Source organism: Mesorhizobium sp. M7A.F.Ca.CA.001.04.2.1 (assembly GCF_003998485.1).
Taxonomy (GTDB): Bacteria; Pseudomonadota; Alphaproteobacteria; order Rhizobiales; family Rhizobiaceae; genus Mesorhizobium; species Mesorhizobium ciceri.
The window spans coordinates 57,672-161,377 of record NZ_RZQT01000002.1; the positions used below are offsets into that span (position 1 = coordinate 57,672).

Below are 103,706 nucleotides of genomic sequence, written 5' to 3' on the forward strand. Positions count from 1 at the left end.
AGCAATCCTGATGCGGCACAGCCGTTTCGGGCTGCGTACCTATGCGCTCGGATCGGATGCCGGAGCCGCGGAACTTGCCGGCATCCCGGTGACGAAACACACGATCCTCGTCTATTGCGCCTCCAGTATCTTCGTCTTCCTGACAGCCGTGATCATGATCAGCCGGGTGCCGGTCGTGACGCCCAACATCGGCGGGACCTCGCTGCTTCTGGACGCGATCGCCGCGGCCGTACTTGGCGGCACCAGCATTTTCGGCGGCAGGGGAACGGTGTGGGGCGCGGTCGTCGGCGCTCTGATCGTCAGCCTGCTGACGACGGCGCTTCGGGTGTTCGGCACGGACCCGTCCAGCCTCGAACTCTACAAGGGAGCAATCATCATGGTCGCTCTCCTGGCCGATTCCGGCATGACCTACGCCAAGGCCCGGCTTGTCGAGGCAGCACGATGAACGAGCCAGCTCCGGCCTTGCCGATCCCGCCTGGATCCAGCTTTGCGCTGATGACCTCCCCGGATACGGAAAGACACGCGACAGCCGGCGTGCATAAACCCGTCGTCATTCTACCGCTCGGCGCTGTCGAGCAACATGGCCCGCATCTGCCGCTCGGCGTCGATTGCTGGCTTGCGGAAGCGGTTGCGCTCGCCGCGGCGGAAGGACAGGCCTCCATCCGTGTCGCCGAACCTTTCGCCTATGGCTCGTCCGAGCATCATCGCTCCTTCTCCGGCACCATGAGCCTCAGCCCGCAGATCTTCATCGCCGTTCTCGTCGATCTCTGCACCTGCCTTGCCGAAGACGGCTTCCTGCCGGTCATGCTGAACGGCCATGGCGGAAACCGCGCCGCCATCCAGGTGGCGATCACCACCCTAGGCAAGCGTGGCATCGTCACCGCGGGTTTCTCGTATTTCGATCTCATCGCCGACGTGGCGGCGCAGGCCCTGCCCGATGCCGCCACAGGCACCGGTCACGCTTGCGCGCTTGAAACGTCGTTGATGATGCATGTGCTTGGCGACAGCGTTCGCCGCGATCTCATCCCGCCAGGCGGCACCCCGCCATCCTGGCCGGATCCTCACCTTTACGCCGCGCCGGTCGTCACCGTCTGGCGCCGTTTCGAAGCCATCCGCGACAACGGCGTCATCGGTACGCCGTCGCAGGCGAGCGCGCAGGCCGGCAGCAGACTTTTCATCGCAGCCGTGGAGCGCAGCCGCGCCGCCATTTTGAACATCCAATCCGAATTCGGCCAAAGGAACGCATGATGACAGTCCATTTCAAATCTTCTCTCGAAGGCCCCAACCTGCGTGGCATGGCGATCGTCTCGGAGCCGGAAGCAGCCGCCCGCATCGGCATCAACCGCATCGGCGGCGAGTGGATTGCCGGCAGCTCGGGCAAATTCCTGAAAATCGATAGTCCTTCGACGGGCGAGCATCTCGGCTATCTCTCCCTTTCCACCCGCGCCGATGTCGGTCGCGCGGTGAAAGCCGCCGAAGGCGCACGCGGGACCATGCGCAAGATGGGAACCTTCGCACGCGCTCAATTGTGCATGCGCATCGCCGACGCGATCGACAGTCGCGCCGAAGAGCTTGCCCACCTGCTCTGCCTGGAACAGGGTAAGCCCTTCCACAGCGAGGCAAAGGCCGAAGCATCGGCGGCAGCTCTCGGTTTCCGCAATGCGGCAGAGCAGATGAAGTGGCTGGAGACGGCGGCGTTTCCCCTGGCCGATGCCAACAAGCGCGCCTTCAGCTTCCTGCAGCCGAAGGGCATCTTTGCCATCATCACGCCATGGAATTTCCCGCTCGCCCTGCCCTGCCTCTACTATCTCGGACCGGCCGTCGCAACGGGCAACACCGTTGTCTGGGTGCCGGCGCCGACGACATCGCTGATTGCCACGGCACTTGTCGAATGCTTCATCGAGGCGGGCTTGCCGGACGGCGCCATCAATCTCGTTCTGGGAGATGGTGCGGAGGTGGGCGACGAGGCCGTCGTTCATCCGGGCACCCATGCCATCGGCTTCACCGGCAGTTCCGCCACCGGCGCGACGATCGCCCGGCGTGGCGCGGGCAAGCCGCTTCTGCTCGAAATGGGCGGCAACGGCCCGACCATCGTGCTAGCCGATGCCGATATCGACATGGCCGCCGCCCAGGTGGGGGCCGGCTGCTTTGCCAATGCCGGGCAGATCTGCACGGCCACCGAACGCGTGCTGGTGCATAAATCCATCCATGACCGGTTTATCGAAGGTCTGGTGAAAGCGGCCGCGAAGGTGAAAATGGGCGACCCTTTCGATCCCGCGACGACGATGGGGCCGATCAACAATGCGGTCGCCGTCGACAAGGTGCTCAGCCACATTGCGGACGCCCGCGCTCGTGGCGCCGAGATCGTCACCGGCGGCAATGTGGCGTCGGGTTTTGCCACCAATCTCTATTTCGAGCCGTCGATCGTCACAGGACTGACCCGGGAAAGCCTGCTCAACGTCGAGGAATCCTTCGGGCCGATTGCACCCGTCCTGACCTTCGAGACCGACGAGGAGGCGATGGAACTTGCGGCGTCCAGCCCTTACGGCCTGTCGGCCGCGGTCTTCACCAGCACCATCAAGAACGCCTTTGCCTTTGCTGAAAGCCTGAGGGTCGGCATCGTCAACATCAATGAGATGAGCTGCTATTGGGAACCGCATATTCCTGCCGGCGGCGCCGCCGGGACGCAGAGCGGCCTCGGCCGCACCGGGGGGCGGCACACGCTGATGGAAATGTGCGATTTGAAGACGATTACGGTGGATATCACCCGCTGACATCCAAGGCCCGCGCCTTTAGCGCGGGCCTCCCGTGCGACCGTATGCCGTTCGGCAGCAAGCTGTCAGATGGACCGGCGCAGGTTGTCGGCCATTTTCTCGCCAATCATGATCGAGGTCAGGTTGGTGTTTGCCTGGCAATCGAGCGGCATGATCGACGCATCGATAACCCGCAGCCCTTCAAAACCGTAGACCCGGCATTCCGGATCGACCACGGCCTCGCCGGGCCTCCCCATGCAACAGCCGCCGATCCCATGCTGCGCATCGGAAGACTGCGCCAGCAGGAAATTGTCGACCTCCTCGTCGCTTGCCGTTTCGAGCCATGACAAAGGCAGATCGGAATCCCCCAGCAGGACGCGCTCGGCGATCGCCTGGATCGGCGCCTGCCGGGCAATCTCGCCAAGGTGGCGATAGGCGATACGCATGCGCTGAATATCCATCGGATCGTCCAGCATGTTCTCTTCCACGATCGGCTGGTCGAAGGGATTGGCGGAACGCAACTGCACGGTGCCCCGGCTCTTGGCCTCCATCAGGATCAGATTGACCATGGCCTCGCCGAACTGGGCGCTGTCGGACTCCACGCCGATACCGCCATGGTTCATGGCGACGTAGAGGATGTCGTCGCGCTCGGCACCCGGCACACCGGAACTCATCCGCACACAGCAGTTGGTATGCCGCGCGTCGACATCGGTCGCCTTGAATTCCGGCTTCAGCTTCAGTTCGATGCGGCAATAAGGATGGTCGAAGAAACCTTCGCCGACCGGCAGATCGGCAAGCACCTCGATGTCCTTTCGATTCAAGAGAGCCGCCGGACCGATGCCCGAGCGCTGCAGGATGACTGGAGAGTGGATGGCGCCGGCCGAGACGATGACCAGCGGCGCCTCGAATTTGCGAACCTGACCGGCCACGATGGCCAAAACGCCGATCGCTTTCTTGCCATCGAAAAGCACCTTGTCCACTGTCGCCTGCCCGATGATGGTGAGGTTCGGCCGGTCGCGGGCAGCTTCCAGATAGCCGTCATTGACCGACACGCGCTTGCCGGCTCGACTGTTGATGGGATAGGTGCAAGCCCCTTCGGCATCCGGAGCATTGAGATCGTCATGCCAGGGATGGCCGAGGGCCATCGCGCTTTGGCGCATGGCCTTGTCGACGCTTCCCCAGCTTTCGACAGGCGCGCGGTAGATCGGAATCGGGCCATCGCTGCCGTGAAAATTAGCCGCGATCGGGTCATCCTCCAGCCGGCAGAAGAAGGGCAGCACGTCGGCTCCCGACCAGCCCTTGCATCCGACTTCCTCCCAGCGGTCGAAGGCATGGAGCACGCCGCGAATGGCAATCTGCCCATTGACGGCCGTCGAACCGCCAAGCCCCTTGCCGCGCCAGTAGACCCGATGCTCCTGCCGCTTGGTGCGGCGAGCCATCAGGTCGGGGTACATATATTGTTGCTGAAAATGATCGGGAAGCAGCAGGTTGAAGGGATTTGGACTCGCCATCTCGGCAGGTTGCTCGCCGCTCCGGTAGTCCGGCCCCGCTTCCAGCAAAAGCACGTTCGTGCCCACATCTTCGGTGAGCCGGGCGGCAAGGACAGCCCCGGCTGCGCCGGCTCCGACAACGATGACATCAAAGGGCATGCCGCACTCCCTACATCCGACCAATGCACGGCTCACTCGACCGCGACATCATCTTTGATTTCATTGTGCACGATCATCTGCTGGCATTCAGGCTCGGCGACGGACGCCGGAACCGACTACCTTAGCCGCCGTTGCACGACAGCAAGATCATCATGATTTGTTTTATATGTAAATATGATTTCGTATATGAACTCATCGGAAGTATCTCTTTTCACCATCTACTCCATACGGCGCGACGAACCCCGGTGCTTTCCGTCCCCCCTGCCGGCGGCTCTCACACCGTCATCGTCCATCGCCTTTTGATGTCGATCGGCCCTCGATAAAAGCGGTGTTCGACGCGCTGCCCTTCCACGTCGCCCCCAGGGAACAACTGCTTCCATGGAAAGTTAGTCCATGGCTACACCGCCGGTGAGCTTTCACGACGATCCAAGGGAGACAAATCATGGCGACTGCAAAAAGAGCGACGACCAAGGGACTGGAGGCTCTGTTCCTCGATGGGCTGAAGGACATCTACTACGCTGAAAAGAAGATACTCAAGGCCTTGCCGAAGATGGCAAAGGGCGCCGAATCCGAGGAGGTGGCTGCGGCCTTCGAGAAACATCGCATGGAAACCGAAGGCCAGGTCGATCGGCTCGAGCAAGTGTTCGAACTTATGGACAAACCGGCTCGCGGCAAGACCTGTCCGGCGATCGACGGCATTCTTGAGGAAGGGTCGGAAATTCTCGACGAATACAAGGGCGACCCAGCCCTGGATGCTGGGCTGGTCGGCGCGGCACAGGCCGTCGAACATTATGAAATCGCGCGCTACGGCACGTTGGTCGCGTGGGCTGAACAGCTTGGCAAGAGCGACGTCGTCAAGCTCCTCAACGAGACATTGAAAGAGGAGGTCGCGACGGACGAAGCGCTTTCCGGGCTGGGCGAAGGCGGTGTCAATGAGCGCGCCCTGGAGCAAGCTGCCTGACTGGGCGTCCTGACTGAAGTCGCCCCGGCAAAGTCGCCGGGGCGACTTTCGCGACCCCAACCGCGGCGTCGTCGATAGCACCTCTTTCAGATGCATCAGACCCACCCCGATACTTCGGGGTGGGTCTGCTGAAATCACCCGCGATCAGCGGTTTTTGTGACTTTGTTCGCCAGCTTTCACGTGCTGTTCGTGGGTTCCACCACGCATGCCGGATCCATCGCCCTGCTGCCGTTGACCACCACCAGCGGCCTGCTGTTGCTGACGGTTTTTATTATCGGCATTCTTGTGGCTCTGCTGGCCTGCCTTCACATGCTGTTCGTGGCTACCACCTTGATTGGGCATTCTTCTTCTCCTTCACAATGCACGAGGCGACAACCGCCTCGATTGCCTAAGAAGAGTCAGGCGCGAACGTTCCCTTACGTAACATTTTGTGAAGGATCTTGGTCGGAGAGAACCTGCGACGGATGCCAACCTCGGAGAGCAAACGCAAATTAAGACGGCCGTTCCCGGAAGTCGACAGCAAGGCGCTTGTCTTGCCTTCCCGCCGACAGAGGGCTCCTACCGATTTCAGCAAAAGACAATCGTTTTAATGAGAATTTTTCCGATTTGTAGTCCAGCATTACTCATTTGTAGTCCAGCATTACTCATTTGTAGTCCAGCATACTCAAACGTCCTGATCGAGCGAGAGCTGATCGATCAAAGGGCCGTCGCTGCTCCAAGTGGAGCGCCCTTTTCGTTGCTAATCGATGGTCACGGCGATCTCGTGGGACGTGCGGCAAACACTGATTTTGTTGTTTTTAAGGACGGTCGGAGATCTTCTACGCAGTCACCTGTTCTGATGCAGGATCGTCTCGGCCGCTATGAAGCCCCAAGTCAGGTTGGGGCCCAGCGTCGTGCCGGCTCCCACGGCGCGCGTGCCGATGGGGTTGGCCATGGCAAGCCCTGCCGCATAGAGGCCGGGGATGATCGAGCCGTCCGGCCTCAGCACCTGGGCTCGCTCGTTGGTGCGGGCGCCGCCCTTGGTGCCGAGGATCGAGCGATTGATCGTCATGCCGACATAGGGCGCCTTGTCGATCGGCTTCAGCCGGTTCTCAGGTCCATGTGCCTTGTATGCCTCCCAGCCATTGTCGCCGCGTTGGAAGTCTGCATCGTGTCCCTTCGCGCAAAAGCTGTTCCAGCGGGCGATCGTCTCCTCGAGCGCCGCTGCTGGCAGCCCGAGCTTGGCGGCAAGGCCAGCGATCGTATCGGCCTTCTTGATCCAGTCGCGCTCGTAGGAGGCATACCAGCGGAAAGGCAGCGACGTTTTCAGGAAGCGATGATCGCCGACGAGATAGCAGGGCAGATGGATCGGCGCGCCATCCGGCCCGCGCGCATCGATCGCCTCGCCGATGTTGAAGGCGTTTTCGCTGACAAAGCGCTTTGCGTGGCGATCGACCACGATCGAGTGCGGCTCGGCCTGGAAGGTCATAGGCAGACCGTGCGATTTTCCCTGGTAGCGCGTCGGCAGGCAGGGATAGACGTTGGCCTGATCCATGCGGTCCAATTGCGCGCCGACGGAAGCCGCAAGCTTCTGGCCGTCGCCCTCATTGCCGCGCGGGCTGCCGATCCGGTCGAAGGCGCCGGGGAAGTGGCGTGCGCGCATTTCGGCGTCCCATTCGAAGCCGCCGGTTGCGATGACGACGCCGCGGCGCGCGACGGTCTTCGTGCGTCGGCCCTTGCTCTCCACCTCCGCGCCGGCGATGCGTGAGTCCGGGTCCTGAAGCAGGGTGACGGCGCGCGTTCCCGGCTGAAAGGTGACGCCCGCATCGAGGCAGCCCTTGATGAGCCCGGTCATCAGTGCCGTGCCCTGGCCGCCGGAATTCGTCAGCCACCGCCATAGAAGCTTCGGCCAGACCTTGAACCCGGCGCGGATGGGATGGTGATAAAGATCGAGGTCGACGATCTCCTGGTAGGTAAAGCTGTGCGGCAAGGTGGAGCGGCGCAGGCTCCGCGCAAACTTGCCCAGGATACGGCGGCTGAGCGGCCTCGGCGAGAGCATGCGGCCGTAGAGCTTGCCGCCTGGCGCTTCGGCAAAGGGGTCCGGCTCGTTGATCAGGCGGAAATCAAGCGGCGTGTTGACGGACAGGAAGTGCAGCATGTCCGGCGCGGCCTTGGCGAACGCGCCCCAGAGCGCGTCTTCCTTCTGCTCCCACCCTTCGGGCGCGACCGCACGCAGATAGGCGAGCGCATCCTCGCGGCTGTCTGCAATGCCGGCTTCGGCCGCGACATGGTTGGCGGGTATCCAGACCCCGGCACCGGACATGGCCGAGGTGCCGCCCAGCCATTCGCTCTTTTCGATGACGAGCACCTTGAGGCCACCCTTGGCGGCCCGCAGCGCTGCCGAGCAGGCCGCCGATCCCGAACCGATCACCAGAACATCGTACTCGCCCATCGGCATTCCCCTGCCATCATCGACACAGCACTATAGAGGCACAAAATTTAATCTGTCTACCATTGTGTCGACACTTTTTGCGCTGTACCCTCTCCAGGTCAGCAACGCGCCCGAACGACCTTCGCAGTTCCATTCGACAGGCAGAGCCATGGACGACACCAACCTTCCACCCGCGCCCTCTGGCATCCATGTTTCCGGAACCGAAACGCGCGAAAGCTACTGGCAGCCGGTTCCCGCAAACGGCCATATCGACGTGGCGCTCGCGCCGCACATCGTCGGCATGGAGCACCCCTTCGCGCTGGGCACGCAGTCGGTAGCGCCCGGCGGCTATGTGCGCGAACACACGCATGACCGCAACGAAGAGACGGTCTATGTCATCGAAGGCCGTGGCCGCGCCGTCATCGAGGGCAAGGAATATCCACTGGAACCGGACAGCGTGGTGTTCCTGCCCAAGAATGTCCGGCACATGTTCATCAATGATGGCGACACGCGCCTACGCTGGATCTGGTTGATCGTGCCGAACGGGCTCGAGGACTTCTTTCGCCTGATCGGCAAGCCGCGCAAGCCAGGCGACCGCGTGCCGTCCAATTTCCCGCGCCCCGAAAACGTCCTGGAAATCGAGCGCAAGACGGTGTTCGGGGCAGACCTCGCCGACAAGTTCGATCCCCTGAAGCAGAATCCCTGAAGAAGCCTCGGATGGTGACGCTCGGCCTCATCGGCTTCGGCACGATCGCGCGCGAGATCGTCTCGGCTTTCCCAGTGGACTCGGTTTGCTGGGTGGCGCTGATGCGCGAAGGTACCCGCCGCGACTTGCCGGCTAATGTCAGCACTGTCACGCAGCTTGACGCGCTGATCGGTCCGCGCCCCCGGGCGGTGGTGGAGGCGGCAAGCCAGGAGGCGGTGGCCGCTTATGTGCCCGCGCTTCTCGACGCCGGCATCCCGACCATCATCGCTTCGATCGGTGCGTTCGCCGATCCGATCCTTGCCGCGAGGCTGACCGATGCTTCACGCAACGGCGGCGCACGCTTGGTCCTGCCGTCAGGCGCGTTGGGCGGCCTCGACTACCTCAGGGCGATAGCCGCGCTTCCCGAGGCGCGGGTGCGCTACACCTCGCGCAAGCCGCCGGCGGCCTGGGAAGTCGAGCTTGCCACCCTTGGCCTGTCAGCCGAGCACGACGCGGTATCGCTCTTCGAAGGCACGCCGGCGCAAGCGGCAAAGCTCTATCCGAAAAACCTCAACGCCGCCTTCGCCGTGGCGCTCGCTGCAGGTATCGACAAAGTCACAGTGCGCGTGGTTGCCGATCCGAAGGCTGCCGGCAACACACATGAAATCGAGGTCGAGAGCACCGCCGGCACCGCTTCCTTCCGCCTCGTCAACGCGCCCTCAGCCAGCAATCCGAAGACCTCGATGCTCACGGCGCTCAGTCTCGTCGCGGCGCTCGGCGAGTTGCTCGACAGGGAGGGCCTCAGCTGATGCCCTTCTTCACCGCCGCCGATGGCTGCCGTATCCACTACAAGACATCGGGAATCGCCGGCCCGCGCCTCATCCTCATCCCCGGACTTGGCGGTGACGGAAGGTTCTGGGCCGGCGTCGTACGCCTTCTCGAGGCCGACCATCGCATCATCGTCACCGACCATCGCGGCGCCGGTCGCAGCGATCGCCCCGAAAGCCCCTATTCCATTCCCCTGATCGCCAGCGACATTGCCGGCCTGCTGGCGCAGACGGGCGGTCCCGCCCATATTGTCGGGCATTCCACTGGCGGCGCCATCGCGCAGGTGCTGGCGCTCGATCATTCGGAACTTGGCCTGAGCTATACGATCAGCAGTTCCTGGGCGCGAGCCGACAACCGTTTCCGCACGCTCTTCAGCGCTCGCGCCGAGCTGCTGGAGGCCGGCCTGGCCGAAACCTATCAGCGCCTCGGCCATGTGCTCTGCCACGAACCGTCCTACCTCGAAACGCATGCCGGGGAGCTCGACGCAGCCGTCGCCGCCGCCCCTGGCACCCTGGCGCCGCTGACAGTCAGTGCTGCGCGCGTGCGCATGCTGCTCGACCATGATCGCCTTGCCGATCTGCCGCGCCTCGACGCCCCGGTTCAGGTGATTGCGGCCACCGGCGATATCCTGACGCCATCAGCCCTTTCAGAGGCGATCGCCGCTTCGATACCGGATGCCCGGTTTGTTTCAATTCCCGGTGCGCATTTTCATCCCCTCGCCGACCACCAAGGTTTTGCCGCCATCATTCGCCATTTCATTGCCAAGGCCGACAGCTAGTATCATGACCGCTGAAATCGCCCCCGCCCTCCTCGACCCGCGCCTCAAGCCTGGTGCCGACCTCCTCGCCGAAGGACGCGTCATGGCGCGCGACTGGCGCCTCGGCAGCTGCCGCTTCCTCACCGAGACTGGGATGCCGTCCGAAGCCGCATGGAAGCGCAAGGCAGCGGCCGAAAAGCGAGTCATGCAGCACGCCCACATCGGCTTCAGAAGCGTCGACCGCACCGTGGCGGCGATCGGCGAGGTGCATGAGCAATGCCGCAAGGCAGGGGTAACGGTCGACCGTTTCGGCATCACACTCGACTGGTCGATGGGATATCCCCAAGCCATGCGTGCAAAGGCCGCCCGCGGCACCGGCATCGTGCTCACCGGCCCCGAGGATTTCGCCCGCATCACCAACGCCGCGCCCGCTGCCGCGCATTTCGGCGACTTCATGCTCGGCCTGCCGGGCGCGGTGGAAAACACCCGCGCCGCGATCGCCGCCGGTGCAACGGCCATCGGCAATCTGGGGCAGTATTTCACCTTCCGGCTGCCCTACTGGGACGATGATGTGGCGACCACTGAAGCGACCGTCACCGCCCTCGGCCTGATCGCGGCCCAGGATGCCGAAATCCTTGTCCATTCCAATCTCGACGACGGCTTCGCCGGGCTGTTCATCGACATGGCCTGCGCGCTCGGCATGGTGCTGGTCGAAAAGCACATCGTCGAGGATCTGATCGGCGCGCGGCTCGGCCATTGCTACGGCCACCACTTCAGTGATCCGCTGTCGCGCGCTGCCTTCCATGCCGCACTGGTGCGGGTCAGCGATACGCCAGGCACCATGATCTTCGGCAACACCGTTTCCTACCAGTCGACCCCGGCAGGCAATTACGCAAGCCTGGCGAGTTATCTCCTGGCCGACATACTGGCTGTCGGGCGATGGCCCTCCGGCCATGCGATCAATCCGGTACCGGTAACCGAGAACCAGCGCATTCCCGATGTCGACGAGATCATCGAGGCACAAACCTTCGCGCACCGGCTCACGCTCCACGCCCCCTTCTACGACCCCGTCTTCGACTGGGCCAGGGTGGAGGCGATGGCCGATGTGCTGGTCGAAGGCGGGCGTCGCTTTGCCGGTGCCGTCATGAAGGGGCTGGCCGAGCGCGGGGTGGATACCGAAGACCCGGCCGCGCTGATGTTCGCCATCCGCCGCATGGGGCCGAAGCGCATGGAGGCGCTGTTCGGCCCGGGCGCGGACGGCATCCGCGGACGCACGCCGCTGATCCATGCCGAATGGGCCCGCGAGCTCAACCACAAGGCCGTCGCCTGGGTCGCGACGCAAAAGCCGCTGGAAAGCCCTAGACCCCTGACCGTCTGCATCGGCACGACCGACGTGCATGAGCACGGAAAATATCTCGTCGAACAGGCGCTCGAGGGCCTGGGCATCGTCATCGCCGATGCCGGTGTGGCCGTCGACCCGGAAACACTCGTCGCCCGCGCCGCCGAAACCGGGGCCGATGCCATCGCCGTCAGCACTTACAATGGCGTGGCGCTGCGTTATGCACAGGCGGTGAAAGCAGCGATGGCGGCACGCGGACTTGCCTTGCCGGTGCTCATCGGCGGACGATTGAACGAAGTGCCCAAGGAGTCCAATTCGGGCCTGCCGGTCGACGTGACCAAGGATATAGCAGACCTAGGCTGCCTGCCCTGCGCCGACCTCGACGAGATGCTGAGTGCCCTGCGTTCCATCCGGCCCGTTGCCTGAAACGGGCAGGCTTCGTCTTGCGACAGGGGCGTGCCTCACCAGGCGGTCATGCCGCCGTCGACTGTCAGGATCGAGCCGGTGGCGAAAGAGGATTCGTCACTGGCGAGCCACAGGATTGCATTTGCGATTTCAACTGGCTGCGCGACGCGATTCATCGGTGAGCGCGCGTTCAATGCCGCGACAAACCCCTGAGGATCGGGATGGGTTTCCAGCATGGTTTCGAAATAGCTCGACCAGGTCACACCCGGCGCCACGGCGTTGACGCGGATCTTGTCCGCAACATGGTCAAGCGCCATGGCACGCGTCAGCGCCGCGACGCCGCCCTTGGAGGCGACATAGGCTGCCCGATCGGCAAGTCCGACATGGGCCACGTTGGAGGCGGTGTTCACGATCACCCCGCCGCCGCGCTCGGCCATGACGGGAATGACATATTTGGAGCAGAGAAAGACGCCCTTGAGGTTCACGGCCATGAGCGCGTCCCAATCCGCCGCCGCGGTGGTGACAACCGAACCGCGTATGCCGTAACCGGCATTGTTGACCAGAATGTCCACCCGGCCGAAGGCCTCTTGCGCGCGGCGCACCATCGTCGCCACGGAGACTTCGTCCGAGACGTCCGCCTCCCAGGCCAGCGCTCCGGTCCTGCCGGCCACCTCGCCGGCCCGCGCGCCGTCGCGATCGACGACCAGAACGCGCGCGCCCTCCTTCGCAAACAGTTCCGTGACGGCCGCGCCGATACCGGCGCCGGCTCCGGTGACGATGGCCGCTTTGCCCTTCAAACGCATGATCGATCCCCTTTTCACAAACTTGTTTTGCCCTATCTTGCAGAAGCGCTTGCAAAGTGTCGACACTTTTGTATTTAATTTCGGCACGAACTCGGGGATATCGGTGAAAAACACTCCTTCCGTCGAACAACATCTGGAAATCTATCGCCGGATGCTGCTGGTGCGGCATCTCGAAGAGGGCCTTGGGGCGCTTCACAAGGAAGGATGCACGCGCGGTCCGATCCATCGCTGCGATGGCCAGGAAGCCGTCGGCGTCGCCGCGACCGCCGTGCTGGAGGCCGGCGACAAGGTCGCCACCACCCATCGTGGCCACGCGGTCTATATCGGCAAGGGCATGGCCGTACACCCGGTGGTGGCCGAGATCTTCGGGCGGGCCACCGGTGCCTGCGGCGGGCGCGCCGGCCACATGCTTGTGGCCGATGCCGAAAAGGGCGTGATCGGCGGCAATGCCATTGTCGGCGCAGGCATTCCAGCCGCCACCGGCATGGCGCTGTCGATGCAGATCCTCGGCACCGGCAATGTCGCCATGTGCGTCTTTGGCGACGGCGCCGCGCAAACCGGCATCTGCCACGAAGCCATGAACATGGCGGGGCTGTGGAAATTGCCGGTCGTCTTCGTGCTCGAACACAACCAGTTCGGCCTGACCGTTCCCTCAGAAGTCCAGTCGCCGGTCGAGGACCTGTCGATCCGCGCCGCCGGCTACGCGATGCCGGCCGAGATCGTCGACGGCAATGACGCGATGGCTGTCTACCGCGCCGTGTCGGCCATGGTCGAGCGCGCCAGGCGCGGCGAAGGCCCCGGCATGGTCGAATGCAAGACCTATCGCGTCGAAGGTTTCTCCACCTCCGACATGGGCGGCTACCAGAAGCCGGAAGACATCGCCGCCTGGAAGGCACGCGACCCGCTGCTGGTTTCGCGCAACGCACTTCTCGGCGATGTCGGCGAGACCAAGCTCGCCGACATCGAGGCGGCGGCCAAGGCCGAGGTGGCCGAGGCATTCGAGACCGCGCTGTCCGATCCCCTGCCCGAATTCTCGCTCGACGAGGCCTGCAACCCCTACAGCGAGGCACACTGACATGGCCATGATGCGGTATGCCGAAGCGCTCAATGCGGCACTGCGCGAAGAGATGCAGGCCGACCCTTCCGTTTTCGTCTTCGGCGAGGACATCGGCCGCTATGGCGGCGTCTTCAAGGTGACGAAGGGGCTGATGGAGGAATTCGGCGGAACGCGGGTGCGCGACACGCCGATCTCCGAACAGGCGCTGACCGCCATGGCCGTGACCGCCGCCATGACCGGCACGCGACCGGTGCTTGAAATCATGTATGCGGATTTCGTGCCGCTGACGCTCGATGCGCTGGTCAACCAGGCCTCGATCTACAATTACATCTGGAACGGCCAGGTCAAGATGCCGTTCGTGCTGCGTACGCAGGGCGGCGGCGGCGCCGGTGCCGGTGCGCAGCACTCCAAGTCGCTCGATTCCATGCTTGCCCACATACCCGGCATCAAGGTCGTTGCTCCTTCGACGCCCGCCGACGCCAAGGGCATGCTGAAGGCCGCGATCCGCGACGACCAGCCGGTGGTCTTCCTCGAACACAAGCTGCTCTACAACACCCGCGGCGAGGTGCCGGAAGGCGATGTGACCGTGCCGCTCGGCAAGGCGGCAACCCTGCGCGAAGGCAGCGATATCTCGATATTCGCCACCTCCAAGATGGTGGTCGAGGCCCTGAAAGCCGCGGATCTTCTCGCAGCCGACGGTGTTTCGACCGAGATCGTCGATCTCCGGTCGCTGCGCCCGCTGGATGTCAACGCCATCGTCGCCTCGATCGCGAAAACGCACCATGCCGTGGTGGTCAACGAGGGCTGGCGCTTTTGCGGCTACGCCGCCGAGCTTTCGGCAACGATCATGGATCACGCCTTCGACGAGCTCGACGCGCCGGTCGCGCGCGTCACGCTGCCGGACATGCCGATCCCCTATTCCGAGCCGCTGGAAACGGCGATGCTGCCAAGTGCCGAGAAGATCCGCGCCGCCGCGCTGAAGACGCTGAAGTGACGGAGGCGGCGGCGATGGCGACCCATCCGATCAGCATCGACAGCGCCGGCGGCGAATATATGGAAACCGTACTGGTGATCGCCTGGGCGATGAAATCGGGCGATCCGGTCAAGACCGGTGATCTTCTCGTCACCGTAGAGACAGCCAAGGCAGCAACCGAGATCGAAGCCGACCGCGACGGCTGGCTGGCCGAAATCTTCTTCGCCGAGGGACAGGAAGCGCCGGTAGGCGCCGTGCTCGGCACGATCGCGGACGAGAAACCGATGGCTGGCCAGCCAGCCTCGGTCGGGCCGGCGACAGCAGCCGCCGCGGCAGCCAATCCGCGCGAGCTTGTGGCTGACGAAGCCTCTTCCTCCATCCGGCAGCCTGGCAGCCGCCCGATCGCCAGCCCGCTGGCCCGGCGGCTTGCCGCTGCGGCCGGGCTCGACCTTGCCGCCATTTCGGGAAGCGGGCCGCGCGGACGAATCAAGAAGCGCGACATCGATGCCACCCTTGCCGCTCGCACGAACGAACAGGACGGTGCAGGCCAGCGGGCGCCAGCCGCAGTCCAGGCATCGCCTGTCGCCGCGCCGGCCCGGCAGACGGTGCCGGTGGTCCTCATCCACGGCTTCGGGGCGGATCGCTCCGTGTGGCGGCAGGTTGTCCCGTTGCTCGGGCCGGGGATCGAGACGATCAGCCTCGACTTGCCCGGCCATGGTACGGAAGCGGCAAGACCTGCAAGCAGCATCGAGGAGATCGCCTTCCTCCTCTCCGACCGGCTGGAGGGCATGGGCGTCGGCAATGCCCATCTCGTCGGCCATTCGCTCGGCGGCGCGGCGGCTCTGGCGCTCGCACGACTGGGCCGTTTTACGGTACGCTCTGTCACACTCCTTGCCCCTGGCGGGCTCGGCCCCGAGATCAATGCGGGCTTCCTTGCCGGGCTCGCCCGCGCAACAACCGTCCAGGCGCTTGAGCGATGGCTGGCGGTCATGGTCGGCGACCCCTCGGCCCTGCCGATCGGTTATGCGCAGGCCGCACTCAGACAGCTGGAAAAGACCGGCAATCGCGACGCGCTCACTGCGATGGCCGAAAGCCTGTTCCCGGACGGCACGCAGGGTTTCGATCTCGCGGGCGCGCTTGGCGAACTCGCCGTCCCGACGCGGCTCATCTGGGGCAGGCTCGATCGCGTCATCCCGGTCGCCCATGCGGCCCGCGCGCCGGGCTTCACTGCCGTTCATCTTCTCGATGGCATCGGCCATGCACCGCAGATCGAGGCACCGGCGCTCACCGCCCGGCTGATCGCCGAGACGGTGCGAAGTGCCGGCTGAGCCGACAAGACCATCGCGCCCGCGTCAAGGGCGCCACGACAGAATGTCAGAAGGAGTGCCCGATATGATCTTCGACCATCGCACCTATACCGCCCGCCCCAACAAGCTGTCGCATTTCCTCAAACTCTACGAGGACGTCGGCCTGCCGATGCAGCGGCATTATTTGGGCGAGCCCTTCGGCTTCTTCCAGACGCATATCGGCGACCTCTCGCGCACCGTGCATTTGTGGAAATATGAGAGCCTTGCCGATCGAGAGGACCGGCGCGACCGCATGGAGGCCGATCCCGAATGGCAGGCCTATCGGCGCAAGGTGATCGAGACCGACTATCTTCTCGACATGCGCAACCAGATCCTCAAACCCGTCTCCTTCTTCAATCCTGGAAAGTAAGATGGACCTGATTTTCTCTGCCGAGGGGCGCAGCTGGCCGCTGCGCCTGACTGGCGATGCCGAGCGCACGCGCCGCGCGCTGCTCTCGGCCTTGCCCATGCGCCTGCAACTGCACACGCCGAAGATCGCCGGCAGCCACATCTATTGGCATGCTCCCTTCGTCGAGGATATCGAGGGTGCTACGCATGTGCTTTCCGCGACCGCCGGCGCCTTCATCTACTGGCCGGTGCGGCAGTTCCTCGAAATCACCTTCGCGCCGCTCCAGGCGGAAAATGCCGAGATCACCGTCCTCGGCCATCTCGACGCTCCGGTGGAAGGCATTGCCGAGCTTGCCGCGGCACTGAAGCGGGACCAGGGTCGCCGTGTCCTGGAAGGCACGCTTGTCCGGTCGGATGGCGGCGTGTCCGAGCCTTCGCCGCCATCGTCGCTGCCACAGGATATCATTGCCGCTCGCAAGGCGCTGTGGGTGTCCTGTCCCGCCGACATCAGCCGGGTCACCGCGTCACGCGCCATCATGCACCCGGCAGGTCCCGTCTTCACCGCAGAATCGGAAGCGCGGGTGCTGCACGAACTCCTATGGTGGATCCGCGCCGAGCGCGGCCGGAAGGACGAATTGGTGCTGCGCCAGGCGGCAGCAATCGCGCTCGACAAGACCGCGACCCGGCTGCGCGATTTCTGCCACATGGAGGAAACGCCTGCCCTGCTTTTCCGGCTCAAGGCGGCGATGGACGGCAACTATCCGTTCGGTGCCTTGATCGACGAGGCGATCCTGGCTACCGGGCGGATCGGCGCCTGGCTCGATCTTCTCATCCCGTGGAACGACCTCAACGAGGCCTTCCGCGCAGCGCTTGACGGCAGGAGGGTCGGGTGATGGAAAAACTGACCATCGGCATTGTCGGTTTCGGCGTCATCGGGCAGCGCTGGACGGCTTGCTTTGCCCATGCCGGCCACACGGTGCGCGTGTTTGATCCGACTGAGCGGCGCGAACAGGCTTTCAATGAGGTGCTGCCTGAACTCATGGCCGACCTCGATGCGTTGAAAGGAACCTCGTACGCGCCCGGCGAGATCCATCTTTTTCCGACGCTCGCCGAGACGCTCGAAGGCGTCGATTTCGTGCAGGAGAACGGTCCGGAAGACCTGGCCCTCAAGCGCCGGCTGCTGGCCGACATCGAAGACCATATTGGCGATGAGGTCGTGATTGCTTCATCCTCCTCGGCCCTGCTGGTGTCCGACATGCAGGGTGAGTGCCGCCTGCCCGGCCGCGTCGTGCTCGGTCATCCCTTCAATCCGGCGCATCTGATGCCGCTGGTCGAGATCGTCGGCGGCAAGGCATCCGATCCGCAGGCGATCGCCCGGGCACACGCCATCTACGAAGCCATCGGCAAGAAGCCGGTAACGCTCAACTGGGAGGTGACCGGCCATATCGCCTTGCGCCTGATGGGCGCCATGTGGCGCGAGGCGATCGCTCTGGTGCGAGACGGCGTCGCCTCGGTCGAGGACGTGGATCGTGCCTTCATGTATGGGCCGGGCGCGAAATGGACCCTGCAAGGTTCGTTCATCTCCAACAGCCTCAACGCCGATGGCATCGAGGACTTCCTGCGCAAATACGGCCCGACCTATCAGGCGATCTGGGACACGCTGCTCGACGCAAAGCTTGACAGCGAGACCATCCGCGCGATCACGGCTTCGACAAATGCGGCGGTGGGCGGGCGCAGCCACGAGGAACTGAAGGCCGCGCGCGAGGCAGGCCTGGTCGGCATTTTGAAAACGGTAGCCGAACGCGGCGCGCTCTAACTCTTTGTTTTGACGCAATTCCGGACAGAAAACCGTTTCACACTTTTCCTGGAATTGCTCTGATCATCACGGTTCAGGAGAACGGCAATGGACTACCGCACTGCCCTCGTCACCGGCGCCTCGAAAGGCATCGGCGCTGCAATCGTCGAGAGCTTGGTCACGGAAGGATTGACCGTCCATGCGCTGGCGCGCAGCCGTGGCGCGCTACAGGTCCTGCAGGAGAGGCTCGGGCCACGCGTGAAACCGCTTGTCGCCGATGTGCGCGACAACGAGGCGATCGCTTCTGCGCTCGGCGCGGCGGAAATCGATGTCCTGGTCAACAATGCCGGCGGTCTGGCGACCGTGCGCCCCCTGCACGAACAGAGCGCGGAGGAAACAGCCGAGGTGGTGGCGCTGAACCTCACCGCACCCTTGCAACTCATCCGCATGTTGCTGCCGGGCATGATCGCGCGCAAGCGTGGCCACATCTTCAACCTGACCAGCACGGCAGCCAGCGGCGTTTTTCCCGGCACGACGACCTACGGTGCGGCCAAGGCCGGCCTTTCCCAGGCCGGTCGCATCCTGCGCTATGATCTCGCGGGCACCGGCGTGCGGCTGACCGAGATCGCCCCGGGCCGTGTGGAAACGGATTTCTATCTGAAGGCCTTCGACGGCGACCGCGAGGACCTGCACAAGCGCATGTACTCGCAACAGCGGCCGCTCGGCCCGGCCGACATTGCCGCCGTGCTTGCTACCGCGCTGCGGATGCCGGATCATGTCGACATCACCGAACTGACCGTCGCGCCGAGCGAACAGGCGCCCGGCGGCCATACCTATCCGCCCGCGCCGCAACGATGAGCATGCGTGGCGTCAGCGACGCCGCGCCTCAGTCCGGCTCGGTCAATTTGTCGAGCACGGCCATGCAGGCCTCCTCCCAGGCCGCAGGCACTCCGCGCGCCGAAAGCACCTGCAGACCCCGCTCGGTGATGCCGCCCGGTGTCACCAGCTCCTCGAGCATCTGATGCATTGGCTGGTCTTTCTCCTCAATCAGCCGCCCGGCGGCCACGAACGTCATCGCCGTCAGCCGGCGGCCAATTGCCGGATCGAGACCTCGCGCACTCGACCATTCAGTCGTCCTGCGGATCAGATCCTGCACCCAGCCATAGATGGCGGCATTGACCGTCGCCAACTCGAAGTCCGTTTCGCTGGCCAGAGCGATCGAGGGGCCAAGCCGGTCGAGGACCGCCCGCGCCTGCTCGAGGTCGGGGAAATAGATCGTCGGACTGGCACAGATTTCGGAAGCCGTGAACGGCATGGCGCGCACCGCGCACGCAGGCGCGACAGCAAACCGCGATAGCGCTACGCCGGCGCAAACCGAAACCATTGTTTGGTCCGTGCGCCACGGCAGGCCAGCGACCGCGTCCGGCGCATGCACGGGCCGCACCGCAACAATGACGATATCGGACTGTTCGACGAGATCGCGATTGTCGATTGCCAGCCGAAAACCGTGCCGGGCGGAGAGTGCCGCCGCCTTGCCCCGCGGCGACAGCACGATCGCCGCGGGATCAAGCCCGGAACGCAAGAACCCAGCCAGCATGGACGTCGCCAGATGCCCGACCCCAAGAATGCCTACAATCATTGTTGTCCCCCGGATTTGAACCTGCTGCTTGCCATTCACACGAAGTTGGGAAAGAAAGGCGCTCTACAAAGTGTCGACACAGCCTGCATACAAATCAGATGAGAACCGTCGTGACCGAACGAGCCGAGACCAGTGCCGATAGCGACCCGTCCCTTGCCGCTGAAGCGGAGACGCGCCGCGCAGCCGATAGCAGCGAACGCGCCTACAACACCATCCGCAAGCTCCTGGTCGAATTCAAGCTGAAGCCCGGGGAACGCATCAACGAGGTCCAGCTTTCGCGCAGCCTCGGCGTTTCGCGCACACCGATCCGCGAGGCGCTGAACCGGCTCGCCTCCGAGGGTTTCGTTTCGCTCACGCCCAATCGAGGCTTTTTCGTCAGAAGCCTCAGCACCGAGGGCCTGCTCGATCTCTACGAGTTCCGCTCGATCATCGAGTGCGCTGCTTTCAAACTGATGTGCGAGCGCGCCGACGACAGCGAAATCGACCGACTGCGGAGCTACTGGGAAGCGATCGTCGATGCCTACCCGGACCAGCCGCCGGATGTCATCCTGGCCGAGGACGAAGGCTTCCATCTGCTCATCGCCGAACTCTCCGGAAATCCGGAACTTGTCGGCCAGCTCAGCTCCATCAATGCGCGCATCCGCTTCATCCGCCGCATCCAGATCGAACATCCTTCGCATGACAAGGCACAGATCACCTCCCATTCGGCCATCGTCGAGGCCGCCGTCAAGCGCGATGCCGAGAACGGCGCGAAACTGTTGCGCGAACATATCGAAATGACCGTCTCCGCCACGCAGCAAGCGCTCAAGGACGCCTTGCTCAAGGTTTTCGCGCCCGACAATGGGGCCGAGCTGAAGCGTCGCCGAAGGGCTCGCGACGCATAATCGATATCTGAGCACAAAATTGAACGCAATAGTGTCGACACTTTCTTGACGACGATCTCTTTGTCTGCTTCGATGGGCTTACACGGGGAAGAAGACCGCAACGGCCTCCCCCTGTCGTAGTCAGCAGCTAAGGGGAACCATGATGAAAAAATCTATCGCCACACTTCTTCTCGGCGCCTCGCTTTTTGCGGCGCCGGCCATGGCCGAGCAGATTACCGTCGGAATGTCCGCGCCGCTCTCGGGCGCGCAGGCCTATTTCGGCAGCACCTGGCACAATGGCTTCAAGCTCTACGTCGACAGGCTGAACGCCGATGGCGGCGTCAATGGCGTCACCATTGCCTATGACCAGCAGGACGACAAGGCCGACCCGCGCGAGGGAACGCTCGTCGCCCAGAAATTCTGCGACAATGACAAGGTCGTGCTTGGCCTGGTGAACTTCAATTCCGGCGTCGCCCAGTCGACGCTGCCGATCTATGAAGACTGCACGCTGCCGACCATGACCTTCGGCTCCAATCCGTCTCTCACCAAGCAGGGCTACAAGTTCATGGTGCGCCCGGTGGCCAACGATCTGGCCGGCGCATTGTTGCCAGCCGAATATGCGCTGGGCAAGCTCGGCGCCAAGACAGCCGTGATCGTCAACGACAAGCAGGTCTTCGGCCAGGGCATTTCCGAAATCTTCGCCAAGAACTTCGAGACCGGCGGCGGCAAGGTCCTCGATACCATTGCCGTGGCGCCGTCCGATGTGGACTTCACCGCTGTGCTGGCCCAGATCAAGTCCAAGAAGCCCGATGCGATCTATCTCGGCGCCGTCATGCCGCAGCTTGCGCTGTTTGCCAAGCAGATGCACGAGCAAGGTATCGCCGCCGTGCTAATGGTGCCGGACGGCGGCTACACGCCGGACCTCATCAAACAGGCGGGCGAAGCCAATATCCAGGGCACGCTTGTCGCGATCCAGGTGCCGCCGATGGATGCCTCCCCCGAGATCGCCGATTTCGCCAAACTCTACAAGGCGAAGTATGGTGAGGAAGCCGGCCCGTATTCGATCTACGGCTATGTACAGGGCCAGATTTTGGAACAGGTGCTGAAGACGACGAAAGGCCTCACGCGTGAGGACCTCAACGCGGCATTGCATGCAGTCAAGGCGAAGACCGTCGTCGGCGAGCTGGAATTCGACGAAACCGGCGAACTCAAAGTCGCCCCATCCTACCTCTACAAGGTGGAGGGAACGGGCTTCCATCTCGTCGGTTCGAAATAGCAGCCAGACCGCCGGAGCCGCATCGCTACGCGCGAAGCGGCTCCTTCACCTGTTGACGGGCGTGCCTGCCGCAAGTACGGGCGGCCACGTCGACCATTCCCCTTCCCGGTTCGACCGGTCCATGGGGTTGCAGGCACAGGACGCCGGCCCATGCTGGGAAATCTTATCCAACAAACGGTAAATGCCCTGACCATCGGCTCGATCTACGCCTTGATCGCGCTCGGCTACACCATGGTCTACGGCGTGTTGCGCATGATCAACTTCGCCCATGGCGAGATGTTCATGCTCGGCGCCTATGTAGCGTTTCTGGCGCTCAGCCTGCTGGTCGGCGATGTCGGGATGTCGGGCGCGCTGGCGCTGACCGCGGCCTTTCTCGTGGCGATCTTCCTCGTCGGCCTCATTGGCGTCGGCATCGAAAGGGTTGCCTACAAACCGCTGAGAAGCTCCACCCGGCTCGCGCCGATGCTGTCCTCGCTCGGCGTCTCATTGTCGCTCGTCACCGGGGTGCAGATCCTGGCCGGCCCACAGCCGGTCGCCTTTCCCAGCTTCTTCCCCGTCGTCCGGTATCAGGTGATGGGCGGCACCATCACCTTGATGCAGATCGGCATCCTGATCGCCGCCTTCGTGCTGATGTTCGGCCTGCATGTCCTGGTCAACCGGAGCCGTATCGGCATCATCGTGCGCGCCGTATCGGAAAGCCGACCGACCGCACAACTGCTTGGCATCAACGTCAACGGCGCCATCTCGATGGTCTTCTTCGTCGGGCCGCTTCTCGGCGCTGCCGGCGGCATCCTCTATTCCAGTTACTATGGCATCATGTCGCCCAGCATGGGCGCCGTCATCGGGCTGAAGGCCTTCACCGCGGCCATCCTCGGCGGCATCGGTTCAATCCCCGGCGCCATGCTCGGCGCCTTCATCCTGGCTTTCATCGAAGTGTGGGGAACCGCGCTGCTGCCCCTTGTCACAAACGGCGTGCTCGGCACCGAGTATCGCGACGTTCTCGCCTTTGCGATCCTCATACTCGTGCTTCTGGTCCGTCCTGCCGGTATACTCGGCGAGGCCGTCTCCGAGGAAAGCACCGTGTACAAGAGGGAATTCTGATGGCCGCCGCCGACACTCTCGCCGCGGCCCGGCCGCGTGCGAACCGGACCATCTCCTGGCTCGTCTTCGCCATCGCGATCGCGCTGATCATGGCCACGCCCTTCCTGCCCAACTACCATGTCCGTGTCCTCAACAGCCTGCTGATCTACATCCTGCTCGGCATCGGCCTGAACATCGTGATCGGCTATACCGGGCTGCTGGATCTCGGCTTCGTCGCCTTCTACGCGGTCGGCGCCTACAGCTATGGGCTGCTGGCAAGCCCGCAGCTCGGCCTGCATATGCCGTTCCTGCTCATCCTGCTCGTCGCCGCCTGCCTGGGTGCGGTCACCGGCATATTGCTCGGCATTCCGGTGTTGCGATTGCGCGGCGACTATCTGGCCATCGTCACACTTGGCTTCGGCGAGATCATCCGCATCATCATCAACAATCTCGACTGGCTGACCGGAGGGCCGCAAGGCATTGCCCGGCTGGACAAGGCGTCGATCCTCGGCATACAGATTGCCCGGCCGATCGACTTCTTCTGGCTGCTGCTGATCACCGTGCTCATCGTCGGCACCGTGGTCTGGCGGCTCGAGCGCTCCATCCTCGGCAAGGCCTGGGCGGCGATCCGCGAGGACCAGGACGCCGCGCGCGGCATCGGCATCAACACCACCAATGCCAAGCTTGCCGCTTTCGCCACCTCGGCCACGATCGGTTCCATAGCCGGCGCGATCTTCGCCGCATCGCAGCGTTTCGTCAGCCCGGAAAGCTTCACGCTGCAGGAATCGGTGCTGATCGTGCTGATGATCGTGGTCGGCGGCATCGGCAACATCTTCGGCATCGTCGCCGGCGCGGCAATCCTGATCCTGCTGCCGGAGCTGCTGCGCGAATTCGCCGAATGGCGCATCCTCTTCCTCGGTCTTTTGATGATCTCGCTGATCATCGCGCGCCCGGCCGGCATCGTGCCGCGCAGCTTCGGGCCGGAGAAACTGATCCGAGGGCTTTTCGGAAAATGACGCTGGTCTTTCAGAGCCTTCGCAAGGTGTATGGCGAGGTCGTCGCCATCGACGACGTGTCGACCGACTTCGCTCCCGGCATGATCCACGGCGTGATCGGACCGAACGGCGCCGGCAAGTCGACGCTGATCAACATGACGGCTGGTTCCTACACAGTGTCGTCGGGCTCGATCACGCTCGACGGCAAGCGTCTCGACAAACTCAAGAAATACCAGATCGCCAATTCGGGAATTGCCCGCACCTATCAGAACATCCGCCTCTTCGACCAGATGTCGGCGATCGAGAACCTTGAAGTCTGTTTCTATCCCGCCGAGGTTGCGGCCGCCTGGAGCGAAGTGATCTGGCCACCCTATGCCAACGCCCAGCGCCGGCGCCGGCGTGAGAAATGCATGGAAATCCTAAGGTTTTTTGACCTTCAGGGCTACGCCGACGTCGATGCCGGGGGCCTGCCCTATGGCCGACAGCGCATGCTGGAGATCGCCCGCGCCTTGGTCGCCAATCCGCGCGTCCTGCTGCTCGACGAGCCCGCCGCCGGATTGAACCACCACGAGACGGCGGAGCTGACGGCAAAACTCACCGCGTTGCGTTCGCCCGACCGGATCATGATCGTCGTCGAGCACGACATGGATCTCGTCATGACGCTCTGCGACAGCATCATCGTCATGCATCACGGAAAGCTGCTCTTCCGGGGCACGCCCTCCGAAGTGCAGGCAAGCACCGACGTCCAACTCGCCTATCTGGGAACCGCCAATGACATCGACGACATCCGGGCCGCTGCTCAGGATCGCCGGGCTCAGCTCGGGATACGGACGCGTCGGCGTTCTTGAGGCCATCAGCATTGACGTCGATCCGCACGAGATCGTCGTCATCCTGGGTCCCAACGGCGCCGGCAAGACAACGCTGCTCAACTCAATCTCCGGTGTTGCGCGGCCCTCCGCCGGCAGCATCGCCTTCGAAGGCCGCGATATCACCGGGATGCGGCCCGAACAGGTCGTGCGTCTCGGCATCACCCACTGCCCGGAAGGCCGCCAGATCTTCCAGCGCCTGACGGTGGAGGAAAACTTGGTCGCGGCCCATATCGGTCGCGGCGGGAAGAGTTTCGAGGCGTTGCGCGCCGAGGTGTTCGAGCTGTTTCCTGTGCTCAAAGAACGGCGCAACGGCATGGCAAGCCGCATGTCCGGCGGCCAGCAGCAGATGCTGGCGATCGGGCGCGCGCTTATGGCCGAGCCGAAGCTTCTGATGCTCGACGAGCCGTCTCTCGGTCTTGCCCCGAAGATCGTCCACCAGATCTTCCGCATCATCCTCGACCTGTCGCGCAACGGCATTTCGATCCTGCTCGTCGAGCAGAACGTTCAGCTGGCGCTCGAATGCGGCGACTACGCCTACCTGCTCAACACCGGCAAGGTGAAGCTGCATGGCCCGGCGCAGGAAATGGCCGCGCATTCGGCCCTGAGGGAACACTATCTCGGCGGCGCCAGCGAGGACGTCCTTCATGTTTGAGGTCGACTGGAAGACGCCGCATCTGTGGCGCAAGACCGCGAACAGGCGCCCGGCCGCACCGGCACCGCAAGGCGACCTGAAGACGGACGTGCTGGTGGTCGGCGGCGGCTTCACCGGCATGGCCGCGGCACTCGGCGCGCGCGACAGCGGCGTGAACGTCATCCTGCTTGAGAGCAACGAGATCGGATCGGCAGCGTCGGGCCGCAACAACGGCCTTGTCATCTCCCACCATTCCAAGGCCTCGCCGGCGGAGTTCGAGGCGGTCTACGGCAAGACGATCGGTGAGCGCTACAATCGCATGGTTGCGGATGCGGCCGGCGTCGCCTTCGGCCTGATGCAGCGCTTCAACATAGACGCCCACCAGGTTCAGGAAGGCTGGATCCAGCCCGCTCACACCGACACCACGCTTGCCCGCGCGCGCCAGTTCTACGAAGAGTGGAAAGCCTTCGGCGCCAATGTTTCCTGGCTTGACCGGGCCGAAGCCAGCGCGCGCATCGGCAGCCCCTATCTCGGCGGCTGGATGGTGCACAATTCCGGCCACATCAATCCGTTCGCCATGACCATTGGCCTTGCCGGCGCCCTTGAGCGCGAAGGCGTGACCATCTTCGAGAACGCCGCGGCGTCTGGCATCGAGAAGGTGGAAGGCGGCTGGCGCGTCTTCACCGCAACGGGAAGCGTCACGGCGCCACAAGTGGTGCTTGCCACGAATGCGCTTACCGGCGACCTCTGGCCTGGGCTGAAGAAGACACTGATGCCGTTCAAGGTTTTCCAGGCCGCGACAAACCCGCTGCCGGAAGGCCTGCGCACCCAGATCCTTGTCGGCAACCCCGCGGTGTCCGACATGCGCAACGACATCCGCTATTTCCACTACGACGTCGACGGCCGGCTGGTGAGCGGCGGCACGCATACATTCTGGTTCGACGAGGCCGACCGCGGTTGCGCCAAGGTCTCGAGCATGCTGGGCAAGGCTTTTCGCGCATTCGGCGGCGAACCGCCGATCGTGGAATACTGGCATGGCACCTTTGCCGTGGTGCCTGATCGCAGACCTCGCCTCTATCGCTTGGCACCCGGCCTCGTGTTTGGTGGCGTCTATTCCGGCCGCGGCGTGGCATTGGCAATGTCACTTGGCCAGGAAATCGGCCGCTGGGCGGCAGGCCGGCGCCGGGACGAGCAGATGCCTTTGCCGGTCACCAACATGAAACCGGTTCCGTTCCATCCGGTCGCCGTGCAGGTCGCGAACCGCATGCATCTCTGGAACCGCTTCAAGGATCGAAGCTCTTGATGACATTACAGACCGACGATGCTGATTTTTGTGCCGGCGGCTTGATGGTCCAGCCAAGGTGTTGTCTTGGCACTTCATGTCATGGGGCGGCGGCAGTCCCTCTCCAGGATTTGAACCAATGCGCGCGGCACTGTGAGCACCGAGCCCCCAAGCCCCGCCGAAAACTCGTCGCGCCGGAGTCCTTCAAGCTCCGCCACCAAGGCTTTCAGGCTGCGTGTCAGCGTCTCCCTGTCCATGCCAGCGTTCAGCCCCCGATTGCCACGACCGCGAGCGTCGTCGCCCGCCGCTGCGTCTCGCGCTTTGTCAGTGCCCCGAGCCATACCCGGAGAGGGGTTGATCCAAGGTTGCGACCTGCCCGGCAGGGATTCGCATCTGGAAGAAGAATCCCGAGTCTTTGCGCCATAGATACGTCGCCCGCTCCAGGTGTGCGTTTCTGGATAAAGGCGATAATTACACAATATAATAAAAGACTTAGGTAATGGTGGTGCTGGCAGTCACTAGCGAACCAGTCTCTGTCTGATTTTCCCTGTTAGGCGCCGAACACAGCGAATTCTCGGCGATTCTTGACGCCCGAGCCAAATTCGACCTTAAATCCCGGAGCGGTTTCAATCTCTTGGGAGGAAATTCCCTATTCGGCCTAACAGGGAAACGAAAGCGCCCTAACAGGGAAGCGACTCGGATCTCGAGGGTTGTAAATGCGCCCTTGCTTGACTTTGAGCTGCGTTGCGACTGGGTTGCGTCATACCCGCCAAATCGCACAAAACCCAGATGCAGCACACTTTCACCCGCCAAGGATTGTATGACCTCGTTTGGTCGACGCCCATTGTCACGCTCTCTGAGCGGTTTTACGCCTTGGGAATGGCCCACGTAGACATCCTGGCGTCAGATGAGATCAGGACCAAAGGCTGACGTGGCTGGGTACGGGAGACTTTGGACTTCCGTTGGCATGTGGTCTGTCGGCTAAAGATTTTGGCAAGTCATCACGAAAAAGCAGATAAGAGCCAATTCCGAATTTCAAGCGGCCCAACCAGGCGATGATATCCAGCGGCTGAGGCGTCGATTGCATTTCGGCCGCTCGACCGATGGTGACCGGCTCCCCGTCGGCTCATATGATCGATATGGAACACCATCATGCGAGGCGGCAAGCATTTTTTCCGGCGGCAGCTAGGGCCGTGCGGCAAGAATGCCCCGCGTTACTCCGCCGCGATCCGTTGAACAAAATCCAGAAAAGCGCGCACTTTTGCAGGCGGCATGTGGCGTGACGGATGATAGGCGTAAAGCGGAAACTGCTCGTCTGACCATTCCGCCAGGATCGTCGCGAGCGCCCCGCTCTCAAGCCACTCGTCGAGGCCGATGGCAAGGCTCTGGAATATGCCTTGCCCCGCGAGACCGGCCGCGACGGCGGCGGAGGGATCGTCCAAGACCAACCGCCCCGACGCCTTGATCTCGATGGCCCCGTTATCCCCTCGGAATTCCCAGGTGAACGGCCGCCCGGTCTGCGGGTCGCGGAATAGGATGCAATCGTGGTGCATCAGGTCGTGGGGCGTGGCTGGAATGCCGTGACGGTCGAGATAGCTTGGGGCGGCACAGGTCAGCACCGGGACGTCCAGCAGTTTGCGCGCGATCAGCGAGGATTCGTCCGGCGGACCGAAGCGCACGGCGACATCCGCGCCGCTCATCAACTCTTCGCGATAGTTGCTGGTGGTCAGATCGAGCGACAGTGCGGGGTAGCGTGCCAGGAATTCACCGATCCTCGGCGCCAGCACCATTCGCGCGAACCAGGGATCGATCGATACCCTGAGCCGCCCGCCCACGAATGCCGCCGAACCGGCGGCTTCGGAGGCCGCCTCCTCCAGTCCGGCCAGCAGCGGCATTATCCGGGCATGGAAGCGCGCGCCCTCCTCCGTCAGCGTGACCTCGCGCGGATTGCGGTCGAACAACCTGACACCGACACGTTGTTCGAGCCTCGCCACCGCACGGCTGACCCCCGATGGCGTGAGACCGAGAACATCCGCGGCCCGCACGAAATTGCCCGCTTCCATCACCGCCCCGAAAACGCCGACCCCGGTCAGCAGCCGCGTGTCGAAACTCATGCCCTAACTCCGTTGCAAGGTCGATGATCGTTAATGGCCCATCATGATGATTTTGAGTCATCTTATCTTTGATTTTATTGCGCGTGAATCATCGCGTCGCTTCCCATAGATGATTTTTGAGCGCCGGGACGGCGCCGGCGGCACACCGGACCGCGGAAGTCTCCGACCTTGCGAGAAGGAATTCATCCATGAATGCGATCTCACGCAGAAGCCTGTTGGCGCGTGGCGGCCTTTTGCTGGCGGCGGGCGCCGCCGCGGTGAACACGCCGGTTCACGCACTGGCGGCCAACCGGCAAGCGCGGTCCGGCAACTTCAAGTCCATCAACATGGCCATGGAACAGGCGGTGCGCGACGGGATCGTCGCCGGCGTCGTTGCCACCGCGGCAGGACCAGACAGCATGATCTACGAAGGAACCTTCGGAAAGGCCAGTACGGCCACCGGAGCAACGATGCGCGCCGATACGGTATTTTGGCTGTTGTCCATGACGAAGGCCTTCACCGCCACGGCCTGCATGCAGCTAATCGAGCAGGGCAGGATCAATCCCGAGGACGATGCGGCGAAATATCTGCCGGAACTCGCCAATCCGATGGTGCTGGAGGGCTTCGACGGCCACGGCCAGCCGCGCCTGCGTCCGGCCAAGCGGGCCATCAAGGTGCGTCACCTGCTCACACACACCTCCGGCTATACCTATTCGATCTGGAGCGATGCACTAACCCGCTACGAGAACGTCACCGGCATGCCGGACATCGCCACGTGCAAGAACGGCGCCTTCCTGGCACCGCTCGAATTCGACCCCGGCGAACGCTGGCAATACGGCATCAGCATGGACTGGGTCGGAAAGCTGGTTGAGGCGGTCAGCGACCAGTCACTGGAAGTCTTTTTCCGCGAGAACATCTTCGCCCCGCTCGGCATGACCGATTCAGGCTTCCTGATCGGAAGCAAGCAGAAGGCCAGGGTCGCCACCTTCCATAACCGTCGCGAAGACGGCGGCCTGACGCCCGCGCCCTTCGAAATGCCGCAGCGGCCGGAATTCTTCATGGGCGGCGGCGGCGGCTTCAGTACACCGCGCGACTACATGGCCTTCCTGCGGATGCTGCTGAACGGAGGCACTCATAAAGGCGTACGGGTGCTGAAGCCGGAAACGGTCGCGTCGATGATGCGCAACCAGATCGGCGACCTCGACGTCCATGCCATGAGGACTGCCCAGCCTGCCTATTCGCGGAGCTTCGACCAGTTTCCCGACGAGCCCCACAAGTGGGGATATTCGTTCGACATCAACACGCTGCCCGGTCCGAACGGTCGGTCGGCAGGCAGCATTTCCTGGGCCGGCCTGCTCAACTGCTATTTCTGGCTCGACCCGGTCAGGAAGGTGACCGGCGCCATCTTCACCCAGCTCCTGCCCTTCTACGACCAAAAGGTCGTGAAGCTCTACGGCACATTCGAGCGCGGCCTCTACGACGGCCTCGCCTGATCCATCCCGATTTCAACACAAGGAGACATATCATGTATGCGATTACAGGAATAACTGGCAAGGTCGGCGGCGCGCTGGCGAAAGCCCTGATCGAAGCCGGAGAACCGGTCCGTGCGGTGCTGCGCGATCCCGCCAAGGCGGAAATCTGGCGCAAGCGCGGGTGTGAAATCGCCTTCGCCGAGATGGGCGCCGCCGCCCAGCTTGCTGCCGCCTTCAAGGGCGCCACTGGCGTTTTCATTCTGCCGCCGTCGGAATTCGACCCTGCGCCCGGCTATCCGGAAGCGGCCAAGCGGAATGAGGTGCTGACGACCGCTCTCCTTGCTGCGCGCCCGGAAAGGGTCGTCTGCCTCTCCACCATCGGCGCCGACGGGGAAGTGGACAATCTGTTGAGCCAACGGGCGATGCTGGAAGAAGCCCTCGGCGAGCTCGATTTTCCCGTCACCTTCCTGCGGCCCGGCTGGTTCATGGAAAATGCGGCCTGGGACGTCGCGCCGGCCCGCGACGAAGGCGTGCTGCACAGCTTCCTCCAGCCGGCTGACAAGACCTTCGCCATGGTGGCGACGCAGGATATCGGCCGGCTTGCCGCCGATCTGATCCGCGAGGGGTGGACCGGCAAGCGGGTCGTGGAACTTGAAGGCCCGTCGCGGGTCTCGCCCAACGATCTCGCCAATGCCTTCGCGTCGGCACTCGGGCATCCGGTGCGGGTGGAGATCGTCCCGCGGGAAAGCTGGGAGGGCCTGTTCCGTGCCCAGGGTACGCGTAACCCACAGCCGCGCATGCGCATGCTCGACGGCTTCAACGAAGGCTGGATCGACTTCAAAGATAACGGACAGAACAGCGTCAAAGGCAAGACACCTCTTGTGGAGGTGATCGCGGCGCTTGTCCGGCAAGCCGCCGCGACCGAGGCCGTTTGATTCCACCCTGAAAACACAGCAGACGGCACGGACATCCGCCGCCGCCCCCCTCGCAACTTGAAGGGAACTATGATGGAACGGCTGTGTAACGAGAATGCGGACACACGACCAACTGGTGCCCCCGAAATTGGCCGAAGCGACCCTTATCGGGGCTATGCTGGAAACAAAGGCTGCCGGCCTAGCTCCTGCGGCTCGGATCGCTATCGGCGCCGTAACCGGCCGGCCCGCTATGTAGCCTTCGGGCAGAGCGAGTTCGCCGCATCGCTCGACATGCCGATTTGGCCTCTTGGATTGAGAGCTAGGACCATCCTCCCTTTCCACCCTCTGCAATCTATGATCCGCTCCCGCCCACAGGAGGATCGCATGGCATTACCTGTTATCGGGGCTGGGTTCGGCCGCACCGGCACGCACACTCTGAACTTGGCGCTTGAAATGCTCGGTTCACATGGAGGACGTCAACTCTAACGCCGAGCACCGCGACCTGATCCGCGCCGCCGGGCGCCGCGAGCCGGTGGATTGGGACGTCGTCTATGTCGGCTACAAGTCGGCAGTCGACTGGCCGACGGCCTATTTCTGGCGCGAACTCGCCGAGTATTTCCCCGACGCCAAGCTCATCCTCACCGTTCGCAACCCCGAGGACTGGTATAGGAGCGCACGCGCCACGATCTTCAACGCCATGGGCGACACCGACCCGCAAAGTTTTGGCCGGGCCGTCATAGAGACGAAAATTTTCGGCGGTCGCGCCTGCTGCTCTATCCAATGGCCGAACCTGCGCGCCTTTCTCAGCGTGCCGATCCGGACCGAACCCTTCCCCCACAGCAGCACCACGACCGAATTCCGAAGCCGCTTCGCCAAATAAGCCCCGCACCGAGTTCGAAGCCGCAGCCCGGGTAACGCGCGTAGCAGCCTGTCCACGCCCGCTCCGATGCTTGTAACCAGTAGAAGGGGGTGTACCAGCAAGGGGAGGGTGGCCGCTGTTGGGCGCGAAGGTGCCATTGCGGCTAGCCGCTTGGATGTCCGCTTCTGGACGGCGGCCATTATAAGTTCGATGGCCGACTTCAGGCGCGTTGCGGACGACAGTTCTGGGGCCGGTTTACGGACAGCCAGCCTTTGGACGATCAGCGCGCGAAAGCTGCCTTCATCGGCTGGTTCCCAGCTTTGGACATCGGGTAGTACGTGGCCTAGTCAGTCAGAGAGCGGCCGTCCTGCACCGACGCTGGGGCGGCCGTCTTCCGTAACGGACGTTCAGCCCGCAGGCCGCGAGTGGGCCGGTCACGGCGCTGTCCAGACGGGGCGCGCCTATCGACGCAGGCGCTTCCTTGCACGTTCAAGGATTTCCTCCGATAGTGGCGTCCCCGACGCGATTCGGGCCAAGGTCATTGCGCCGATCATGGTGGCGTAGTCCACCATGGCTTCGCCGCGGGCCTCCCCAGAAAATCGATCTTCGGCCAGCGCGTCGATCATCTCTTCGACGACAGCCACCGCCGCCGCCCGCGTCTTACCTGAGGACCGGGCAGCTTCGCTCCCCAACGCCGCCATTGGACAGGTAGGCGTACCCGCATCGCGATGCTCAGGGGACAGGTAGCGGTCCAACGCAGCGTTCCGCCCCTTTTCTGCCCGGACCTTGCCGAGCATGTCCGCAGATGCGTTGCCCGCAGCGACGAGCGCCTCGGCTATTAGCTGCTCCCTGTTGCGAAAATGCTTGTAGAAGCCGCCGTGGGTGAGGCCGGCAGCAGCCATAACGTCCGAAAGACTAGCCTCGGCGATGCCCGTGCGCCGGATGTAGTCAGCGGCCGCCGCAACGATGGCGCGCCGGGTTTCAGCGGCTTCCTTGTTTGACTTCCTCAACGACGCTTCCTCGCTACCACTCACGAACGAGCCTTGACAGGTTAGATGTTATATGACATCCAAATAGATGTTACACAACATCTAACTGATCTCTAATGAGAGGAGAGGCCTCATGCTGAACCAGCAGACCAGAGCCATCGATGCCAATGTGCCAGAAGCGGTAGAACTCACACGGCTGGGCGTGTCGGGCGCGGCGGAAGCCATTCGCCGGGGCGAGATCAGCGCCGAAAACTATGTTTCTGCCCTTCTCGCCAAGGCGCGGCGGAAAGAGGGCCTGAGAGCTTTCATCACCCTGGACGAGCCTGGCGCCCTCTCCGCAGCCCGCGAAGCCGACAAGGCCCGCGCCAAGGGCGTGAACGCGCCGCTGCTCGGTGTTCCTCTCGGCATCAAGGACAGCTATCTCACGGCAGGCGTGCGCACGTCGCTGGGCGTCGGTGCGCTCAAAGACTTCCAGCCAACTGAGGACGCGGACGCCGTTGCGACGCTCAAGGCGGCAGGCGCGATCGTGCTTGGGAAGACCAACCTGGTCGAACTTTCTTATGGCTTGACTGGCGAAAACGGCCCTTACGGCCAGGTCGGAAACCCGCATGCACCCGACCATGTAACAGGCGGTTCGTCGAGCGGTTCGGCGGCGGCGGTCGCCGCCGGCCTCGCTCCGGCGACGCTGGGCGGGGACACGATCGGGTCAATCCGCGTCCCCGCCTCCCTATGCGGCGTCGTGGGGTTCAAGCCGACAACCCGGCGCTGGCCGCGCGGAGGGGTCGCGCCGATCTCTCACACACTCGATACGACGGGGGTCTTCGCCCGCGGCGTCGAGGATTGCGTCCTGATCGATCAGGTCGTCACCGGTGCGCCGGCGGCGGAGCTGGACTGTCGCGCCGATCTCAAGGGGACCCGTTTCGCCTTTGCGCCGCGCCAGTACCTGAACGCAGTGGACCCCGAGGTCGAGGCGCGGTTCCGCAACACGCTCCTGCGCCTCGCCGAGGCGGGGGCCGAAATCGTCGAGATCGATCTCGGTGGGGACTTCCAGGCGCTGGCCCTGCGGACCACGTGGAGCCTCTTCTTCCGCGAGACCAAGGCCTCGCTCAGCGATTTCCTGGAGCGACACGCGATCCCCGTCGCCTTCGAGGATCTGCACGTGGGTCTGCGCGCAGGCGTGAAGGACGCCTGGGACCACTTCGTCATACCCGGCGCGCCGGGCTACCTGAGTGAGCAGGCTTATCACGCCCTGACTGCCGACCGCCTGGCGGTGAAGGAACGCATGAGCGAGATTTTCACGCGGCATGGTGCCCACGCGCTGATCTTCCCGACGACGCCCTGCACGGCACCGAGGGTTGAGCGCCAGATGCAATTCACCGTGGGCGACCAGGAGGTTGATTTCCGGGTATTGGCCAACAACACCATTCCCGCCAGCGCTGCTGGACTACCCGGGGTCAGCCTGCCGATCGGTCTCGACAGTCATGACCTCCCGATCGGCCTCGAGCTCGACGGGCCAGAAAGCGAGGACCGCGCGCTCCTCGGTCTCGCGGCGCGCGTGGAGAAGGCCCTCAGGGCTAGGCAATAACCTTCTAATCGCTCTCGAAATCCCGCCCCTCATCATTTGGAGACAGCCAATGGCCACCCCCACGGTCGAGACACGCCCGTTCACAAACGAGCACATCACCATCCGATCCGCCAATCCCTTCACCGAGACGAAGGCCAGGCTTGAGAGCCTCGTCCCGCGGATCGACGATGGGATATTCACACTACTGCGATACGGCGAGGCCGAGCGCGCTTTGCGCGAGCTCGAAGCTTCGGCGAACCTGTCGATTTTCGGCTTCCGGGACCATGGCGCGCTGTTGGCGATCGCAGGCCAGAAGCGGCGCTCCATCCAGTATGACATTGGCAACCCGCTTACGGCCTCGAAGATGACCCGCCACCAGCTTTCCGCCGGGATTTACGCACCCATCCGCGTCCTGTTGCGAGAGGACGGAGAAGGCTCGGCGTTCGAGTACGACCGGCCCGCCGCCGTTTTCCGCCAGTTCGGCGACCCGCTGGTTGACGTCGTCGCGCAGCGTCTCGACCAGGAACTGCAAGCCGTGCTGCAAGCTGCGGCGGCCTCAGGTTCTGAAGACGCACAGCCGCAAGTGGAAGGAAGGGCTTCGTGATGCCGAAACAACAGCGCCGCGTGATTCTGATCAACACCTTCCGGTTGAAGGCAGAAGATCCGGCGGAATTGATAGCTCTGCTAACCAAAGTCACAGAAGAGTCGGTCGCGACGGCCCTTGGCTTCGAAGGCGCGACACTGCATCTGAGCCTGGATGGCGAGCGGGTTGTGATGTATGCGCGCTGGCGAAGCCTCGCGGAATATCAGGCGATGCGCGCAGGCAGCAGCTCGATGAGCGCGCTTCGAGAGATCATGGTAACTGTGATTTTCGAGCCCGGCGTGTTCGAGGTCGTACGTGAGTTTCGGCCGCCGGACGTCTGACTTCACGGCCGGGCTTGTTCGTTTAATCTCAATTGAAAACTCCTCCGGATGCGTCGGAACGCTACGTTCTCGCCCTACAACGACTGTCTCCGACCGAGTTCATAGGTGACGCGTCATTGCGGGGGCGAACGTCGGTGTAGCCGACATCTGGCGGAAAGCCGTCGCCGGTAATGGAACGCGTTCCCATGCTCATCCGCCAACGGCGTTCTCAGCCAATCTATGCGGCTGCTTATGACCCACCGTTCCCACAAAGCGGACTGACTGGATTATCCGAAGCCAGGCATTCCTAAGCGACCGCTTGCCCGGAGGAACGAACGGCCGCTTTTGGGGGGATCGATGCCGGTGAGGCCGAACGGCCGATATTGGGCGCAAAGCTGCCATTCGGTATGAGTTAAATTCGGGCAGCAAAATAGCTGGATCAGCTTCCTGAATCAAAATGGACGAACCGCTTCGTAAACCACTGACGAATAACGACTGTTTTAGCCTCTGCGGGTCAACTTTGCATATACAATCAATGCGTAGAGGATGGTTAGCCAACCGGTTTCCTTCTTATTCTCTCGTATGGTCCGGCGAACCTAAGACCAAGAAGACAACTAGTTTTTTGGGAGGGGTGCCTCAGTGCAATCCACAGAGAAGATCAATCACTGCATTTTGACCATAACGCTAAATTGGCTTGGCCCTCGCGCGTAACTCGGCTGTGTCGTTGCGATCGAGAAGTCCTGGGACAGCGCAGGCCAGGATCGGCGACAGCGCGCATGAGCGTGCCCGGCGTTTTCGCGGTCGGGCAGCGAAGCTCGAGGATGGGCGTTGTCATAAGGTTTGATTCACCATTGCCATCCGGAGCTCGACAACATCCTGGTCGTGCCTCACACTCCGAGGTGATCGAGAAGACTTTGTTGATCTTCGGCCATCTGATGGTTCGTCATTTCTCTGACGATTTTTCCATTTTCGATTACGTAGTACCGGTCGGCGACCTCGGCGGCGAATTGAAGATTCTGCTCGACTAAGAGAATGGTCAGTCCCGTGGACTTGATATCTTTGATCAGTGCACCGATCGCATCGACCACGACAGGTGCCAGCCCCTCTGTCGGCTCGTCGAGCATCAGAAACGAAGCGCCCATGTAAAGGGGCCGCGCTATCGCTAGCATCTGCTTTTCCCCACCCGACAACGACGCGGCCTTTTGCGAGCGCCGGGTTTTGAGGATCGGGAAATACTCATAGATCCGGTCGAGCGGCCAGGCGGTGTCTCCGTTCGCACGGCCGATCGTCAGATTCTCGTATACGTTCAGCGTCGAGAAAATTCCGCGGTCTTCCGGCACAAAACAGACCCGCATCTTGCAAATCCGCTCAGGCGAGAGATCGATGATTTCGGTTCCGATGAAGCGGATGCTCCCGGTTCGTCGGGGAATATCGCCGATGATCGACTTCAGCAGCGTGGTCTTGCCGGCACCGTTTCGCCCCACCAACGTTACCACTTCGCCAGTCTGGACAGACAAGTTGACGCCCTGCAAAATATGGCTTTCGCCATAATAGGCGTCGAGATCCGTTATCTCCAGCATGCTCAATGGCGCTTTCCCAAATAGGCTTCTATCACCCGGGGATCCTGTCGGACGTCGGCGTAGCGACCGCGCGTTAGAAGCGCCCCCTGCTGCAATACAATGATCTCATCGGCGACATTTGCGATGACACCGAGGTTGTGCTCCACGACGATGATCATGCGGTCGACGGACAGTTGCGCAATGAGGTCCGTCGTACGCGATACATCTGCCGTCGTCATCCCAGCGGTTGGTTCGTCGAGAAGGAGAATCGTTGGGTGTGCTCCCAGGGAAATCGCGAGCTCCAAGGCGCGTTTGCGGCCATATGGCAGGTCCCCTGCGGGTCGACCGCGCAAAGAGGACGGAATTCCGACCTGATCCAGCAGTGCCGACGCTTCCGGCCGGTGATCCTCATGCCAGTCGATCTTTGCGAAGGCCTTCGTACCCCCGTCTGCTCGGCGCTGCACCGACAGCACGACATTGTCCATGACCGAGAGATTGGGGAAGATGCTCGTGATCTGAAAGCTGCGCACGATACCTTGGCGAGCAAACTGCTCGGCTCGTAAACGAGTCATGTCCTGGCCGTTGAACAGCAGCCGACCACGCTTCGGCCGATAAAACCCGCTCAAGACGTTGAACAAAGTCGTCTTGCCGGCCCCATTAGGGCCGATGATGCCGTAAACCGGCTTTCTCTCGAATTTCAGGCTTAAGTCATTGATCGCCTTGAAGCCGCCGAAACTCATCGTGACGGACTGCAGTTCCAGTAGCGGCATCACGGTTCCGCCAGCGCTCTCGCCAATGTTCTGGCCACAATCAGGCATCGGCTGCATCTCCCGTAGCGACAACCCGATCGGGCTTCGATGCATATCGCCTGTCCGAGCCAGACATTTCGGCGGGTGGAACGCGGTCAACGGAATAATGCACGATTTCGCCGAGTATGCCGCGGCGGAACAGAAGCACAATGGTGACGAACAAAATGCCAAGGAACAGGCTGCCGCTGTCCGTTATCGACGAAAGCGTGCTGCGCATCATCAGGACGACGCCGCTGCCAACGAATGGCCCGAAAATGGTGCCTGCTCCGCCCAGAAGCGTCATCATGACCGGCTCTCCGGACGCCCGCCAGCTGACCATCTCGAGCGTAACGAACTGATGGTTCAGCGCATAAAAAGCGCCTCCGATCGAACATACCAAAGCCGAAAACACGTAAGCCTTCACTCGCAGGCTGTATACATTGTACCCAATGCTCATTAAGCGCTGCTCGTTCTCGCGAGCGCCGAGAAGCGCGAGCCCATAAGGCGATTTGAGAAGCCGTAGGATGGCGTAGACCACCAGTGCCACAGCGCCCAGAGATACATAGTAGAAGACCCTATCATCGCCCAGATCCAGCCCCAGGAGTGTCGGCCGAACCAGCCCATGCAGGCCATCCTCGCCCCCCGTAAAGTCGGGAAACTGGTTGATGATGAAATATACGATCGATGCGAACGCGAAAGTGATCATCGAGAAATAGATCCCCTTCTTTCGCGCGACGACCAAGCCGAAGAGGAGGCTGACAGCCGTACTGGCGGCGACACCCGTGAGCACGGAAAGTAGCATCGGGACCCCGAGCTTAACCATCAGAATGCCGGTGACATAAGCGGAAGTGCCCCAATAGGCCGCCTGTCCGAAAGATAGCAGGCCACCGAATGCGAACAGAAGATCGAAACCGAGGGCGAACAATCCCCATAGGATGATATCGGTCGCCAGGACCGGATAGATCACCCAAGGAAGCAGAAGGGCGGCAGCAAGCGCGACCAAGGCGGCAGGCCTGCTCAGGAATACCTGTCGCGCGCGCTCCGTCATCGGTGTGTAGTGAAGCGCGAAATGAGAGATGTCGATGCCCTGGAAGATACCGCCGGGCCGCACCAGCAGCACAACAAGCATAAGGATGTAAATGACTGCGGTGGACGCCGGGGCATAGAAGATCGCTGCGATGGCCGAGACGAGACCGGATGCAAAGCCCATGACCACCGAGCCGGCAATCGACCCCATCCCGCCGGCAACGACCACAGCAAAGACGAAATTGATCATCTCTTCGCCCATGAAGGGTGACACGTTGCGCAACGGCGCGGAGAGCGCCCCAGCCAGCCCGGCCAGAGCCGAGGCAAAGAAGAATGTCCCGGAAATGAGGAGGGGTACGTTCCCACCGAAGCATTTGAGGAGATCGGGCCGCTCCGAGGCCGCCCGGATAAGGGCGCCCAAACGGGTACGCTCCAGCGCGAACCATGTACCGAAACACAAGCCGATCGATACTATGACGACAAAGAGACGATATTTCGGATAGGAGACGAACCCAAGGTTGACGGCACCTTTGAGAAGGTCGGGCACAAGATAGGGCGCGGACGTCACACCGTAGAATATCCGGACGACGTCTTGCATGATCAGCGAGAGGCCGAACGTTAGGATCAGAACATACGCAAGGTCGAGGCCGTAGAGGCGCCGTATAAGCAGCCGTTCCAGCACGATGCCAGTCGTGCCAACAAAGACGGCTGAAACGAGGAAGCCGACCCACAACGAGAGGCCGAATTGAGACCCCAGAACCAACGCGGTGACGGCGCCAAGCATGAACATGGAGCCATGCATAAAATTGACCACGCGCATCATGCCGAAAATGATGCTCATTCCGAGGCTCATCAGCGCCAGGACCCCGCCGGTCACCAGCCCATTGAAGAGCAATATCGCATAATATGACATTAGGTAGAACTCCGGATCTCTGCAGGCCAGATGCGTCCCGGCGACGTCGATAAACCGATGCCGGGAACTATGTCGTCCTACTCCCAGTCGTGCTTGCAGGTGCTGTCCGTCTCCGGATAATACGCCTCGTCACCTGGAACCGAGCCGGTGATATCAAAAAAGTCACTATCGTTCTTCACGCCCGACGCGGGCTTGACCTGACCGACGAAGGTGCGCTTGACCACAAGATGGTCGCTCTTGCGCATGAGCGCGTCCTTCGCGAACATGTCGCTGAAACGTCGGCCTTCAAGGACTTTCGTCACCTTGTCGGGATCGTCGGTGCCGAGTTCCTGGACCGCTTTCAGCACCTGATAGACGGCGGAATAGTTCCCGGCGTGTATGTCGCCGGGATAGAAATTCAGTTTCTCATGGAAGCGTTTGGCGAATTTCCGGGTCTCGTCGTCCAGATCCCAATACCAGATCAGCGCGGCGTTAACGCCAGCCCAAGTGTCTGGGCCAAGAGCTTTGACGTCCGACAGATTCAACTGGCCGGGAACAATCTTTATACCTGCGTCCATCAATCCGAACTCTCGTGCCTGCTTGACCGCGTTGCGCAGGTCCTGACCTGATTCAAGAATGCCGATGGCCTGCGCGCCCGCCGCCTGCGCTTTCAGGAGATAGTTTGAGAAATCATCATTGGGGAACGGCACCATGTCCACCCCGACGATTTCGCCGCCATTCTGCTTGACAGCCTTTGAGAAAGAATCGAGCAGAGATTTACCGAAGGCAAAGTCAGCCGCGATAAAGTACCACTTCTTAGTGCCCTCCTTGGTCATTTGTTTGACTGGGACCGACATGGCTGAAGTATCGTAACCGTAGTGCCAAGTGTATTTACCGCAGGCCTCGTTGGAAAGTGCCATGGTTCCTGGGCTGACGAAAGTCGTCAGAATGTGTCGTTCGTTGGCAAGCTTGGCAACAGCGATCGCGGCCGCCGAGCTCGACACGTCCGTTATCAGATTCACGCCCTGGGAATCGATGATCTCGCGTGCCTTGTTGACGGACAGCGCCGGATCAAGCTTGTTGTCGACGACGATGACTTTTATCGGAACCCCGTTGACCTTGCCACCGAAATCTTCGACCGCCATCTTTGCGAATTCCACATCACCTGGACCTGAGGTTTCTGAATAGACCGAGGAAAGATCAGTCAGCATCAGAATGTTGAACGTGCTGCTCTTCATCTGGGCTGATGTCGGGACAGTACCGGTCAGAGCGATAGCTATTGTCAGGCCGACAGCAGCAAGTGTCTTCATTGGCATTTATTAATTCCTCCTCATTAATATTTGTCGTTTAAGGCGGTTTGGATTGTCGTGAACCAAGGGTTCGGGCGCATAATCGCCGCCAACCAGACTGTCTGGCGATGGCGCAAATGGTAGGGTTGCGGCAACGCTCCTCCCCCACGACAAATATCCGCCTACACCGTGGGCTCAGCCCAATTCTGTGGCTCGGGTTCTTTTCCAGGGTTTTTACCGCAACTGCCGGCGTGAGGGAGTCTCATATGGAAAACATGTCATCGCGTTTGGAGATGCACGCTGACGGGCTGGCTGCAGCAGGGTACTAGGGTTCGCCGCGTATCGCGGAATCATTTGCGAACTGTTCGCCCTCTCCACGGAGCAATTCCCTTGCACCCTACTGACAAGGCGAATTTCTGTGTCCAGACAGAAGCGCTCTGCGTCGAGGATAAGGTCGTCACGGACACGCCCGTAGCGCAGAAGCTTCAGCCCAGTGCCGCCCGGTAGGAATCCGAACGGCACGATCGGATCGGCATGCCGGCCCAGAGCGCCGAAACTTCCCCTGCGGCAAGTGTCCCCGGGGCAAACTTCGTTCAGATCGGCTGATTAAAAGCCCGCAATCACGACCTCCCGTAAAGCGCGAGAGTTTGCCCGTTGACGAAACTTTGGTTCGCTTCGAGATCACGCACAACCAGGCGTCCGAAACTCCTGACGCTTAAAATTTCGTCGCCCACTCTTCGATGTTCGACTTATCGAATACCAACAGGTCCTTGAGATAAGCGCTGCCGTCCGCCTCCACGGTCATGTCGCCGAGACGACCGATCTTGGTGGTGCTGTTGGCTGCACCGTCGGTTTGCCCACGCGCGAGCATGCCGGCATACATGACGGCCGCGTAGCCGAGATCAGCAGGACTCCAAAGCTGGAACGTATCGGTCACACCGGAAAGCACGTTTGGCTTCATCTCCGAAGGCAGGCCGTGGCCCGTAACAAATATCTTGCCCAACTGACCTGCATCGGTAACCGCCCGGCAGGCGGAGACAATGCCGACGGCGGTCGGCGAGATAATGGCCCTCAAATTTGGGTACGCTTTTATGAGTCCCTGCGCCTCGCGATAGCTCTTGTCCGCCGCGTCGTCGCCATAGACCACGCCGACCAGCTTTAGCTTGGCATATTTCTCCTTCTGCCACTCCTCCTTCATCTTCTCGATCCAGAGGTTCTGGTTGGTTGCCTGCGAGGTTGCCGACAGAATTGCGACCTCGCCTTCGCCACCGAGCGTCTTGCTGATCATGCGCACGTCATTGGCGCCGATTAAGTCATCGTGCGGGGCGTTCACATGCATTATGCGGCCTTCCGGCGCGATCGCAGAATCGAAGGAGATGACCTTTATGCCACGCTGCATCGCCTTCTTGCCTGTAGGGATGAGGGCTGTGGCGTCGTTGGCCGAGATGACAAGAGCGTCGATTTTCTGGGCGACGAGCGCGTCGATGACCGCAATCTGCTGTTCGACGGTCGCTGCGGTCGGACCCGTGTAAACGAGTTCGACATTGCCTAGTTCATCGGCCGCTTGCTGACCACCATCGCGGGTCACGTCGAAATAGCTGATGCCCATGACCTTGACAACCAATCCGATGCGCAGCTTCTGCTGCGCGAAGGCGGGCCGCAAAGGTGCCGTTGACGTAACGCCAGCGAGCGCAGCACCGGACACGAGTTTCAAAAGCCGACGGCGATCCGGATTCATTGCTTCCTCCCATCTAGTTTCAAGAGATCGATATTGGGGCGCTCCAACAGAGGGACGCCAAATCGTCAGACAACCGCGCGCCAGACCTCCGGAACGAAGGCATAGCCACCGCCTCGTCGCTCGACATGACCGAAGGCAGGAAAGTCCAGGTGAATGCCGGCTACGCGAAGCCTGTCTGCAGCCGCCATATCCAAGGCACGCCGCCTGGTAGCCACAGCCAGATCGCGGTCTATGTCAAGAATCGTTGCTGCCTGGGGCGCCGTAAATTGTAGATGCGGCATATGAACAATGTCGCCCCAGATCATTACAGAATCACCGCCGGATTCAATGAGCCAGCCGGTGTGGCCGGGCGTATGGCCGGCCTGTGTGACAGCAATGACCCCTGGCATGACGGGTCCGTCACGAACCGTCCGGATGCGCTCTCCATACGGCCGGGTAGCCCGCCGGAACCCTTCAAAAAATTCCTGCGGTTCGCCATCGGGTGAGCGTGAGGGCGACATGGGATCTCGAAAGAACTGGAGCTCGGCCTCGTTGACGACAAGTTCTGCGTTCGCAAACACAGCCTCACCGGCTTCATCGATTAACCCATTGATGTGGTCGGGATGCATGTGCGTGATCAGGATGGTGTCGATGTCAGCGGGAACAATGCCGATTGCCGCCAAGTTCCGGCAGACCATGCCCAACGTCGGTCCCGAACGCGTTCCACAGCCCGTGTCGACAAGCGCCACATGATCGCCGGTCCGGAGCAGAAAGGCATTCATCGTCATTTTGGGCGGAACCGGACGGAACGCCGCTGTTTCGATGCGGATGCAATCCTCCTGATCGATACCCGCGATCATATCGAAAGTGGCCTGAAAGGTACCGTCATTGACCGCAGTCACCGTCATGTCGCCGATGGCGATGTGATAGGCACCCGACGGCTGGCAGTGTGGTTTGGCTGCTGTCACGTCACATTCCCAAGGTTCTTCGGGAGGGTGCAAGCGGAGCGGAGAAGCGCCCAATCTTCAGCGGGCCGTCAACGCAAGCGCTCGGCGAAGCCTGGGAGCACGACCGCCATCCTCCAAAACGGCCGAGATGGCGAACCGGACGACCGCCATTAGGTCTCTTAGGACATGGTCCGAAGGAACGGAAATCGTAAATTGCCAAGCAACCATCGCGTTCGGCGATGAGAGATGGGGGCGATCGTCGCTACGAAGGTTTGCTCGGTCCTAAGTAGAGACCGCGCTCGAAGCCTTCATAGAGTTTCAGAGTGATCGGATCCCCGAAAGGCAGTATCTGCGTCATGATCACGCCGCCTATGCTTCTGTAGCGATCCACCCAGAAATAGGTATTGGCAAGGCCAGCCCAGGTCATGCTGCCGGCGCTACGCCCATTGGGCGAATCACTCGTATTGAGCAGAAAACTCAATCCCCATTTCTGCGGCATGCCAGGGAAAAAATCAGTATCGTTGGCGAGATCCTTCAACACCGAGGTGAGCACGCCTGCCTTGATGTCGCCGATGCTATTCTGGCCCATGAGTTCGACGGTATCCGGCTTGAGCACGACAGTGCCATCCTTGGCTCGCCCGTCATTCAAGAGCATCTGGATATAGGACGCGTAGTCGCCAGCGGTTCCGTAGATGCCGCCGCCGCCCATGAAGAATTCGGGCTGCTGGGAGATCTCATGCTCGATCGGAACAAGCGAGCCGTCTGCTTGGCGGCGATGCACGTCCGCCAGGCGCTCGCGCCACGCCGGTTTTATCAGAAACGCCGTGTCGTGCATCCCAAGGGGCGCGAACAGGTGCTCGCGCAGATAGTCCTCGAGCGATAGGCCGCTGACAGCTTCGACGACCTGCCCGGCCCAGTCGATGCTGATGCCATATTCCCATTTCTCGCCCGGATCGGCCACCAGAGGCTGAGCGAGCGAACTCAACTTGCAGTCGACTAGCAGCGGTATGTGGTTCTCGCGCATATAGCGCTCGACCGCCTTATTCCAAATGTCGTAGCCATAGCCGGATGTGTGCGTCAGCAGATGCCGGAGTGTGATCGGCCGCTTGGCCGGCCGCACCATTGGCGTGCCGTTCGCGTCGAAACCATCGAGAACCTCTGGTGAGGCAAGCGACGGCAGGACGCTTCCGATCGGCTCGTCCAGAGCGACCCGCCCCTGCTCCACCAATTGCATCGCCGCCGTCGCCACCAGGGCCTTGGTCATCGATGCGTACCAGAAGACTGTGTCCAGCGTCATCGGTGCGCGCCTGGTAAGGTTACGCAGGCCGAAGGCGCCCTCATACAGCCGGGTCGTTTTGTCGACCGCGATGGCAACGACGCCGGGCACGTCACCGCGCTGCGCCGCCCTGCGAAGCAAGGCGTCGATCGAATGCACATCGCGTGTGGTCACTATTGCGTCTCTCCCAGGGGCGTTGTCGTAACTGTCGGCGCCAGAACGGCGAGCTCGCCCGCTATGTCCTCCATCTGCTCGCCTCCTGCCATCAGCGACAGCAGTTCCGTGCTGCTCTTTTCACCGCGCTTGAAACTGGCCGCAACACGACCCTGGATCAGGACGGTGAACAGGTCGCCCACGAGCGTGGCATGATGTGCATTGTGCGTTATGAAGACAATGCCGACACCCTCGGCACGCGCCGCCTGTATGAAGCGCAGCACGGTAGCGGCCTCCTTGACACCAAGTGCCGATGTCGGCTCGTCCAGAATCAGGACGCGGGCGCCAAAATACATAGCTCGCCCGATTGCAAGCACCTGTCGCTCACCCCCCGATAGCGATCCCACCAATTGGTTGCCGTCGCGCACACGCGTGATCCCGAAGCGCCTTATCTGCTCCACGGAGACGCGGTTCGCCTTCTCGATGTCTAGCCGCTGGAACGGCCAGACACCTTTCTTGGGCTCGGCGCCAAGAAAAAAGTTCCTGCCCACGCTCATCAGCGGAATGGTGCCGATATCCTGATGCACTGTGGCGATACCGCGCGCTCGGGCATCGCGCGGATCGGTGAATTGCGTTTCCACGCCATCAAGTAGGATCTTGCCTTCACTAGGACCGTGAAAGCCCGACAGGATCTTAATTAATGTCGACTTGCCGGCACCGTTGTCACCTAGAAGGCAGACCACCTGCCCGGCTGGAACGCTAAGAGACACGTCAGTAAGCGCCTGGACGCCGGCAAAGCGCTTGGAGACGCCTTGCAGTTCGATGAGGGGGCGGTTTTCAGAAGCCATGCAGAACCTCGCGCTGTCGGCTAGCCAGCGCTCATGGCGAGGCGCCGGAAGTAGTGATTGGTGATCACGGCCGCCATCAGCAGAACGCCGAGAAAGAGCTGGACCCAGTCGGTGCTCCATCCGGTGTAGAAGATGCCGATATTGATGACGCCGAAAATGACGGTGCCGAGAAACACCCCGAACGCGGAGCCGTAGCCGCCGCCGAGCAGGACGCCGCCGATTACGGCGACGATCGGTGCCTGAAAGACATAGCCGAGGCCGGCAGTCGCGTTGCCGGAATGATATCCGATCGCCTGGATGACACCGACAAGGCTCGCGCCAAGACCGGTCATCATGAACAGCACGATCTTGACAAAACCTGTCGGTACTCCGGCGCCGCGCGCCGCGACAGGGTTTCCACCGGTCGCGAATATCCAGTTGCCGAACGCGGTCCTCGCCAGTACCCAACCGCCAAAGATCGTGATGGCGAACCACCACAGGATCGAGATGTTTGCCTGGCCCCAGTTCGATGCGAAGACAGCGTCTGAAAGCGGTGTCGACTTCACCGAGACCGAGGTGGTGTTGCTGAGCAGCCGCGCCAGGCCAAGTGACAGGCCGCCTATGCTGAAACTGCTGGCAAGCGTCACGATGAAGGACGGCAACCCGGTGCGCACGACAAGGAGACCGTTCAGGACGCCGACAGCCAGGCCAAGTGCAAGGGCGGCTGAGATCATGAGCCACACGGAAAAGCCAAACAATGTCGTGCCGATCGCAACCGTGATCGACGCCGCGCCTACCACCGCGCCGACCGACAGGTCGAACTCGCCCGCAACCATGAGAATGCCGACCGGTATGGCGATGATGCCGAGCTCGGCTGCGGTGTTGAGCCATCCGGCGGTGCCGTCGAAGGTTACGAAGCCGTACCGATAGGCCGTCGCCGCGAAGAAAGCATAGACGAAAACGGTGGCTACGAAGGCACCGAACTCGGGTCTGCGCACTAGACTGGACGGAGACCAGCTCCGCATTGGCCGGGAGGTGGCGGCCGATGCGTCACGCAGCGCCTGGGTTTCCAATGTCATGAGCGTCATCCGGCAAGTGCTGGGATTGGTTGAGAAGATCCGAGGGACAGTGAAGGCAGGATCTCGGGCGCGCCACGATCGCAGGGAGCTGGCGCGTAATCAGGACGCCCCTCTGACGCCGGGATAGGTCCCGTTGACTTTCAGCACCTCGTCAACATTGTCCTTGGTGATCATCAGCGGACCGGTTGATATCTGACCCATTGGCAGCATCTTGTATTGCACATACTGGTATGCCGCGAGCAAGGCGTAGTAGCCGTCGAGATATGGCTGCAGGTCGGCGATGAAGAGCAGGTCGCCGTTCTTCAAGGCTTCGAGCGAGCCGAGCGACAGGCCGAGCGAAGCATTGACGATCTTTCTTCCGCTCTGCTTGACGGCCTCCACGGAAGCAACGCCCTGCACGGCGCCAATGGTCCAGATCGCATCGATCCTCTGATCGCTTTGCAGCGCACCACGGATGGCGCTGCTGACAAAAGTGGGGTTGCTGGCATCGGAGAACTGGATGGTCAGGACCTTGGAGTCGCCTCCGGCCGCCTTGAAGGCATCGTTATAGCCGAGGCAATCCAGGTCCAGCGTGGTGTTGCCGGGAACGTGATTGACGCAAAGGCCGAATTTTGCACCGGCCTTGATCTCCCTCTCACCAACCGCGCGACCGAGGTCACGGGCGCTGAAGCCTACGTATGAAATCGCGCCGATATCCCGCCAGGAAGCGCCACCATCATGCTGAATGATGACCGGGATGCCGCTGGCCGTGATCTCCTTGATGATGGGGTCGAGCGTGTCCGGGAAGTAGTTGCCTATGACCATGGCGGCCGGCTTCTGGCTCGCGGCCTGCTTCACCAGCTTGGCGTAGTCGGCGACGAAATTGTTGGGATCGGTGCCGGTGATCCACTGGTAGTCGACATTGAGGTCACGAGCAGCGTCGTCGCCGCCCTTCTTCATCGCGCCGAAAAAGGGATCCCATAGCGGGCCGCCCAGCATGACGATGCGCGGCTTGTCCTGGGCGCTGGCGGCACCGGCCGCGCTTAGCGAAGCCAAGACGCAGACACCCAAAAACGCAACTGCGGCCACGCCGCGCCGTGCCAGCGAAGCTGGTAGCATGTTCATGATCTCCTCCCAAAAGAACCGGCCGATAAGACCGACATGAATTGGTCTAGGTCAAACGGCTTTGGGCGCTAAGTCGTGGTTGAGCATCCAACCATCGCGATGCGCGAAGCTTGCCGCGACGACTTGCTTGGCCGCGGAGGCAACGCGGCTCAGCCGAGCTGCTTTGTCATACGGCCGCGCCGCGCACGCTCGCCGGCTGCGTTCAAGGTCAGCGCAACCAGAAGGATCAGGCCGTACATGATCTGGATGTAGAAGATCGAAACCTGCGCCAGCGTGAACAGGGTCTGGATCAGGAAGAGCAGCGTGCCGGCCGCGGCTGCACCCAGCATGCCCCCTCGCCCGCCGGTCAAGGCGATGCCGCCCAGCGCGACGGCAGCGATGGAGGTCAACGTGTACGGAACGCCGACGCGTGGATCACCCGAACCGAGGGCAGCGGTAAACACCAGCCCAGCGATCGCCGCCAGCACGCCGCCAATGACGTAGGCGATGATGCGCACGCCCGCCACATTGACGCCCGATGCGTAGGCAGCGCGCGCATCCCCTCCAACGGCGAGCAGGTTGCGGCGGTAGCCTGTCCGCTCGAACGCCAGCCAGACAAGGCCAAGCACGATGAGCAGGACGAGCATCCCCGAAAGTCCGCCATAGCTGCCTGCAAGACCGAGCAGCCATTGCGGCGCCAGACCGCCGGCCATGGGCAGCATCTCTAGCGTAATGCCCTGGAAGGCGAGGAACGTGCCCAAGGTTGCGATTATCGGCTGGACGCGCACGACTGCGATGAGGAAGCCGTTCAACAGGCCGGACAAGATGCCGACGCCCAGCGAAGCGCCGATGATTGTCACCGGATCGGCCCACCCATTCGGCACGAGGATCGACGTCACCATGGCATTGACGAGCCCCGCAAGCGGCCCGACCGAAAGGTCGATCCCGCCCTCTCCTGAAAGCACGGGCGCGGTCTGGGCCATGGCGGTGATGATGAACGGCGCCACGCCGATGAGCATGCCGTTCCAGTTCGTCACATCGGTAAAAGCGGGGCTAGCGAAGGCGTTGAGAGCAGTGAAAATGACCACCGCAATGAGCACGGGCCATGCGTAGCTGCGGTCGCCGAGCCACTTCATGTCGAGGTCTCCAGTCGGCGTTGCGAGAACATCGCATCGATCAATGCGCGTTCACTAAGGTCGCCGCGCTCGACGATCGCGCTGACGGCGTGATCGTGAAACACAACCACCCGGTGGCAAAGCAGGCACAGTTCCACCAGTTCGGTCGACAGCATCAGGATGGAAACGCCGCTCAAAGCGAGATTATTGAGCACCTCGTAGAGGTCGCGCTTGGCACCCAGATCCACACCACGCATCGGATCGTTCAACACCAACACACGCGGTTGGGTGGCGATCAGACGCCCGAGTAGCGCCTTCTGCTGGTTGCCGCCACTCAGCGCCGATATCGGCGTGTCGAGCCCAGCCATCTTGACCCTGGTCCGCCGAGTGACCTCGCCGGCGACCTCTATCCGCTTCCTTGTGCCCAGCACACCCCAACGGGCGAATGAGCCGAGCGCCGATACGGTCACGTTGTCGAGCACCGACAGCGGGGCGAAGATACCCTCGGATTTGCGGTCGCGCGGCAGGAACGCGATCTTCGCGCGCGCCGCGTCGCGTTGCGACCGTATGGTCATGGTCCCGACGTGCACTGTCCCCGTGGGCGCGCGACGCAGACCAGCGATGCACTCCAGCAGGGCGACCTGGCCGTGCCCCTCCAGCCCCCCCACGCCAATGATCTCGCCGCGACGAAGGTCGAGATCCAGTGTCGGCTTGCCTTCGAGAACCGACAGGCCTCGCACGCCGACGATCACCTCGGCATTGGCGGGAATAGTCTCGCCGCAGCCTTCGCCTTCCGCCGCCCGCGCACCTTCGCGCGTCGACATCAGGTCGAGCAGGATTTCGCTCGATACTGCGCCGCGCTCCAGCGATGCGACGCTCCGGCCAGATCGAAGTACCGTCGTGCAATCGGCAAGGGCGTGAATCTCGTCCATGCGATGCGAGACAAATAGGATCGATCGCCCTTCGCCACGGAAACTTCGTAGCACTTCGAAGAGACGATCGCGGTCTTCGATATCGATCGCGGAGGTCGATTCATCGAGGATAAGCAGGCGCCAGGGCCGCATAAGAGACCGTGCGACGCCGATCATCTGGCGGTTGGCGAGCGATACCGTGCCGGCCAGCCGCTCGATATCAAGATTGCCGATACCGACAGCCGCCAGTGCTTTCCGCACGGCTTCGCGCTCGCGCAAGGGGGTCATATTGCGACGGATCATGCCGTCCAGGCCCAACATGACATTGTCACGAATTGACATGTCTGGAAGGACCAGCGTCTCCTGGAACACCGTAGCAATGCCGGCGTCCTGCGCGGCACGCGGATTCGCGAAACTGGCTTGCCGGCCGAGCCAATCCAGTGTGCCCGCTTCTGCGCGGACGATGCCGCTGAGTATCTTGATCAGCGTGCTCTTGCCCGAACCATTCTCTCCGACAACGGCATGGATTTCGCCCTCGCGGATCGACAGCGAGCAGGAATCAAGCGCGATCGTTTCGCCAAATGTCCGGCGAAGCCCATCCGCGGACAGAAGCAGCGGCATGCCCTTGCGGTCGGCGGGCGGTTCTATCGCGCGCTGATGGACCGCGCTGTTCATATGCGCATACTCAGATGCGGTTCGCGGCCATAGAGCGCCACGAGCCCGACGATCAGGAAACCGAGGAATATCTGCTGTGCCGCCTGGTCGAGCCCGAGACCGACAAGGAGGGTGCTAAGTTCTGTTACGACAAGACAGCCGGCAATTGTGCGCCCATAGCCGCCGCGCCCGCCGGTCAGCGGCGTGCCGCCGACGACGACTGCTGCGACAGTGGTGAAGAGGTAGGCTGCGCCGACGGTCGGATCGGCCGCTCCGCTGAAGCCTGCAAGTAGAATGCCCGTCGTCGCTGCCAGGAAGGCACTGAGCGCGTAGACACTCATCCAGACGAGCAGCATCGGCACGCCGGCCAGTTCGGCGGCGCGAGGATTTGCCCCTGCGGCGAACATCCAGCGGCCGAGCTTGGTCTTGCGCTCGAGGAATAGGATGCCGCCGGCGATGAGCAGCCAGATCACCACGGAGCCGGGCAGCGGGATGGGACCGGTCTTGCCGATAACCGAAACCATGTTGACGAGCCAATCAGGCACAAAGCCCGAAACCTCGCCATGCGTCCCTGCCCAGATGGCGCCAAGGATGATCGAGCCACTCGCCAGCGTCACCACGAGCGGGTTGAGCTGCAGGTATCGGGATGCAAAGCCGTTTGCCAGACCGATCAGCGTCGCCAGCGCTAGAATGAACACGGCCGCAGCAAAAGCGGAATAGCCGGCGCCGTAAAGCAGCGCGAACAGCACGTTAGACAAGCCGATCACAGCCGGGATCGAAAGGTCGAAGCCGCCGATGACGATCGTCAGGGTCTGGCCGACCGAGGCGATGCCAAGCAGACTGGAAAGCAGCAGAAGCGACAGCAGGCTTATGACGCTGGCATAGCCGGGAATGAAGACGTTTATGACAAAGAAAAGGATGAAGGCGAGGAGAAACGGGGCCAAAGGCCCGGCCACTCGTTGGATGGTCTTGAGGGACAAGTCGGTCAAAGTGCGACTACCATTCATACCAGACGGGTGTGATCCTTTGAAAAGCAATGCCGCGCACGATGCGCAACTCCCTTATGGGTGCCCGCGCTGAACGCGAGCACCCATCGTGGTGCATTTCACTGCGGCTGGGCGTTGGTCGAGACGATCTCAACCTTGGCTCTCGGCTCGCCGCCGGTGAAGAACTGCTCGAAATACGAGTCCGGCACGAGGTGCAGGTCCTTGCCGTTGGCGAAGCAGGTGCTTTGCACGGTCATGGAAGCGTCGTAGTAGTCATTGAAGTTCTCCGCCGTGATGCTGGGCAGCGGCATGAAGATGGTGTTCACCTTCGGTTTTTGCCCGGCCATCATGTGCAGTGCAGGAATGAAGGCGGAATAGGCCATCGGACCGCCATCCTGGACAAAGGTGTTGGCGGTGAGGTTCTTTTCCTTCCAGTAAGCAAGCAGGCTGCAAAGGTTGGTGACTTCGGTGATGATCGGAAGCGCACGGCCCGATTGCTCGAACGCTTGGCCCACGCCAACGCCCATATTGCCTGTCGAGAACACAGCGTGCACAGGCTCAGGATGCGTCGCCAGGAACTTCAGCACCTCGGTTTTGGCCACCGACCCGGTCCACATGCCAAACAGGCTGCCGGCGACCTTAATGTCGGGAAACGCCTCGACGGCCTTCCGGAAACCTGTCTCCTGAGCGACCGTGTTCGCGGTCCCGGGCTGTCCGTTCATGATGAGGGCGGTACCTTTGCCGCCCAATTGCTTGGCGATCCACTCACCTTCGTACTGACCGCGATAGTAGGGATTGGTCGCTACGTTCAGCGCTTCCGGGCAGGTGACCGTCGAGTCGATGGTTACGAAAAGGATGCCCTTGTCGAAAGCCTCCTTGATGCCCGCGCAAAGGCCGGTCGCAGACCCCGGATAGCTCATGATCAGGTCACAGCCCTGCGCGATCTGCGCCTTCAGCTGCGTGAGCTCGAGGTTGATGTCGCCGTTAGAGTTCGTGACGTTGAGTTCGGGTTCAGCGAGGCCTTGATCGGCCAATTGCTTGGTCAGCGCCTTCAGCTCCGCCACAAGGTTGGCGCGCCACGAATTCCCAAGATAGGAATCATTGTGGCAAATCTTCCATGGCGGCGCATGGGGCTTCCAGTTAGCGAACGGATCGGCGACTATATTGGTCGCATACCAGTAGCCGCCGTAGTATTTCTGCGCCTCCTTCGGCACGGCGGCCAGCGCGGCTGCCTGCTCCTCGGCCGTCGGATCGGCCGCGTGACTAGCCGCCAGCCCGACCAACGAAAATGCTGCCGTGCAGGCCGCCACGGTGATCACGCGGGCGAACCGTACGGCTCTGTTCTTCCAGGTAAGCATGCTCTCCTCCCCTTTTTATCATGAGGTTCCCAAACCGCCGGAAGGACGAATCTAACCCTCGCCATGAGGGGTCGCTCATAGCAAACGTTAAAGACCCTCCCTGCTGGCCTGTTTGGAAGAACCCCTGCGATGGTTATAGGAGACACTGACAATTCAGCCGAAGTCGTCGTTGGCTATGCGGCCATCGCCCCAGACGATGTCCATGGGCGCGCTCCGCAGTTGGGACTGTCACTAGGTGAGGCGACTTCCTCAGGGCAAGACGGGCATCTTGTAGTTTGCCAGGAACTCCGACCAGCCTGTATTGATGTGCACTTCCATCGCACCCGTAGCGCCCTCAACATCGCCCCGCTCCAGAGCGGCCAGAAGCGTCACGTGTTCATCGAAAACGCGCGACTGCCTGCCCGGCATCTGGCTCAGCAAGTCGAGCGGATATTTGGCCCAGAGTATGCGCACGAAATCGAGCGTCTGCGCCTGGCCTGCCAGTTCGTATAGCCGGAAGTGGAAGCGAAAATTCTTCTCCTGGCAGGCGGCGCGGTCGCCAGCCCTGGCGGCCATGAGAAGATCGTGGTTGATGGCTTTGAGAACGTACAGATCGTTCGGCGACATGCGCCGCGCAGCTTCCGCGGTCAGGCGCGTTTCAAGCAACTGTCGTAACTGGTAGAGTTCCTCGGCACCTTCGATCAGGAAGGGTGCGACGATCGCGCCGCGATGGGCACTCACCGCCACATAGCCCTGGGCTTCCAGCAGCCGCAGCGCCTCGCGCACCGGCGTGATCGAGACGCCGAGCATCTTGGCGATCTCGGCCTGCTTCAGCTTCTGTCCACGCGCGAGGACACCGACGATGATCTTTTCGCGCAGCACTTCAGCAATCTGATACTCAGCCGTCGTCCGTGATTTCAAAGACCAGTCGCCGCTGTCGTCGGCGAGACTGCGCTTGCTGATCTGTTGCTGCAATGCGTCGAGCGGCTGGTGGTCGGTCATTCCTCATTTCCGAAGCCGACACTCGAAACTGCTGGTCGACCTACATCAGGATTTCCATGTTCGTCCCGTTCCCGCAACCACAATCGAGCGGTTCAGCGTTCGACGGGCATCAGAATATTGATTTCTTCAGCCGGACTCTTGAGATCGGTTGATTTCGGCCTCTTGGCGAGTTGGGATCACGGTGGATTTTTTCCCATCGCGCACCCTAACGGAAGCATGGAGGAGTATCGTCAGTGAGCGACAAGGACCAGTTGGTCATTCCCGTCAAAGCCGTCCGCGATGGCGTCAATAAGGACCCGGAGTTTGCGATTGCCGCCCGCTTCTGGAACGCCCGCATCCGCTTCTACAGCAACGAGGCGGACGAGTATTTCATGGAGATCCGGGATGGCCGCGTCGTGGACTTCCAGCAAGGAAGCGACGGCTACAAGTCGTCGACCATCTATGTCGGCGGGCCGCGGGAAACCTGGCGCGACATCCTGAAGCCGGCGCCGGCGCGCTTCTGCAACGACTTCTTCCCGGCGGCGATCCATCGCGGCATGCGGCTCGGCGGCGATCTGTCGTCGCTCTATGCATATTACAGCGCCTTGCAGCGAATCCTCGCCGTGATGCGCCAGGAGATCAACGGCGTGAAGGCTTGAGGGACGGATGATGGCAAAGTTTGCAAAGATGGAATGCGGCTATCTGTATCTGACCCTGGATGACACCGAGTACCGTATATACCTCGAACAGGCTGGCACCGGCATCCCGGTGCTGCTGCAGCACACGGCAGGCACCGATGCGCGCCAATGGCGGCACCTTCTCGAGGATGAGGAACTCACCCGGTATTTCCGTTTCATCGCGTGGGACTTGCCCTACCATGGCAAGTCGCTGCCTCCCCTCACCCACCGCTATTGGGAGACTGGCTACAAGCTCAAGATGGACTGGTTCCTGCGCTACGTGCTCGAGTTGTCAAAGGCGCTCGAGCTCGACAGACCCGTCTTCATGGGCTGCTCGATGGGTGGGCTGCTGGCGACCGATCTGGCGCTTTACCATCCCGAGCATTTTCGCGCCGCGATCGCGCTTGAGCCTCTTATCAAGAGCCCCGAGCCTGGCACGCTGACAGACTGGTACTGGCACCCAACGACATCCAACGACACACGCGCCGCCTTGCAACACACACAGTGTTCGCCGAGCAGCCCGGAGGTCTACCGCCGCGAGACGATCTGGATGTACAGCCAGGGGGCGCCGTCGGTCTTCCCGGGCGACCTGCACTATTATGTCGAGGAGCATGATCTCACGGATACGGCCAAGGATATCGACACGGCGAAGATCGACCTCTATTTGCTGAATGCCGATTACGACTGGTCGGCGACGGTCGAGGAAGGGCGTCAGCTTGCGTCGATGATACCCGGCTCGAAATGGGTGCATATGCGCGACATGGGCCACTTCCCCATGGCCGAGAACCCGGCGAAGTTCCGGGAGTATATCGTGCCAATCCTCGATGAGATCAGGGCGAAGTCAGCAAAGCGCACCGGCTGATACCGCCCCGGGAGGCCAGCGAAAAACGCAGGAAGCAAAATCGTCGACGCTTTTTCCAACCTGGGTCCTGGTTTACTTGACGCTGCCCGCCGTCAGCCCGCCGATCAGCCACCGCTGCGCGAACAGCCCGATCAGATAGACCGGTATAATGCCGGTGAGAGACGCTACCGCCATCTGGCCGAAATTTATCAATCGCTCGCCCTGGAAAAGAGCTATCGCCACCGGCAGCGTTCGGCTGCCTTCGTCATTGCTGAAGGCGGAGGCGAGCAGGAACTCATCATAGGCGAGGATGCCACAAATCAAACCCGTTGCCACGAGGCCTGGCGCCATGACTGGGCCGACGAGGCGAAAGATGATCGTGAAATACCCAGCACCGTCGATCTTTGCCGCTTCGTCGATTTCCACGGGCACCCGTCGCAGGAAGCCTGACAACAGCCAAAAGGCCACCGGCAGGTTGGCTATCCCGTTGACCAGGATAAGGCCAGACAGGCTGTTGAGCAGACCAAGCCGACGCAGAAGCAGAAAAAGCGGAATGAGCGCGACCACCGGCGGCGCCACGTAGGTCGCCAACGTGAAGGCCGGAAGGAAGCGCCCGCCGACCTTCAACCGCACCATGGCGTACGTGGCTGGAAAGGCGACGGCGAGCGTCAGCAGGCTGCTACAAACCGCGACCAGCAGCGAGTTCGCCAGCAGGCGAAACAGTGGGATGATCTGGAAGGTGTTGATCCAGTTCGCCAGTGTCGGTGCCTGCGGCAGGAAATACCCGGTAAGCACCTGGTCTGGCGTCTTGAAGGAAACCGAGACGAGATACGCAATCGGCAACACAAAGAAGCCGACCATGACCGCGGCACACCCTGTTGCGACCCGGCCCCGGGACTTCCCCCCAGCTTGACTGGAATGGCTCATCCCGACCTCGTTTCGCTGCGTTTGTGAAGCCAGGTGATAGGCAGGGTGACAATACTGACGAGGATGGCGAACACCAGCGTTTGGGCTGCGGCCAGACCGACATCGAACTCCTGCATGGCAGTGCGCCATATGCGGAAGGTGGTGACGGTGGTGCTGAATCCCGGCCCGCCGAATGTCAGACCATAGACGAGGTCGAAGAGCTTGAACGCGATCACGACGCGCAACAGCAAGATGGCAAGCAGCGTCGGCATCAGCATCGGAAGCGTGATCTGCCAGAAGATCGTTCGCGGCGACGCGCCGTCGACACTTGCCGCCTCGAACACCTCGTCTGGCAAGGTCTGGAGCGCCGCATAAGCGAGGATCGCCACGAACGGCGTCCACTGCCAGGTATCGGCGACAGCGACCGAAAGGAAGGCTGCGGGCATGGTGCCGAGGAATGAGACCGGCTGGTCTATGATGCCGGTGCGCAACAGCACGCCGTTGAGCAGGCCGCCGGCGGGCGCAAGGATCAATTTCCAGGCCACGGCCACCATCATGGGCGGCGTCATCAGCGGCAACAGGATAAGGCTGCGCACCCACCTCGCCTGCTTCAGACTTGAATGCAGCATCATCGCGATCGCCAAGCCCAGTGCGAGCTGGATCAATGCGACGGGAATTGCGAAAATCGTCGTCCTCAACAGGGCCGCCTGAAAGTCGCCATCGCGCTGAATGGCGGCAAAGTTGGTCAGAACCGGCCAATGCTGGAACTGCCGCCCCAGCGAGCTCTTCGACAGCGACAACGCAAGCACGTCGAGAAACGGATAGATGGCAAAGGCGGAGAGGCCGAGCAGCAGCGGCGCGACCAGAAGGAACCCTGCCAATCGCGAGCCGCTTACCGTCGCTCCGGCCGATGTGGAAACCGGGTTGCCTCTATCCATTCAGCATTGCAACCCAAGCCGCCTGGGCATCTTTCATAGCCTGCTCGGGGGTCTTGGTCAGAGCGAGAACCAATGCAAGTTCGTCAGCCAGGCCTTGCAGCATCTTGGACGCCAGTGCCCCGGTAGGCCAGGCAAGCGCGCCATTTAGTGCCTGGGCGCCAGCAGCCTGAACCTTCGGCGCCGCCGCCTTGTACTGGCTGCTGTCGAGAACCGACGTGAAGATCGGATCGATGCCACTGCCGGGAGTCAGTGTCAGCTTGAGGTTCATTTCCTTGCTGCAGGCAAACTTGACCAGTTCCCAAGCGGCGTCCGGCTGCTTCGAGCCGGCCGAGATCGCCAGGCCGAAACCGGCGTCGAGCGAGCCGCGATGCTGTTTGTTGGCGCCGCCAATCGGCATCTGCACCACGGTCCACTTGTCAACAATCTGCGACATTGCCGGATCCTGTGCGTTGACCCCGAGATCGGTCCAGAACTCGATCATGGCCGCCTTACCGGAGAGGAAGGCCGGCAATCCTTGCTCGAACCCGGTTTCCAGCGGCGTCGGCAGAGCATACGGAGCAACGTTAAGCATGGCCTGGACGGCCGCGATGCTGACTTCCGAATCGAGCAACGGCTTGCCGCTGGCATCGAAGAAATCGCCACCCAGACCAGCCAGCCGGTTGGTGTAGCTGCAGCCTATCATGAAAGGGTTTTTCACACCGAGCAGCGCGGTGCCGAAGATGCCGTTCGCTGTCTCGGCCTCCGTGATGACCTTCGCCGTCGCCAGATATTCGTCCCAAGTCGTGGGCGGCTTCAGGCCGCTCCGTTCCAGGATCTCGGTGTTGACGAACAGCAAGTGCGAATCGCCGTCATATGGCACCCCCCAGCGCTTTCCCTTGTACAGTGTGTAGGGATCGTAGATGGACGGCAGGAAGTCCGCAGCGGCATAATCCTTGGCAATGCGGTCGGTAACGTCGACGACCGTGCCGTCTTCGGCGAGCGCGCCGAGCAGACAGTACCAGTAGTCGATGACGTCGTAGACGTTGGATCCGGACTGGACGTCGAGGGTCGCCTTTTGCTGGATCTGGTCGTTGGGAACCGGCAGTACGTTGACCTTCGCGCCGGTCGCCTTGCCGAACTCGTCTGCAACTATGCGTCCACCGGTGACGTGCGGCTGGATCACCATAAGATTGAGTTCGATACCCTTGAAATCGGGCGCGCTCCATGCCTGCCGCGGCATCAGAGCGGCTGCCCCCAGCATCGCTGACGTGCCGAGCAATTGCCGTCGTGTCAGCGACATTTGCTGCATGAGTTCCATCAAGTTACTGCTCTTCATTGCGCATTCCTCCACCAGCCTGCTTCTTAGTCGTTTTAGAAAGAGCCGCCTGGTAGCTCCTATTCCGCCCCGGCGTACGCATGTGGCGGTCAAGCACTTCGCCCTCACGCACCCCAGGCTTCTGCAGCGAAGTCACGAAGCAGCGCGGCGAACCTCGACCGACCGTCCGCGTGCCCGGAAACGGCAACGCCAATGCCGATCGCAGCAGGCGCTCCAAATCGCGCGGGCAACTGGATTGCGATGACGAGGTCGTCCTGGGCACTCAGATCGCGACAAACCGCGAAGCGATCGACGCGGTGCATTCGCAGCTCGTTGACAAGATCCTCCACATTGACCGCATGTGCAGCATCGCCGACGGCGTTCCCGTGCCGGAGAATGCCACGTACGTCATTCTCGTTCTCTGCTAGAAGCAGCATCCTGCCCAGGGCGTCCCTGCCAATCGGCAACTTCATGCCGGGACTCAGGCGATTCGTCCTTGGCTCGGCCGACGGCCAGGAGACATGCACATATTGAACGTGCACCCCATTGCGGACGCCAAGCCGGACATTTGCATTGGCCTCGATGCTCAACGCATCCAACGCCTGCAGCAGGCCGCTGCCCTGGAGAAACGTGTCGTGGACCCAGTTGCTCAACAGCACGGAGCGGACGCTCGGTAGGTATTTCCGCGTCTTGCGATCGCGCGCTATGAAACCTGCACCGCTCATGGCCTGTAGCAGCACGGACGAACTTGACTGGGGGATTTCGAGCGCGCAGGCGATTTCCGAGACCGACAGCGGGCGGCGGAGAGCAGCAAAGAGTTCAATGATTTCGAGCGGGCGCGTCGCCGATCTCAGGATGCTGCGGTTTGGCCGGGCTGGCAGGCGGCCGGCGTGATGACGATCGCATCCGGCCGCGCTCACTTCGGCGTCAGCTGCTTCGTTCAGCATCCCGGTTCGTCCAGAGAAAATTTCGGTAATGCGATGCCATCGGCGATGCGGTCGAACACCACATGGACGCGCGCACCAATCCTGAGGTTCGCCTGCCCGCCGACCAAATTGCTGACGACCAGCGGGCCTTCGTCAAGCCGCACCAGACATGTACGGTAGGGCAAGTCTGCCTTAAAGCCGTCCCAATAGGCGCGATGGAAATCCGCCCAGGACTGCAGCGTGCCTTTTCCGCTCGCCGGTTTCCAGGTCTGGCGGTCATTCAGGCACCGAGGGCATACCGGCGCTTCGGGAACATGAGCGTCGCCGCACGCATCGCAGGTCTGCAGCGCGTAAATTGACTTGAGCGCATAGTCCCAGAACGGCCTGTTCAAGGGCGTAATCTTGGGCAACGGCTTTGCCTCTACGGATTTCTCGGAAGCGGAAGCGCCATACGCCATGTCAGCCGTCACGCCCGCGTATAAACGATCGTGCGCGTGCATGGTGTTGCTTGCACGTACGTCACGACTTCACAGTCCTCAACCTGCCGATCGCCGCATTCGCCACGCAGTTGGCGCACCGCCTCGACGTTGAGGGCCCAGCCCTGCATATACGAATTGGACAGATGGCCGCCGTCCGTGTTGGTCGGCAGCCGGCCGCCAAGTTTCAACGCTCCGCCCTCGACGAACCGGCCGCCTTCGCCGCGCGGGCAGAAGCCAAGGCCTTCGAGGCTGAACAGCACGGTCGGACTGAAATTGTCGTAACACATCAATGCATCGACATCGGCGGGCTCGACGCCGGCCATGGCGAACGCCTCATCGCCCGATGCCGAGACCTGATCGTGCCAGAAGTCGATGTGAAAATTCTCTATGGACGAGTTTCGATAGGCCTCGCGCCCCGAAAATCCGCTGATCCGAACCGGCGGCTTGGCGAGATCAGCGGCCCGCTCGCTTGTCGTGAGGATCAGGCAGACGGCGCCATCGTTGATCAGGCAATAATCGAATAGGCGCAGCGGGGCGACGATCGGACGGGAACTCTCATGGTCGTCGATAGTCATTGCCTCCTTCATCACCGCGCCGGGATTGAGTTGCGCATGGCTGCGGAAGGCCACGGAAACTTCAGCGAGTTGCCGCGTCGTCGTACCGTAAAGCTCCATGTGGCGACGGAACATCATGGCGTGGGCGCCGCCGGGCGAGGTGAACCCCCAAGGGTCCCAATGGCCCGGCATTTCACCTCCGCCGTAGAAGACGCGGCGAGATCGGCCGATGTTGGCGTAAAGCAGCGCGACATATTTCGCCTGGCCGCTCGTCAAGGCGATCGTTGCCTCGATGAGGCCGATGCCCGACATGCGACCATGCCCCGGTAGGGTGATCGTCCAACGCGGATCAAGTCCCAGGACTTCGCCCATCCGGTAGTAGCTCGGAATACGACATGTAAGCAGGCCGTCGACCGCGCCCTTGTCCAGTCCGCAATCTGCAACCGCGTTGCGAAACGCCTCAGCCGCCAGGCCATACTCGTCCATGTCGGGAAAGTTGCCGTACGCCGTCGTGCCGACGCCCACCACCGATACTTTATCTCGAAGCCCAGAAAAGCCTTGCATCGTCCCTCCGTAATGGATGATGCATTTTATTTTATTTTGGTCAAGAGGTTCGGAACCATTTCAGAGGCCGCGTGTCCCGACATAAATCGAGTAAAGAGACGAGGCAGCGGCTATATTGCGCTTGGGCCGCCAAACGTCAGGTTTGTGACGGGTTTCCGGGACCGCAATCTTACCGATGCAGTGAACACCATCAGCCGCCCTTGTCCAGATATTGCCATCGAGGTCCACGCGGAACCCGTCAGGCACCCCGGCATCGATCACGGCGAATGTCCGGCGGTTGCCAAGCCCACCATCGGCCGCTACGTCAAAAGCTAGGATCTCATGTGTGCCACCCAGGCGTGTGCGTCTCGCCTGAGTCGGCAACGAAAGGATTTTCTCGGTGGGCGAGAAGGCCAGACCATTGGGCTTGTCCAGTTTGTCCGTGGCGATCGCCAGCTTGCCATCGAGGGGATCAAGGCGGAAAACGCAGCGGCGCCCGAGCTCGCTGGAGGCGCGGTTTCCTGTGTAATCGCTGAGAATTCCATAATCCGGGTCGGTAAACCAGATCGAATCACCCGAGCGTACGACGATGTCGTTTGGCGAGTTGAGCTGCTTTCCATCGTAGCTATCGGCGAGAACGGTCTGCCTCCCGTCAAGTTCGGTTGGGACGACGCGACGATTGCCGCTCTCGCAGGTGAGCAGACGCCCTTGGCGGTCCCGGGTATTGCCATTGGCGTTGCCGGACGGATGGCGAAAGACGACCGGTGGCTGCCCTTTGGCGACAGTAATATTTGCTCTGCCGGAACGTCGCTAAGAAGGAGAATCTCGAGATCCGCAAAACAGACCGGACCCTCCGCCCACATCATACCGGTGTGAAGACGCTCCAATGGCGCATTGGCCACGACATAGCGCCGGAAGCCTTAAAATTTCAGGATCGAAATTTCTTCTGCACTTTTTCCACCACCCGAGGTGAATTGGTTTGACCCCCGCAATTTCTAATTGACAGGCGCCGCTTCTCAATGCCTAATTTTATATAATGCATTATCTTGCCGAGCAAACTCCATAAATGTGGTTGCTCAACATCAACGCTGAGACGGTCCAAACACCCTTCATGACAGCTGCAAGAGTTGAACCCCGGTCGACCGCTCTGGCGTCCGACACCGCCCCCGGAATGCTGTCTGGCCTTCGAGTGATCGAGGTGGCGGACGAGACGGCGGAGTATTGCGGCCTGCTGCTTGCAGGACTCGGCGCCGAGGTGATCAAGATCGAACCAGCAGGCGGCAGCCCGACGAGGCGCATCGCCCCGTTCTGTTCTGAGGAGCCCGACCCCGAAAAGTCGCTCTATTTCTGGGCATACAACCGCGGCAAGAAATCCGCCGTCGCCGATCTGGATACCGCAGGCGGTCGCGAGATGTTGGTCCAGCTCCTGGGTACTGCCGACATCCTGCTGGATGCTAGCTGCGGCATGTTGAATGAACAGCTTGGGCTGACCCGCGAAGCCTTGGCGGCGCGGTACCCCTCGCTCGTCATCGCCCGCATGACGCCTTTCGGCGATGACGGCCCTTGGAGTACCTTCAAGGGGTCGGACCTGGTTCATCTGGCGCTCGGCGGCGTCATGATGAATTGCGGCTACGATCCGGATCCATCGGAACTGTACGACCTACCGCCTATCGCACCGCAAATCTGGCATGCCTACCATATTGCCGGTGAGCAACTCATGATTGGCATTCTTGCCGCTCTGATCGAGCGGACCACCTCGGGTCTCGGTCAGGATATCTCCTGTGCCATCCATGAGGCGGTGGCCAAGAGCACCGAGATCGATCTGATGTCATGGGTGATGCGCCGAGCGCCGCTCCATCGTCTGACATGCCGTCATGCCCTGGAGGCAGTGTCGCGTGTCCCCAACATCAGTCACACCAAAGATGGTCGCTGGTACATGACCTGGGGTGTTGGCGCCCGTGACAAGGCCAATCTCGTGCCGTTCCTCGAGCGTTTCGACATGGCTGCGGACCTCGAGGCGCCCACAGCCGATGCGGACTTTAACGCACGCAGCGTCCCGGGCTCGTCGAAGATGGACGACGCCACCTCGCACACGCTGGAAGTGGTTCAGCGTTTCGTCCGCGCCCACACATATGACGCGACGCCCTGGCAAGAAGCTCAGGCAGCGGGATTGCTCTGGGCACCGGTGCGCAAGCCGCATGAGAATGCACAAGACGAGCATTGGCTGAAGCGCGGCGCCATCACCAAGGTCGATCACCCTGAACTTGGGCGCAGCTTCCATTATGCCACAAGCAAATGGCTGAGTTCGGAAACACGATGGCAGGCCGGCAAGCGCGCGCCGCTGCGCGGTGAGCATACGGGCGAAGTGAGCAACACCTCAAGGCAGGCATCGCCAAAGGTAGCGGCAGAGGCGACCCTGAAACCGGCGCTCTCAGCACGCAATCGTCCCTTTCCTTTGCAGAACGTCCGCATCTTTGACTTCTCATGGTTTCTTGCTTCGGCGGGCGGAACGCGCTTTGCTGCTGCGCTTGGCGCCGAGTGCATCAAGGTCGAATGGAAGGAAAACCCAGACACACGCCTCGCCGCAATGGCACCCGTTGGCGGCCGCACGGCGCGCGAGGCCGCGACCGGCCCACTGCCGGGCGTCAGCGATCCCGACATGGGCGGCCAGTTCAACAATAAGAACACGGGCAAGCGCGGGCTCTCGCTCAATATCCGCCACCCGAAAGGTATCGATATCGCCAAGCGGCTGATCGCAATCTCCGACGTCGTCGCCGAAGGCTTCTCTCCGGGCGTCCTCGATCGGTTAGGCCTGGGGTATGACGTCCTGCGCAGCATCCGTCCCGATATCATCTACGTCCAGCAGTCCGGCATGGGCAGTTACGGCACCTATGGCCGACTGCGCACCGTTGGGCCTATCGCTGCCTCGTTTGCTGGGATGAACGAGATGTCCGGTCTTGCCGAACCGGCGATGCCTGCCGGGTGGGGCTATTCCTATCTCGACTGGATGGGGGCCTATGGCTTCGCCCAATCGCTCCTCGGTGCGCTGTACTACCGCTCGGTCACCGGCAAGGGTCAGCATATCGATGCGTCCCAATGCGAAGCGGGCATCTTCCTTGCCAGCCAGGCCATCCTTGATTGGTCGGCAAACGGGCGAGTGTGGCAGCGTACCGGCAACCGCTCCCCTTATGGCAATGCCGCGCCGCATGGCGCCTATCGTTGCCAGGGGGCGGATCGCTGGATCGCGATCTCGTGCTGCGACCAGCGGTCATGGGCGGCGCTCGCCCATGCCGCGGGCCATCCTGAATGGCTAACCGATCCACGCTTCGCCAATATTGCGGCTCGTCTTGTCAACCAGGATGCACTGGACAAGGTGGTTGGAACGTGGACCGAGGGCGTTGAGGCCTATGACTGCATGAGCCGCTTGCAAGCAGCTGGCGTGGCCGCTGGCGTATGCCAGACGGCGGAGGATCGCTGCGATCACGATCCGCAGTTGCGGAGGTTGGAGTGGCTGACCGAAGTGCCTGGGACAAGGATCGGGACGTGGCCCGTGGCCGAAGTGCCGTTCAAACTTGGCCGCACACCCGCGCATGCAGGCGGATTGATCAACCGCGGAGCGCCTTGTTACGGCGAAGACAACGAATATGTCCTCGGTGAACTCCTCGGCCACTCAACAGCACAGATCCGCTCGTTCAAGCACGAGGGCGTTATTTGACCTCGGCAAGAATCCCAGGCGGATCAAGCCAAACAACCAGATGGATAACAATCAGATGACCAGCAAGCAGCGAAACAGCGTCGCCGACGGTACAGCGGCACGTGAACGCGTCGGTACGCGCTACCGTGATCCCGCTCTCGCCGAAGAATTGTCCCACGTCACTTGGAACAGCACGCTGGATGTGATGCTGTCGCACCGGTCGGTGCGCTACTACCTCGACCAGCCCCTTCCCGCAAATACCCTTGAGCTCGTCGTGGCGGCCGCACAGTCGGCGGCTTCAACTTCCAACCTCCAAGCTTGGAGCGTCATTGCGGTCGAGGACAAGGATCGCAAGGCGCGGCTGGCCGGCTACGCCGCGGACCAGAAGCACATCCATGACGCGCCGCTGCTGCTCGTTTTCGTCGCCGATCTGGCTCGCCTGCGTGCGATCAGCGATGAGCGGGGACATGCCGGTGTCGCACTCGATTACATCGAGGCATTCATCTTTGCCATCGCGGACGCCGCGTTCGCAGCGCAGAATGCCGCTGTTGCAATCGAGTCGCTCGGCCTCGGCTGCTGCTACATAGGCGCGATGCGTAACGACCCTCAGGCCGTCGCCAACGAACTGGGACTGCCCGACGAATCGATGGTCGTGTTCGGCATGACAGTCGGCCGCCCCGATCCGGCAGTGGCAACAGACGTCAAGCCGCGCCTGCCGCAAGGCATAATCCTCCACCGCGAGCGGTATACCCAAATCGACCCGGAGCTTATGGCGGCCTACGAGGCACGCATGCGGGAATTCCAGGCCGAACAGAACATGCGCAACATCGACTGGACTGAACAGACCGCGGCGCGGATAAAGGACGTTGCTGCACTGACCGGCAGGCACGTGCTCACGGACTTCCTGAAGGCGCGGGGATTTGGGCTCAAATAGCTGCGGTTGCGCGCGCCAATGTTGACTGAGAGACAGGGGCTGCGACTTCGTCAGGCTTGCGAACCGCCGGCCCTGTCACGTCGCCGAGATTCTCGGCAACTCAAACGCGTCTGTCGTGCGGACATAGGTGTTTCCTTGTGCCCTAGCGACAAGGCGCAATTTTTGTGTATCGACATGGAAGCGAACCGGGTCGATCAGCATGTCGTCGCGTATATGCATCATCTGGACCGTTCCCAGGATGAGCGAGCGCGATACCCCGAGAGGAACAATGCTGTGCAGCACGCACTCCATGGAGACGGGGCTCTCGGCAATTCGCGGCGCGGCGATCGTCACTGAAGCTTCCTCTGCAAGCCCGGACCGCGAAAACTCATCGATTTCCGGCGCAAACTCGGCGGCGGTTATGTTCATCTGGTCCAGCCGATCCTCGTCGACCAGATTGACGACGAATTGGCCCGACATCCGGATATTGCGTCCTGTGTCCTTGTTGTCGCCTGCAGACCGGTCGACGATGCTGAAACCGACGACAGGGGGATCCTCGCTGAAGACATTGAAGAACGAGAATGGCGCTGCATTGCGCACCCCGTCCGACGCGACGGTCGTGACCCATGCGATCGGCCGTGGCGTGATCGTCGAGGATAGAAGTTTGTGCCGGTCAAGCGGCTTCAGCTCGGAGAAGTCGAACTGCATTGTCGTGGGGACCTCCGATGATTTGGCGGGGCAGACCAGTTTGGCTGGCGCCACGCCTTTCTAGCACCGGCAAAATCGATTGTTTGCTCTATATCGGAACGCGCGCATCGCGCTTAGCGAGGCTGGTGCGTCAACGCATTGAAAGCATCTTCACCGCGGCTGCCGCTGCGCCAAAGCCATTGTCGATGTTGACCACCACAACTCCCGGCGAGCAACTCGCGAGCGCTGCGTTGAGCGCCACATATCCGCCGGCGGCCACGCCGTAGCCGACAGATGTCGGTACAGCGATCAACGGCGCCGCGATCAGCCCGGCGAGCACGCTGAAGAGCGCGCCTTCCATGCCGGCGACAGCGATAACAACCCGAAACATCCGGATTTCGTCGAGCCTTTCAGTAAGCCGCCACAATCCGGCGACACCGACATCGGCGACGATAGGCGCGTCATGGCCGTTGAAGCAGAGCGCTCGGGCGGCTTCCCGTGCGACCGACATATCCGACGTGCCCGCCGCCACGATGCCCACACCTGTGCTTGCAACGGGCATGGACCCGCCCAGCACCGCAGTGCGCGACAGTGGATCATAGTCAAGTGCACTGCGAATGGCGAAATCGAGCGCCAGAAAATGGCTTTCGTCGAGACGCGTGAACAACAGCCGCTCTCCTTTCTCGGAAGCAGCGACGATGATGGCGGCCACCTGGGTCGGGCTCTTATACTCACATAGCACCGCCTCCGGCACTCCGGTGCGCCTGCTGCGTTGCCAGTCGAGTTGAAAGTCGTTCATGGGCGCATGAACATCGCGCCGCGGCTGTAGGGCCGGGCGCCCACGAAGACGCGTCCTGCCTCGGCGCAAAGCCGCTGCGTGATCTCGACCAGCAGATGCTTCTGCGCGGACACGCCGTCGCCGAGTTCCAGAACCACGCCTGACCGCGTAATCCGGCAGCGCAACGTAACGCCACTGGCGGCAATGTCAGCCAGATGCCGCTCGGCCTTCTCGATGAATGCGAGGTCGCGGGCATCGATCGCTATTCCCGTCTCGACGCGGCTTGCCAGGCATGGCTGGGCGGGCAATTCGGCGACAGAGCCCAGGCCAAGCTCGCGAGAAAGCGCGCGAATGTCGGCCTTGGCCATTTCCGCTTCGATGAGGGGATGTACCACCTGGCGCTCGGCGGCAGCCAGCAACCCGGGACGATAGTCGCCGAGATCATCGAGATTGGCACCCGACGCGATCACATGCGGCGTCAGTGTGCGTATCCGATCGTAGAGATTGGTCTTGCAGAAATAACAGCGGTTCGAGGGATTGTCCCGATAGCGTGAATCCTCGAACTCGCCAGTTCCGATGACGAGGGTCGTCCAGCCTTCGGTATCTGACAGACCCCGCACGCGTGCCGTCGCCTCTTCCGGAACGGCTGGTGAGGCGGCATGGATTACCGTCACCGCAAGGCCCGGCTTGCGATGTGCGAAGGCTGCCAGCGTCACTGAATCCACGCCGCCGCTGACAGCAATGGCGAGCTGTTCGAAACGGTCAAGAACGCGGTCAAGACGCTGTGCCGGCGCAATGTCATTCATCGTCGGTCGTCTCGGCCTGGCACTTCATGGCGCGGCGCTCGGCAAGGCTTCCGCCTCGAAGGGCATCGCTTTCCACCTTGCGTGTGATGCCCGATGGCCGGAGGACCGCCTTGACGGCAAGTCCGGCAGCCTTGACGTTTTCCCGGAAGAGGACCAGCCGGCGTTCCTCCCGCAGGCGCAAGCCAATTGTCGATGTCTCGGCAAAACACCGGGCCGTCACCTGATCGGCCAGTTCCGGTCTCGCCAGAAGCCGGAACGACGAGGCGGGACGCCCCTTCTTGCCGAGGCGCTGCCCCACGGAGAGATCCAACACGCCGTCCGTTGCCCTGAGGCGATCGCAGGCGACGCCCATCTCTTCGCCGGTCATGTCGTCGATTTCGAATTCGATGACACTGATGGTGTCGCTCGGAGTTGAGACTTCGTTCTCTAGGACGAGAACGCGAAGAATGTTCGGCATCCCGGGCAGGTGCCGCGTCCCCGCGCCTGTTCCGGACGACACAAGCCGGCCAGACGTGCCGCCAGCACCAGGCGCTGTGAGATGTTTAAGGATCGCCGCGCCGGTCGGCGTCACGCGCTCGCCTGATATGCCGTCGTCGCGCCATTCGAAACCGGTCAGGATCGCGGCCGTGGCAGGCGCGGGAACGGGCAGCAGTCCGTGGGCGGTGTGCACAAGGCCACCGCCTCGCGGCAGAGCCGAGACACTCCACACCGTCTTGCCGAGCGCCGCTGCGATGCTGCCGGCGCAGACGACGTCAACCAGGGAGTCCCAGTCGGCGATCTCGTGAAAATGTACCCTTTCGACCGGCACGCGATGGATGGCCGCCTCCGCCTCGGCAATGATCGTCAGTATCGCAATGGCCCTGGCAGCCGTTCCATCGTGGAGATCCGCGGCCTTGATGCGTGCCACCATGTCAGCAAAACTACCTGCATGCGCTTCATCAGGAATCTGGTTGCGATCGTGATGGTGATGGTGGCCATCATCATCACCATATGCGTTCGCATGGGCGTGTGGCGCTGCAGCCGACATCGCGCGCTTCGCGACCAGACCGAAGCGCCGCACGCGCATCGACAGGCTCTCGCCTTCCTCGAAGGCAATGCCACCGGCCTCAACCGGAAGCACTGCAGCGCCGTCGGCAAGTACGCGCTCTCGCAGGTCAGGCAGCGCGTCGAGCATTGCCGCGACGAACATGTCGCCGGCGATGCCGCCGACTGCATCGAGGTGGACGCGTCTCACAGTCCTGCCCGCCGATAGATCGGAATGACGTATGGTCCCTCCGGGATGATGGCAACGGCGGGGTCGCCATGGCGTTCAAGACTGGCCGCGATTGCGTCGTTTACCGAGGGGACCAGTTCAACTCCGGTGATGCGGCGTTCCTCGCGATCTAGCCCGGTCGTGTAGAGCTGGATCTTGCCCACCCGCATCGGCTTCAGCTGCATCTCCGTCTGCCATTCATCGATGTCGGCAAGCGTCTTCGCCGTAAGCGTGGCAAGGAATGGCTCGGGTCCCATCTCCACCAAGCGCGCTTGCGCCTGGCGGAATTCGTGGCTGCCCAAGCCCTCCGAACATTCCGAGGCGATGATCAGCGTCCCGCCCGGGTCGAGAATGTCGATCGGCGTCACCATACCCTTGATCGTCTGGTAGTAGGTCTTGTCGAGGGGATAGCCTGCAGACGACGTCACCACGGTCTTGAACCGGCGCGGCACGTCGATCATCGTCGTGTCAGCGATGAAATCGACCGCAGCCAGATGGCTGGCTATGATCTCGCCAAAGGTCACGCAAACCAGATCGCGATCTTCATCGAGCACGGTGTTCAACGCATAGATTTCGCCAACCTTGCGTACGATCTGCAACTGTTCCTCATGGAGCGGGTTGCCGACCAGATTGCACTGGACTGACAGCGGGTCTTCCATGAAACGCGCCGAGTGGAAGGTGCGGATGGTTTCGTGGCCGGCAACGCCGGGGGCGACAACCTTTCGACCACCGGACCAGCCTGCCATGAAATGGGGCTCGACCAGGCCTGTAGCGATACGGAGGTCCGCATCCGCGAAAAGCCGATTGATCCGGATCGGTGTCCCACGCGTCTGCGTATGTCCCAGATCGACGTGGTCGTGTTCGTTGCGTGCGAAATGATTGGTGACGCGGACGGTCTTCAGAACCCAAGGATCGCCGACCAGTTCCTCCAGTTCCACACCCTCGTTCGGACGATGAAGGCCGGTGGCAACGAGCACATCGATCCTGTCCGCGGGAATGCCGCCTTTGATCATTGTCTCGATCATGACGCGTAGGAATAGCCGGTTCGGCACCGGGCGCGTGATGTCGCAGATAAGGATGCAGGCGCTCCGACGCCCGACCACCAGACGGGCTAAAGGCTCGGAGCCAATCGGATTCGCGAAGGCGGATGCAATTGCTGAAGAGGCGTCGAAGAGTTTTGGCAACAACGCCTTCCGGATTACTGTCGGCTCCGCGCCTTGCGGCAATGCCAGCTTCAGCAATCCACGACCGAAGGCAAGTTCGAAAGGACCGCCATGTTTCATCTGCCGTCCCTCGGCTCTCACGATCCGCCGTCCGTCGCTACGGCCCGGCACCTATGATGTTCGGCGGCTGATCCAGCCCTCTTCGGCCACGTGACGTCGCTCGAACATGTCTGGCTTGCCTTCGAGTACCGCTGGTCAGTCAACCGAAGTAAGTCTCGGTTTGGAGACCTGTCGTCGCAATCGGCGATGCGGACGCGACCGACTTGCCGCGAGAGCAGCAGGTCATAGCGGCCGGTCAGGCAAATTCCGCCTCCCCGCCAACCTTCTGCTTGCGGATCGCCTCGACAACTGCTTCACCCATGGCCCTCGTGCCGATCTTCCTGCAGCCGGGTTGATAGATGTCTGCGGTCCGATACCCCTCGCGCAGCACTGACCGTACGGCCTGCTCGATACGCGAAGCGTGCTGGTCGCGGCCAAACGACTGCCGGAGCATCATGGCAACCGAAAGGATTGCGGCCAGTGGGTTCGCCAAGTCCTTGCCAGCGATGTCCGGCGCGGTGCCATGGACCGGTTCGTATAGGCCCTTGTTGTGATCGCCGAGGGAGGCCGACGGCAGCATTCCGATTGAGCCGGCCAACATGGCCGCCGCATCGGAGAGGATATCGCCGAAGACATTGCCCGTCACGACAACATCGAATTGCTTGGGATTTCGGATCAAGGCCATGGACGCCGCGTCAATGTAGAGATGCGTCAATTCCACATCGGGATACTGCTTGCTGACTTCGATAACGACCTCGCGCCACAGCGCCATCGTTTCAAGGACGTTTGCCTTGTCAACCGAACACAGTTTCTTACGTCGTTTCGCGGCGGCCTGGAAGCCCGCATGCGCTATGCGCTCGATCTCGGCATCGGTATAACGCATCGTGTTGATGCCGACACGCGCGCCAGTCTCGTCACGAGAGACACCACGCGGCTGGCCGAAATAGAGATCGCCGGTCAGTTCACGCAAGATGATCAGGTCGACCCCCGTGACAATTTCGGGCTTGAGTGTGGAGGCGTCCACAAGCTCGGGATAAAGCACGACCGGGCGGAAGTTAGCATAGAGACCGAGGGCCTTGCGCAGCTTGAGCAGGCCGTAACCGGCCCCCTCGCTCGGCGCTCGCCTCTCATCCTCAGGAACGCCGGTTCCGCCAAGCAGAATGGCATCAGCTTTGCGTGAGATGTCGAGGGTATCAGGCGGCAGGGCATCGCCGAAGCGCTCCAGCCCCTCACCTCCGATTACGGCTTCTGTGAGTTCGAGCGGGAGTTCACTACCGATGACCGCGTGCAGCGCCCTTACTGCCTCCGCGGTCACTTCCTTACCGATCCCGTCTCCTGGGAGCACTACTATCTTCAAGGCCTTGCCTTTCGAAATTGAGTTGAAGAGGCGGGCGCATTCGCTCGGCCCTCTCTGCGGCAGGACTTATATGGGCCGACCCGGACCCTTCGAAGTCGTCCTTTGGAAAGCTCGCATCGTCGGACGCGACGCACCGGTTAGCCGGCGGACCAGCCTCTCAACTGTTGGTAAGGTGCTTCAACAGCAGCTTCACGGGTGGTGGCAGGCCCTGACTGTCCTGAACGCAGATGTTCCACTGCCTGACTGCCCAAGGCTCGTCGAGCGCGATTGCCGCAAGCATGCCACCCGTTACATAACGGGCGGCACATCCCGCCGGCACGAGGCCGACGCCCATCTGCGCCTCTACCATTGTCGACACCGTCTCGAACCCGTTGACCCGGATTGGCATTTTCAACGGTTTGCTCAGCTCAGCCGCAGCGCGAATGACGAGCATATCCAGAAAACTTCCCCTGCTTGGCCCGATCAGGTCATAATCCGGGAGGTCGGCGAACTTGACGGAAGTTTGCGAGCTTAGCGGGTGGTCCCTGTGAGCCAGCACCACGAGGCGGTCGCTGCGATAGGGGATGTATTTCAAACCGCGACGGGGCACGACGCCACCGAAGACGCCGATATCCGCAGCGTTCTCGGCCACCGCGTCCACGGCCTGCTGGCTGGTGCCCTCCTCCAGATCGATTCGAATGGCCGAATGCGTCCCCAGAAAGTTGCTCAGATCCGACGGCAGATGCTGGATGATCGTCGAAACACTCGCAAAAATGCGGACCTGCCCGCTGACGCCACTGGCGTGATGGGCAAGCTCAATCTCCATCTGCTTCAAGTCGCGGAGCACGACGCGCGCATGGTGGAGCAGCGCCTGCGCTGCCGCGGTCAGCTCCAGTCCCTTCGAGCTGCGGTGAAACAAAGGCGTACTGAGGCGTATCTCGAGATCGGAAATCCGCTTGCTCACCGCCGATGCCGCGATGTGCTCGCGATCGGCCGCCTTGGCGATACTCTGCTCTTCGCAAACGGCGACAAACAGCTGAAGCGAAAGAAGGTCAAAACGCAATGTAGCTCCCCCTCTCCGGCATATTCCATCCATGCCAGGCCTGCGAAACACGCAGCCAGTCACTGCTAATAGCTGTTGACCGCACGGATGCAACTGTCGCAAGGGCATCATCGCGGATCGCGAAGCAGCCATTCCAAACGAAGTCTTTTGCGAAAGACCATCGCAGTCAATACGTTCTGGCACGCGCTTGTCGCGAAATCGCCACCGGTTCCCCCGTGGAACATGCTTCAATCAATAATTCAATCAGAGTGCGTCTTCGACCATGAATCGATATGATCTTGAGCAGCGCGTAGCGATTGTCACGGGCGGAGCGCAGGGCATCGGGTTCGCAGTCAGCGAGCGGATGCTGGCATCCGGTGCCAGGATAGCGATCTGGGATCGCGATGGCGCTGCGTTGCAAAAGGCTCTCAATCAGCTTGGACGAACCCGCGACGTGCTTGGGATTGAGACTGACATTGGCGACCTCGCGTCGGTGGAAGCGGGCTTTGCACACACGCTGGAACGGTTTGGCAAGATCGACATATTGATCAACAATGCGGCGTTGGTCGGGCCGAACATGCCGACCTGGGAATATCCACCCGAGGCCTTCGCACAGGTCCTGAGTGTGGGATTGATAGGGACTTTCAACTGCTGCCGCGCCATCGTCCCTCATATGCGGGAGCTTAACTACGGGCGCATCGTCAACCTCAGCTCCATTGCCGGCAAGGAGGGCAACCCCAACGCGGTCGCCTACAGCTCCATGAAGGCAGCCGTGATCGCCTTGACGAAGTCACTGGGCAAGGAACTCGCAGGGCAGAACATCGCAGTCAACTGCGTCACTCCGGCGGTTGCCAAGACGCCTGGGGCAATGGAGCAGTCACCGCAACACATCGAGTACATGCTTGCCAAGATTCCGCGCGGCCGCATGCTCGAACTTGGCGAAGCCGCCTCCATGATCTGCTGGCTAGCGTCAGAGGAGAATTCCTTTACCACCGGCGCGGTGTTCGATCTTTCCGGCGGCAGGGCAACCTACTGACCGTAGCGCCCGTCAAATTCCGCGGCGCACGTGGCGGCGCACCGATCCAACAAGGAGACTGCTGATGCCTTCCTACATATTCGAAAACGCGCGGATCGTTGACGGCTCCAATGAGGACGGCGAGCACGACCGTTTCGTCCGCGTCAGCGGCAATGTTATCGACGAGGTTTCAGACAAGCCGATCCGGGATAGCAACGCGCATCGCTTCGATCTGCGCGGGAAGACTTTGATGCCGGGCCTGATCGATTGCCATGTGCACATCAATTCCGGAGTTGCCGATCCGGCCGAAAACTCGTTTCTGCCAAACGAACTCGTCGCCTATCATTCGGTGCGGATATTGAAGGGCATGCTCAATCGCGGTTTCACCACCGTGCGCGACCTCGGCGGCGCGACTGTGGCTCAGGTCCATGCGATAGAGCAGGGTCTTATCGAAGGTCCTCGCCTGGTCATTTGCGGCAAGGCCATGGTGCAGACCGGCGGCCATTCGGACTATCGGACGCGCTACGACATGATCAGTGGCGACCGTCAACTCGACCAACTCGGCTCGGTAGGACGCATCGTTGACGGCGTCGACGACTGCCGCCGTGCCGCTCGCGACGAGGTTCGCAAGGGCGCCAGATTCATCAAGGTGATGGCCAATGGCGGCGCGGCATCCTCCCATTTTCCTCGGCCATATCTCGGCTATTCGATGGATGAGCTGCGCGCGTTCCAGGACGAAGCCGACAAGGCCAAGATGTATGTGTCGGTGCACACCCACACCGACGAGGCCGTCGCACGTGCACTCGAATGCGGTATTCATTCGATCGAACACGCGACACTTATTACCCCTCAAACCGCTGCCACCGCTGCGAAGCAAGGTGCGATCGTCACGCCGACGATCGCCGCCTATGAAGCGCAGATCCGCGAGGCCGATGCGCTGAAGCTGGATCCCGGCTTTGTGGAACGCCTGAAATGGGTGCGCGCAAGAGGTCCCGAATCGCTGGAGACGATGCGGGCAGCCGGCGTCAAGCTGGCTTACGGCACCGACGTGTTGGGCTCGATGCACAGCTATCAGTCCGAAGAGTTCCTGATCCGCGCGGAGGCGCTGCCGGCGATCGAGGTGATCAAATCGGCAACCCTTACCGCCGCCGAACTCGTCCGTATGGAAGGCAAGGTCGGCACGATCGCGGCAGGCGCCTTTGCCGACCTCCTCGTGGTCGACAAGGATCCCGTGAAGGATCTGTCTGCGCTGGGCAGTCAAGGCCGCTACATGTCCGCCATCATGAAGGATGGTGCATTCGTGAAGAACCAGCTCGCAGCCTAGGCTCACGCTGGGACCAATCACGCCGCCATCCTTTTGCCAGTCTTGAGATGTCCGCTCCGGGGGCGGACCGGCTGTGTCACTTGGATATCGACAAGTCTTCCGCGTTCACGCCTTACATCGTGGAACGCGACGAGGTCCATCCCATCGAAGGCTCTGAGCGCGCGTCCAGCCAACTATCCCAATGCTGAATTCGACCGCCCTGGTGTCCGCGCATCGCTGGAGGTCGCGCATTTGAGCGAAGTTTCAGTAACTGCTGAGTGGAAGGACATAGCTCGTTCGAAGAGGCGACGCCAAAGCTTTGAAGGGCTGCCCTATTTGCTGTTGGCGCCGATCGCCATACTTCTGGTTCTGGTGATCGTTTATCCGCTGGTTGAGGCCGTGCGGTCTGCCATGACGGACGCATCTTTTGCCCAACTGGGCACGCGCCCGCTTCAGCGGTTTTCAGAACTTCATCAAGCCGGTCAACGACCCGGCCTCCCTCGAGGAGAGCTGTCTTGCCGGAAAGAGGCAAATCCCTTGTCTGGCTGGTTGTTCCCCTCCCGCCACGCTGTACATGGGAGGTTAGTCCATGGAGGACATTCACCCCTTCTTCGGCGCCAACGCTGCGAGCGGAGTGGCTAGCTCCGGCCAGGCCGCGGTCCGGTGGGTCTGAAGCTGCGGGTCGCTGATCGTATTGTCCCAATCGACCGCGAGGAAGCGTTTGCCGGTTATTTTGTCGCCCTCGCTGGTCAAGAGCGCCAGAATCATCGGAGCCATCATCTCGGGGCGGATAAGCGTCTCGCGATCAAGGCCATCCCTATCGGGAACCATGGCCGTGTCTACCGGCCCGCCCGGCAACACGACGTTGACGGTGATGCCTGATTCATCGAGTTCGCGCGACAGCATCATCGACCATGCTTCGAGAGCCGCCTTTGACGGTCCGTAGGGGGAAAAGCCCGGCCGCATCATGGTCAAGTAGCTCGTGCTGACGTTAATGATGCGGCCCCATTTCTGCGGACGCAGGCGCGGAACGACCTGGCGCGACATGTTGAACGTGCCGCAGACATTGGTCAGCATGAATTTTTTCCACAGTTCTTCGCTGACGTCTTCGATCTGCAAGGGGAGAGTCTCGTAATGTGGGTGCACGGCGTTCATGCCGAGCGCGGCATTGTTGATGAGGACATGCAATCCACCGAAATGCTCTGCAGCAGCATCCACGCCCCGTTTGCAATTCGCCGGATCAGTGATGTCGACCTGCAAGGCAAGGAACTTGTCTTTCCCAACGCGCTGCTCAACCCGGCTCACACCATCCAGATTGATATCCATGCCAGCAACACGCACCCCTTCCTTGACAAGCGCTTCAGCAATGGCAAGGCCGATACCTGCACCGGCCCCCGTTATGATCGCAACCTTCCCCTTGAAATCCGAATACGGCATAAATCCTCCCAATTGCGTGGCTTAGTCCGTCGATCGGGAACGTTCCGATGACAACGGGCCAACTAGTCGCCCAGGAGGCGACGCAGTTCTGATAATGATACGACGGCGTTAGCCCCAGTCGCGATTGGGAAGTGATGCATCGTCTCGGACGATGCCACCAGCGCTCATCCTTGGCCACGGCGTCACTTGCCAATCGCGTCGGTCGACCGTCCGCAATTCGGATAGCTCCCATGCAACTCCGTCAAGACCTGCGCGACACCATTTTTGGAAGGACTCAATCGCTGGCTGAGATGCCTGACGCGCCGGGTTTTTCCCTCCTACCCGAAGTCACTCCTGAAACGCTTCCTCGCGCCTCGAGCGTATGCTGGGCAACAGCACCAGGACCAACAGTATCGCGGCCAGAACGATCAGCATGAGGCTGCCGGGCCGGGTGAGGAACACGGTCGGGTCGCCACGGGAAAGCACCATTGCCCGCCGCAGGTTCTCCTCCAGCATCGGTCCCAGCACGAAGCCGAGCAGCAGCGGCGCTGGTTCGAAGTCGAGCTTGATCAGGATGTAGCCGACGAGGCCGAACAGGGCCATTGTGTAGATGCTGAACGAGTCGTTGTAGACGCTGTAAGCGCCGATGCAGCAAATCGCAACGATCGCCGGAGCGAGGTAGTGGTACGGCACCATCAGCATCCGCACCCATATGCCAATCAGAGGCAGGTTAAGCAGGACCAGCATCAGATTGCCGACCCACATCGAGGCGATCAGACCCCAGAACAGGGCCGGCTGCTCAGTGGCGACATTCGGGCCAGGTGTAATGCCCTGGATAACCAACGCGCCGATCATCATCGCCATTACCGGGTTGGAGGGGATGCCGAGCGTCAGCATCGGGATGAATGAGGTCTGCGCGCCGGCATTGTTGGCGCTTTCTGGCGCCGCGACCCCTTGAATAGCGCCCTTGCCGAACTGCGACCGGTTTTTCGAGACACGGCTCTCGACCGCATAGGCCGCGAACGATGCCAGGACTGCGCCACCGCCGGGCAAGATCCCAAGCACGGTGCCGATGCCAGTCCCTCGCAAGACCGGGGCTATGACGCTCTTGAGCTCCGCAGCCGTCAACATGAGTTTGCTCACCTTGCGAACAATTACGTTGCGCTTCTGCTCATGCTCGATGTTGAAGATGATCTCGTTGATACCGAATACGCCCATGCTGAGCGCGACGAAATCGAGCCCGTCGGCCAAGCTCGGTATGCCGAACGTGTATCGCAGCGTGCCGCTCTCGACATCGGTCCCGACCAGGCCAAGCAGCAGGCCCAGCACGATCATCGCGAACGCCTTGAGCAGCGAACCTGACGCAAGCGTAACTGATGCAACGAGGCCGAGCACCATCAGGGAGAAATACTCTGCCGGGCCGAACTTCAGCGCAAAGCCGGCCAGCACCGGAGCGAACAGCGCCAGGATGAGCGTTGCGACCGTTCCGGCGAAGAACGAACCCAGTGCCGCCACCGCCAACGCCTGACCCGCCCTGCCCTGCTTGGCCATCTCGTAGCCGTCAATCGCGGTCACGATCGAGCCGGCTTCGCCCGGCAGGTTGATCAGGATGGCGGTGGTGGAGCTTCCGTATTGCGCACCGTAGTAGATGCCGGCCAGCATTATCATCGCCGTGTCGGGCGACAGGCTGAAGGTCAGCGGCAGAAGCATGGCAATTGTTGCCACCGGCCCGAGACCCGGCAAGACCCCGACAGCTGTGCCTAGCAGGCAGCCGACGAAGCAGTACAGCAGGTTCCACGGGTTCAGTGCCGTCTGGAAACCAAGCTCAAGATTGGAAAAGAAGTCCATGAAAAATGTTCTTCAGCTGGTGATTTTCACGGGCTGGGGGAAGCCGAAGGCCACCAGTAACCGAAAGATAGCCATTGCCCGATGATCGGGATGGGCAATCCGAGCGCATAGACGAAAAGGAAGGCGCAGACGAGAGACAGCACGAGGGCTAGCGTGATGGAGGGGATCCACTTCGTGTAGCTGCTGGCCATGGTCGTCGCCAGAATGCAGAGCGCCAGCGAGATGAACAGGCCGAGCCCTTTGAGGGTTAGGGCGAAGACCATGATCGAGCCCAGGACGAGGACAAGCGCACGCCAAGGGATCGTCAGCGCCTCGCCTGCCCCGCTTTTTGAACGCAATGCGTTAACGATGATGGCAAGCCCCAGAACGACCATCAGCAGGCTCAGAACGATCGGAAAGTAGCCCGGCCCCATTCGCGAAGCGCTGCCGACCGTCAACCCGCGACCGAAGTAAAGGAACGCTGCACCGGTGGCGAGCACCAGCGTCCCACTGATCACGTCTCTCGGCTTTTCAAGTTGAGATGGCATCGTGAGGACCCGGTGCATAAATCATAGGCCGAAGCAGCAGGAGCCATGGCAGGTCAGAACCTGCCTGGTTCGGGGTGCTTGATGCCGCTTGGCGATATGGGGCTAATGGCGGATTTCGCATCGAAAACTCCAATCCGCGAGCAACGTTCATGCCAGACTTAGGGCGGCCCAAAACGAATGAGCCGCCCGCGACGAACCGTCAATCGGTAATCCGGATGTTCTGCTTTTCGGCGATGGTCTTGAACGTGTCGAGTTGCTTGACCACGAAATCCTTGAACTCAGCGCCGGCAAGCGGCGAAGTATACAGGCCAGAGTCAGCCAGACGCTTTGCCACTTCCGGCTTGACCAAGGCGTCGGCGACGGCCTTGCTCAGCTTGTCGGTGACTTCCTTAGGCATGTTCGCGGGACCCATGAGGGCGAACCAGCCCGTGACGGTGGCGTCGCCGAGGCCGGCTTCGGCCAAAGTCGGCACATCCGGCACTACCGGTACGCGCTCGGGAGAGGTCACGGCCAGCAGCTTGATGGTGCCAGTGTTGAGATGGGCGGAGATGTCCTTCACCGTGCCGAACATGCCGTCGATCTGGCCTCCGACGAGGTCGGTCACAGCACCGGCAGCACCTTTGTAGGCGACGTGGGTGATGTCGATGCCTGCCGCCAGGGCCATACGCACACCCTCAATGTGCAGCGAACCGCCAACACCCGAAGAGCCGTAGTTGAACTTGCCGGGATTGGCCTTCGCGTATTCGACGAAATCTTTCATGGCGTTGAGCGGCAGCTTCGTGCTGACAGCGAACACCAGTGGAAACTCGACGACCCGGGAAATGAAGGTCAGGTCGTCCGGGATCTTGTAGGCCACGTCCGGCTTGACGGCCGGCAGTATCGCAATCGCGTCGTTGTTGCCAAACAGAAGCGTATAGCCATCTGGATCCGCGCGCTTGACGGCATCAACGGCGATTGCCGAAGAGGCGCCGGGGCGGTTATTGACGATCACCGGCTGTCCGAGGCTGGTCGACAGTGACTCGGCGAGGACGCGGGCGGCGAAGTCGGTTGCGCCACCGGGGAGGTAGCCGACGATTACTTCGATCGGCTTGTTCGGATAGTCATCAGCCGCCTTGGCGCAGTTGGCGCCAGCGAGCGACAGCAGTACCAGCGACAGCGCTGTCAGCATGGCATGGGCTGATTTTTTGTAGGATCCAATCATTCTTCTCTCCCTTTTTATTGCTTTTTCGAGGCTTCCATCCCGCAGCGAGACTTTGCTAGCGTCACGTCCCAAAGGAACCGTAGACAGCGCACCCGAATTCCTGCCGCCAACTAAAAGCCCATCACCGTTCCTCTTGGCCTCCCGCGGCACTTCGCGACGGCATGGCCGACGGCGCAGTACGGCGACCTTATAAAAAGAAACGGCGCAAAAAGGTGAGTCGTAGATTCTTATGCCGGCATCGCACACTGCGAGGATAAGGCTTCTGCTCGGAGCCAGGTGCCGCGGTATGCTTTACCGATAGACGGCGGAGCGGAGAGAATATGGCAAAGCATGGTAGAGCGAGCCAGGCCCGGTTGCGCAGCCGCAAGCATTACGAATGAGGGTGAGCGAGGAACCGTTCCGCTTCGATGGCGGCCATGCAGCCGAGGCCGGCAGCGGTTACCGCCTGCCGATAGACATCGTCGCTTACATCGCCTGCCGCAAAGACGCCCGGAACGCTGGTGCGCGTCGATCCAGGCTCAACCCAGATGTAGCCACCGGGCTTCTGTCGGAGCTGGTCGCCAAAGACCCGGACGGACGGGCTGTGGCCGATCGCGACGAACAGCCCGTCGGCAGGCAGGTTCTGCACAGCACCCGTTCTGGCATGCCTGAGGCGAATGCCTTCGACGGAGAGCGCCGGTTCTTCGTTGCCCAGAACTTCATCCACTACATGCTCCCAGACGACCTCGATTTTCGTGTCGTTGAACAGTCGTTGCTGCAGGATTTTCTCCGCTCGCAAACTGGCACCACGGTGCACGAGCGTGACCTTAGACGCATATTTGCTGAGGAATAGCGCTTCCTCGGCCGCGGTGTTGCCCCCGCCAACCACCACGACGTGCTTGCGGATGAAGAATATGCCGTCGCATGTAGCGCAAGCGGAGACACCGAAGCCGCGGAAACGCTCTTCCGAAGGCAGGCCAAGCCACCTGGCCTGGGCGCCGGTCGCGATGATGAGCGCCTCGGTCTCGTAGCGCTTGCCGGACGACGTGATTACCCTGAACGGCCGCTCGCTGAGATCGGCGGTTTCGACATGGTCAGTGACGATAGTCGCCCCGCAGTGTTCCGCCTGTTTCTGCATCTGCTCCATGAGCCATGGGCCCTGGACGATGTCGGGGAATCCCGGATAGTTCTCGACATCCGTGGTTACCGTCAGCTGTCCACCAGGTTGCGGCCCACAGATCAGCACGGGATTGCACAGCGCGCGTGCCGCATAGATGGCGGCGGTGTAGCCCGCCGGCCCCGACCCGATAATGATGACCCGTGTGCTCATTCGTTCGCCCAGGATTGCTGGTGGGTTTGCCCGGCTCGACGGTATTGCCCGCCCGCCTCGGTTATCCGCTGCCTCGCGCCCGCTCCGAAAAGCAGCGGTCCGACGTAGCCATCAGCTGGCATGGCGGGAGAGGCCGTCGTTGGCAACCGCGGCGGCGCTATTCCCAGAGGGCGACCGGCATCGGCAGACCGTCATAGAGTTTCGCGTCGACAGTCTTGGAGAGAGGAATATCAAAGCCTTCGAGTACCGCCTGCAACTGGCGCGTATGCTGCGCCGAGTGCCAGGTCTGGCGCTCAAGTACCTCCCAGCCCGAACGCACGCCATAATAAGTCCGGACGGTCCATAGGCAGGCGCGGTCCTGCAAGCCATCCCACCAGCCCGTCAGGGTCGCGATCGATGCGTCGGCAAAAGCAAGGATGTCGGCATTGTTCTTCATGTCATCAGGCGCGGGAAGATTGACGTAGTGCGCCCAATCCTCGAATTCTCCCGCGACGTTGCGGACGAACACGTCAGGTATCTGGAAGATGTGATAGGCAAGGCCAAGGACCGTTCGCTCCAGGCGGTTCGGAATGGGATGGTGGCCGAGCTTGTCCACCGGAATCTCCACGATCAGTGATCTCGCTACCGCGAGAAATTCCTGCCAGCGCCGATGGAGCTCTTCAGGCGGCAGTCGCTCGACGCCGTCTCGCTTCCTGCCGACGAACTCGGCGACCTGGTCGAGCGACTGGGCAAAGGTGAACTTCTCGCCGCGCGATACTACAGGCAAAGACTTCGCGCCGAGCTTGGCGAGGTCGGCTGCGCCTTGCTCGTTCTCGAGCAGGTTCACGGATTCGAACGGCACGCCGAGACTGGTCAGGAACTCCTTCGTCTTGACGCAGGCCGAGCATCCAGGCACCCAGAAAACCCTGATCGGATCGGTGTACATGTATAAATCTCCTGCTCTTGAACCGAGAATCCTGAAATCCTTCGACTTGCGTGCGGCGCGGCGGACCACGCGATCCCAGTCGGGATCAGCCGGCAAACTGTAGCGTCCCCGGATTGTCTCAAACTGTAGCGTCCCCGGATTGTCTAAAGCGTCGTGGGCAGCAACTGAAGACGCCATTCGGGAAGGGGGGCATCGTGATCGGCGATGTGCCGGGCCGCGGCATCGTCGGGCACGATGCTTTCCTTCCCGTTTGCGACTTTCGATCATGGAAGCCTGCTTTTAAGAGAGGCCGAGACTGGCGCCACGTCCGCGTCGGCGCTCTCGTCTGAACCATGAAGGGGCAAAGAGAGCATTCAATGCCGAGCAGCCGGTCAAACGCTATCAGAGCGGGGCATGCTCCATTTGGCCCGGGGGTGTGCCGGCGAAGATGAGCTGGGCTCCTACCACCCGCCGTTCCCGTAGGTTCTCACCACCAGACGGATGCGGGCGCCAACATTGAGGGATTGTGAATGCGACTTGCGGGTAAGACTGCGCTGATTACCGGCGGAACGAGCGGCATCGGGCTTGCTGCGGCGCGGACATTCGTCCGCGAAGGCGCGCGTGTGGCGCTCTGCGCACGCGACGGCAAGAAAGCCCAGGCGCTGGCAGCCGAGCTGGGTCCGGGCAGTGTCGGCGTCCATATGGACGTCTCCGACCTGGACTCCATCGCGGCTGGTGCGGTGCTTGCCTCGGAAGCGCTCGGAGGCATCGACATCGTCTTCGCCAATGCCGGCATCACCGTGTTCAAGCCGTTCGCCGACTGGACCGGCGAGGATTTCGATAAGCTTTTTGCTGTCAACACCAAGGGCCAGTTCTTCACGGTCCAAAAGGCAGCACCCTTCATGCGCGATTGCGGCGTGGTGATCCTGACGGGGTCGATCGCCGCCAAGACCGGTCAGCCCAATATGGCACTGTACGCGGCTTCGAAGGCTCCGGCCTTGGCCCTAGCCAAGGCGATTTCGGCAGACCTCTTGTCGCGCCGCATCCGTGTCTTCTGCCTGTCGCCAGGACCAACCAAGACCGCCGTGTTCACCAGCGAAGGACCGTTCGCCAACGGCGCCGAAAAGGCGCTGGCGACCGTTCAGGCACGCGTGCCGATCGGCCGCGCCGCCGATCCATCCGAGCAGGCGGAAGTGGCGCTTTTCCTCGCCTCCGACGCCTCGTCCTTCATGCTGGGCACCGAGATCGTCGTTGACGGGGGCAAGAGCCAGCTTTGAGATGACCGCTCGGCGGGCCTGTCCCTTGAAAGAGATGCGGCATCGTTAGGAGCCAGCTAACTGCACTGGCTTCCAAGCCCCAGGGGCCCCCCGTGTTGCTTGAAGAGAAGTAGTTTGGACGGTCTGTTCGGATCGACGCCCGTTGCAGGGAGTCGGGTTGGATGCGCCCGTGGACGAGCGTCGGGAGGGGAAGCTGTCCACCCGACACGCCTTGGCCAGAATCGATGGTGAGCCGATCAACTCGGTGCGACAATCGCCAGTCATCGCGCGTTGCGATGACACCCTTCCCAACAAAGACTCCTTGGGGCGGACGTCACTACGTTAGAAAATGGCCCCGAACGTATCGGCGGGCGCCATGCTACTCACCGGCTGCGGCTGAGCATCACCGCCTTTGGTTACTTGCTTCGTTTGATCTGCTTCCTATGGGAGAAAAATATGATGAGCTTAGGCCGGCCTCGCGCGGCTCTCACCATGCTGGACAAGATCTGGTCGCAGCACAGCATCCTCGACCGCGCGGACGGTGAGACGCTGCTCTATGTCGACCGGCATCTCATCCACGACGGTTATCAGCCAGCATTCGAGTTCCTGCGGGCGCGCGGCTTGCGCCCGAGAGCTCCTCATCAAATTTTCGGCACGCCCGACCACTACGTGCCGACTGACGTGCGTCAGGTTGCGCGCATTCCCAGCGCCGAGCGCCGCGGCATGGTCGAGTCGCTGATGGAGAACGCCAAGGAGCTCGGCTTCACCGTGTTTGAACTTGCCGACAGCCGGCAGGGCATCGTGCATGTCATCGGCCCCGAGCAGGGCATCAGCCAGCCGGGCATGACCATCGTTTGCGCCGACAGTCATACCTCGACGCACGGCGCGCTGGGCGCTCTGGCGTTCGGCGTCGGCATGACGCAGGCAACGCAGGTGTTGGCCACCCAAACGCTATGGCAGCGCAAACCGAAATCCATGCGGATTTCCGTCGAGGGCGAACTGGGCTTCGGCGTAAGCGCCAAGGACGTCATTCTCGCCATTATCCGTAAGATCGGCGCCGCTGGCGCGGTCGGCTATGTCATCGAATATGCCGGCTCCGCCATCCGTGATCTGACCATGGAAGGCCGCTTGACTGTCTGCAATATGTCGATCGAGGCCGGCGCGCGCGCCGGCATGATCGCGCCAGACCAGGTGACGTTCGACTATGTGAGGGGCCGGCCCTATTCGCCCTCGGGAGAAGCCTGGGACAAGGCGGTCGAGCGCTGGTCGCAGCTCGGCTCGGATCCCGACGCCGTGTTCGACAGGGAAGTCACACTCGACGCGGCCGAGATCGCGCCGATGGTAACCTGGGGCACGAGCCTTGAGGACGTCGCTCCAATCGACGCGCTAGTGCCAGACCCGGATCGCGCCAACACCGCCGAGCGCCGCGAAGCCATGTCGAAGGCGCTTACATATATGGGACTCGAACCCGGCACGTTGCTGGCTGAAATCCCGGTCGACCGGGTATTCATCGGCTCGTGCACCAATGGCCGGATCGAGGACTTGAGATCCGCCGCGGCGGTCGTCAAAGGCCGGACGGTCCATCCGAGAGTCGAAGCTTGGATCGTGCCTGGGTCTGGCCTGGTCAAGGCTCAGGCGGAGGCTGAGGGGCTGGACAGCATCTTCCTCCACGCCGGTTTCGAGTGGCGCGAGGCGGGCTGTTCGCTTTGCCTGGGAACCAATGGCGAGACCGTGGCTTCCGGCAAGCGCTGCGCCTCGACCTCAAATCGTAATTTCGTCGGCCGACAGGGCCGCGGCGCACGTACCCACTTGATGAGCCCGACCATGGCGGCCGCAGCCGCTATCACCGGCCACCTCACCGACGTTCGCCAGTTTCAGCGAGGAGAATGACCATGGAACCGTTCAAGTCGGTCACGGCGACAGCCGTTCCCTTTCCTGGCGTCAATGTCGATACCGACCAGATCCTGCCGGCGCGCTTCCTTTCGAAACCCCGCGCCGAGGGCTTTGCCCAATATCTCTTCCACGATCTGCGCTTCGACGACGGCGGCAAGGAGCGGGAAAATTTTGTACTCAACACGCCACCCTATCGCCACGGCGAGATCTTGGTTGGCGAAGATAATTTCGGTTGCGGCTCGTCGCGCGAAAATGCCGTCTGGGCGGTTGCGGACTATGGTTTCCGGGTTGTCGTCGCGCCAAGCTTTGGCGACATCTTCTTCTCCAACAGCTTGAAGAACGGTCTGCTGCCAGTGGTACTGAAACGCGACGCAATCAGCAGTATCATGATCCAGCTCAAGGAACAACAGGGGGCGACCATTGAGGTCGATCTCGCCGCACAGACTCTGACCGCCCCGAACGGAGCGGTCCATTCCTTCGAGATAGATGAGTTCTCCAAGCACTGCTTGCTAAACGGCATCGACGAACTCGACTACACGCTGTCACAGAAGGACCAAATCGATGCCTTCGAGAAGCGCCACGCGGCCGAGCAGGGCTGGACCGTTCCGGACTGATAAGCGCGAATGCCTTCATCGCCCAAATGGCAGGTTTGGCGTAGCAAGGAACTTGTTGTCTATCGGCCGCGACCTTCCGGCTTTTGCGGCCGCCACGACTGCCGACTACGTCTTTAGAACGAGAAGTCATGTCGAGGAGTGACCCCTAAAATGAAGTTGTTGCATTATGGCCCGTTGGGCCAGGAAAAGCCCGGAATGCTCGATAAGGACGGCCGCATCCGCGACCTATCTGGCAAGGTGGCCAACTTTGCCGGTAGTACGTTGCTTCCGGAAAGTCTTGACGCACTACGCGCCATCGACCCGATGACCTTGCCCTTGATCGAAGGCAACCCGCGCCTCGGTGCCTGCGTTGCCGGCACCGGCAAGTTCATCTGCATCGGCCTGAATTATTCCGACCACGCCGCAGAGACGGGCGCGACGGTGCCGCCGGAGCCGATCATCTTCATGAAGGCCACGTCGGCCATTGTCGGCCCCAACGATCCGGTCGAAATCCCGCGTGGATCACTCAAGACCGACTGGGAAGTCGAGCTCGGCGTCGTCATCGGCAAGACCGCAAAATACGTGTCGGAGGCCGAGGCGATGGACTATGTCGCGGGCTATTGCGTCATCAATGACGTTTCCGAGCGCGCCTTCCAGGCTGAACGTCAGGGCCAGTGGACCAAGGGCAAGTCCTGCGATACGTTCGGACCGACCGGCCCGTGGCTGGTGACCGCCGACGAGATCGACGACCCGCAGAACCTCAAGATGCATCTCGAGGTCAACGGGCGCAAATTCCAGGACGGCTCGACCAAAACGATGATTTACGGCGTCCGCTATCTGGTGTCCTACCTGTCGCAGTTCATGAGCCTGCTGCCGGGAGACATCATCTCCACCGGCACCCCTCCTGGCGTCGGCCTAGGCCAGAAACCGAACATCTTCCTCAAGGCAGGCGACGTCGTTACGCTCGGCATCGAGGGCCTCGGCATGCAGCGTCAGGAGTTCTACCAAGGCTGACAGGGGCACACGCCCTGCACAGCGGCAACGGTTCGGGAAACTCGGCTACGACAACGTCGCGGTGCGCGCGGGCGACGCACCATGGGCTGGCCGGACGCCGCGCCCTTCGACGCCATCCTGGTGGCGGCTGCCGCGCCCGCCCCGCCGCCCGCCCTGCGCGAACAGCTCGACATCGGTGGCCGGCTCTTGATCCCGTCGGCGAAGACCCTACAGCCAGCGTCTCGTCAGGACCGCACGAAGGGCAGCCGCGACCTACAGGGAGGAGGATTTCGGCGGCGGCCGGTTCCTCCCGCTCATCGGCGAACAAGGCGGGCCCGAAGAGGACTGACGCGCGGCGCCAACCGTTCCCAATCCGGCCGCGCTTGACGCTGCCGGATTGTCGCTTAAGGACTAGCGGTTCCACCCAACAAAGGCAGAACGGCATGTTCCATCCCGATTTCACGACGCTCAGAATCTTCCTTGCCGTCTACAATCTGGGCAACATCAGCAAGGCGGCGGCGCGCGAGAACATCGCGTCGTCGGCGATCAGCAAGCGCCTCCACTCGCTTGAATCGGAACTCGGGGCGCCGCTGTTCTATCGGCATTCGCGCGGCGTCGAGGCGACGCCCGCCGGCGAGATGCTCGCCAAGCACGCGGCGACCCTGTTCAGCCAGATCAACCGGATGACCTCGGAGATGAGCACCTTCGCCTCCGGCGTCGCCGGCCAGGTGCGCATTCACGCGCACACCTCGGCCATCGTTCAATACATGCCGAGCCAGATCGCCAGCTTCACCAAGGCCTATCCCTCGGTGAAGATCATCCTGGTCGAGGATTCGAGCCTCGGCGTCCTGCAGGCGACGATCGAGGGCCTGACGGACATCGGTATCCTGGCGGGCAACATGGCCTTCCCGGATGCGCTGGATGTCTTCGACTACAGGCACGACAAGCTGGTAGTTCTGGTTCCGGCCGGGCACCCGCTCAGCACGTCGGGCGGGGTGCGCTTTGCCGACACGCTCGGCTTCGACCATGTCGGGCTCGCCGTCACCAGTTCGCTCGGCACCCTGCTCGCGGGTGCGGCCGACGCGCTCAGCATGACGCTGAAGACGTGCATCGAGGTGAAGACCTTCGAATCGGCCGTGCGTATGGTCGAGGCCGGGCTCGGCATCACTATCCTGCCGGACGGCGTGCTGGCCGACAAAGTTGGCAACGACCGGGTCTGCGCCATTCCGCTGCTCGACGAATGGTCGACCCGTCCGCACGTCATCTGCGTCCGCAACGACCGACAGCTGACGACCGCGGCGCTGTTCATGCTCGATCACCTGCGGTCCGTCCCATAGCGGTGATCGCCAGCCGCCGCCGATCGTCGCTGTTTGATAAGGGGGGCCTGCCGAACCGATACTGTCGCGTCGGCGGCAGCCATCATAACGTCGCGCCGTGTTCACCAGCATCGGGTCCAGGATCGCAAACCGGTCTTCGGCAAGCGCGATGCATCCATTCAAAGCGTGGGCGTCCATCCCCGTCGGGGAGATACGGCGCTCCGGGAGAATTTCATGAGAGAGAACTCTTTTCGGCTCGCGATCATGCCGGGCGACGGCATCGGCGTCGAGGTTATGGAGGCGGCGACGGCGGTGCTGGAGGCGATCGAGAAGCGTCACGACATCGGCTTCAAGATGGAGCGCGTCAATGGCGGCGCCCGCCAGTATCAGGAGACCGGCGTCGCCATGACCGAAGAGGGATTCGAGGCGGCCGAACGGGCCGACGCCATCCTGTTCGGCGCCATGGGTTCGCCGGACATCCGCCATCCCGACGGCACCGAGCCAGCCCCCCAGCTCGACATGCGCTTTCGCATGAAGCTCTACGCGGGCCTGCGCCCGATCCGGGCCATTCCCGGCGTGCCGCTGGCTCTGGCTTCGCCGCGCGCTTCCGAGATCGATTTCGCGCTGGTGCGAGAATCGACCGAGGGGCTGTTTGCCTCGCGCGGCAAGGGCATCGTGACCGACGACAAGGTCGCCACCGACACGATGCGGATCACGCGCGACGTCACCGAGCGGGTGTCGCACTTCTCCTTCAAGCTCGCCGAGCGACGCGCCCGGCGGCGCAAGCGCAAGGGCACGGTGACGCTCATCGACAAGTCAAACGTGTTCCGGTCGTTCGCCTTCATGCGCAAGATCTTCTTCGAGGTCGCCTCGCAGCATCCCGACGTCACGGCGGCCCAGCATTCGATCGACGCCACCGCGCTCGACCTCATCCGCCGGCCGTGGGATTTCGACGTGATGGTCACCGAGAACATGTTCGGCGACATCCTGTCGGACCTGGGGGCCGGGCTCGTCGGCGGAATGGGCTTCGCGCCGTCGGCCGATATCGGCGACGACCACGCTTTGTTCCAGCCCTGCCATGGCACCGCGCCCGACATTGCCGGCCAGGGCATCGCCAATCCGGTCGCGATGATCCTGTCGACCGCCATGATGCTCGACTGGCTCGGCGCCCGCCATAGCAGCGAGGCCTGCCTGGAAGCAGCCGACGAGATCGAGACCGCCGTTGACGCGGCGTTTGGCGCCGGCTCGGTTCGTCCCTATGACATTGGCGGCAGCGACGGCACGGGCGCGATCGCCCGGGCGATCATCGAGCGGCTGGCACCGCGCGCCAGGGTCTGAAACGCCAGCTTCAGGGTGGAATTCATGGCACTATCTCTTCCCGAAGCGCTCGACCTCAGCGGCCAGCGCATTGTCGTCACCGGCGCGGCGAGCGGGATCGGCCGGGCGACGGCAAGCGCTCTCGCCAGCCTCGGCGCCGACCTGCTGCTCGCCGATGTCTCAAGCCTCGACGCGACCTGTGCCGATCTCATCGCCCACAACGTCGTTCCCGAAACGGTCCAGGGCGACCTCCTGACGCCCGGCGCCATAGCCCGGCTCTTCGCCTCCGGGCCGGTCCGCGCGGTCGTCCATTGCGCGGGCATCGTTCCGACGCAGATTCCCTGGGACCAGGACCCAAACTGGGAAGCCCGCTTCGCCCGGACCATGGCGGTCAACGTCCGGCTGCCGATCGAACTCGGTCACGCCGGCATCGCCCACATGGCCGGGAACGGCGGCGGCCGGTTGATCCTCATCGGCTCGCTGGCCGGCTGGCACGGCGGCACGCTGACGACGACGCCGCCCGATTACGTCACCTCCAAGGGCGGGTTGCACGCGCTGGTCCGCCTGCTTGCCCGCAAGGCTGCGCCGGGCGGCGTTCTGGTCAACGGCGTCGCCCCCGGACCGGTCGTGACGCCGTTCAGCGCCAACATCGACTTTCCGCGCGAAAACTTTCCGCTCGGACGCATGGCCACCGCCGAGGAGATCGCCTGGCCGATCGCCTTCCTATGCACGAAGGGGGCGAGCAATTTCTGCGGCGAGATCGTCAACGTCAATGGCGGCGTCTTCTTCGCCTGATGACGGGCCGTTGACAACATGAGCGACAGCTTCGATCTCGACCGCGCGGCAGAGGGACTGGCGAGCGCATGGCGCGCCGGTGCGCAGCCGGCCGGATTGCGCGCCGACGTACGGCCGCGCAGCCTCGCCGAAGGCTACGATGTCCAGGACCGGCTGATCGCGCTCCTCGGCCATGCGGTCGTCGGCTGGAAGATCGGCCTCGCCGGGCGCAACTTCTATCGCGGCGCCGGTCTCTCCCGCCCGATCTTCGGGCGCATCCTGGCGCCGCGCCGCCACGTCAGTGGCGAAGACGTCATCGTGCCCCGCGATGCCAGCGTCACTATCGAACTGGAGATCGCGCTCGTGCTGGCGTGTGACGCCGGACCCGTCGTCACCCCAGACCTGATCGAATCCGCGCATATCGGCTTCGAAATCGTCTCCTCGCGCCTTCCCGACCGCCAGCGCATCGGCGTACCGGCCACGATCGCCGACAATTGCGTGTCGCATGCGGTGGTCCTGGGCCAAACCGTCGATCTTGACGCGATCGGCGACATCGCCGCACATGCCGGCGTCACGGTCGACGGCCATTTGCGCGCCCGCGGCCTGCGCGGCGACGATCTGCCCGATACGCTCGCGGTGCTCGGCCACCTGATCGCGCATCTGCGCGAACGGGGACAGGTCCGGAGGTGTAGCGGCGTGGTCTTCACCGGCACGCTGACGCAACCGTTCGACGTCGCGGCGCCGTGCGAACTCGCCGTCACCGGCACGGGATCGGCATTGCGTTGCCGGCTTGTGCCCGCTCCGTGAGGCCGCCGGCTTCACGGTCCACGGACAAAAAATGAGACAGGGAATACCGATGCGTTCGTCCAGACTGCCCACCCGATACGGCCGTATTTTCCCGCCGGACGAAGCCTGGCTGGCGACGGCAGAGCCGGAGGTCATTCTCGACCCCGAATTGGAGATCATCGACACCCATCATCATCTCTGGGACCTTCGCACCACCAGCGGCCACCGCTACATGCTCGACGAGTTCCTCGCCGATGCCAACAGTGGCCACACGGTCGTCGCCACCGTTCACATGAACGCTTACGAATGGGATCGCGCCTTCGGCCCGAAGGAGATGCAGCCCGTCGGTGAGACCGAGGTCGCCGCCGGCATCGCCGCCATGTGCGACAATGGCATCTACGGGCCGATCCGTGTTGCGGCCGGCATCGTCGGCTTCGCCGACCTGATGCTCGGCGACGGCGTCGCGCCGGTCCTGGAGGCGCATGTACGGGCCGGCGGCGGTCGTTTCCGAGGCATCCGCCACTCAGGCGGGTGGGACGCCGACCCGATCATCGGCAACAGCTTTCCGGGCATCGCGCCCGGGCTTTACGGGCAGCCGCATTTCCGCGCCGGATTTGCCCGGCTCGTCGCCATGGGCCTATCCTTCGACGCCTGGCTCTACCATCCCCAGCTCGCCGACGTCACCGACCTCGCGCGCGCCTTTCCGGAGGCCAGCATCGTCATGGGCCATTGCGGCTGCCCGCTCGGCTACGGCCCCTATGCCGGCCGCAAGGACGAGGTCTTCGCCGCCTGGAAGGCGTCGATGGCCGAACTCGCCACCTGCCCGAACGTCTCGATCAAGCTCGGCGGCATGATGATGCGGCTTGCCGCCTACGACTACAACACCCGGCCCGCGCCGCCGACCTCGGCCGAACTCGCCTCCATGTGGGGTCCCTACATCGAGACCTGCATCGAACTCTTCGGAGCCGACCGCGCCATGTTCGAGAGCAACTTCCCGGTCGACCGGATGGGCATCGGCTATGCCGCCCTTTGGAACGCCTTCAAGCGCATCGTTTCCGGCGCATCCGACGGCGTGAAACGCGGGCTGTTTGCCGGCACCGCGAGGCGCGTCTACCGGCTGGATTGAACCGCCGCGCGGGCGGCGCCAGCCAACACATTTGGCGAGGTGGGGGGAACCGAACCGATAATATCTCTGCATCGCGCCGCCGGCTTAAGCTTCCCCGATAGGGAGGCGCGCGCGGTCGGCGGATCGGAGCGTGGCGGGCAGGCATTTCTGGAGCAGCCGGAAGTTAGGGAGGTCATGCAGTATCAGCTCCTATTCGCGCCCGTGTTCGCGAACATGGACCATCTTCTAACGGGCGCGTGGATCACCATCCAGCTCTCGTTCGTTGCCATGATTCTCGGCCTGATCGTCGGCGTCGTGCTGGCCTTTGCCAAGACCGGCGGGCCGCCCCCGCTGCGCTGGCTGATCGACGCCTATATCGAGCTCGTCCGTAACACACCCTTCCTGGCGCAGATCTACTTCATTTATTTCGCGCTGCCGGAATTCGGCATCCGCATGACGCCGAACACCGCCGCCATCGTGGCGCTGGTGGTCAATGTCGGCGCCTTCGCCACCGAAATCATCCGGGCCGGCATCGAATCCATCGCCAAGGGCCAGGTCGAGGCCGGCGTCGCGCTCGGGCTCAACCGCCTGCAGATCTTCCGCTACATCATCCTGAAGCAGGCGGTGCGTACCATCTACCCGGCGCTGACCAGCCAGTTCGTCTACCTGATGCTGTCGACCAGCGTCGTCTCGGTGATCTCGGCGACGGACCTGGCCGCCGCCGGCAACGACATCCAGCAGCGAACCTTCACCGCCTTCGAGGTCTATCTTGTCATCACCGGCATGTACCTCGTCATGTCGCTCGGCTTCTCCGGCCTGTTCCGCCTGATCCAGCGCCTCGCCTTTAACTATCCCTTAAGCCGGTAGGAGCGAGGTCATGATCCGCCCCTTCGGCATACAGGAATTCTGGTTCATCATTCTGGCTGTCCAGTGGACCATCGCGCTTTCGGCCGCCGCCTTTGCCGGCGGCGCCGTCGGCGGACTCGTGGTGGCGCTGGCGCGGGTGTCGAAATACCGGCTGCTCTGCCTGCCGGCGCTCGGCTTCATTCGCCTGTTCCAGGGCACGCCGCTCTTGATGCAGCTCTTCCTCACCTATTTCGGCCTGCAGATCATCGGCTTCGGCGTCAGCCCCTGGGTGGCGGCCGCACTGGCGCTTACCGTGCACGCCGCCGCCTTTCTCGGCGAGATCTGGCGCGGCTGCATCCAGGCGGTGCCGGAAGGCCAGAGCGAGGCGAGCTGGGCGCTTGGCCTGTCCTATTTCGATCGGATGAAATCGGTGATCCTGCCGCAGGCCGCGCGCATCGCCTTGGCGCCGACCGTCGGCTTCCTCGTCCAGCTGATCAAGGGCACGTCGCTCGCCTCGATCATCGGCTTCGTCGAGCTGATGCGCGCCGCGCAGATCATGAACAACGCGACCTACTCGCCGCTCAAGGTCTACGGGCTGGTGACCATCATCTACTTCTGCCTGTGCTGGCCGCTTTCGGTCTACGCCCGGCGCATGGAAGGGCATTACGCCGCTCTGGCGACACGCTGACGTCTCGAATTGTCCGGACCCTCGATGTCGGGGATCCATTTTTTGAAAGGGAGGATACACCTGATGACACTCTGGAAAAATGCTCTGACGTTCGTCGCGAGCGTCGCGGTCGCGGCGGCCGTCACCGTGATGCCGGCTTCAGCCCTGACCTTGAAGGAAATCAAGGACAAAGGCACGATCACCGTCGGCTCGCTGGTCGATTACCCACCCTTCGGCCTGCTCGATTCCAACGGCCAGGCCGTCGGCTACGATCCCGATCTCGCCAAGGAGTTCGCCGACAGCATCGGCGTCAAGCTGACCATCCTGCCGGTGACCTCGGCCAACCGCATCCAGTACCTGCTGTCGGGCCAGGCCGACGTGCTGTTTGCCACGCTCGGCATCACCGAGGAACGCCTCAAGGTTGTCAACTTCTCGGTGCCCTATGCCGGTCTCGAGCAGTTCGTCTATGGCGACAAGGATATCGCCATCACCGACAAGGCGGGCCTCGCGGGCCAGACGATCGGCGTCACCCGCGGCACCACGCAGGACACCGCCGTGACGGCAATCGCCGCGGCCGACACCAACGTCCAGCGCTACGACGACGACGCCTCCTCCGCGCAGGCACTGATCTCCGGCCAGGTGCCGCTGCTCGGCGTTGCCGACGTCGCGATCGGCCAGATCGAAAAGACGGCGCCGGACCGCTTCACCAAGAAGTTCCTGCTGCGCCAGCAGGCGCAGGGTATCGTCGTGCGCAAGGACTCGCCCGAGCTGCTTGCCGCCGTCAACGACTTCCTGAACGGGAAGAAGAAGGACGGAAGCCTGGGCAAGCTGCACGAGCAATGGATGAAGGCGCCGTTGCCGGACTTCATCGAAAACGCCGAGAAGTAGGTTCAGGCACGGCCGGCCGCAGGGAGATGTCCACGTGAGTTCAGAACAGGCGAACGCAACCGTCTCGCTCGCGGTGAGCATGGAAAACGTCGAGAAATACTACGGCGCTTTCCATGCGCTGAAGGCCGTCAACCTGACGGTCCGCACAGGCGAGCGAATCGTCCTTTGCGGCCCGTCCGGCTCGGGCAAGTCGACGCTCATCCGCTGCATCAACCAGCTCGAGCAGGTCCGCAGCGGCAGGATCGTCGTCGACGGCATCGAACTCACCGCGGGGCCGAAGAACGTCGAGGCGGTGCGCCGCAACGTCGGCATGGTGTTCCAGCAGTTCAACCTGTTCCCGCACATGACGGTGCTCGAAAACTGCACGCTAGCGCCCATGAAGGTTTCCGGCATCGCCAAGGCGAAGGCGGAGGAGACCGCGCGCAAATACCTCGCCCGCGTGCGCATTCCCGAACAGGCCCACAAATATCCCGCCCAGCTTTCGGGCGGCCAGCAGCAGCGCGTGGCGATCGCGCGCGCGCTCTGCATGAATCCCAGGATCATGCTGTTCGACGAGCCGACCTCCTCGCTCGACCCGGAGATGGTCAAGGAAGTCCTCGACACCATGATCGAACTGGCCAACGAAGGCATGACCATGCTCTGCGTCACCCACGAGATGGGCTTCGCCCGCCAGGTCGCCGACCGCGTCATCTTCATGGACCAGGGCGAGATCGTCGAGATGGGCGAGCCGGGCACCTTCTTCGACAATCCGAGGGAAGCCCGCAGCAAGGCGTTCCTCAGCCAGATCAGCCATTGAACATGGCGTGCGCCCTGTACTGAAGCGGCGACGGCAGATGCTGCCGGATACCAGGATTTGAACATCATGCGCGCCGTGGTTCTGCATGCCGAGAGAAGACCTGCGCGTCGAGGAAAGGGCCAGGCCCGAACCTGGCCCCTAACAGGTGCTGGTGCGGATCGCCAATGGCGGCATCTGCGGCTCCGACCTGCATTGTTACAACCATGGCGGCTTCGGGCCGGTCCGAGTGCGCGAGCCGATGATCCTCGATCACGAGATTTCCGGGCATGTCGCGGCGCTCGGCGCCGGTGTCGTGGGAGTGCAGTTGGGCGCGATGGTCGCCGTCAGTCCGTCGTCGCCCTGCGGCCCTTGCGGCTTCTGCCGCAGCGGCCAGCCGATCCACTGTTCCGACATGTGCTTCCTCGGCAGCGCGATGCGCACGCCGCTCGTGCAGGGCGGGTTTGCCGACTACATCGTCTGCGACGCCGCCAAGGCCGTCGCCATGGCTGCCGGCGTCGACGCCGCGATCGGCCTCCTCCTCCTGCTTTCGGCGCGACTGGCGCGCGCGAAGTGGTGGTCACCGACATCCTCGACAAGCCGCTCGCCCTCGCCCCTTCGCTCGGCGCCGACCATACGGTCAACGTCGGGCGGTCGGGCCGGATGCGCTGGCCGGCTATGAGTCCAACAAGGGCTATTCGACGTCGTCTTCGAGGTCGCCGGCCAGTCGCTGACCATCGCCCGGGCACTGCGCGCGACACAGCCGCGCAGCACCATCGTGCTCGTCGGCCAGGGCGCCGTCCCCGAACTGCCGATCTCGACCATCGTCGGCAAGGAACTGGTGCTGCGCGGCAGCTTCCGCTTCGCAGGCGCGTTTTCTCGCCGCCAAGCTCATTGGTTCGGGCCGGATCGACGTGGCGCCGCTGCTCAGCGCGACCATGCCGGTCACTGATGCCAATGACGCCTTCCTGCTGGCAGGCGACAAGAGCCGGGCGATCAAGGTACAGATCGCCTTCGCCTGAACGCAGTCGTCGCGCGGCGATCGCCTTCCGCCGCGCGACGCAGGCTGCCGCCACGTTCCGCGAGGTGGGGGGTGCCCAACGGATACTTTCCTTGGCCGGGCTCTCCGTTAGTTTCGATGGGAGGAAGACCCTCGATACGATGCGCCTCATAGCACGCACCGCGAAACCCGCCGGTGCTCCCCTTTTTCCAAATTCTAAGAGAAGACCGCCATGTCCAGCAAGAAACCCGTAGCCATCGTCTTCGACACATTCGGATCCGTGGTGGACTGGCGCGGCAGCCTGGTCGCCGAAATGAAGGAACTCGGTGGCAAGCGCGGCGTCAACGGCGACTGGGCCGCCGTCGCCGACGCATGGCGCCACGGCTATCACCGGATGCTCGATGAAGTAACCACGGGCACGCGGGACTACGGCCTCCTCGACGACCTGCATCGCGAACTGCTCGACGAGGCCATGCGCGATGTTGGCGTCACCGGCTTCAGAGAGGACGACCTGCGCGACATCAACCTCGGCTGGCATCGCGTCAAGGCCTGGCCGGATGCCGTGGCGGGCCTGACGCGGCTGAAGACCAAATACATCGTCGGCTCGCTTTCGAACGGCAACGTGCGCCTGCTGGTCGACATGGCCAAGGGCGCGAACCTGCCGTGGGACGTGGTCTTCGGCTCCGACATGTTCTCACGCTTCAAGCCGCATCCCGACACCTACCTGGGCAGCGCCCGGCTGCTCAATCTCGAACCGGGCGAGGTCATGCTGGCGTCGGCGCACAATGGCGACCTCGCCAACGCGCGCAAGTACGGTTTGATGACCGGCTTCTTCCTGCGTCCCACCGAATTCGGCCCCAACCAGGCGATCGACCTTGCCGCCGAGGCGGATTGGGATGTCATCGCCGACGACATCGAGGACATGGCCACCAAGCTCGACACCTGACGGTGGCGGTCGCGCCATTGGCGCCGGCATTCTCCTTCTCGGTCGTCCTAGGCTCGCCCGCTTCCTACCTCATCCTGAGCTTGTCGAAGAACACTGTCCCGATTGCGAAGGCAGGGCGTGGTGACGACAAAGCGCGGCCATCCCTCCACCCGAATATCACCGTTTCCTCGCCGTTCGCGATGCCGACATGGTGAACAACGATTTGAGCCCTCTTGCCGGGGCGGCTAGGACTTCGGTTGGGGATTTGCCTTAGGACAGTGCTCCCAGGCAATATTTGTTCGGCTGCATGCTTCTATAATTCATCACCCCTATCACCGAATAGCTTCAGCAAACGAATTGGAGGTCTTCTTTCGCAGCAGGGAGGCAATGCCGGTACCCCAGGTACCGCATTCGCGAATGGCAGGAAGAGTTTGGAGGAGGAATTCAATGAAGAAATATATAGCGGCAGCTTTATTCTCGCTGTCCCTGGCATTTGCCGCGACGGCCCAGGAAGCCGCGCGACCGGACTTCATACCCGAGGCCGACTGGGGCAAGATCAAGGGTCTCATAGATCCGAGCCGTGTCCAGTGGCAGCCTTACAAGGGGATCGCCGTCAAGCAGGACGGGTCGCCCTACAAGGTGCTCTATTTGCCGGTGTGGATGGGCGACGACTACCAGGTCATCGCGCAGCATCTCCTGCAGACCCAGCTCGAGGAAGCCGGCGCGACCTTCACCACGAGCTCGGCCGAATTCGACGTGCCGACGCAGACGCGCCTGATGGAAGACGCCATCGCCACGCACGCCTACGACGCGATCGTGCTGCATCCCATCGACCCGACCTCCATGGCCACCACCATCGACAAGGCCATCGCATCCGGGATCGACGTCTACAACTGGGTGCTTCCGGCCAACACCGACAAGCTCACCGGCTTTGCCGGCTATGATGCCGACACGATGGAAGGCAACGGCCAGATCGGCGTGAAATTCTCCGAACTCGCCAAAACGGCGGGCGCTACCGCCGAGAAGCCTTATCGCGTGCTGGAGATCTGGGGCGCACGCGCCCTGCCGATCTGCCAGGCCCGTCACCACGGCGTCGGTCTGGGGCTGGCGGGAGATCCCGCCGTCGAGATCGTCGAATCTGTCGACACGTCCGGCCAGCCGGAGTCGGTGATCAAGGCTATCCAGGATGCCTTTGCCCGCTATCCCGACATCAAGGCCATCTATCCCCAGTTCGGCGATGCCGGCGCCATCACAGAGGGCCTGCGCTCCGTCGACCGTCTGGCGCCCGCCGGCGATCCGAACCACGTCGTCGTCATCCTCCAGGATATCGACAAGGCGATGCTGGCACCTTTGCGCGACGGCACCTTCGACTTCACGGTGTCGAACAACCCGTGGCACCAGATCGATGTCGTCGTGAAGCAGTTCCTCTGGCACACCGTGCTCAAGCAGCCGTTGGGCGACGGCGATGCCAATTCCGGAACGGTCAAGCTGCCGCGCCGGGTATTGCTGCCGATGCCGCTCCTGACGGGTGCGACGATCGACACGGATGCAGCGCATATGTGGGGCGGAACCGTCGCCTTCACCGACATGCCGCTCGGGAAGTGGAACTACTGGCCAGTCCTCGACACCAAGGAGATCGGCCTCCCCGTCCCGACGCTCGCCGACCGCAAGAGCCTCCTCGGCTATTGAGGCGCATCCGTTCGTCGCGCGGGTGGCTGCAATTCCACCGCGCGACAGACGCCGGGCGGTATCCAGGGAACAGGTGAGACACGCGTGGGTGACATCGTCCTGAGCATGGTGGGCATCACCAAGTCCTTCGGGAGCATCAAGATTCTGAGGGACGTGGCGCTCGAATTGCGCGCCGGCGAGGTCCACGCCCTTCTCGGCGAGAACGGCGCCGGCAAAAGCTCATTGATGAAGATCCTCATGGGCGTGCTGCGGCCCGACAGCGGCGAATACACGGTGCGCGGCAAGCAGGCCCAGTTTTCCAATCCATCCGAGGCGCAGCGCAACGGCGTCTCGATGGTCTATCAGGAGTTCGGCCTGGTCCAGTATCTGAGCGTCACCGAGAATATCCTTCTCGGCCGCCTGCCCGCCCGCTGGGGCAAGGTCGACTGGCCCAAGGCGCGCCAAGAGGCCGCGCAGATCCTGCAGCGGCTGGGCAGCAGAGTGTCGCCCGATGCCACGGTTGGCGACCTGAAGGTGGCCGACCAGCAGGAAGTGGAGATCGCGCGCGCCCTCTCCTACGATCCGGCCGTCTTCATCATGGATGAGCCGTCCTCCGCCTTGTCGCGCGTCGAGATCGACAATCTCTATGGCCTCGTCAGGGTGCTCAAGCAGCGCGGCGTCGCCATCGTCTACATCTCGCACAAACTCGAAGAAGTCTTCGCGCTCGCCGACCGGGTGACGATCCTGCGCGACGGCGCCGTCGTCAAGAGCTGCGGCATCGCCGAAATCGACATGGCGACGCTGGTCGAGCGCATGACCGGCAAGCCGGTTGACAGCACATCAACGTTGCGGCAGGCGGCCGGACCGGGCGCCGGCAGGCTCCTCGAACTCTCCGGATTTTCCGCCGACGGCCTGTTCGAAGGAATCGACCTGACCATCGCGAAGGGCACCATCGTCGGCATCGCCGGCGTGATCGGCGCGGGCAAGAGCGAACTCGCGCGCGCCATCGTCGGTGCGCTGCCGGACGGAACCCGTGTCAAGGGCGGCCTTCACTTCGATGGCGTGGCGGTGAACGTCGCCACGATGACGCCGAGCAAGGCGCGCCGGCTCGGCATCGGCTTCGTCAGCGAGGATCGCCAGGCCGAAGGCATCGTCCAGGAGCACTCGGTCGGCTTCAACATCGTGCTGCCGGCACTGAGCCGAGTGACGACTGCGGGCGTGCTCGTCGGCCGCCGGGTGCGCGGCCTGGTGGCCCGAGTGATGGACGATGTGGGGCTGCGGCCGCGCGAACCGGGCAAGCTCGTGCGACTGCTCAGCGGCGGCAACCAGCAGAAGGTGGTCATCGGCAAGTGGATCGCCGCCGGTTCGAAGCTCCTCATTCTCGACGAGCCGACCCGGGGTATCGACGTCGGCGCCCGCCAGGAGATCTACGACGTCATCCGCAGTCAGGCGCGGGAGCGGGGCGTCGGCGTTTTGCTGCTGTCATCCGACATGCGCGAGATCATGGTGGCGTCGGACCGCATCCTGATCATGGCGCAGGGCCGGATCACACGCGAAGTCGCGCCCGATCGGGTCAGCGAGCGCGACTTGCTCGAAATGGTGCTCGTGCGCGGCGACAAGGGCGCCGATATCGCTGGCGTGCCGGAGGCGCACGGATGAAGAGCTTCCTGCGCAACGACAACGTGCTGCGCGCGCTGATGCTCGTGGCGCTGATCGTCGTGTTCGGCCTCTTAACCGGAGGCGTTACCTACAGTGCGCGCGGGCTGTCCAACATCCTGCTGCAGAGCTCCATCATCGGCATAGCCGCTATCGGCCAGACCTTTGTCATCCTGACGGGAGGCATCGACGTGTCGCTCTACGGCATCGGCGTCTTCGCAAGCGTACTTGGCGCTTCCACGCTGACCAGCCGCTTCGACCTCAACATGGTCGGCGGCGATCCTTGGCCAGTTCCCGTCGGTATCGCGATTATCCTGCTCGTCGGCATCGTGATGGGCGCCGTCAACGGCCTGCTGGTCGCGCGGCTGCGCGTGCCCGCGCTGATCGCGACGCTCGGCATGTGGCAGATCGGCCTGGGTCTCGCCCAACTCGTCGGCGGCGGCTACACGATCACCGATCTGCCTTCGAGCCTTAGCATGCTGGGACAGGGCTCGATCCGGGGCGTGCCCGTGCCGGTCATTGAGATGCTCCTGCTCTTCGCGCTGGCGCATTTCGTGCTCAGCCACACGTCCTTCGGCCGGGCCGTCTATGCCGTCGGCGGCAATTCCGCCAGCGCGTATCTCTCCGGCATCAAGGTCCGGCGCGTGCAGTTCCTCGTCTTCGTGATCTCGGGACTGATGGTCGCACTCGCCGCCCTGTCGATCGAATCGCGGATGATGTCGGTCTCGATCAGGACGCTGAGCGGGCTGCAGCTCGACAGCATCGCCGCTGTCGCGATCGGCGGCGTCAGCATCTATGGCGGCCGCGGCACCGTGCTCGGCGTGTTGTTAGGGACACTGATCCTCGCCGTCATCGACAGCGGCCTCGGCGCCATGGGCGCCAGCACCGACGTCCAGAACACGGTCAAGGGTGCGGTCATCATCCTGGCGGTGTCGATCGAATTCTTCCGCCGCCGCGAGCGGCCAACCCGCATCACGGCCTGACATGCAATTGCGGAGGCAACCAGAGTGATCGTCGACCAACTTCGGGAAGCGAATACCGGGCCGGGCCGCCGAGGCTTTGGCTTCGGCGTACTGACCAGCGACGACTTCGTGCGCCTGCTCATCCTCGCCGCCTTGATCGCGGGGTTCGCAATCGTCACGCGCGGCGCCACAATCGGCACCGAAAACCTCGCGAACGTGCTGATCCAGTCGTCCATCCGAGGCATTGCCGCCTGCGGGCAGGCGTTCGTGGTGCTCACGGTAGGCCTCGATCTCTCGGTGAGCGGCATCGTGGCGGTGACGCTGATGGTCGGCGGCAGCCTCGTCACCACCAACCCGCAATTCAGCCTTCTCGGCGTCGCGATCTCTCCCCTTCTCGCCATCCCGGTGATGCTCTTCGTTGGCGTCGCGTTCGGCACCGCCAACGGTTTCCTCGTGGCACGGCTGCGGTTGCCATCCCTGATTGTGACGCTTGGCGTCTGGCAAATCGGCGTCGGGCTCGCCTATCAGGTGACCGGCAGTGGCTTCGTCGACAGCATCCCCTCGAGCATTGCCTTCATCGGCCAGGGCAGCCTGCTCTACGTGCCCAACCCGGTCATCCTGTTCTTCGCGATCGTGGCGCTCAGCTATTTCGTCCTGCACCGGACCGCTTTCGGGGCCGAAATCTACGCCGTTGGCGGCAATTCCCGATCGGCTTTCATCAGCGGCGTGCGCGTGGTGCGCGTGCGCATCATCGTGTTCGCCATTGCCGGCAGCTTCTATGCGATCGGCGCCGTAATCAGCATGTCGCGCTACATGAGCGCCACGATGGCGCAGACGACCGGCCTCGAACTATCGACGATCGCCGCGGTTGCCATCGGCGGCGTCAGCCTGTCGGGCGGCAAGGGCAGCATCGTCGGCGTGCTGCTCGGTACGCTGATCATCGGCGTCGTCGACAATGGGTTGAGCATCACTGGCGTCGGACCCGCCCAACAGGCGATCCTGAAAGGCGCCATCATCATCTTCGCAGTGATGCTCGACGGCTTTTCGCGACGCTGATGGCGCGCCCGGCTCGCCGCCGATCCGATCAGAACACCGCCCGCCAAACCTCGGGCACGAAGGCTTACGAGCGCCGTTCCTGAAATCGCGCTCTCATTCCGGGGTTCGCCTGTCCGGCATCCAGATCATGCGACCCTCCAGCAGGTTCTTAGTCCGCAGTCCAACCGCCGTCGATGATCATGGACGATCCCGTCATGAGAGAGGATGCATCGGACGCCAGGAAGACAACCGCCCCGGTTATGTCGTCGACATGACCGATGCGGCCAAGCTTTATCTTGGACAGCACCTCCGCCCTGAAGGCCTCATTCTTGAGAAAATTCTGAGCGAGCGGCGTTTCGACAAACGTCGGGCAGACGGTGTTGACACGGATCTTGTATGGAGCCAGATCTATTGCCGTAGCCTTGGTCATCCCCTCCATCGCCCATTTAGAGGCGCAGTAGACGCTGCGCGTCGCGGCACCGACATGGCCCATCTGCGACGACATGTTTATGATGCTACCACTCACGCCTTGCTCGACCATGCGTCGCGCGACGATCTGCGCAACAAAGAAGGAAGCACGCAGATTGAGGCCCATGATATCATCGAAATCGGCCTGCGTTACATCAAGGAATGGGTTGGTGCGGT

Annotated in this window: 97 protein-coding genes and 1 pseudogene (1 of these 98 only partly in view); 55 read left to right on the plus strand and 43 right to left on the minus strand. The window is 62.3% G+C overall.

The genetic code is table 11. The features are described from left to right. The 3 genes in view from EN955_RS01095 to EN955_RS01105 are tightly spaced (each overlapping or abutting the next) and all read left to right on the plus strand, a layout consistent with a single transcriptional unit that may run on beyond the window. Positions 1-445, plus strand: partial view of an ABC transporter permease gene (locus EN955_RS01095; protein WP_024503985.1) — the final stretch only. The gene continues 530 nt to the left of window position 1, outside the view; 445 of the gene's 975 nt are visible here — the last part of the coding sequence; the start codon falls outside the window, past its left edge; its stop codon occupies positions 443-445. Beyond that, a complete protein-coding gene (locus tag EN955_RS01100; protein ID WP_024503986.1) occupies positions 442-1,248 on the plus strand; it encodes a creatininase family protein in 807 nt (268 codons plus the stop codon). Before EN955_RS01095 ends, EN955_RS01100 begins: the two co-directional genes overlap by 4 nt. Continuing rightward, complete coding sequence (locus EN955_RS01105) at positions 1,248-2,774, plus strand: aldehyde dehydrogenase family protein (protein ID WP_032899351.1); 1,527 nt, start codon at positions 1,248-1,250, stop codon at positions 2,772-2,774. The genes EN955_RS01100 and EN955_RS01105 overlap by 1 nt, the downstream gene beginning before the upstream one ends. A 65-nt stretch (positions 2,775-2,839) precedes the next feature. Here EN955_RS01105 and EN955_RS01110 read toward each other — a convergent pair whose 3' ends face one another. Further along, complete coding sequence (locus EN955_RS01110; RefSeq protein WP_024503988.1) at positions 2,840-4,402, minus strand: GMC family oxidoreductase N-terminal domain-containing protein; 1,563 nt, start codon at positions 4,400-4,402, stop codon at positions 2,840-2,842. 442 nt (positions 4,403-4,844) lie between these two features. Between EN955_RS01110 and EN955_RS01115 the strand changes: the two genes are divergently transcribed. Beyond that, positions 4,845-5,363, plus strand: a complete 519-nt coding sequence (locus EN955_RS01115) for a ferritin-like domain-containing protein (RefSeq protein WP_013530428.1) — start codon at positions 4,845-4,847, stop codon at positions 5,361-5,363. 144 nt (positions 5,364-5,507) lie between these two features. Here EN955_RS01115 and EN955_RS01120 read toward each other — a convergent pair whose 3' ends face one another. Both EN955_RS01120 and EN955_RS01125 read right to left on the minus strand, forming a co-directional pair. Then, positions 5,508-5,705 carry a hypothetical protein gene (locus EN955_RS01120; RefSeq protein WP_013530427.1) on the minus strand — a complete coding sequence of 66 codons (198 nt, stop codon included), beginning with the start codon at positions 5,703-5,705 and terminating at the stop codon, positions 5,508-5,510. A 484-nt stretch (positions 5,706-6,189) separates the two neighbouring features. Then, a complete protein-coding gene (locus tag EN955_RS01125) occupies positions 6,190-7,794 on the minus strand; it encodes an FAD-dependent oxidoreductase (RefSeq protein ID WP_196815403.1) in 1,605 nt (534 codons plus the stop codon). 148 nt (positions 7,795-7,942) lie between these two features. On the opposite strand from EN955_RS01125, the gene EN955_RS01130 reads away from it, so the two are divergent. From EN955_RS01130 to EN955_RS01145, 4 genes are read left to right on the plus strand one after another with little or no spacing between them, the layout of a single operon-like run. After that, positions 7,943-8,479, plus strand: a complete 537-nt coding sequence (locus EN955_RS01130) for a cupin domain-containing protein (protein ID WP_024503990.1) — start codon at positions 7,943-7,945, stop codon at positions 8,477-8,479. Positions 8,480-8,490: 11 nt separating this feature from the next. Beyond that, the gene (locus EN955_RS01135) at positions 8,491-9,267 is read left to right on the plus strand and encodes an aspartate dehydrogenase (protein WP_024503991.1); all 777 of its coding nucleotides are present in this window, start codon (positions 8,491-8,493) and stop codon (positions 9,265-9,267) included. Then, positions 9,267-10,064 (plus strand): alpha/beta fold hydrolase, encoded by a 798-nt coding sequence (locus EN955_RS01140; protein ID WP_024503992.1) that lies wholly within the window; start codon positions 9,267-9,269, stop codon positions 10,062-10,064. Before EN955_RS01135 ends, EN955_RS01140 begins: the two co-directional genes overlap by 1 nt. 4 nt (positions 10,065-10,068) lie before the next feature. Beyond that, a complete protein-coding gene (locus tag EN955_RS01145; protein WP_024503993.1) occupies positions 10,069-11,808 on the plus strand; it encodes a cobalamin-dependent protein in 1,740 nt (579 codons plus the stop codon). Between the two features lie 35 nt (positions 11,809-11,843). Here EN955_RS01145 and EN955_RS01150 read toward each other — a convergent pair whose 3' ends face one another. Continuing rightward, positions 11,844-12,590, minus strand: coding sequence for an SDR family oxidoreductase (locus EN955_RS01150; RefSeq protein WP_024503994.1), 747 nt, complete (start codon positions 12,588-12,590; stop codon positions 11,844-11,846). Between the two features lie 103 nt (positions 12,591-12,693). Between EN955_RS01150 and EN955_RS01155 the strand changes: the two genes are divergently transcribed. The 7 genes from EN955_RS01155 (at position 12,694) to EN955_RS01185 (ending at position 18,967) form a co-directional block, all read left to right on the plus strand. Continuing rightward, positions 12,694-13,665 (plus strand): thiamine pyrophosphate-dependent dehydrogenase E1 component subunit alpha, encoded by a 972-nt coding sequence (locus EN955_RS01155; RefSeq protein ID WP_024503995.1) that lies wholly within the window; start codon positions 12,694-12,696, stop codon positions 13,663-13,665. Position 13,666: 1 nt separating this feature from the next. Continuing rightward, positions 13,667-14,641, plus strand: a complete 975-nt coding sequence (locus tag EN955_RS01160; RefSeq protein ID WP_024503996.1) for an alpha-ketoacid dehydrogenase subunit beta — start codon at positions 13,667-13,669, stop codon at positions 14,639-14,641. Positions 14,642-14,655: 14 nt separating this feature from the next. Beyond that, the gene (locus tag EN955_RS01165; protein WP_127218931.1) at positions 14,656-15,948 is read left to right on the plus strand and encodes an alpha/beta fold hydrolase; all 1,293 of its coding nucleotides are present in this window, start codon (positions 14,656-14,658) and stop codon (positions 15,946-15,948) included. Positions 15,949-16,012: 64 nt separating this feature from the next. Beyond that, positions 16,013-16,336 carry an NIPSNAP family protein gene (locus EN955_RS01170; protein ID WP_024503998.1) on the plus strand — a complete coding sequence of 108 codons (324 nt, stop codon included), beginning with the start codon at positions 16,013-16,015 and terminating at the stop codon, positions 16,334-16,336. A 1-nt stretch (position 16,337) separates the two neighbouring features. Continuing rightward, a complete protein-coding gene (locus tag EN955_RS01175) occupies positions 16,338-17,207 on the plus strand; it encodes a hypothetical protein (protein ID WP_024503999.1) in 870 nt (289 codons plus the stop codon). After that, on the plus strand, positions 17,207-18,130 hold the full coding sequence (locus EN955_RS01180) for a 3-hydroxyacyl-CoA dehydrogenase NAD-binding domain-containing protein (RefSeq protein ID WP_024504000.1): 924 nt from the start codon (positions 17,207-17,209) through the stop codon (positions 18,128-18,130). The genes EN955_RS01175 and EN955_RS01180 overlap by 1 nt, the downstream gene beginning before the upstream one ends. Positions 18,131-18,217: 87 nt before the next feature. Then, entirely contained in the window at positions 18,218-18,967 is a 750-nt protein-coding gene (locus EN955_RS01185; RefSeq protein WP_024504001.1) for an SDR family oxidoreductase, read from the plus strand. A gap of 28 nt (positions 18,968-18,995) precedes the next feature. Here EN955_RS01185 and EN955_RS01190 read toward each other — a convergent pair whose 3' ends face one another. Beyond that, positions 18,996-19,748 carry an NAD(P)-binding domain-containing protein gene (locus EN955_RS01190; RefSeq protein ID WP_024504002.1) on the minus strand — a complete coding sequence of 251 codons (753 nt, stop codon included), beginning with the start codon at positions 19,746-19,748 and terminating at the stop codon, positions 18,996-18,998. Between the two features lie 110 nt (positions 19,749-19,858). Between EN955_RS01190 and EN955_RS01195 the strand changes: the two genes are divergently transcribed. From EN955_RS01195 to EN955_RS01225, 7 genes are all read left to right on the plus strand, one after another. After that, the gene (locus EN955_RS01195) at positions 19,859-20,632 is read left to right on the plus strand and encodes a GntR family transcriptional regulator (protein ID WP_024504003.1); all 774 of its coding nucleotides are present in this window, start codon (positions 19,859-19,861) and stop codon (positions 20,630-20,632) included. A gap of 142 nt (positions 20,633-20,774) precedes the next feature. Further along, the gene (locus EN955_RS01200) at positions 20,775-21,887 is read left to right on the plus strand and encodes a branched-chain amino acid ABC transporter substrate-binding protein (protein WP_024504004.1); all 1,113 of its coding nucleotides are present in this window, start codon (positions 20,775-20,777) and stop codon (positions 21,885-21,887) included. Positions 21,888-22,037: 150 nt separating this feature from the next. Continuing rightward, on the plus strand, positions 22,038-22,988 hold the full coding sequence (locus tag EN955_RS01205; protein ID WP_245265343.1) for a branched-chain amino acid ABC transporter permease: 951 nt from the start codon (positions 22,038-22,040) through the stop codon (positions 22,986-22,988). Continuing rightward, positions 22,988-23,983, plus strand: coding sequence for a hypothetical protein (locus tag EN955_RS01210; protein ID WP_024504006.1), 996 nt, complete (start codon positions 22,988-22,990; stop codon positions 23,981-23,983). The genes EN955_RS01205 and EN955_RS01210 overlap by 1 nt, the downstream gene beginning before the upstream one ends. Further along, positions 23,980-24,810, plus strand: a complete 831-nt coding sequence (locus EN955_RS01215) for an ABC transporter ATP-binding protein (RefSeq protein ID WP_024504007.1) — start codon at positions 23,980-23,982, stop codon at positions 24,808-24,810. The genes EN955_RS01210 and EN955_RS01215 overlap by 4 nt, the downstream gene beginning before the upstream one ends. Continuing rightward, a complete protein-coding gene (locus EN955_RS01220; protein ID WP_050580477.1) occupies positions 24,734-25,483 on the plus strand; it encodes an ABC transporter ATP-binding protein in 750 nt (249 codons plus the stop codon). The genes EN955_RS01215 and EN955_RS01220 overlap by 77 nt, the downstream gene beginning before the upstream one ends. Further along, a complete protein-coding gene (locus tag EN955_RS01225) occupies positions 25,476-26,765 on the plus strand; it encodes an FAD-dependent oxidoreductase (RefSeq protein WP_024504009.1) in 1,290 nt (429 codons plus the stop codon). The genes EN955_RS01220 and EN955_RS01225 overlap by 8 nt, the downstream gene beginning before the upstream one ends. Before the next feature lie 1,193 nt (positions 26,766-27,958). Here EN955_RS01225 and EN955_RS01230 read toward each other — a convergent pair. Next, positions 27,959-28,858: a LysR family transcriptional regulator gene (locus tag EN955_RS01230; RefSeq protein WP_024504011.1), complete on the minus strand. Its 900-nt coding sequence runs from the start codon at positions 28,856-28,858 to the stop codon at positions 27,959-27,961. A 188-nt stretch (positions 28,859-29,046) separates the two neighbouring features. Here EN955_RS01230 and EN955_RS01235 point away from each other — a divergent pair, with 188 nt between their 5' ends. The 3 genes from EN955_RS01235 (at position 29,047) to EN955_RS01245 (ending at position 32,103) form a co-directional block, all read left to right on the plus strand. After that, positions 29,047-30,330: a serine hydrolase domain-containing protein gene (locus tag EN955_RS01235; RefSeq protein ID WP_024504012.1), complete on the plus strand. Its 1,284-nt coding sequence runs from the start codon at positions 29,047-29,049 to the stop codon at positions 30,328-30,330. A gap of 32 nt (positions 30,331-30,362) precedes the next feature. Further along, positions 30,363-31,244, plus strand: coding sequence for an NmrA family NAD(P)-binding protein (locus tag EN955_RS01240; protein WP_024504013.1), 882 nt, complete (start codon positions 30,363-30,365; stop codon positions 31,242-31,244). 445 nt (positions 31,245-31,689) lie between these two features. Further along, complete coding sequence (locus tag EN955_RS01245; RefSeq protein ID WP_164753010.1) at positions 31,690-32,103, plus strand: sulfotransferase; 414 nt, start codon at positions 31,690-31,692, stop codon at positions 32,101-32,103. 440 nt (positions 32,104-32,543) lie between these two features. On the opposite strand, the gene EN955_RS01250 is transcribed toward EN955_RS01245, so the two are convergent. Continuing rightward, positions 32,544-33,092, minus strand: coding sequence for a TetR family transcriptional regulator (locus tag EN955_RS01250; protein ID WP_024504926.1), 549 nt, complete (start codon positions 33,090-33,092; stop codon positions 32,544-32,546). A gap of 112 nt (positions 33,093-33,204) precedes the next feature. Between EN955_RS01250 and EN955_RS01255 the strand changes: the two genes are divergently transcribed. The 3 genes from EN955_RS01255 to EN955_RS01265 are packed head-to-tail and all read left to right on the plus strand — an operon-like array spanning position 33,205 to position 35,559. Beyond that, positions 33,205-34,656, plus strand: a complete 1,452-nt coding sequence (locus EN955_RS01255; protein WP_032899531.1) for an amidase family protein — start codon at positions 33,205-33,207, stop codon at positions 34,654-34,656. A gap of 49 nt (positions 34,657-34,705) precedes the next feature. Further along, positions 34,706-35,239, plus strand: coding sequence for a DUF302 domain-containing protein (locus EN955_RS01260; RefSeq protein WP_024504925.1), 534 nt, complete (start codon positions 34,706-34,708; stop codon positions 35,237-35,239). Beyond that, on the plus strand, positions 35,239-35,559 hold the full coding sequence (locus tag EN955_RS01265; RefSeq protein WP_032899530.1) for an antibiotic biosynthesis monooxygenase: 321 nt from the start codon (positions 35,239-35,241) through the stop codon (positions 35,557-35,559). Before EN955_RS01260 ends, EN955_RS01265 begins: the two co-directional genes overlap by 1 nt. A gap of 866 nt (positions 35,560-36,425) precedes the next feature. On the opposite strand, the gene EN955_RS01270 is transcribed toward EN955_RS01265, so the two are convergent. The 15 genes from EN955_RS01270 to EN955_RS01340 form a co-directional block, all read right to left on the minus strand. After that, complete coding sequence (locus EN955_RS01270) at positions 36,426-37,118, minus strand: ABC transporter ATP-binding protein (RefSeq protein ID WP_032899528.1); 693 nt, start codon at positions 37,116-37,118, stop codon at positions 36,426-36,428. Between the two features lie 2 nt (positions 37,119-37,120). Further along, on the minus strand, positions 37,121-37,915 hold the full coding sequence (locus EN955_RS01275; protein WP_050580513.1) for an ABC transporter ATP-binding protein: 795 nt from the start codon (positions 37,913-37,915) through the stop codon (positions 37,121-37,123). Continuing rightward, complete coding sequence (locus EN955_RS01280; RefSeq protein ID WP_024504921.1) at positions 37,908-39,824, minus strand: ABC transporter permease; 1,917 nt, start codon at positions 39,822-39,824, stop codon at positions 37,908-37,910. Before EN955_RS01280 ends, EN955_RS01275 begins: the two co-directional genes overlap by 8 nt. 77 nt (positions 39,825-39,901) lie before the next feature. Further along, the gene (locus EN955_RS01285) at positions 39,902-41,119 is read right to left on the minus strand and encodes an ABC transporter substrate-binding protein (RefSeq protein WP_081714392.1); all 1,218 of its coding nucleotides are present in this window, start codon (positions 41,117-41,119) and stop codon (positions 39,902-39,904) included. A 688-nt stretch (positions 41,120-41,807) separates the two neighbouring features. Then, positions 41,808-42,830: a rhamnose ABC transporter substrate-binding protein gene (rhaS, locus tag EN955_RS01290; RefSeq protein WP_024504919.1), complete on the minus strand. Its 1,023-nt coding sequence runs from the start codon at positions 42,828-42,830 to the stop codon at positions 41,808-41,810. 65 nt (positions 42,831-42,895) lie between these two features. After that, positions 42,896-43,777 carry an MBL fold metallo-hydrolase gene (locus EN955_RS01295; RefSeq protein ID WP_024504918.1) on the minus strand — a complete coding sequence of 294 codons (882 nt, stop codon included), beginning with the start codon at positions 43,775-43,777 and terminating at the stop codon, positions 42,896-42,898. Between the two features lie 241 nt (positions 43,778-44,018). After that, positions 44,019-45,191, minus strand: coding sequence for a serine hydrolase domain-containing protein (locus EN955_RS01300; protein ID WP_081714397.1), 1,173 nt, complete (start codon positions 45,189-45,191; stop codon positions 44,019-44,021). Between the two features lie 14 nt (positions 45,192-45,205). After that, entirely contained in the window at positions 45,206-46,033 is an 828-nt protein-coding gene (locus EN955_RS01305) for an ATP-binding cassette domain-containing protein (protein WP_024504916.1), read from the minus strand. Positions 46,034-46,053: 20 nt separating this feature from the next. Continuing rightward, a complete protein-coding gene (locus EN955_RS01310) occupies positions 46,054-47,091 on the minus strand; it encodes an ABC transporter permease (protein ID WP_245265391.1) in 1,038 nt (345 codons plus the stop codon). A gap of 99 nt (positions 47,092-47,190) precedes the next feature. Beyond that, positions 47,191-48,195: a substrate-binding domain-containing protein gene (locus EN955_RS01315; protein ID WP_024504914.1), complete on the minus strand. Its 1,005-nt coding sequence runs from the start codon at positions 48,193-48,195 to the stop codon at positions 47,191-47,193. A 149-nt stretch (positions 48,196-48,344) separates the two neighbouring features. Next, the gene (locus EN955_RS01320; RefSeq protein WP_024504913.1) at positions 48,345-49,310 is read right to left on the minus strand and encodes an ABC transporter permease; all 966 of its coding nucleotides are present in this window, start codon (positions 49,308-49,310) and stop codon (positions 48,345-48,347) included. Then, a complete protein-coding gene (locus EN955_RS01325; RefSeq protein ID WP_024504912.1) occupies positions 49,307-50,875 on the minus strand; it encodes a sugar ABC transporter ATP-binding protein in 1,569 nt (522 codons plus the stop codon). The genes EN955_RS01320 and EN955_RS01325 overlap by 4 nt, the downstream gene beginning before the upstream one ends. Next, positions 50,872-51,798, minus strand: coding sequence for an ABC transporter permease (locus tag EN955_RS01330; protein ID WP_024504911.1), 927 nt, complete (start codon positions 51,796-51,798; stop codon positions 50,872-50,874). Before EN955_RS01330 ends, EN955_RS01325 begins: the two co-directional genes overlap by 4 nt. A 161-nt stretch (positions 51,799-51,959) precedes the next feature. After that, a complete protein-coding gene (locus EN955_RS01335; RefSeq protein ID WP_164752878.1) occupies positions 51,960-53,159 on the minus strand; it encodes a substrate-binding domain-containing protein in 1,200 nt (399 codons plus the stop codon). A 288-nt stretch (positions 53,160-53,447) separates the two neighbouring features. Further along, positions 53,448-54,179 carry a GntR family transcriptional regulator gene (locus EN955_RS01340; protein ID WP_050580511.1) on the minus strand — a complete coding sequence of 244 codons (732 nt, stop codon included), beginning with the start codon at positions 54,177-54,179 and terminating at the stop codon, positions 53,448-53,450. Positions 54,180-54,412: 233 nt separating this feature from the next. Here EN955_RS01340 and EN955_RS01345 point away from each other — a divergent pair, with 233 nt between their 5' ends. Then, positions 54,413-54,817, plus strand: a complete 405-nt coding sequence (locus EN955_RS01345; protein WP_024504908.1) for a hypothetical protein — start codon at positions 54,413-54,415, stop codon at positions 54,815-54,817. A gap of 10 nt (positions 54,818-54,827) precedes the next feature. Next, the gene (locus tag EN955_RS01350) at positions 54,828-55,697 is read left to right on the plus strand and encodes an alpha/beta hydrolase (RefSeq protein WP_024504907.1); all 870 of its coding nucleotides are present in this window, start codon (positions 54,828-54,830) and stop codon (positions 55,695-55,697) included. A 72-nt stretch (positions 55,698-55,769) separates the two neighbouring features. Here EN955_RS01350 and EN955_RS01355 read toward each other — a convergent pair whose 3' ends face one another. The 7 genes and pseudogenes from EN955_RS01355 to EN955_RS01385 form a co-directional block, all read right to left on the minus strand. Then, complete coding sequence (locus EN955_RS01355) at positions 55,770-56,537, minus strand: carbohydrate ABC transporter permease (protein WP_236382678.1); 768 nt, start codon at positions 56,535-56,537, stop codon at positions 55,770-55,772. A gap of 62 nt (positions 56,538-56,599) precedes the next feature. Continuing rightward, positions 56,600-57,520 (minus strand): sugar ABC transporter permease, encoded by a 921-nt coding sequence (locus EN955_RS01360; protein WP_024504905.1) that lies wholly within the window; start codon positions 57,518-57,520, stop codon positions 56,600-56,602. After that, positions 57,513-58,928 (minus strand): sugar ABC transporter substrate-binding protein, encoded by a 1,416-nt coding sequence (locus tag EN955_RS01365; protein WP_245265390.1) that lies wholly within the window; start codon positions 58,926-58,928, stop codon positions 57,513-57,515. The genes EN955_RS01360 and EN955_RS01365 overlap by 8 nt, the downstream gene beginning before the upstream one ends. Before the next feature lie 11 nt (positions 58,929-58,939). Then, positions 58,940-59,761, minus strand: coding sequence for a helix-turn-helix domain-containing protein (locus tag EN955_RS01370; protein WP_024504903.1), 822 nt, complete (start codon positions 59,759-59,761; stop codon positions 58,940-58,942). Then, on the minus strand, positions 59,755-60,240 hold the full coding sequence (locus EN955_RS01375; RefSeq protein WP_196815414.1) for an OB-fold domain-containing protein: 486 nt from the start codon (positions 60,238-60,240) through the stop codon (positions 59,755-59,757). The genes EN955_RS01370 and EN955_RS01375 overlap by 7 nt, the downstream gene beginning before the upstream one ends. After that, positions 60,207-61,337: a thiolase family protein gene (locus tag EN955_RS01380; protein WP_032899524.1), complete on the minus strand. Its 1,131-nt coding sequence runs from the start codon at positions 61,335-61,337 to the stop codon at positions 60,207-60,209. The genes EN955_RS01375 and EN955_RS01380 overlap by 34 nt, the downstream gene beginning before the upstream one ends. Before the next feature lie 60 nt (positions 61,338-61,397). Beyond that, a pseudogene (locus EN955_RS01385) lies at positions 61,398-62,218 on the minus strand (SMP-30/gluconolactonase/LRE family protein). Positions 62,219-62,382: 164 nt separating this feature from the next. Here EN955_RS01385 and EN955_RS01390 point away from each other — a divergent pair. After that, positions 62,383-65,031, plus strand: coding sequence for a CoA transferase (locus tag EN955_RS01390; RefSeq protein ID WP_196815413.1), 2,649 nt, complete (start codon positions 62,383-62,385; stop codon positions 65,029-65,031). Between the two features lie 55 nt (positions 65,032-65,086). Then, entirely contained in the window at positions 65,087-65,944 is an 858-nt protein-coding gene (locus EN955_RS01395) for a nitroreductase family protein (RefSeq protein ID WP_024504898.1), read from the plus strand. Positions 65,945-66,019: 75 nt separating this feature from the next. Here EN955_RS01395 and EN955_RS01400 read toward each other — a convergent pair whose 3' ends face one another. The 7 genes from EN955_RS01400 to EN955_RS01430 form a co-directional block, all read right to left on the minus strand. Then, positions 66,020-66,631, minus strand: coding sequence for a flavin reductase family protein (locus EN955_RS01400; protein WP_024504897.1), 612 nt, complete (start codon positions 66,629-66,631; stop codon positions 66,020-66,022). A gap of 130 nt (positions 66,632-66,761) precedes the next feature. Further along, complete coding sequence (larB, locus tag EN955_RS01405; RefSeq protein ID WP_032899523.1) at positions 66,762-67,409, minus strand: nickel pincer cofactor biosynthesis protein LarB; 648 nt, start codon at positions 67,407-67,409, stop codon at positions 66,762-66,764. After that, positions 67,406-68,194, minus strand: coding sequence for a potassium ABC transporter ATPase (locus tag EN955_RS01410; protein ID WP_024504896.1), 789 nt, complete (start codon positions 68,192-68,194; stop codon positions 67,406-67,408). The genes larB and EN955_RS01410 overlap by 4 nt, the downstream gene beginning before the upstream one ends. Beyond that, positions 68,187-69,428, minus strand: a complete 1,242-nt coding sequence (locus EN955_RS01415; protein WP_255337239.1) for a LarC family nickel insertion protein — start codon at positions 69,426-69,428, stop codon at positions 68,187-68,189. The genes EN955_RS01410 and EN955_RS01415 overlap by 8 nt, the downstream gene beginning before the upstream one ends. After that, entirely contained in the window at positions 69,425-70,729 is a 1,305-nt protein-coding gene (gene larA / locus EN955_RS01420) for a nickel-dependent lactate racemase (protein WP_024504893.1), read from the minus strand. Before larA ends, EN955_RS01415 begins: the two co-directional genes overlap by 4 nt. Positions 70,730-70,964: 235 nt before the next feature. Next, complete coding sequence (leuB, locus tag EN955_RS01425; protein WP_348627433.1) at positions 70,965-72,083, minus strand: 3-isopropylmalate dehydrogenase; 1,119 nt, start codon at positions 72,081-72,083, stop codon at positions 70,965-70,967. A gap of 139 nt (positions 72,084-72,222) precedes the next feature. Continuing rightward, positions 72,223-73,107: a LysR family transcriptional regulator gene (locus tag EN955_RS01430; RefSeq protein ID WP_032899521.1), complete on the minus strand. Its 885-nt coding sequence runs from the start codon at positions 73,105-73,107 to the stop codon at positions 72,223-72,225. Between the two features lie 262 nt (positions 73,108-73,369). Between EN955_RS01430 and EN955_RS01435 the strand changes: the two genes are divergently transcribed. Then, the gene (locus EN955_RS01435) at positions 73,370-74,122 is read left to right on the plus strand and encodes an SDR family NAD(P)-dependent oxidoreductase (protein WP_024504891.1); all 753 of its coding nucleotides are present in this window, start codon (positions 73,370-73,372) and stop codon (positions 74,120-74,122) included. Between the two features lie 64 nt (positions 74,123-74,186). Beyond that, positions 74,187-75,425, plus strand: a complete 1,239-nt coding sequence (locus tag EN955_RS01440) for an amidohydrolase family protein (protein WP_024504890.1) — start codon at positions 74,187-74,189, stop codon at positions 75,423-75,425. Between the two features lie 579 nt (positions 75,426-76,004). On the opposite strand, the gene EN955_RS01445 is transcribed toward EN955_RS01440, so the two are convergent. From EN955_RS01445 to EN955_RS01470, 6 genes are all read right to left on the minus strand, one after another. Further along, a complete protein-coding gene (locus EN955_RS01445; RefSeq protein WP_024504889.1) occupies positions 76,005-76,841 on the minus strand; it encodes an SDR family oxidoreductase in 837 nt (278 codons plus the stop codon). 327 nt (positions 76,842-77,168) lie between these two features. Next, positions 77,169-78,668 carry a tripartite tricarboxylate transporter permease gene (locus tag EN955_RS01450; protein WP_024504888.1) on the minus strand — a complete coding sequence of 500 codons (1,500 nt, stop codon included), beginning with the start codon at positions 78,666-78,668 and terminating at the stop codon, positions 77,169-77,171. Positions 78,669-78,694: 26 nt separating this feature from the next. Further along, positions 78,695-79,165, minus strand: coding sequence for a tripartite tricarboxylate transporter TctB family protein (locus tag EN955_RS01455; protein ID WP_024504887.1), 471 nt, complete (start codon positions 79,163-79,165; stop codon positions 78,695-78,697). Positions 79,166-79,394: 229 nt separating this feature from the next. Beyond that, positions 79,395-80,363 carry a tripartite tricarboxylate transporter substrate binding protein gene (locus EN955_RS01460; protein WP_164752848.1) on the minus strand — a complete coding sequence of 323 codons (969 nt, stop codon included), beginning with the start codon at positions 80,361-80,363 and terminating at the stop codon, positions 79,395-79,397. A gap of 403 nt (positions 80,364-80,766) precedes the next feature. Continuing rightward, the gene (trxB, locus tag EN955_RS01465) at positions 80,767-81,705 is read right to left on the minus strand and encodes a thioredoxin-disulfide reductase (protein ID WP_032899518.1); all 939 of its coding nucleotides are present in this window, start codon (positions 81,703-81,705) and stop codon (positions 80,767-80,769) included. Between the two features lie 157 nt (positions 81,706-81,862). Continuing rightward, positions 81,863-82,630, minus strand: coding sequence for a glutaredoxin domain-containing protein (locus tag EN955_RS01470; RefSeq protein WP_024504884.1), 768 nt, complete (start codon positions 82,628-82,630; stop codon positions 81,863-81,865). Between the two features lie 509 nt (positions 82,631-83,139). Between EN955_RS01470 and EN955_RS01475 the strand changes: the two genes are divergently transcribed. From EN955_RS01475 to EN955_RS01570, 21 genes are all read left to right on the plus strand, one after another. After that, on the plus strand, positions 83,140-83,886 hold the full coding sequence (locus EN955_RS01475) for an SDR family oxidoreductase (protein WP_024504883.1): 747 nt from the start codon (positions 83,140-83,142) through the stop codon (positions 83,884-83,886). 471 nt (positions 83,887-84,357) lie between these two features. After that, entirely contained in the window at positions 84,358-85,755 is a 1,398-nt protein-coding gene (gene leuC / locus EN955_RS01480; protein WP_245265389.1) for a 3-isopropylmalate dehydratase large subunit, read from the plus strand. Between the two features lie 2 nt (positions 85,756-85,757). Further along, the gene (gene leuD, locus EN955_RS01485; RefSeq protein ID WP_024504881.1) at positions 85,758-86,372 is read left to right on the plus strand and encodes a 3-isopropylmalate dehydratase small subunit; all 615 of its coding nucleotides are present in this window, start codon (positions 85,758-85,760) and stop codon (positions 86,370-86,372) included. 150 nt (positions 86,373-86,522) lie between these two features. Further along, the gene (locus tag EN955_RS01490; protein WP_024504880.1) at positions 86,523-87,365 is read left to right on the plus strand and encodes a fumarylacetoacetate hydrolase family protein; all 843 of its coding nucleotides are present in this window, start codon (positions 86,523-86,525) and stop codon (positions 87,363-87,365) included. Positions 87,366-87,446: 81 nt separating this feature from the next. Next, positions 87,447-87,731: a hypothetical protein gene (locus tag EN955_RS01495; protein ID WP_196815412.1), complete on the plus strand. Its 285-nt coding sequence runs from the start codon at positions 87,447-87,449 to the stop codon at positions 87,729-87,731. 56 nt (positions 87,732-87,787) lie between these two features. Beyond that, positions 87,788-88,681, plus strand: coding sequence for a LysR family transcriptional regulator (locus EN955_RS01500; RefSeq protein ID WP_024504879.1), 894 nt, complete (start codon positions 87,788-87,790; stop codon positions 88,679-88,681). Positions 88,682-88,894: 213 nt separating this feature from the next. Beyond that, positions 88,895-89,998: an isocitrate/isopropylmalate dehydrogenase family protein gene (locus EN955_RS01505; RefSeq protein ID WP_024504878.1), complete on the plus strand. Its 1,104-nt coding sequence runs from the start codon at positions 88,895-88,897 to the stop codon at positions 89,996-89,998. A gap of 24 nt (positions 89,999-90,022) precedes the next feature. Further along, a complete protein-coding gene (locus EN955_RS01510; RefSeq protein ID WP_032899540.1) occupies positions 90,023-90,772 on the plus strand; it encodes an SDR family oxidoreductase in 750 nt (249 codons plus the stop codon). An 18-nt stretch (positions 90,773-90,790) separates the two neighbouring features. Beyond that, positions 90,791-91,558: a hypothetical protein gene (locus EN955_RS01515; protein WP_024504876.1), complete on the plus strand. Its 768-nt coding sequence runs from the start codon at positions 90,791-90,793 to the stop codon at positions 91,556-91,558. A gap of 49 nt (positions 91,559-91,607) precedes the next feature. Beyond that, on the plus strand, positions 91,608-92,663 hold the full coding sequence (locus EN955_RS01520; RefSeq protein ID WP_024504875.1) for an amidohydrolase family protein: 1,056 nt from the start codon (positions 91,608-91,610) through the stop codon (positions 92,661-92,663). A gap of 174 nt (positions 92,664-92,837) precedes the next feature. Next, a complete protein-coding gene (locus tag EN955_RS01525) occupies positions 92,838-93,509 on the plus strand; it encodes an amino acid ABC transporter permease (RefSeq protein WP_024504874.1) in 672 nt (223 codons plus the stop codon). Positions 93,510-93,519: 10 nt separating this feature from the next. Beyond that, on the plus strand, positions 93,520-94,176 hold the full coding sequence (locus tag EN955_RS01530; RefSeq protein ID WP_024504873.1) for an amino acid ABC transporter permease: 657 nt from the start codon (positions 93,520-93,522) through the stop codon (positions 94,174-94,176). Positions 94,177-94,239: 63 nt separating this feature from the next. Beyond that, positions 94,240-95,043, plus strand: coding sequence for a transporter substrate-binding domain-containing protein (locus tag EN955_RS01535; RefSeq protein WP_024504872.1), 804 nt, complete (start codon positions 94,240-94,242; stop codon positions 95,041-95,043). Positions 95,044-95,122: 79 nt separating this feature from the next. Beyond that, on the plus strand, positions 95,123-95,839 hold the full coding sequence (locus EN955_RS01540; protein WP_032899517.1) for an amino acid ABC transporter ATP-binding protein: 717 nt from the start codon (positions 95,123-95,125) through the stop codon (positions 95,837-95,839). A gap of 145 nt (positions 95,840-95,984) precedes the next feature. Beyond that, the gene (locus EN955_RS35220) at positions 95,985-96,497 is read left to right on the plus strand and encodes an alcohol dehydrogenase catalytic domain-containing protein (RefSeq protein ID WP_024504870.1); all 513 of its coding nucleotides are present in this window, start codon (positions 95,985-95,987) and stop codon (positions 96,495-96,497) included. A gap of 66 nt (positions 96,498-96,563) precedes the next feature. Next, positions 96,564-96,767 (plus strand): hypothetical protein, encoded by a 204-nt coding sequence (locus EN955_RS35945; protein WP_346016458.1) that lies wholly within the window; start codon positions 96,564-96,566, stop codon positions 96,765-96,767. 280 nt (positions 96,768-97,047) lie between these two features. Next, positions 97,048-97,761 (plus strand): HAD-IA family hydrolase, encoded by a 714-nt coding sequence (locus tag EN955_RS01550; protein WP_024504868.1) that lies wholly within the window; start codon positions 97,048-97,050, stop codon positions 97,759-97,761. Positions 97,762-98,187: 426 nt separating this feature from the next. Further along, a complete protein-coding gene (locus EN955_RS01555) occupies positions 98,188-99,429 on the plus strand; it encodes a sugar ABC transporter substrate-binding protein (RefSeq protein WP_024504867.1) in 1,242 nt (413 codons plus the stop codon). Between the two features lie 84 nt (positions 99,430-99,513). Continuing rightward, complete coding sequence (locus tag EN955_RS01560) at positions 99,514-101,067, plus strand: sugar ABC transporter ATP-binding protein (RefSeq protein WP_024504866.1); 1,554 nt, start codon at positions 99,514-99,516, stop codon at positions 101,065-101,067. Next, complete coding sequence (locus tag EN955_RS01565; protein WP_024504865.1) at positions 101,064-102,047, plus strand: ABC transporter permease; 984 nt, start codon at positions 101,064-101,066, stop codon at positions 102,045-102,047. The genes EN955_RS01560 and EN955_RS01565 overlap by 4 nt, the downstream gene beginning before the upstream one ends. A 24-nt stretch (positions 102,048-102,071) precedes the next feature. Further along, entirely contained in the window at positions 102,072-103,082 is a 1,011-nt protein-coding gene (locus EN955_RS01570; RefSeq protein WP_024504864.1) for an ABC transporter permease, read from the plus strand. A gap of 148 nt (positions 103,083-103,230) precedes the next feature. On the opposite strand, the gene EN955_RS01575 is transcribed toward EN955_RS01570, so the two are convergent. Then, a partial coding sequence (locus EN955_RS01575; RefSeq protein ID WP_164756489.1) for an SDR family oxidoreductase occupies positions 103,231-103,706 on the minus strand: 476 nt, incomplete at its 5' end.

What these genes read in the sequence shown, in the direction of transcription:
- EN955_RS01100 (WP_024503986.1), top strand. Translation starts at nt 442, where the DNA reads ATGAACGAGCCAGCTCCGGCCTTGCCGATCCCGCCTGGATCCAGCTTT.
- EN955_RS01105 (WP_032899351.1), top strand. Translation starts at nt 1,248, where the DNA reads ATGACAGTCCATTTCAAATCTTCTCTCGAAGGCCCCAACCTGCGTGGC.
- EN955_RS01110 (WP_024503988.1), bottom strand. Translation starts at nt 4,402, where the DNA reads ATGCCCTTTGATGTCATCGTTGTCGGAGCCGGCGCAGCCGGGGCTGTC.
- EN955_RS01115 (WP_013530428.1), top strand. Translation starts at nt 4,845, where the DNA reads ATGGCGACTGCAAAAAGAGCGACGACCAAGGGACTGGAGGCTCTGTTC.
- EN955_RS01120 (WP_013530427.1), bottom strand. Translation starts at nt 5,705, where the DNA reads ATGCCCAATCAAGGTGGTAGCCACGAACAGCATGTGAAGGCAGGCCAG.
- EN955_RS01125 (WP_196815403.1), bottom strand. Translation starts at nt 7,794, where the DNA reads ATGGGCGAGTACGATGTTCTGGTGATCGGTTCGGGATCGGCGGCCTGC.
- EN955_RS01130 (WP_024503990.1), top strand. Translation starts at nt 7,943, where the DNA reads ATGGACGACACCAACCTTCCACCCGCGCCCTCTGGCATCCATGTTTCC.
- EN955_RS01135 (WP_024503991.1), top strand. Translation starts at nt 8,491, where the DNA reads ATGGTGACGCTCGGCCTCATCGGCTTCGGCACGATCGCGCGCGAGATC.
- EN955_RS01140 (WP_024503992.1), top strand. Translation starts at nt 9,267, where the DNA reads ATGCCCTTCTTCACCGCCGCCGATGGCTGCCGTATCCACTACAAGACA.
- EN955_RS01145 (WP_024503993.1), top strand. Translation starts at nt 10,069, where the DNA reads ATGACCGCTGAAATCGCCCCCGCCCTCCTCGACCCGCGCCTCAAGCCT.
- EN955_RS01150 (WP_024503994.1), bottom strand. Translation starts at nt 12,590, where the DNA reads ATGCGTTTGAAGGGCAAAGCGGCCATCGTCACCGGAGCCGGCGCCGGT.
- EN955_RS01160 (WP_024503996.1), top strand. Translation starts at nt 13,667, where the DNA reads ATGGCCATGATGCGGTATGCCGAAGCGCTCAATGCGGCACTGCGCGAA.
- EN955_RS01165 (WP_127218931.1), top strand. Translation starts at nt 14,656, where the DNA reads ATGGCGACCCATCCGATCAGCATCGACAGCGCCGGCGGCGAATATATG.
- EN955_RS01170 (WP_024503998.1), top strand. Translation starts at nt 16,013, where the DNA reads ATGATCTTCGACCATCGCACCTATACCGCCCGCCCCAACAAGCTGTCG.
- EN955_RS01175 (WP_024503999.1), top strand. Translation starts at nt 16,338, where the DNA reads ATGGACCTGATTTTCTCTGCCGAGGGGCGCAGCTGGCCGCTGCGCCTG.
- EN955_RS01180 (WP_024504000.1), top strand. Translation starts at nt 17,207, where the DNA reads ATGGAAAAACTGACCATCGGCATTGTCGGTTTCGGCGTCATCGGGCAG.
- EN955_RS01185 (WP_024504001.1), top strand. Translation starts at nt 18,218, where the DNA reads ATGGACTACCGCACTGCCCTCGTCACCGGCGCCTCGAAAGGCATCGGC.
- EN955_RS01190 (WP_024504002.1), bottom strand. Translation starts at nt 19,748, where the DNA reads ATGATTGTAGGCATTCTTGGGGTCGGGCATCTGGCGACGTCCATGCTG.
- EN955_RS01200 (WP_024504004.1), top strand. Translation starts at nt 20,775, where the DNA reads ATGAAAAAATCTATCGCCACACTTCTTCTCGGCGCCTCGCTTTTTGCG.
- EN955_RS01205 (WP_245265343.1), top strand. Translation starts at nt 22,038, where the DNA reads ATGCTGGGAAATCTTATCCAACAAACGGTAAATGCCCTGACCATCGGC.
- EN955_RS01210 (WP_024504006.1), top strand. Translation starts at nt 22,988, where the DNA reads ATGGCCGCCGCCGACACTCTCGCCGCGGCCCGGCCGCGTGCGAACCGG.
- EN955_RS01215 (WP_024504007.1), top strand. Translation starts at nt 23,980, where the DNA reads ATGACGCTGGTCTTTCAGAGCCTTCGCAAGGTGTATGGCGAGGTCGTC.
- EN955_RS01220 (WP_050580477.1), top strand. Translation starts at nt 24,734, where the DNA reads ATGACATCGACGACATCCGGGCCGCTGCTCAGGATCGCCGGGCTCAGC.
- EN955_RS01225 (WP_024504009.1), top strand. Translation starts at nt 25,476, where the DNA reads ATGTTTGAGGTCGACTGGAAGACGCCGCATCTGTGGCGCAAGACCGCG.
- EN955_RS01230 (WP_024504011.1), bottom strand. Translation starts at nt 28,858, where the DNA reads ATGAGTTTCGACACGCGGCTGCTGACCGGGGTCGGCGTTTTCGGGGCG.
- EN955_RS01235 (WP_024504012.1), top strand. Translation starts at nt 29,047, where the DNA reads ATGAATGCGATCTCACGCAGAAGCCTGTTGGCGCGTGGCGGCCTTTTG.
- EN955_RS01240 (WP_024504013.1), top strand. Translation starts at nt 30,363, where the DNA reads ATGTATGCGATTACAGGAATAACTGGCAAGGTCGGCGGCGCGCTGGCG.
- EN955_RS01245 (WP_164753010.1), top strand. Translation starts at nt 31,690, where the DNA reads ATGGAGGACGTCAACTCTAACGCCGAGCACCGCGACCTGATCCGCGCC.
- EN955_RS01255 (WP_032899531.1), top strand. Translation starts at nt 33,205, where the DNA reads ATGCTGAACCAGCAGACCAGAGCCATCGATGCCAATGTGCCAGAAGCG.
- EN955_RS01260 (WP_024504925.1), top strand. Translation starts at nt 34,706, where the DNA reads ATGGCCACCCCCACGGTCGAGACACGCCCGTTCACAAACGAGCACATC.
- EN955_RS01265 (WP_032899530.1), top strand. Translation starts at nt 35,239, where the DNA reads ATGCCGAAACAACAGCGCCGCGTGATTCTGATCAACACCTTCCGGTTG.
- EN955_RS01270 (WP_032899528.1), bottom strand. Translation starts at nt 37,118, where the DNA reads ATGCTGGAGATAACGGATCTCGACGCCTATTATGGCGAAAGCCATATT.
- EN955_RS01275 (WP_050580513.1), bottom strand. Translation starts at nt 37,915, where the DNA reads ATGCCTGATTGTGGCCAGAACATTGGCGAGAGCGCTGGCGGAACCGTG.
- EN955_RS01280 (WP_024504921.1), bottom strand. Translation starts at nt 39,824, where the DNA reads ATGTCATATTATGCGATATTGCTCTTCAATGGGCTGGTGACCGGCGGG.
- EN955_RS01285 (WP_081714392.1), bottom strand. Translation starts at nt 41,119, where the DNA reads ATGCCAATGAAGACACTTGCTGCTGTCGGCCTGACAATAGCTATCGCT.
- rhaS (WP_024504919.1), bottom strand. Translation starts at nt 42,830, where the DNA reads ATGAATCCGGATCGCCGTCGGCTTTTGAAACTCGTGTCCGGTGCTGCG.
- EN955_RS01305 (WP_024504916.1), bottom strand. Translation starts at nt 46,033, where the DNA reads ATGGCTTCTGAAAACCGCCCCCTCATCGAACTGCAAGGCGTCTCCAAG.
- EN955_RS01310 (WP_245265391.1), bottom strand. Translation starts at nt 47,091, where the DNA reads ATGACATTGGAAACCCAGGCGCTGCGTGACGCATCGGCCGCCACCTCC.
- EN955_RS01315 (WP_024504914.1), bottom strand. Translation starts at nt 48,195, where the DNA reads ATGAACATGCTACCAGCTTCGCTGGCACGGCGCGGCGTGGCCGCAGTT.
- EN955_RS01320 (WP_024504913.1), bottom strand. Translation starts at nt 49,310, where the DNA reads ATGAAGTGGCTCGGCGACCGCAGCTACGCATGGCCCGTGCTCATTGCG.
- EN955_RS01325 (WP_024504912.1), bottom strand. Translation starts at nt 50,875, where the DNA reads ATGAACAGCGCGGTCCATCAGCGCGCGATAGAACCGCCCGCCGACCGC.
- EN955_RS01340 (WP_050580511.1), bottom strand. Translation starts at nt 54,179, where the DNA reads ATGACCGACCACCAGCCGCTCGACGCATTGCAGCAACAGATCAGCAAG.
- EN955_RS01350 (WP_024504907.1), top strand. Translation starts at nt 54,828, where the DNA reads ATGGCAAAGTTTGCAAAGATGGAATGCGGCTATCTGTATCTGACCCTG.
- EN955_RS01355 (WP_236382678.1), bottom strand. Translation starts at nt 56,537, where the DNA reads ATGGTCGGCTTCTTTGTGTTGCCGATTGCGTATCTCGTCTCGGTTTCC.
- EN955_RS01360 (WP_024504905.1), bottom strand. Translation starts at nt 57,520, where the DNA reads ATGGATAGAGGCAACCCGGTTTCCACATCGGCCGGAGCGACGGTAAGC.
- EN955_RS01370 (WP_024504903.1), bottom strand. Translation starts at nt 59,761, where the DNA reads ATGCTGAACGAAGCAGCTGACGCCGAAGTGAGCGCGGCCGGATGCGAT.
- EN955_RS01375 (WP_196815414.1), bottom strand. Translation starts at nt 60,240, where the DNA reads ATGCACGCGCACGATCGTTTATACGCGGGCGTGACGGCTGACATGGCG.
- EN955_RS01380 (WP_032899524.1), bottom strand. Translation starts at nt 61,337, where the DNA reads ATGCAAGGCTTTTCTGGGCTTCGAGATAAAGTATCGGTGGTGGGCGTC.
- EN955_RS01390 (WP_196815413.1), top strand. Translation starts at nt 62,383, where the DNA reads ATGTGGTTGCTCAACATCAACGCTGAGACGGTCCAAACACCCTTCATG.
- EN955_RS01395 (WP_024504898.1), top strand. Translation starts at nt 65,087, where the DNA reads ATGACCAGCAAGCAGCGAAACAGCGTCGCCGACGGTACAGCGGCACGT.
- EN955_RS01400 (WP_024504897.1), bottom strand. Translation starts at nt 66,631, where the DNA reads ATGCAGTTCGACTTCTCCGAGCTGAAGCCGCTTGACCGGCACAAACTT.
- larB (WP_032899523.1), bottom strand. Translation starts at nt 67,409, where the DNA reads ATGAACGACTTTCAACTCGACTGGCAACGCAGCAGGCGCACCGGAGTG.
- EN955_RS01410 (WP_024504896.1), bottom strand. Translation starts at nt 68,194, where the DNA reads ATGAATGACATTGCGCCGGCACAGCGTCTTGACCGCGTTCTTGACCGT.
- larA (WP_024504893.1), bottom strand. Translation starts at nt 70,729, where the DNA reads ATGAAACATGGCGGTCCTTTCGAACTTGCCTTCGGTCGTGGATTGCTG.
- EN955_RS01435 (WP_024504891.1), top strand. Translation starts at nt 73,370, where the DNA reads ATGAATCGATATGATCTTGAGCAGCGCGTAGCGATTGTCACGGGCGGA.
- EN955_RS01440 (WP_024504890.1), top strand. Translation starts at nt 74,187, where the DNA reads ATGCCTTCCTACATATTCGAAAACGCGCGGATCGTTGACGGCTCCAAT.
- EN955_RS01445 (WP_024504889.1), bottom strand. Translation starts at nt 76,841, where the DNA reads ATGCCGTATTCGGATTTCAAGGGGAAGGTTGCGATCATAACGGGGGCC.
- EN955_RS01450 (WP_024504888.1), bottom strand. Translation starts at nt 78,668, where the DNA reads ATGGACTTCTTTTCCAATCTTGAGCTTGGTTTCCAGACGGCACTGAAC.
- EN955_RS01460 (WP_164752848.1), bottom strand. Translation starts at nt 80,363, where the DNA reads ATGCTGACAGCGCTGTCGCTGGTACTGCTGTCGCTCGCTGGCGCCAAC.
- trxB (WP_032899518.1), bottom strand. Translation starts at nt 81,705, where the DNA reads ATGAGCACACGGGTCATCATTATCGGGTCGGGGCCGGCGGGCTACACC.
- EN955_RS01470 (WP_024504884.1), bottom strand. Translation starts at nt 82,630, where the DNA reads ATGTACACCGATCCGATCAGGGTTTTCTGGGTGCCTGGATGCTCGGCC.
- EN955_RS01475 (WP_024504883.1), top strand. Translation starts at nt 83,140, where the DNA reads ATGCGACTTGCGGGTAAGACTGCGCTGATTACCGGCGGAACGAGCGGC.
- leuC (WP_245265389.1), top strand. Translation starts at nt 84,358, where the DNA reads ATGCTGGACAAGATCTGGTCGCAGCACAGCATCCTCGACCGCGCGGAC.
- leuD (WP_024504881.1), top strand. Translation starts at nt 85,758, where the DNA reads ATGGAACCGTTCAAGTCGGTCACGGCGACAGCCGTTCCCTTTCCTGGC.
- EN955_RS01490 (WP_024504880.1), top strand. Translation starts at nt 86,523, where the DNA reads ATGAAGTTGTTGCATTATGGCCCGTTGGGCCAGGAAAAGCCCGGAATG.
- EN955_RS01495 (WP_196815412.1), top strand. Translation starts at nt 87,447, where the DNA reads ATGGGCTGGCCGGACGCCGCGCCCTTCGACGCCATCCTGGTGGCGGCT.
- EN955_RS01500 (WP_024504879.1), top strand. Translation starts at nt 87,788, where the DNA reads ATGTTCCATCCCGATTTCACGACGCTCAGAATCTTCCTTGCCGTCTAC.
- EN955_RS01505 (WP_024504878.1), top strand. Translation starts at nt 88,895, where the DNA reads ATGAGAGAGAACTCTTTTCGGCTCGCGATCATGCCGGGCGACGGCATC.
- EN955_RS01510 (WP_032899540.1), top strand. Translation starts at nt 90,023, where the DNA reads ATGGCACTATCTCTTCCCGAAGCGCTCGACCTCAGCGGCCAGCGCATT.
- EN955_RS01515 (WP_024504876.1), top strand. Translation starts at nt 90,791, where the DNA reads ATGAGCGACAGCTTCGATCTCGACCGCGCGGCAGAGGGACTGGCGAGC.
- EN955_RS01520 (WP_024504875.1), top strand. Translation starts at nt 91,608, where the DNA reads ATGCGTTCGTCCAGACTGCCCACCCGATACGGCCGTATTTTCCCGCCG.
- EN955_RS01525 (WP_024504874.1), top strand. Translation starts at nt 92,838, where the DNA reads ATGCAGTATCAGCTCCTATTCGCGCCCGTGTTCGCGAACATGGACCAT.
- EN955_RS01530 (WP_024504873.1), top strand. Translation starts at nt 93,520, where the DNA reads ATGATCCGCCCCTTCGGCATACAGGAATTCTGGTTCATCATTCTGGCT.
- EN955_RS01535 (WP_024504872.1), top strand. Translation starts at nt 94,240, where the DNA reads ATGACACTCTGGAAAAATGCTCTGACGTTCGTCGCGAGCGTCGCGGTC.
- EN955_RS01540 (WP_032899517.1), top strand. Translation starts at nt 95,123, where the DNA reads ATGGAAAACGTCGAGAAATACTACGGCGCTTTCCATGCGCTGAAGGCC.
- EN955_RS01550 (WP_024504868.1), top strand. Translation starts at nt 97,048, where the DNA reads ATGTCCAGCAAGAAACCCGTAGCCATCGTCTTCGACACATTCGGATCC.
- EN955_RS01555 (WP_024504867.1), top strand. Translation starts at nt 98,188, where the DNA reads ATGAAGAAATATATAGCGGCAGCTTTATTCTCGCTGTCCCTGGCATTT.
- EN955_RS01565 (WP_024504865.1), top strand. Translation starts at nt 101,064, where the DNA reads ATGAAGAGCTTCCTGCGCAACGACAACGTGCTGCGCGCGCTGATGCTC.